Annotated in this window: 119 protein-coding genes, 6 tRNA genes and 3 pseudogenes (2 of these 128 cut by a window edge); 97 read left to right on the top strand and 31 right to left on the bottom strand. The window is 56.2% G+C overall.

From position 1 onward, the window contains the following. Both A7P99_RS10660 and A7P99_RS10655 read left to right on the top strand, forming a co-directional pair. Positions 1-566 (top strand): annotated as a pseudogene (locus A7P99_RS10660) (UvrD-helicase domain-containing protein) (its annotated part extends 178 nt beyond the left edge of the window); the annotation flags it as partial. Between the two features lie 24 nt (positions 567-590). Beyond that, positions 591-1,844 (top strand): 3'-5' exonuclease, encoded by a 1,254-nt coding sequence (locus A7P99_RS10655; RefSeq protein WP_369799380.1) that lies wholly within the window; start codon positions 591-593, stop codon positions 1,842-1,844. 56 nt (positions 1,845-1,900) lie between these two features. On the opposite strand, the pseudogene A7P99_RS09980 reads toward A7P99_RS10655, so the two are convergent. From A7P99_RS09980 to A7P99_RS04055, 9 genes and pseudogenes are all read right to left on the bottom strand, one after another. Beyond that, positions 1,901-2,037 (bottom strand): annotated as a pseudogene (locus tag A7P99_RS09980) (IS1595 family transposase); the annotation flags it as partial. 192 nt (positions 2,038-2,229) lie between these two features. Next, positions 2,230-3,312: an iron-sulfur cluster carrier protein ApbC gene (gene apbC / locus A7P99_RS04090; RefSeq protein ID WP_067448915.1), complete on the bottom strand. Its 1,083-nt coding sequence runs from the start codon at positions 3,310-3,312 to the stop codon at positions 2,230-2,232. A 100-nt stretch (positions 3,313-3,412) separates the two neighbouring features. After that, on the bottom strand, positions 3,413-4,663 hold the full coding sequence (locus A7P99_RS04085; RefSeq protein ID WP_067448917.1) for a cell division protein ZipA C-terminal FtsZ-binding domain-containing protein: 1,251 nt from the start codon (positions 4,661-4,663) through the stop codon (positions 3,413-3,415). A gap of 184 nt (positions 4,664-4,847) precedes the next feature. Then, entirely contained in the window at positions 4,848-6,287 is a 1,440-nt protein-coding gene (locus tag A7P99_RS04080; protein ID WP_067448969.1) for a cell wall metabolism sensor histidine kinase WalK, read from the bottom strand. 183 nt (positions 6,288-6,470) lie between these two features. After that, positions 6,471-7,148, bottom strand: coding sequence for a response regulator transcription factor (locus A7P99_RS04075; RefSeq protein ID WP_067439781.1), 678 nt, complete (start codon positions 7,146-7,148; stop codon positions 6,471-6,473). Between the two features lie 326 nt (positions 7,149-7,474). Continuing rightward, positions 7,475-8,170, bottom strand: a complete 696-nt coding sequence (gene tsaA / locus A7P99_RS04070; RefSeq protein ID WP_067686711.1) for a tRNA (N6-threonylcarbamoyladenosine(37)-N6)-methyltransferase TrmO — start codon at positions 8,168-8,170, stop codon at positions 7,475-7,477. Positions 8,171-8,417: 247 nt separating this feature from the next. Then, positions 8,418-8,858 carry an MliC family protein gene (locus A7P99_RS04065; protein ID WP_067686602.1) on the bottom strand — a complete coding sequence of 147 codons (441 nt, stop codon included), beginning with the start codon at positions 8,856-8,858 and terminating at the stop codon, positions 8,418-8,420. Between the two features lie 261 nt (positions 8,859-9,119). Further along, on the bottom strand, positions 9,120-9,758 hold the full coding sequence (locus tag A7P99_RS04060; protein ID WP_067528020.1) for an MBL fold metallo-hydrolase: 639 nt from the start codon (positions 9,756-9,758) through the stop codon (positions 9,120-9,122). Between the two features lie 223 nt (positions 9,759-9,981). Continuing rightward, on the bottom strand, positions 9,982-10,797 hold the full coding sequence (locus A7P99_RS04055; RefSeq protein WP_067527399.1) for a helix-turn-helix transcriptional regulator: 816 nt from the start codon (positions 10,795-10,797) through the stop codon (positions 9,982-9,984). A gap of 204 nt (positions 10,798-11,001) precedes the next feature. On the opposite strand from A7P99_RS04055, the gene A7P99_RS04050 reads away from it, so the two are divergent. The 26 genes from A7P99_RS04050 to A7P99_RS03930 all read left to right on the top strand — a co-directional run bounded on the left by A7P99_RS04050 (position 11,002) and on the right by A7P99_RS03930 (position 23,700). Further along, the gene (locus A7P99_RS04050) at positions 11,002-11,280 is read left to right on the top strand and encodes a helix-turn-helix domain-containing protein (RefSeq protein ID WP_067686595.1); all 279 of its coding nucleotides are present in this window, start codon (positions 11,002-11,004) and stop codon (positions 11,278-11,280) included. Positions 11,281-11,345: 65 nt separating this feature from the next. Further along, positions 11,346-11,825 carry a hypothetical protein gene (locus tag A7P99_RS04045; protein WP_067686593.1) on the top strand — a complete coding sequence of 160 codons (480 nt, stop codon included), beginning with the start codon at positions 11,346-11,348 and terminating at the stop codon, positions 11,823-11,825. After that, a complete protein-coding gene (locus tag A7P99_RS04040) occupies positions 11,818-13,836 on the top strand; it encodes a Mu transposase C-terminal domain-containing protein (RefSeq protein ID WP_067686708.1) in 2,019 nt (672 codons plus the stop codon). The genes A7P99_RS04045 and A7P99_RS04040 overlap by 8 nt, the downstream gene beginning before the upstream one ends. A 66-nt stretch (positions 13,837-13,902) precedes the next feature. Next, positions 13,903-14,793 carry an AAA family ATPase gene (locus tag A7P99_RS04035; protein ID WP_067686587.1) on the top strand — a complete coding sequence of 297 codons (891 nt, stop codon included), beginning with the start codon at positions 13,903-13,905 and terminating at the stop codon, positions 14,791-14,793. A gap of 170 nt (positions 14,794-14,963) precedes the next feature. Further along, on the top strand, positions 14,964-15,257 hold the full coding sequence (locus A7P99_RS04030; RefSeq protein ID WP_067686584.1) for a hypothetical protein: 294 nt from the start codon (positions 14,964-14,966) through the stop codon (positions 15,255-15,257). Positions 15,258-15,399: 142 nt separating this feature from the next. Further along, the gene (locus tag A7P99_RS04025; RefSeq protein WP_067686583.1) at positions 15,400-15,963 is read left to right on the top strand and encodes a hypothetical protein; all 564 of its coding nucleotides are present in this window, start codon (positions 15,400-15,402) and stop codon (positions 15,961-15,963) included. 2 nt (positions 15,964-15,965) lie between these two features. Further along, positions 15,966-16,193 carry a hypothetical protein gene (locus A7P99_RS04020; protein WP_067686582.1) on the top strand — a complete coding sequence of 76 codons (228 nt, stop codon included), beginning with the start codon at positions 15,966-15,968 and terminating at the stop codon, positions 16,191-16,193. Positions 16,194-16,195: 2 nt separating this feature from the next. Next, on the top strand, positions 16,196-16,507 hold the full coding sequence (locus tag A7P99_RS04015; protein WP_067686581.1) for a hypothetical protein: 312 nt from the start codon (positions 16,196-16,198) through the stop codon (positions 16,505-16,507). Then, complete coding sequence (locus A7P99_RS04010) at positions 16,504-17,007, top strand: hypothetical protein (RefSeq protein ID WP_067686579.1); 504 nt, start codon at positions 16,504-16,506, stop codon at positions 17,005-17,007. The genes A7P99_RS04015 and A7P99_RS04010 overlap by 4 nt, the downstream gene beginning before the upstream one ends. Then, positions 17,000-17,389 (top strand): hypothetical protein, encoded by a 390-nt coding sequence (locus A7P99_RS04005; RefSeq protein ID WP_067686578.1) that lies wholly within the window; start codon positions 17,000-17,002, stop codon positions 17,387-17,389. The genes A7P99_RS04010 and A7P99_RS04005 overlap by 8 nt, the downstream gene beginning before the upstream one ends. Continuing rightward, entirely contained in the window at positions 17,383-17,922 is a 540-nt protein-coding gene (locus tag A7P99_RS04000) for a host-nuclease inhibitor Gam family protein (protein ID WP_064105034.1), read from the top strand. Before A7P99_RS04005 ends, A7P99_RS04000 begins: the two co-directional genes overlap by 7 nt. Before the next feature lies 1 nt (position 17,923). Next, the gene (locus A7P99_RS03995; protein WP_067686577.1) at positions 17,924-18,157 is read left to right on the top strand and encodes a hypothetical protein; all 234 of its coding nucleotides are present in this window, start codon (positions 17,924-17,926) and stop codon (positions 18,155-18,157) included. Positions 18,158-18,169: 12 nt separating this feature from the next. Continuing rightward, positions 18,170-18,490 carry a hypothetical protein gene (locus A7P99_RS03990; RefSeq protein ID WP_067686576.1) on the top strand — a complete coding sequence of 107 codons (321 nt, stop codon included), beginning with the start codon at positions 18,170-18,172 and terminating at the stop codon, positions 18,488-18,490. Next, positions 18,480-19,379: a recombination-associated protein RdgC gene (locus A7P99_RS03985; RefSeq protein WP_067686574.1), complete on the top strand. Its 900-nt coding sequence runs from the start codon at positions 18,480-18,482 to the stop codon at positions 19,377-19,379. The genes A7P99_RS03990 and A7P99_RS03985 overlap by 11 nt, the downstream gene beginning before the upstream one ends. A 75-nt stretch (positions 19,380-19,454) precedes the next feature. After that, positions 19,455-19,730 (top strand): HU family DNA-binding protein, encoded by a 276-nt coding sequence (locus tag A7P99_RS03980; protein WP_067686573.1) that lies wholly within the window; start codon positions 19,455-19,457, stop codon positions 19,728-19,730. Positions 19,731-19,796: 66 nt separating this feature from the next. Then, positions 19,797-20,204: a gp16 family protein gene (locus tag A7P99_RS03975; RefSeq protein ID WP_067686572.1), complete on the top strand. Its 408-nt coding sequence runs from the start codon at positions 19,797-19,799 to the stop codon at positions 20,202-20,204. Next, positions 20,204-20,674, top strand: a complete 471-nt coding sequence (locus A7P99_RS03970; RefSeq protein ID WP_067686571.1) for a Mor transcription activator family protein — start codon at positions 20,204-20,206, stop codon at positions 20,672-20,674. The genes A7P99_RS03975 and A7P99_RS03970 overlap by 1 nt, the downstream gene beginning before the upstream one ends. A 78-nt stretch (positions 20,675-20,752) precedes the next feature. Continuing rightward, a complete protein-coding gene (locus A7P99_RS03965; RefSeq protein ID WP_067686568.1) occupies positions 20,753-21,283 on the top strand; it encodes an N-acetylmuramoyl-L-alanine amidase in 531 nt (176 codons plus the stop codon). Beyond that, a complete protein-coding gene (locus A7P99_RS03960) occupies positions 21,280-21,465 on the top strand; it encodes a hypothetical protein (protein ID WP_067686567.1) in 186 nt (61 codons plus the stop codon). Before A7P99_RS03965 ends, A7P99_RS03960 begins: the two co-directional genes overlap by 4 nt. After that, entirely contained in the window at positions 21,462-21,734 is a 273-nt protein-coding gene (locus tag A7P99_RS03955) for a hypothetical protein (protein ID WP_081258773.1), read from the top strand. The genes A7P99_RS03960 and A7P99_RS03955 overlap by 4 nt, the downstream gene beginning before the upstream one ends. After that, complete coding sequence (locus A7P99_RS03950; protein ID WP_156499681.1) at positions 21,709-22,143, top strand: hypothetical protein; 435 nt, start codon at positions 21,709-21,711, stop codon at positions 22,141-22,143. The genes A7P99_RS03955 and A7P99_RS03950 overlap by 26 nt, the downstream gene beginning before the upstream one ends. After that, positions 22,043-22,345: a hypothetical protein gene (locus A7P99_RS09620; protein ID WP_231866514.1), complete on the top strand. Its 303-nt coding sequence runs from the start codon at positions 22,043-22,045 to the stop codon at positions 22,343-22,345. Before A7P99_RS03950 ends, A7P99_RS09620 begins: the two co-directional genes overlap by 101 nt. After that, positions 22,314-22,709, top strand: a complete 396-nt coding sequence (locus tag A7P99_RS03945; protein ID WP_067686701.1) for a hypothetical protein — start codon at positions 22,314-22,316, stop codon at positions 22,707-22,709. Before A7P99_RS09620 ends, A7P99_RS03945 begins: the two co-directional genes overlap by 32 nt. Continuing rightward, positions 22,687-22,965: a hypothetical protein gene (locus tag A7P99_RS03940; RefSeq protein WP_067529784.1), complete on the top strand. Its 279-nt coding sequence runs from the start codon at positions 22,687-22,689 to the stop codon at positions 22,963-22,965. Before A7P99_RS03945 ends, A7P99_RS03940 begins: the two co-directional genes overlap by 23 nt. Next, positions 22,962-23,183: a hypothetical protein gene (locus A7P99_RS03935; RefSeq protein ID WP_067686565.1), complete on the top strand. Its 222-nt coding sequence runs from the start codon at positions 22,962-22,964 to the stop codon at positions 23,181-23,183. Before A7P99_RS03940 ends, A7P99_RS03935 begins: the two co-directional genes overlap by 4 nt. A gap of 16 nt (positions 23,184-23,199) precedes the next feature. Then, positions 23,200-23,700, top strand: a complete 501-nt coding sequence (locus tag A7P99_RS03930) for a DUF1804 family protein (protein ID WP_064105047.1) — start codon at positions 23,200-23,202, stop codon at positions 23,698-23,700. On the opposite strand, the gene A7P99_RS09975 is transcribed toward A7P99_RS03930, so the two are convergent. Next, positions 23,697-24,314 (bottom strand): hypothetical protein, encoded by a 618-nt coding sequence (locus A7P99_RS09975; RefSeq protein ID WP_156499679.1) that lies wholly within the window; start codon positions 24,312-24,314, stop codon positions 23,697-23,699. The two genes, A7P99_RS03930 and A7P99_RS09975, sit on opposite strands and share 4 nt — an antisense overlap. 16 nt (positions 24,315-24,330) lie before the next feature. On the opposite strand from A7P99_RS09975, the gene terL reads away from it, so the two are divergent. The 30 genes from terL (at position 24,331) to ampD (ending at position 51,104) form a co-directional block, all read left to right on the top strand. Then, positions 24,331-25,959 carry a phage terminase large subunit gene (terL, locus tag A7P99_RS03920; protein ID WP_067686560.1) on the top strand — a complete coding sequence of 543 codons (1,629 nt, stop codon included), beginning with the start codon at positions 24,331-24,333 and terminating at the stop codon, positions 25,957-25,959. A gap of 91 nt (positions 25,960-26,050) precedes the next feature. Next, positions 26,051-27,634, top strand: a complete 1,584-nt coding sequence (locus tag A7P99_RS03915; protein WP_369799379.1) for a DUF935 domain-containing protein — start codon at positions 26,051-26,053, stop codon at positions 27,632-27,634. Beyond that, a complete protein-coding gene (locus tag A7P99_RS03910; protein WP_067686558.1) occupies positions 27,624-28,961 on the top strand; it encodes a phage minor head protein in 1,338 nt (445 codons plus the stop codon). Before A7P99_RS03915 ends, A7P99_RS03910 begins: the two co-directional genes overlap by 11 nt. A gap of 102 nt (positions 28,962-29,063) precedes the next feature. Beyond that, on the top strand, positions 29,064-29,639 hold the full coding sequence (locus A7P99_RS03905; protein ID WP_067686557.1) for a phage virion morphogenesis protein: 576 nt from the start codon (positions 29,064-29,066) through the stop codon (positions 29,637-29,639). 212 nt (positions 29,640-29,851) lie between these two features. Next, positions 29,852-30,988, top strand: a complete 1,137-nt coding sequence (locus A7P99_RS03900) for a phage protease (RefSeq protein WP_067686555.1) — start codon at positions 29,852-29,854, stop codon at positions 30,986-30,988. Positions 30,989-30,994: 6 nt separating this feature from the next. After that, entirely contained in the window at positions 30,995-31,909 is a 915-nt protein-coding gene (locus A7P99_RS03895) for a Mu-like prophage major head subunit gpT family protein (RefSeq protein ID WP_067527348.1), read from the top strand. A 53-nt stretch (positions 31,910-31,962) separates the two neighbouring features. Continuing rightward, positions 31,963-32,373 carry a hypothetical protein gene (locus A7P99_RS03890; RefSeq protein ID WP_067686551.1) on the top strand — a complete coding sequence of 137 codons (411 nt, stop codon included), beginning with the start codon at positions 31,963-31,965 and terminating at the stop codon, positions 32,371-32,373. Continuing rightward, positions 32,370-32,792, top strand: coding sequence for a gp436 family protein (locus A7P99_RS03885; protein WP_231112895.1), 423 nt, complete (start codon positions 32,370-32,372; stop codon positions 32,790-32,792). The genes A7P99_RS03890 and A7P99_RS03885 overlap by 4 nt, the downstream gene beginning before the upstream one ends. After that, positions 32,776-33,456: a DUF1834 family protein gene (locus A7P99_RS03880; protein WP_067686548.1), complete on the top strand. Its 681-nt coding sequence runs from the start codon at positions 32,776-32,778 to the stop codon at positions 33,454-33,456. Before A7P99_RS03885 ends, A7P99_RS03880 begins: the two co-directional genes overlap by 17 nt. Further along, positions 33,453-33,650, top strand: a complete 198-nt coding sequence (locus A7P99_RS03875) for a hypothetical protein (protein WP_064089150.1) — start codon at positions 33,453-33,455, stop codon at positions 33,648-33,650. Before A7P99_RS03880 ends, A7P99_RS03875 begins: the two co-directional genes overlap by 4 nt. Next, positions 33,650-35,074, top strand: coding sequence for a phage tail sheath subtilisin-like domain-containing protein (locus tag A7P99_RS03870; RefSeq protein ID WP_067686543.1), 1,425 nt, complete (start codon positions 33,650-33,652; stop codon positions 35,072-35,074). The genes A7P99_RS03875 and A7P99_RS03870 overlap by 1 nt, the downstream gene beginning before the upstream one ends. Before the next feature lie 11 nt (positions 35,075-35,085). Next, positions 35,086-35,460: a phage tail protein gene (locus A7P99_RS03865; protein ID WP_049249282.1), complete on the top strand. Its 375-nt coding sequence runs from the start codon at positions 35,086-35,088 to the stop codon at positions 35,458-35,460. A 69-nt stretch (positions 35,461-35,529) separates the two neighbouring features. Continuing rightward, on the top strand, positions 35,530-36,111 hold the full coding sequence (locus tag A7P99_RS03860) for a hypothetical protein (protein ID WP_067686538.1): 582 nt from the start codon (positions 35,530-35,532) through the stop codon (positions 36,109-36,111). 100 nt (positions 36,112-36,211) lie between these two features. Continuing rightward, on the top strand, positions 36,212-36,604 hold the full coding sequence (locus A7P99_RS03855) for a hypothetical protein (RefSeq protein WP_067686537.1): 393 nt from the start codon (positions 36,212-36,214) through the stop codon (positions 36,602-36,604). A 5-nt stretch (positions 36,605-36,609) separates the two neighbouring features. Further along, positions 36,610-36,828 carry a hypothetical protein gene (locus tag A7P99_RS09970; protein ID WP_156499677.1) on the top strand — a complete coding sequence of 73 codons (219 nt, stop codon included), beginning with the start codon at positions 36,610-36,612 and terminating at the stop codon, positions 36,826-36,828. Then, positions 36,825-38,948 (top strand): phage tail tape measure protein, encoded by a 2,124-nt coding sequence (locus A7P99_RS03850; protein WP_067686536.1) that lies wholly within the window; start codon positions 36,825-36,827, stop codon positions 38,946-38,948. Before A7P99_RS09970 ends, A7P99_RS03850 begins: the two co-directional genes overlap by 4 nt. 3 nt (positions 38,949-38,951) lie before the next feature. After that, a complete protein-coding gene (locus tag A7P99_RS03845; protein WP_067686535.1) occupies positions 38,952-40,316 on the top strand; it encodes a DNA circularization protein in 1,365 nt (454 codons plus the stop codon). Next, entirely contained in the window at positions 40,300-41,424 is a 1,125-nt protein-coding gene (locus A7P99_RS03840; protein WP_067686534.1) for a phage baseplate assembly protein, read from the top strand. The genes A7P99_RS03845 and A7P99_RS03840 overlap by 17 nt, the downstream gene beginning before the upstream one ends. 9 nt (positions 41,425-41,433) lie before the next feature. Further along, complete coding sequence (locus tag A7P99_RS03835; protein WP_067686533.1) at positions 41,434-42,063, top strand: phage baseplate assembly protein V; 630 nt, start codon at positions 41,434-41,436, stop codon at positions 42,061-42,063. 46 nt (positions 42,064-42,109) lie between these two features. Further along, a complete protein-coding gene (locus A7P99_RS03830; RefSeq protein ID WP_067686532.1) occupies positions 42,110-42,463 on the top strand; it encodes a phage GP46 family protein in 354 nt (117 codons plus the stop codon). Continuing rightward, positions 42,460-43,515, top strand: coding sequence for a baseplate J/gp47 family protein (locus A7P99_RS03825; RefSeq protein ID WP_067686531.1), 1,056 nt, complete (start codon positions 42,460-42,462; stop codon positions 43,513-43,515). The genes A7P99_RS03830 and A7P99_RS03825 overlap by 4 nt, the downstream gene beginning before the upstream one ends. Next, the gene (locus tag A7P99_RS03820) at positions 43,512-44,075 is read left to right on the top strand and encodes a YmfQ family protein (RefSeq protein ID WP_067686529.1); all 564 of its coding nucleotides are present in this window, start codon (positions 43,512-43,514) and stop codon (positions 44,073-44,075) included. Before A7P99_RS03825 ends, A7P99_RS03820 begins: the two co-directional genes overlap by 4 nt. Before the next feature lie 10 nt (positions 44,076-44,085). Beyond that, positions 44,086-45,498, top strand: a complete 1,413-nt coding sequence (locus A7P99_RS03815) for a phage tail protein (RefSeq protein ID WP_067686527.1) — start codon at positions 44,086-44,088, stop codon at positions 45,496-45,498. Positions 45,499-45,511: 13 nt separating this feature from the next. After that, the gene (locus tag A7P99_RS03810; RefSeq protein ID WP_067686524.1) at positions 45,512-46,159 is read left to right on the top strand and encodes a DUF4376 domain-containing protein; all 648 of its coding nucleotides are present in this window, start codon (positions 45,512-45,514) and stop codon (positions 46,157-46,159) included. Beyond that, the gene (locus A7P99_RS03805) at positions 46,156-46,632 is read left to right on the top strand and encodes a cytoplasmic protein (RefSeq protein ID WP_067686520.1); all 477 of its coding nucleotides are present in this window, start codon (positions 46,156-46,158) and stop codon (positions 46,630-46,632) included. Before A7P99_RS03810 ends, A7P99_RS03805 begins: the two co-directional genes overlap by 4 nt. A gap of 157 nt (positions 46,633-46,789) precedes the next feature. Beyond that, positions 46,790-46,993, top strand: a complete 204-nt coding sequence (locus tag A7P99_RS09605; protein ID WP_082881522.1) for a Com family DNA-binding transcriptional regulator — start codon at positions 46,790-46,792, stop codon at positions 46,991-46,993. Beyond that, positions 46,950-47,777 (top strand): hypothetical protein, encoded by an 828-nt coding sequence (locus A7P99_RS03800; protein WP_067686517.1) that lies wholly within the window; start codon positions 46,950-46,952, stop codon positions 47,775-47,777. Before A7P99_RS09605 ends, A7P99_RS03800 begins: the two co-directional genes overlap by 44 nt. A 288-nt stretch (positions 47,778-48,065) precedes the next feature. After that, positions 48,066-48,728 (top strand): oligoribonuclease, encoded by a 663-nt coding sequence (orn, locus tag A7P99_RS03795; RefSeq protein WP_345840825.1) that lies wholly within the window; start codon positions 48,066-48,068, stop codon positions 48,726-48,728. A gap of 116 nt (positions 48,729-48,844) precedes the next feature. After that, the gene (gene pgi / locus A7P99_RS03790) at positions 48,845-50,488 is read left to right on the top strand and encodes a glucose-6-phosphate isomerase (protein ID WP_067528022.1); all 1,644 of its coding nucleotides are present in this window, start codon (positions 48,845-48,847) and stop codon (positions 50,486-50,488) included. Between the two features lie 52 nt (positions 50,489-50,540). Continuing rightward, the gene (gene ampD, locus A7P99_RS03785) at positions 50,541-51,104 is read left to right on the top strand and encodes a 1,6-anhydro-N-acetylmuramyl-L-alanine amidase AmpD (RefSeq protein ID WP_067448927.1); all 564 of its coding nucleotides are present in this window, start codon (positions 50,541-50,543) and stop codon (positions 51,102-51,104) included. A 55-nt stretch (positions 51,105-51,159) separates the two neighbouring features. Here the strand turns inward: ampD and A7P99_RS03780 are convergent, their stop codons facing one another. The 3 genes from A7P99_RS03780 to A7P99_RS09965 form a co-directional block, all read right to left on the bottom strand. After that, positions 51,160-51,654 (bottom strand): winged helix-turn-helix transcriptional regulator, encoded by a 495-nt coding sequence (locus A7P99_RS03780; RefSeq protein ID WP_067448929.1) that lies wholly within the window; start codon positions 51,652-51,654, stop codon positions 51,160-51,162. 195 nt (positions 51,655-51,849) lie between these two features. After that, a complete protein-coding gene (pnp, locus tag A7P99_RS03775) occupies positions 51,850-53,955 on the bottom strand; it encodes a polyribonucleotide nucleotidyltransferase (RefSeq protein ID WP_067448931.1) in 2,106 nt (701 codons plus the stop codon). A gap of 211 nt (positions 53,956-54,166) precedes the next feature. After that, entirely contained in the window at positions 54,167-54,337 is a 171-nt protein-coding gene (locus tag A7P99_RS09965; RefSeq protein ID WP_153705681.1) for a hypothetical protein, read from the bottom strand. 114 nt (positions 54,338-54,451) lie between these two features. Here A7P99_RS09965 and yccS point away from each other — a divergent pair, with 114 nt between their 5' ends. Then, positions 54,452-56,647, top strand: coding sequence for a YccS family putative transporter (gene yccS / locus A7P99_RS03770; protein ID WP_067686699.1), 2,196 nt, complete (start codon positions 54,452-54,454; stop codon positions 56,645-56,647). Positions 56,648-56,821: 174 nt separating this feature from the next. Here yccS and dusA read toward each other — a convergent pair whose 3' ends face one another. The 3 genes from dusA to A7P99_RS03755 all read right to left on the bottom strand — a co-directional run bounded on the left by dusA (position 56,822) and on the right by A7P99_RS03755 (position 58,032). Beyond that, on the bottom strand, positions 56,822-57,823 hold the full coding sequence (gene dusA / locus A7P99_RS03765; RefSeq protein WP_067686514.1) for a tRNA dihydrouridine(20/20a) synthase DusA: 1,002 nt from the start codon (positions 57,821-57,823) through the stop codon (positions 56,822-56,824). Positions 57,824-57,878: 55 nt separating this feature from the next. Then, positions 57,879-57,954 (bottom strand) — tRNA-Lys (locus tag A7P99_RS03760). A 2-nt stretch (positions 57,955-57,956) separates the two neighbouring features. Continuing rightward, positions 57,957-58,032: transfer RNA gene (locus A7P99_RS03755), tRNA-Asn, on the bottom strand. A gap of 231 nt (positions 58,033-58,263) precedes the next feature. On the opposite strand from A7P99_RS03755, the gene A7P99_RS03750 reads away from it, so the two are divergent. Next, positions 58,264-59,034 carry a YggS family pyridoxal phosphate-dependent enzyme gene (locus tag A7P99_RS03750; protein ID WP_067448285.1) on the top strand — a complete coding sequence of 257 codons (771 nt, stop codon included), beginning with the start codon at positions 58,264-58,266 and terminating at the stop codon, positions 59,032-59,034. A gap of 64 nt (positions 59,035-59,098) precedes the next feature. Here A7P99_RS03750 and recC read toward each other — a convergent pair whose 3' ends face one another. Together recC and A7P99_RS09960 are read right to left on the bottom strand one after the other, a co-directional pair. Beyond that, entirely contained in the window at positions 59,099-62,359 is a 3,261-nt protein-coding gene (gene recC, locus A7P99_RS03745; protein WP_067528104.1) for an exodeoxyribonuclease V subunit gamma, read from the bottom strand. Positions 62,360-62,514: 155 nt separating this feature from the next. Then, positions 62,515-62,862: a hypothetical protein gene (locus tag A7P99_RS09960; protein ID WP_153705682.1), complete on the bottom strand. Its 348-nt coding sequence runs from the start codon at positions 62,860-62,862 to the stop codon at positions 62,515-62,517. A gap of 24 nt (positions 62,863-62,886) precedes the next feature. Here A7P99_RS09960 and tatA point away from each other — a divergent pair, with 24 nt between their 5' ends. From tatA to A7P99_RS03720, 5 genes are all read left to right on the top strand, one after another. Then, positions 62,887-63,096, top strand: a complete 210-nt coding sequence (gene tatA / locus A7P99_RS03740; protein WP_067528026.1) for a Sec-independent protein translocase subunit TatA — start codon at positions 62,887-62,889, stop codon at positions 63,094-63,096. A 3-nt stretch (positions 63,097-63,099) separates the two neighbouring features. Further along, a complete protein-coding gene (tatB, locus tag A7P99_RS03735) occupies positions 63,100-63,576 on the top strand; it encodes a Sec-independent protein translocase protein TatB (protein ID WP_067528028.1) in 477 nt (158 codons plus the stop codon). Continuing rightward, positions 63,573-64,322 (top strand): twin-arginine translocase subunit TatC, encoded by a 750-nt coding sequence (gene tatC / locus A7P99_RS03730; protein WP_067528030.1) that lies wholly within the window; start codon positions 63,573-63,575, stop codon positions 64,320-64,322. Before tatB ends, tatC begins: the two co-directional genes overlap by 4 nt. A gap of 147 nt (positions 64,323-64,469) precedes the next feature. Continuing rightward, positions 64,470-64,652: a hypothetical protein gene (locus A7P99_RS03725; protein ID WP_067528032.1), complete on the top strand. Its 183-nt coding sequence runs from the start codon at positions 64,470-64,472 to the stop codon at positions 64,650-64,652. After that, positions 64,649-66,478, top strand: a complete 1,830-nt coding sequence (locus A7P99_RS03720; RefSeq protein ID WP_067686511.1) for a PglL family O-oligosaccharyltransferase — start codon at positions 64,649-64,651, stop codon at positions 66,476-66,478. The genes A7P99_RS03725 and A7P99_RS03720 overlap by 4 nt, the downstream gene beginning before the upstream one ends. 55 nt (positions 66,479-66,533) lie before the next feature. Here the strand turns inward: A7P99_RS03720 and A7P99_RS03715 are convergent, their stop codons facing one another. Next, positions 66,534-66,950 carry a hypothetical protein gene (locus A7P99_RS03715; RefSeq protein ID WP_153705683.1) on the bottom strand — a complete coding sequence of 139 codons (417 nt, stop codon included), beginning with the start codon at positions 66,948-66,950 and terminating at the stop codon, positions 66,534-66,536. 106 nt (positions 66,951-67,056) lie between these two features. On the opposite strand from A7P99_RS03715, the gene A7P99_RS03710 reads away from it, so the two are divergent. The 5 genes from A7P99_RS03710 to A7P99_RS03690 all read left to right on the top strand — a co-directional run bounded on the left by A7P99_RS03710 (position 67,057) and on the right by A7P99_RS03690 (position 72,340). Next, a complete protein-coding gene (locus A7P99_RS03710; protein ID WP_067444307.1) occupies positions 67,057-67,545 on the top strand; it encodes a pilin in 489 nt (162 codons plus the stop codon). A gap of 75 nt (positions 67,546-67,620) precedes the next feature. Further along, positions 67,621-68,427, top strand: coding sequence for a hypothetical protein (locus A7P99_RS03705; protein WP_067528037.1), 807 nt, complete (start codon positions 67,621-67,623; stop codon positions 68,425-68,427). Beyond that, complete coding sequence (locus tag A7P99_RS10405; RefSeq protein WP_067442291.1) at positions 68,420-68,899, top strand: pilin; 480 nt, start codon at positions 68,420-68,422, stop codon at positions 68,897-68,899. The genes A7P99_RS03705 and A7P99_RS10405 overlap by 8 nt, the downstream gene beginning before the upstream one ends. Positions 68,900-68,986: 87 nt before the next feature. Then, positions 68,987-69,853, top strand: coding sequence for a tellurite resistance methyltransferase TehB (tehB, locus tag A7P99_RS03695; RefSeq protein WP_067686506.1), 867 nt, complete (start codon positions 68,987-68,989; stop codon positions 69,851-69,853). 615 nt (positions 69,854-70,468) lie between these two features. Further along, positions 70,469-72,340, top strand: coding sequence for an ABC transporter ATP-binding protein (locus A7P99_RS03690; RefSeq protein WP_067686505.1), 1,872 nt, complete (start codon positions 70,469-70,471; stop codon positions 72,338-72,340). Between the two features lie 501 nt (positions 72,341-72,841). Here the strand turns inward: A7P99_RS03690 and yidC are convergent. The 4 genes from yidC to rpmH form a co-directional block, all read right to left on the bottom strand. Continuing rightward, a complete protein-coding gene (gene yidC / locus A7P99_RS03685) occupies positions 72,842-74,473 on the bottom strand; it encodes a membrane protein insertase YidC (RefSeq protein ID WP_067448311.1) in 1,632 nt (543 codons plus the stop codon). 101 nt (positions 74,474-74,574) lie between these two features. After that, a complete protein-coding gene (gene yidD, locus A7P99_RS03680; RefSeq protein WP_067448313.1) occupies positions 74,575-74,787 on the bottom strand; it encodes a membrane protein insertion efficiency factor YidD in 213 nt (70 codons plus the stop codon). After that, positions 74,781-75,122 (bottom strand): ribonuclease P protein component, encoded by a 342-nt coding sequence (gene rnpA, locus A7P99_RS03675; protein WP_067686503.1) that lies wholly within the window; start codon positions 75,120-75,122, stop codon positions 74,781-74,783. Before rnpA ends, yidD begins: the two co-directional genes overlap by 7 nt. 2 nt (positions 75,123-75,124) lie before the next feature. After that, positions 75,125-75,259 carry a 50S ribosomal protein L34 gene (gene rpmH / locus A7P99_RS03670; RefSeq protein WP_003824630.1) on the bottom strand — a complete coding sequence of 45 codons (135 nt, stop codon included), beginning with the start codon at positions 75,257-75,259 and terminating at the stop codon, positions 75,125-75,127. 217 nt (positions 75,260-75,476) lie between these two features. Here rpmH and dnaA point away from each other — a divergent pair, with 217 nt between their 5' ends. From dnaA to A7P99_RS03645, 4 genes are all read left to right on the top strand, one after another. Further along, complete coding sequence (dnaA, locus tag A7P99_RS03665; protein WP_067528043.1) at positions 75,477-77,009, top strand: chromosomal replication initiator protein DnaA; 1,533 nt, start codon at positions 75,477-75,479, stop codon at positions 77,007-77,009. A gap of 15 nt (positions 77,010-77,024) precedes the next feature. Beyond that, complete coding sequence (gene dnaN / locus A7P99_RS03660; RefSeq protein WP_023887570.1) at positions 77,025-78,128, top strand: DNA polymerase III subunit beta; 1,104 nt, start codon at positions 77,025-77,027, stop codon at positions 78,126-78,128. 110 nt (positions 78,129-78,238) lie between these two features. After that, positions 78,239-78,802: an isoprenylcysteine carboxylmethyltransferase family protein gene (locus A7P99_RS03655; RefSeq protein WP_067442306.1), complete on the top strand. Its 564-nt coding sequence runs from the start codon at positions 78,239-78,241 to the stop codon at positions 78,800-78,802. Positions 78,803-79,181: 379 nt separating this feature from the next. Beyond that, positions 79,182-80,999, top strand: a complete 1,818-nt coding sequence (locus A7P99_RS03645) for a tetratricopeptide repeat protein (protein ID WP_067686501.1) — start codon at positions 79,182-79,184, stop codon at positions 80,997-80,999. 33 nt (positions 81,000-81,032) lie between these two features. Here A7P99_RS03645 and A7P99_RS03640 read toward each other — a convergent pair whose 3' ends face one another. From A7P99_RS03640 to pyrB, 7 genes are all read right to left on the bottom strand, one after another. Then, a complete protein-coding gene (locus A7P99_RS03640; protein ID WP_067686500.1) occupies positions 81,033-81,518 on the bottom strand; it encodes an acetamidase/formamidase family protein in 486 nt (161 codons plus the stop codon). A 348-nt stretch (positions 81,519-81,866) separates the two neighbouring features. Beyond that, complete coding sequence (gene gltS, locus A7P99_RS03635; protein ID WP_067528047.1) at positions 81,867-83,102, bottom strand: sodium/glutamate symporter; 1,236 nt, start codon at positions 83,100-83,102, stop codon at positions 81,867-81,869. A 205-nt stretch (positions 83,103-83,307) separates the two neighbouring features. Then, positions 83,308-84,000 carry a 6-phosphogluconolactonase gene (gene pgl / locus A7P99_RS03630; RefSeq protein ID WP_067528048.1) on the bottom strand — a complete coding sequence of 231 codons (693 nt, stop codon included), beginning with the start codon at positions 83,998-84,000 and terminating at the stop codon, positions 83,308-83,310. A 122-nt stretch (positions 84,001-84,122) separates the two neighbouring features. Next, a complete protein-coding gene (locus A7P99_RS03625) occupies positions 84,123-84,599 on the bottom strand; it encodes a hypothetical protein (RefSeq protein WP_067448327.1) in 477 nt (158 codons plus the stop codon). Positions 84,600-84,718: 119 nt separating this feature from the next. After that, entirely contained in the window at positions 84,719-85,177 is a 459-nt protein-coding gene (gene pyrI, locus A7P99_RS03620; RefSeq protein WP_067448329.1) for an aspartate carbamoyltransferase regulatory subunit, read from the bottom strand. A gap of 69 nt (positions 85,178-85,246) precedes the next feature. Further along, positions 85,247-86,020, bottom strand: coding sequence for a family 16 glycosylhydrolase (locus A7P99_RS10215; protein ID WP_067528050.1), 774 nt, complete (start codon positions 86,018-86,020; stop codon positions 85,247-85,249). A 711-nt stretch (positions 86,021-86,731) separates the two neighbouring features. Further along, on the bottom strand, positions 86,732-87,652 hold the full coding sequence (gene pyrB, locus A7P99_RS03605; protein ID WP_067448335.1) for an aspartate carbamoyltransferase: 921 nt from the start codon (positions 87,650-87,652) through the stop codon (positions 86,732-86,734). Here pyrB and A7P99_RS03600 point away from each other — a divergent pair. From A7P99_RS03600 to rpoC, 22 genes are all read left to right on the top strand, one after another. Beyond that, complete coding sequence (locus A7P99_RS03600) at positions 87,651-87,848, top strand: hypothetical protein (RefSeq protein ID WP_067528052.1); 198 nt, start codon at positions 87,651-87,653, stop codon at positions 87,846-87,848. The two genes, pyrB and A7P99_RS03600, sit on opposite strands and share 2 nt — an antisense overlap. A 137-nt stretch (positions 87,849-87,985) precedes the next feature. Continuing rightward, positions 87,986-89,521, top strand: coding sequence for a helicase HerA-like domain-containing protein (locus A7P99_RS03595; protein ID WP_067528054.1), 1,536 nt, complete (start codon positions 87,986-87,988; stop codon positions 89,519-89,521). A 314-nt stretch (positions 89,522-89,835) separates the two neighbouring features. Continuing rightward, positions 89,836-90,207 carry a 30S ribosomal protein S12 gene (gene rpsL, locus A7P99_RS03590; protein WP_003824684.1) on the top strand — a complete coding sequence of 124 codons (372 nt, stop codon included), beginning with the start codon at positions 89,836-89,838 and terminating at the stop codon, positions 90,205-90,207. Between the two features lie 117 nt (positions 90,208-90,324). Next, on the top strand, positions 90,325-90,798 hold the full coding sequence (gene rpsG / locus A7P99_RS03585; protein WP_023887596.1) for a 30S ribosomal protein S7: 474 nt from the start codon (positions 90,325-90,327) through the stop codon (positions 90,796-90,798). A gap of 18 nt (positions 90,799-90,816) precedes the next feature. Next, a complete protein-coding gene (fusA, locus tag A7P99_RS03580) occupies positions 90,817-92,922 on the top strand; it encodes an elongation factor G (protein WP_067528056.1) in 2,106 nt (701 codons plus the stop codon). Between the two features lie 133 nt (positions 92,923-93,055). Beyond that, positions 93,056-94,240, top strand: coding sequence for an elongation factor Tu (gene tuf / locus A7P99_RS03575; RefSeq protein WP_067442335.1), 1,185 nt, complete (start codon positions 93,056-93,058; stop codon positions 94,238-94,240). A 17-nt stretch (positions 94,241-94,257) separates the two neighbouring features. Beyond that, positions 94,258-94,569: a 30S ribosomal protein S10 gene (gene rpsJ / locus A7P99_RS03570; RefSeq protein WP_002642322.1), complete on the top strand. Its 312-nt coding sequence runs from the start codon at positions 94,258-94,260 to the stop codon at positions 94,567-94,569. A 170-nt stretch (positions 94,570-94,739) separates the two neighbouring features. After that, on the top strand, positions 94,740-95,306 hold the full coding sequence (rsmD, locus tag A7P99_RS03565) for a 16S rRNA (guanine(966)-N(2))-methyltransferase RsmD (protein ID WP_067448445.1): 567 nt from the start codon (positions 94,740-94,742) through the stop codon (positions 95,304-95,306). Positions 95,307-95,449: 143 nt separating this feature from the next. Beyond that, a complete protein-coding gene (locus tag A7P99_RS03560; RefSeq protein WP_067448343.1) occupies positions 95,450-95,713 on the top strand; it encodes a YfhL family 4Fe-4S dicluster ferredoxin in 264 nt (87 codons plus the stop codon). A 100-nt stretch (positions 95,714-95,813) separates the two neighbouring features. Further along, a tRNA-Tyr gene (locus tag A7P99_RS03555) sits at positions 95,814-95,897 on the top strand. A gap of 36 nt (positions 95,898-95,933) precedes the next feature. Continuing rightward, positions 95,934-96,007 (top strand) — tRNA-Gly (locus A7P99_RS03550). 13 nt (positions 96,008-96,020) lie between these two features. Continuing rightward, positions 96,021-96,095, top strand: a tRNA-Thr gene (locus tag A7P99_RS03545). Positions 96,096-96,133: 38 nt separating this feature from the next. Continuing rightward, positions 96,134-97,318 carry an elongation factor Tu gene (tuf, locus tag A7P99_RS03540; RefSeq protein WP_067442335.1) on the top strand — a complete coding sequence of 395 codons (1,185 nt, stop codon included), beginning with the start codon at positions 96,134-96,136 and terminating at the stop codon, positions 97,316-97,318. A 7-nt stretch (positions 97,319-97,325) separates the two neighbouring features. Further along, a tRNA-Trp gene (locus tag A7P99_RS03535) sits at positions 97,326-97,401 on the top strand. A 79-nt stretch (positions 97,402-97,480) separates the two neighbouring features. Beyond that, positions 97,481-97,924 carry a preprotein translocase subunit SecE gene (gene secE, locus A7P99_RS03530; RefSeq protein WP_082880711.1) on the top strand — a complete coding sequence of 148 codons (444 nt, stop codon included), beginning with the start codon at positions 97,481-97,483 and terminating at the stop codon, positions 97,922-97,924. Positions 97,925-97,945: 21 nt separating this feature from the next. After that, the gene (gene nusG, locus A7P99_RS03525; RefSeq protein ID WP_067442424.1) at positions 97,946-98,488 is read left to right on the top strand and encodes a transcription termination/antitermination protein NusG; all 543 of its coding nucleotides are present in this window, start codon (positions 97,946-97,948) and stop codon (positions 98,486-98,488) included. A 97-nt stretch (positions 98,489-98,585) separates the two neighbouring features. Further along, complete coding sequence (gene rplK, locus A7P99_RS03520; RefSeq protein ID WP_067448345.1) at positions 98,586-99,017, top strand: 50S ribosomal protein L11; 432 nt, start codon at positions 98,586-98,588, stop codon at positions 99,015-99,017. Next, a complete protein-coding gene (rplA, locus tag A7P99_RS03515; protein ID WP_064106419.1) occupies positions 99,017-99,712 on the top strand; it encodes a 50S ribosomal protein L1 in 696 nt (231 codons plus the stop codon). Before rplK ends, rplA begins: the two co-directional genes overlap by 1 nt. 233 nt (positions 99,713-99,945) lie before the next feature. Further along, positions 99,946-100,449 (top strand): 50S ribosomal protein L10, encoded by a 504-nt coding sequence (gene rplJ, locus A7P99_RS03510; RefSeq protein ID WP_023887603.1) that lies wholly within the window; start codon positions 99,946-99,948, stop codon positions 100,447-100,449. A 47-nt stretch (positions 100,450-100,496) separates the two neighbouring features. Then, positions 100,497-100,868 carry a 50S ribosomal protein L7/L12 gene (gene rplL / locus A7P99_RS03505; RefSeq protein WP_067448349.1) on the top strand — a complete coding sequence of 124 codons (372 nt, stop codon included), beginning with the start codon at positions 100,497-100,499 and terminating at the stop codon, positions 100,866-100,868. A gap of 194 nt (positions 100,869-101,062) precedes the next feature. Next, positions 101,063-105,244 carry a DNA-directed RNA polymerase subunit beta gene (rpoB, locus tag A7P99_RS03500; protein ID WP_067528058.1) on the top strand — a complete coding sequence of 1,394 codons (4,182 nt, stop codon included), beginning with the start codon at positions 101,063-101,065 and terminating at the stop codon, positions 105,242-105,244. Positions 105,245-105,439: 195 nt separating this feature from the next. Next, positions 105,440-109,615 carry a DNA-directed RNA polymerase subunit beta' gene (rpoC, locus tag A7P99_RS03495; RefSeq protein WP_067448353.1) on the top strand — a complete coding sequence of 1,392 codons (4,176 nt, stop codon included), beginning with the start codon at positions 105,440-105,442 and terminating at the stop codon, positions 109,613-109,615. A gap of 279 nt (positions 109,616-109,894) precedes the next feature. Here the strand turns inward: rpoC and A7P99_RS03490 are convergent, their stop codons facing one another. Then, the gene (locus A7P99_RS03490; protein WP_067448355.1) at positions 109,895-110,689 is read right to left on the bottom strand and encodes a DUF5339 domain-containing protein; all 795 of its coding nucleotides are present in this window, start codon (positions 110,687-110,689) and stop codon (positions 109,895-109,897) included. A gap of 158 nt (positions 110,690-110,847) precedes the next feature. Here A7P99_RS03490 and A7P99_RS03485 point away from each other — a divergent pair. Then, a pseudogene (locus tag A7P99_RS03485) lies at positions 110,848-111,245 on the top strand (DUF4198 domain-containing protein) (it continues 352 nt past the right edge of the window).

Raw genomic sequence — 111,245 nt, 5'->3', positions numbered from 1 at the left:
TCACCAACAAAGCCGCCGCCGAAATGCAGGAGCGCACCGCCGCCATGCTCGGCAGCCGCCAAACCCGCGGGCTTACCGTCTGCACCTTCCACTCGCTGGGTATGCGCCTCTTGCGCGAAGAAGCCCAGCACATCGGCTACAAACAAAACTTCTCCGTGTTCGACGGCTCCGACAGCGGCAAAATCATCGCCGAGCTGCTCGGCAGCAGCGGCCGCGACGCCGTTTTCCGCGCCCAGCACAAAATCTCCCTGTGGAAAAATGACCTCCTCACCCCCGAGCAAGCCTTTCAGGTAGCCTCCAACGAATGGGAACGCCAAACCGCCCAACTCTACGCAGGCTATCAGGAAACCCTGCACAGCTACCAAGCCGTCGATTTCGACGACCTCATCCTCCTACCCACCCGCCTGCTGCAAAACGAAGCCGGCATCCGAATCAAATGGCAGATGCGCTTGCTGCACCTTTTGGTGGACGAATGCCAGGACACCAACACCTGCCAATACACCCTCATGAAGCTGCTCACCGGCGCCGAAGGCCGCTTCACCACCGTGGGCGACGACGACCAAAGCATCTACGCCTGGCGCGGCGCCAACATGGAAAACCTCCGCCTGCTCCAGCAAGACTACCCTGCCCTCAAAATCATCAAGCTCGAGCAAAACTACCGCTCCTCCGCCCGCATCCTGCGCGTGGCCAACCAAGTTATCGCCAACAACCCCAAGCTCTTCCCCAAAACCCTCTGGAGCCAATACGGCGAAGGCGAGCCCGTGCGCATCATTGCCTGCCAAAACGAACAACACGAAGCCGAATACGCCGCCGGCAGCATCATCCGCCGGCGCAATCAAAGCGGCGACAGTCTCAACTACGCCGACTTTGCCATCCTCTACCGCAGCAACCACCAAGCCCGCCTGTTTGAAGAAGCCCTGCGCAGCGCCCACATTCCCTACCGCGTTTCCGGTGGCCAAAGCTTCTTTGAAAAAGCCGAAATCAAAGACATCCTCGCCTACCTGCGCCTGCTCGCCAACCCCGACGACGACCCCGCCTTCCTACGCGCCGCCACCACCCCCAAACGTGGCATCGGCGACGCCACCCTCAGCAGCCTCAACCGCTACGCAGCCGCCGCCTCCTGCAGCCTCTACGCCGCCGCCAACACCGCCGAAGCCCTAGCCCAGCTCCCCGCCGCCGGCCGCGAAGCCCTGCGCCAGTTCACTGCCCTCATGCAAAGCTACCAAAGCCGTGCCCAAAGCGAGCCCGCCGGCAGCCTCATCCAAGAGCTCCTGGCCGACATCCGCTACGAAACCTACCTGCTCGAACACGAAGAAGGCAAAAGTGGCGAAATCAAATGGCGCAATGTGCAAGATTTATGCGACTGGCTGGCCAGAAAAGGCGAACAAGACGGCAAAACCCTGATCGAACTTTCCCAAACCATCGCCCTGATGAACCTGCTCGACAGCCGCAGCAAAGAAGAAACCGACACCGTAACCCTCTCCACCCTGCACGCCTCCAAAGGCCTCGAATACCCCCACGTTATCCTCGCCGGCTGCGAAGAAGGCCTCTTCCCCCATGCCGACAGCGTAGAAGAAGGTAACCTCGACGAAGAACGCCGCCTCATGTATGTCGGCATCACCCGCGCCAAACACAGCCTCACCCTCACCCACTGTGTCAAACGCCGCCGCCAAGGCGGCTGGCAATTCCCCGAGCCCAGCCGCTTTATCGACGAAATGCCCCAAGCCGACCTCAAAATCCTCGGCCGCAAAGGCGGCGAACCCATCGTGAGCCACGAAGAAGGTAAAGCCAACCTGCGCAGCATGCTCGATATGCTCAACGCCAAAATGGGGCAGAAAAAATAAGGGACTGACGTAGATTAGCCTTAAATTCCACACTATCCCCGCAGGATTTTAAGCTACCGGGATGGTGTATTGAAGTTAAATCGAAATTCGCACCTTTTCAAGAATAGTGGGAAATATTGCAGTCGATTCCGTTGTATTTATGTAAGACGTGCTTTGCCTGATTACAAAAATTTTCGATGCCGTTGATGCAGTTCCCGTAGTCTGTAAACCGGCTCGTACGGTCAGCCCGGCATGTTGCCAACGGCCTCCGCCTAGTAAGGCTACCTGAAAGCATCAGCTTCAGTGACGTGAAAACCAAGCTGCGGTTTGCCCCCCGTTCCCCTGTTAGCCCACATCGGACGGGGAATGGTTTTCAGGTAGCCTTTTCGTATTTCAGCTGCGAAGTTTATTCCACCACAATCTGCGGGAAACGGTTGCTGAAGTCTTTGCCTTTGGCGGCCACGGCCAGGGCGGTTTGCCAGGCAGCTTCGGTGTAGATTTGGGCGATGGCGGGGTGGGCAGCCTGCATTTGGGCGGCGCTGCCGCTATCCATGGCTTCGCGCACGGGCAGGCTCAGGGGCAGCTGGCCCAGCAGCGGCACGCCGAGGCGTTCGGCCAGCGCTTTGCCGCCGTCTTGGCCGAAAATGGGCTCGTGGTAGCCGCAATGGCTGCAAATGTGCACCGACATGTTTTCCAGCACGCCGAAAATGGGGATGTTGACTTTGCCGAACATGTCCACGGCTTTGCGCGCGTCGATCAGGGCGATGTCTTGCGGGGTGGTGACCACGATAGAGCCAGTAACGGGGATTTTCTGTGACAAGGTGAGCTGGATGTCGCCGGTGCCAGGCGGCAGATCGACAAACAGGTAGTCTACGTTGTCCCATTCGCTTTGAAACAGCAGCTGCTGCAGGGCTCGGCTCACCATGGGGCCGCGCCACACCACGGCTTGGTCGGTGTCCACCAGAAAGCCGATAGACATCACTTGGATGCCTTCGGCCGAGCGCACGGGGATGAAGTGCTTGTTTTCCTGCTGCGGTTTGCCGGCAGGCACGCCGAGCATGGTGGGCTGGCTGGGGCCGTAGAGGTCGGCATCAAGAATGCCCACGCGCGCGCCCATGTTGTGCAGCGCTACGGCGAGGTTGGCGGCGGTGGTGGATTTGCCCACGCCGCCTTTGCCGGAGGCGACGGCGATGATGTTTTTCACGCCGCTGATGGTGCGCACGCCGGGCTGGACTTTGCGGGCGGTGATTTCGCTGCGGATATTGGTTTGCACGTTTTGGGTGTAACCGGCTTGGGCCAGCGCAGCGGCGATGTTTTGCTTGAGCCGGTCGGCAATGTGGCCGACGGGAAAGCCGAAGCAGAGTTCGATTTGCAGGCCGTCGGCGGTTGGTTCGATGGCTTGCAGGGCATGGCTGCTGCCGACGGTGAGGCTGCTGTTGGGGATGGCGACGGCCTCGACGGCGGCGCGCAGGGCGTTATCGTTATGCATGATGTTTTTCCTTGAGGTGTGTGGATTGGGGAAACAGGCTACCTGAAAACGGGAAATGCCGTTTCAGGTAGCCTGTTTGGCTGGCGTTCTAGCGGGTTGGCTACGAGAACAGCCGTTTGGCCAGCTCGCTGCCGGGCTCGATGCCCACCCGTTTCATCTCGTCTTGCCGCGCCACCACATAGCTGCGGATTTCTTTCAGCCATTGGGTGGAAAGCTCTTCGAGTTTGTCGTTTACCAAATCCAGGCCGAGCATGCTGGAAAGCTTAACCGCGATATCCATGAAGCGGTTGAAGTTTTTCTCGCCGTCGGGGATGTGCGGGGCATCAAACAGCATGCTGATGCCGCGGTAGTTTTGGGTGGAGAGCAGGGTGGCGGTGAAGGCGCTGTTGTCGAGGGTGGAGATGGCAAACAGCGGCTCGCCTTTGGCGTCGTTCAGGTAGAACATGCCGTCGTGGGAAAGCTCGAAGCCTTGGCGCTCTATGGCGTTGCGCAATTCCACGCCGCTCACGTTGTTGCGGGACACCAAATGAATGGCGATGGTTTGATCCACGCGGGCGCACAGATCGTCCAGCGGGCGGGCGATGGAGAGGAAGGTGTCGATGTCGGTGAGCAGCAGGCCGCCGTCCATTTTCTCGGCAAAGGCGTTGGCCTGTTCGCCGAATTGTTCCAAATCGGCAATGCTGGCCAAGCCGTTGCGGCTGATGGCTTGCAGACCGATCACGAAGCCTTGGTAGTACACGCTGGGAATCGGCTCAGCAATTTGGAAACGGTCGTCCATGGTGCAGCCGGCGATACGGAAGCGGTGGCGGCTGGAAAGGCGCGGCATGGCGTGCAATTCCTGCGGCTCTTTCAGGGAGATGTAGCAGAGGTAGTCGAAGCGGCTGTCGAACCAGGGCAGTTGCTGTTTGGCCAAATCCTGCAAATCGAGCAGCAGCTTGCGTTTGGCGGGCTCTTGGGTTTGCGAGGGCGCGGCGGCTGGTATGGGTTGGAAGTTGAAAGCAGGGGCTTTAACGGCGGGCTCGGCCTGCAATATGGGCTCGGCCGGGGTGTTGTCGGGTTCGGCAGGCGTTTCGGCAACGGGGATTTCGTCGGCCTGTTTGCCCGAGCGGCTGAATTTGATGAAGGCTGGCTGCAGGCGCGGGGCAGCCTCTGTTTCGGCGGCGAGGGCTTGCTGCTGGCCGTCGCGCACGGAATGGGTGTAGCTTTCCATCAGCGCGTCTTTATCGGCATGGCCGAACTGGGCGCGGATGGAATCGCGGTATTTCTTTTCCTGATAGGTGTTGTACAGCAATACGCCGAACACGGGGGCGAAAATGAGGATGGCGATAATTAGAATGGTGTTGGTGCTCATTGATACTTCCGAATGGGGTGCTGTCGAAACAGCGGAATTATATAGCGAAAAGACTTTCTTTCCCATAGATGGCCATTTCAAATAAAGCCATATTGTGTTGGTTTGGTTTGAAACGATTATTGGAGCGCGGGAGGAGTAAGGCTACCTGAAAGATACGTGCTATACAACGGCAACGGCTTCCTGTTTATTTGTCCTCATCCTGCCCGTGCTCTTTTCCTTCGCGTTCTTTTTTTTCCTGCTTCTGCTGCTTGGCGGTGAGCTCGGGCAGCTCAAAGTGGATGTTCAGGCCGTTGGGCTGCACGTTGGCGGCACTGATGCGGCCGTGGTGTTTGCCGATAACGTGGCGGGCAATGGCCAAACCGAGGCCAGTGCCGGGTTTGTGCGCGCCGCTGTCGGCGCGGTAGAAGGCGGTGAAGATGTGCGGCAGCTGGCGTTCGTCCACACCGGGGCCGTTGTCGGCAATGTCGATGTGCCAATGGTGTTTGTGGCCGGAGAGGCAGATGTGGATTTTGCTGCCTTCGGGGCCGTAGGCCATAGCATTGCGCAAGACGTTGTCGAAAGCGCGGTAGAGGTAGCCCTCATTGGCGGAAACAGTGGCGTCGGCATCGGCGGGGTCGTAGTGGAAATCGATTTGCTGATTGTTTTGGCAGGCGATGGCGCGACAGTCTTCTACCAGGTTTTCCAAAAAGGGCACGAGCTTGAGCGGGTCTTTTTCCATTTCCACGTTGGCAGTTTCCAAACGGGAGAGGGTGAGCAACTCGCCCACGAGTTTGTCCATGCGGGTGAGCTCAGATTCGAGGCGCTTGATGTTTTGCTCCTGTTTGTGCGGCTGCACTTGCAGCAGGGCAAGCAGCGCCTGCATACGCGCCAGCGGGGAGCGCATTTCGTGTGAAACGTGGTGCAGCAGATGGCGTTCGCGTTCCACCAGTTTTTGCAGGCGGCTGGCCATGTGGTCGAATTGGACGGCGAGTTTGGCCAGCTCATCGCGCCGACCGAGCAGCTGGTGGGAAATGCGGGTTTCAAGGTCGCCTTCGGCCAGACGGCTCATGCCGCGTTCCAGCGTGCGGATGGGTTGAGAGATATTGCGGGCGAGGATGTAGGCTAAGAGCAGGCCGACGATGATGATGAAGCTGAGGATGATGAGCTCGTGCCACACGGGCGCCATTTCCATGCCGGGAATCATCAGCGGGGAAGGCGGGCGGGTAGGCTGCTGTTTGTCCCAGTCGGCCAACATGAAGATATATTCTTCGCCCAAGGGGTCGTAGGCCACACGCACTGCGCGGGAGTTGGGATATTCAGAGGCGAATTTGCGTGCGGCGAGGATGCGCGAGGGCTCAATCTGACGCTGAAAAATATCGGTTTTGCTGTCGCCGGAAATTACTAGGATATTGTCGAAGGTGGGGGTATTGTTCCAGTCTTGCAGGGTTTCGCGTACACCGGAGAGGCCGCGGGTTTGGAACACGGTTACAGTGCTGTTGAGCAGGCCAGTTTCAAAGGCGCGCTGCTGTTTGAAACGGCTTTCGGCCATTTTGTCTTGCACCAGCCAGAAGGAGAAGCTGGCCACGAAAATGGCGGCGATGATGACGAAAAAAAAGGTGAGGAAAATCCGCTGGAACAGTTTCATGAATATGCTTTGGCGGGAAGGTTTGGCAGGCCACAAAACAATGCCGCCATCAGTCGGTTTGGGCTTGGCGGCGGCCGTTGGGTGAATGGCGCAAATGAAGAAGCGGTATTTCAAGTAGCCTTTATCTCGTTCGATGGAGGCTACTTGAAAGCGTAAGCTTCAACACAAGTTAAAATCAAAACATCAGTTTTTCACAAACAAATAACCTAGGCCGCGCACGGTTTGGATGAGTGAGGCATCGCCCAGTTTATGGCGGATGCTGGAAATATGCACGTCGATGCTGCGGTCGAACTTGGCTAGCTTGCGGTCGAGTGCTTCGAGAGAGAGGGTTTCTTTGTTTACCACCTGGCCGGCGTGACGCATCAGCACTTCCAGCAGGTTGAACTCGGTGCTGGTAAGTTCCAGCGGGGCTTCGTTGATGGTGGCTTGGCGTTTGGCTGGGTAGAGGGTTACACCGCTCACGGAAATCACATTGGGCGTGCTGTTGTCCGGCTCGGCCAGGCGGGTGCGGCGCAGAATAGCATTGATGCGCGCCAAGAGTTCGCGCGGCTGGCAGGGTTTGGGCACATAGTCGTCTGCGCCCATTTCCAGGCCGATGATGCGATCGATGTCATCACCTTTGGCAGTGAGCATGATGATGGGGATTTTGCTCTGCTGGCGCACGGTTTTGAGCACATCCAGCCCGCTGAGCTTGGGCATCATGGAATCCAGCACCACCACGTTGTAGTTGCCGGTGAGGATTTCGGTTACGCCGGCTTCGCCGTCCGGCACGCTGCTAACTTCCAGCCCTTCGGCGCTCAGGTATTCGGTTAAGAGCTCGGTGAGCAGGGCGTCATCGTCTACCAATAAAACACGGTTCATACTTACTCCTTAGTATTTTATGTGCCGTTGCAGCACGGAATTTTGCCACCGGGGCAAACCCGGCAATATGACCAACTAACGTGATTTTTCAATCTCAGCAGCCGGAATTAGGCTGGTTGACTGTTGAATTTCAAGCGTCTTAACACTTTGCCTGATACAGGCGAACAAGCCAAATTCTTTTGCGAATCTTTGCGTAAGCCGGGCGGGATATCACGGATGTTATGCTTATTTAAGCCCGGCAGGGGATTGAGCTTTATTTTAGCTTCACAGAAACTCAGCCTTGGCTGTGCCAAGACATCGTTTGAACTACGTTGAAGCTGGCACTTTCAGGTAGCCTTGCCTTCTGCCTCCATCACTGCTTCAATTAAAGCTGTTCCGTTTTCAATTCGAAACGCCACTTCCCAATCTTCCACTGCCATCTTATATACACGCTGCGGCGTATCCTGATAAGCCGGGCGCGGGTCTTGAGCGATGCTTTGTTCAAGCAACAGGCGGATAGTTGATGGCAAGGTGGTAGTTGTTTCCTCATTTAGCCAAGCTACTTCGAGCGGCACGGGTGGAATGGTGGCGAAGCCTGAAGCAGCATCGGGCTGAGCCTCCACAAAGGGCAGATAGGGCTTGATGTCTAACACCGGCGTGCCATCGAGCAAATCCGCTCCGCCACACCATAGCCGTACTCCACCATCGGTTTCAATGCGCTCCAGCTTGAGTAGGGAAAGCCCCAACGGGTTGGGCCGGAACGGGCTGCGCGTGGCAAATACGCCCATTTTCCGGTTACCGCCCAAACGCGGCGGCCGCACCAAAGGCTGCCAGCCTGCCCCGGCCACGCCGTGAAACACGAACTGCACCCAAATATGGCTGAAGCTTCCCAACCCGCGCACGCAATCGGCAGGAAACTCGGGCAGCAGCTCGATATACACCTGGGCGGAAGGCACCAAGCCGGGCTGGCGCGGCACACCGAATTTCTGTTTATAAGGAGAGCGAACGTAGGCGATGGCTTGCAGGATATGGGTGGCTGGCATGGCTTGGAGCAATCAATATGAGCATAGAGTGAGATAAAAGGCTACCTGAAAACGCCAACTTCAGCAAAGCTGGAGCTGAGTTTCTGCGAAGCTGAAATTAAGTTTTGGCAAAGCAGCAAGGTGATGGCATCACAACGCCGCCTTACTGCGTCCTCCATGTTCTGCCCCCCCCAATGAAAACCGGCAACCTCGGAATTCTCGGGCTGCCGGCCTGATTTCACTAATGCGGCGTTGAATTTAAATCAGCTTACTGCTGGCGTTGGCAAGCGGTTTCTACGCTGTTGCCATAGGGGTCTTTGAAGCTGAACGCGGCTTCATTGCCCTTACGGTGCCACTCGGCGCCGCTGCCGAACAGGCCGCGGTTAGAGGTGTAGCGCTCGCCGGAGCCAGAAGTAGCGCGGTTGAGCACAGCGCTCTTGTCGTCAAGCTGCAGGCTCACGCGGTCGGTACCTTGCTGGCGCACAGTTACAGACAGGCCATTTTCACAGCTGAAACGCTCGGCACCGTGTGCGCGGCGCTCGCCACGACGCTCGTGGCGCGGAGCCGGCTCGTTGCCCGGGTCTTGCATGCTGTTTTCATGGCGTTGGTGATGGTGATGACGATGGCCGTCGTCTTGCGGGGCAGGCGCCACGCAGGCAGTCAGCAACAAAGCCAAAGAGGCCGGTACAGCCCAAGTACGTACTTTCATTGTGTATTTCCTATAAAATGAGAAAATACCGCCATAGCCGGCGGCGAGAACATCTTAGCCCAAAGTGTGCGGCATAAAAAGGGGGGTTAACCAAGATTTACGGCAATATCCCCTTATTCTGGCGAAAAGGCTACCTGAAAGCGTTTGGCCGCTTTCAGGTAGCCTTTGTTTTGGCAAGCCTAAGCTTTGGTTTTCGTGTTTTTCAGGTAGCCTCTTTATAAGACAGGCTGTATGTATCGATTACCCTGCCGCCTGTGGGTTTTAATCCCGCAAAAACGGATTGTGTTGTTTTTCGTGGCCGATGGTGGTGCTGCGGCCGTGGCCGGGCAGCACTATGGTGTTTTCGGGTAACACCAGCAGTTTCCCGCGGATATTGTGTAGCAAGTCGGCGTGGCTGCTGCGTTCGAAGTCAGTGCGGCCGATGGATTCGTAAAACAGCACGTCGCCGGCAATCAGGAGATTTTGTTCGACGCAGTAAAACACCACATGTCCGGGAGTGTGGCCGGGGATGTGCAGCACTTGGAAGCGGTATGCGCCCACGCTTAACTCGTCGCCCTCTTCCAGCCAGCGGCTCGGGCTCACCGGCGGAGACACGGGAAAACCGAAGCCGGTGGTGATTTCGGGCAAGTTGTCAAGCAGCCATTGGTCGTCGCGGTGTGGGCCGATAACGGGCAGTGGGGTGTGCGCAATCATCTCGGCCACGCCGCCGGCATGGTCGAGGTGGCCGTGGGTGAGCCAGATTGCCCTAGGCTGCACGCCGAGCTTGGCAGCTTCTTTCAACAGCCACGGCACATCGCCGCCCACGTCTATCCACGCGGCTTCTTTGCTTTCTTCATCCCACAAAAGTGAGCAATTTTGGCGGAAGGGGGTAACGGCGAACACGGTAAGGTTGAGCGGCATGTGTGGGGAGGTGGTTATTTTTGCACTGGGATGACCGGGGGCAAAAAACGGCGGAAAACTTTATCAGGTGCGGATTTGAGCGAAGCTGGTGCGAGAAAAAACTTGCGCCAGCTTTTGCTTTAGTTTGATAAAAAATGCATTATCTTTTGCACCGGAATGAATGGGGATTAAACGCTTTTAAAGCAGAATTTAAGCAATTATGGTTTTATCAGGAGGCGGGCATTTAAAGAGCACGGCCAAGCCAAACCACTTTACCAATAATAGATACATTACTGCTGGCGGCATCCCCATTTTCCAGTGGTACCGTGAACGGCTGATATTCCTGATTGGCACTGGTGATCAGCAAAGAATCAGGCAGGCGTTGAACGCGTTTGACAAAAGTCTCGTTGCCGATACGCAAGGCATACAGACCATCAGAAGCCTCGGTTTGGCTGTGATCTACCAAGATGGCATCTTTATCATTTAGCACGCCGACCATGCTGTCGCCTTTAACCATGACCACCGTCAGCGTGGAAAAATCAGATGTAATGTAGCTCTCTAGCCAATCGCGGCGGAAGGCGAGGCAGGATTTTGGCCGGTCGTTATCCACCCAAGCGCCTTGCCCAGCAGATACAGATACATCATAGAACGGGATAAAGACAAATTCATCAATATCTACAGCATTCCCATTTACATCTAATGGCTGAGTGCTGCCTATCCGGCTTATGCGCCTAGCTTCTTGCAGGCTTTTTACTATCTGATCAGTCTTCTCCAACTGTTCTTGCAGTATTCGCTGCCCTTCCTGCTCTAATTCGTCAGAAATACTTTGCTCTCCTTCTAAATAGGGAGCACCTTGCCCTGTGGCCAGCCATAACAAGTTCACTTGAGAGGCGTCAGCGATTTTGATCAGGTTGGTGGTGCTGGGCTCTGCACCCTCTTTAACCCATTTTGTGGCCGTTGGGTAGGCTACATCCACTCTTCTTGCTAGTTCGGAGACGCTACCAAGCCTCTTCACAACTATCTCCATGCGCTTCGCGAACTCAACGTTAAAGTTTTCCATACGAAGACTAACCTCAACCTATAAACAACTATAACGTTAATCTTAGAATATTTTATTCTTTAAATCATAAATTTATAACCAAACCTAAGAAAATCTCATAAATTTTAAGTTTAACGCTATAAATTCTACTTGCTAATTTTAAGTTTAACGCTATAATACCTACATCTAGTCAATTCCCCAACTGACAAAAAATAGGTAATTAAGATGAAAAAAAATACAGCTCAAAAAGTAACACCGGAGCTTTTGGATTGGCACCGTGCAGACATCATCGCTGCGTTGAAAAAACGGGGTTGGTCGATTCGCGCACTGGCAGCACAAGCCAACGTGCATCCAACCACCCTTTATGGCGCCTTAGTCAAACCTTATCCCAAAAGCGAACAGGTCATTGCTGATGCGCTGGGCATGAAGCCAGAACAAATTTGGCCACAACGGTATGCGGCACGAAATTTCCAGCCTGTATTGCGCCGTGCGTGTAATGCATAAATGTATTGTACGGATAACAGGCTAAAAAATCACGAATTTAAATTCTCGATTGATAAATTTTTACCATGAGAACCATCAGACGACAGGCGAAAGCCACCTCTCTAGACCATGCGATTGAGCTGGCCAAACGGCATGCTAAGGAACAGCACCGTCCATCTAAAGTGATGGCCGACCTGATGGGGGTGGAGCTTAAAACCTATTACCGCTGGCTGTTGGATAATACTTTGCCACTCAATCGGATAGCCCAGTTTGAGGCACTGACCGGCAGCCGCTTTATCAGCGAGTATTTGAGTGTGCTGCATGGCGACCGGGTGGTGATTGAAATCCCGCGTGGCCGCAAGGGCAAGGTGGCGGATATGGCACAAGTACAGAGCCAAACAGCCGAGGCTTTGGCGCTGTTGGCTAAATGGCACGAAGACGGCAGCGGTGTAGACGAGACCATTGCAGCTTTAACCAATGTGTTGGCTTTACTGGCCTATCAGCGCGAGAACGTGAAAAAGGCCGGCAATCCGGAATTGGATTTGGGGGATGAAAGCCATGAGTGAATATTTAAGTGCGGCTGAATTAGCGCAGCTCAGCATCCCCTCTCTGCCTAAAACCCCTAAAGGTATCTCCGATAAAGCTAAGCGCGAATATTGGCCGAGCCGCAGACGTGCACAACGCGGTGGCGGCGTGGAATACCAAGTGGCCGGACTACCTGAAACCATCCAAGCCGCGGTACGGGAGCGGCAGGCGGCGCAGTTACTGGCTCAATCACAGCCGGCGATGCTGCCGAGCGTGGCCAAGGCCAAACGGCCTGCGGCGGTGCGGCGGATGGAGCAGCTGGGGCTGCCGATTGACGACTATGCGATGGGCTTGAACGACAAGCAGCGCGACTGCGCCCATGCGCGGATGGCTCTGGCGGCGGAGGTATTGCGGCTGCATGAGGTAACCGGCTTTGGGATTACGGATGCGGTGCAGTTTGTGGTGCGGCAGGTGGAAAGTGGGCAGCTATCGGAATCGCTGGCTTATTTGGTGCCGGTGGCCAATGCCCGCGCCAACAACCAACGTGGCATCAGTGTGCGCACCCTGAAAGGCTGGGTAGCGGCCTACCGTGCCGCCACTTCGCCCAACGAGCGGCTGGCTGCCTTGGCACCGCGCCCAACCAAAAAAGAGACGCCGGTGGTGCAGATTGCCTGGCTGGCCGACTTTATGGCACACCACTGCCGCCCGAGCGCTCCGAAGTTGGCGCACAGCTATCAGGAATTTGCCAAAGGCTGGCTGGCTACCCAACCGGCCTACGAACTGCCGAGCTTGGATACGGTGCGGCGGGTGTGGAAAAGGCTGCCGCAGATTATGCAGCAGCGCGGGCGGATGACGGGTGCGGCCTACAAATCGCTGCTGCCCTATATCCGGCGCGACTGGCAGGCATTGCGCCCGAATGACGTGTGGATCGGCGACGGCCACAGCTTTAAAGCCAAGGTGCAGCACCCCATCCACGGGCAACCGTTTAAGCCCGAGGTGACTGTGATTATCGACGGCTGCACGCGCATGGTGGTGGGGTTTAGCTTTTCCCTCGCCGAGAGCTGTGTGGCGGTGGCGGATGCGCTGCGTATTGGCATCAAGCACAACGGCGTGCCGCTGATGTACTACTCCGACAACGGCGGCGGTCAAACCGGCAAAACCATCGACCATGAAATCACCGGCCTGACCGCACGGCTGGGTATCCACCATGAAACCGGCCTGCCTGGCAACCCGCAGGGGCGCGGCATCATCGAGAGATGGTGGCAGGACAACCTGATCCGGCTGGCGGCGCAATACGAAACCTTTACCGGCAGCAGTATGGACAGAAGCACGCAAAACCTGCTCTACCGCAAGATGGACAGCGCGTTTAACGCATGGCGGCAGGGCAAGGAATTGACACCCGAACAGCAGCGCTACAAGGCCAAGCTGCCGAGCTGGCAGCAGTTTATGGCGGATGTGATGCAGTGTATTGCCGATTACAACAACCGGCCGCACAGCGAACTGCCGAAAAACGCCGACGGCGTGCACTACACCCCGCTGGAATACCGCGACCTGCGGATGCAGCAGGAAAACCTCGCCCCCGACCTGCTGGCCGAAGCGGAACTGGACGTGCTGTTTAGGCCGCAAGAAGTGCGCAAGGCAGCACGCGGGCAGATTGAGCTGTTCGGCAATGTGTATTTTTCGACCGAATTGGCCGAGCTGCACGGCGAAGACGTGCGGGTGGCCTACGACTACGACGATGCCGAGTGGGTGTATGTGTACAAGATGGACGGCAGCTTTGTGTGCAAAGCCAAGGTGGACGGCAACAAACGCGCAGCTATGCCGATTACGGTGCGCGACCAGCTGGCGGAAAAACGTGCCAAAGGCCGCATCAAACGCGCCGAAAACACTATCCGGCTGGCGAAAGAAGAAACCCGCCCGGCCATCGAGCACCAGCCCGATTTTGGCCTGCTGGTTGGCAATGGGAACTACGAACCCGTGCCGGCGAAAAAACCTCAGATATTTATGTTTGAAAGCGACCGCGACGAATGGGAGCGGCAGCAAGCGAAGTAAAACAGGCAGCCTGCGGCAACAGGCTACCTGAAAACCCTGAAACCCCTTTTTAAAAGGATTTTAAAGATGAGCATCAGACAGGATTTACAAGACTATATCAGCGATAACGGCCTCTCGCAATCGGCGGTGGCGCGTGCCGTGGGCGTAACCTCGCCCGTGGTGAACCAATACCTGCACGGCAAATACCCGGGCAATGTGCAGGAAATCGAACGCAAGATTGCCGCCTATCTGCAAAAGCAGCGCGAGCGCGAAGCCGAGAGAAAGCTGGAGGTGGACTATGTGCTGACGACTACGGCCAAGCGGGTGCGCGACGTGCTGCGGTTGGCACACGTGGAAGGCGAAGCAGTGGTGCTATTTGGACAGGCCGGCTTGGGCAAAACCAGCTCACTGCGCGAATACTGCAAACAGGCACCCGATGCGCTGATGATTGAGACCGATCCGACCTATACCGCCAAAGTGCTGCTGCAAAAGCTGGCCGCCATGCTGGGCGCAGAGGGTAAAGGCAGCCTGAACGAGCTGATGGATGCGGTGGTGGGCCGATTGCGCGACAGCGGCCGCATCATCTTGGTGGATGAAGCGGAAAACCTGCCGCTGCGGGCACTGGAATGCCTGCGCCGCGTGCACGACAAAACCGGCTGCGGCTTGGTGTTGGCCGGGATGCCGAGGCTGCTAGTCAACCTGCGCGGCAAAAATGGCGAATTAAAACAGCTCTACAGCCGCATGGCCTTTAAGCTGGATTTAGGCGAGAGCGTGCCGGATGAAGACTTGGCACAGATTGTGGCCCAAGCGATGCCGGATATGGATGAGGAGGCCGCCGCCGAGCTGGTGCGCACCGCCGCAGGCAACGCACGCCGGCTGGACAAGATGCTGCGCGGCGTGGTGCGGCTTGCCCGGATTAACCGGCAGGATCCCTCCGTGGAAATGGTACGGCAGTTTGCCGAGATGTTGATTCACTAAGCAAAGAGGAGATGAAAAATGTGTGAATTTTGGACATGGTTTAACCAAGCTAATTTCGGCAGCGTGATAGGCGCGGCACTTACTTTGGCCTTTGCCATTGCGATTGTGGGTTTCGGGGTGGGCTGGGCTATTGAGCTTGTACTCCGCGGTATCCAAGACGGGAGGAAATAATGTGGCAAGACAGCTTGAAACCGGCGCTGCGGCGCTGGATGGTGGGCACGCTGATTGCGCTGGCTTATGCCGCCATGACCGGCAGCTGCACCCCGCAGCCGGCAGCAAACAGGGTGCTGGTACAGGCCGAGCCAGCAAGCGACCGCATGGCTACCCTGCAACAGCAGGCCGACCGTGAAGCAACGCAATGGGAAGCGACCTACAGCCGCATGAGTGACCAAGAGCGGATGCGCGGCATTGTGTATGAGCCCATCGCCGACAGGCTACCTGAAACCGAAAGGATAAAACCATGATGAGGCGACCGATTAGACGAGGCTACAACTTGAGCGATGAGGAGTTTAAGTTGCAATTGATGGGGCAGCGGTATTTGCAGCGCAAGACTAGGCAGGCACAAGACAAGCGGCCGAGTTATCGGAAGAAACAGAGGGGTTAGTGATGAAAGAACGTCCGATTTTATTCAGCGGTCCGATGGTGCGGGCGATTTTAGAAGGTCGTAAAACACAGACTCGGCGGGCATTACAACTGGATTCGAGCTGGAGAAAATTAATTGTGCTGGGGCACCACAAAAACCGCTTTGGCGCACTGTTTGGCAAACAGGAACCGCATGTACGTTTAGATCAGTTTGTCCCCTGTCCCTATGGACAACCCGGCGACCGCTTGTGGGTACGCGAGGCTTGGGCAGTGCACCCGGAAACAGGCAGCCTGCTCTACAGGGCTGATGACATCGCCCCTACCCCCATCGACATCCACTGGAAACCATCCATCCATATGCCGCGCAAACACAGCCGCATCATGTTGGAAATAACCGGCATCAAGGTGGAGCGAGTTCAGGCCATCAGCTGGGAGGATGCTCTGGCAGAAGGTACGGATAGCGATCCAGCAACAACCGATGCGGTCGGCAGCTTCGCCAAGTATTGGAACTACATCAACGGTGCCGAAGCATGGGGCATCAATCCGTGGGTGTGGGTAGTGGGATTCAAAAGGATAAAGGCTACCTGAAAATGACCGAGCAAACCTGTTACCGCTGCCGATATTGGCAAACCAGCGAGCCGGGAAAAGACAAAAAGCCTAGGCCGACGCCGATGTTGAGGTTTGGCTTTGCGCCCTGCGCCAAAGGAGAAATCGGCCGCTATTGGTCACGCAAGGCCGTGGCTTGCAAACACTATCAAGCCATCGGTGCAGCGGCGCAAAAAAGGCGTGATGAGATGATGAAGAAGTTAGGAGCTTAGAAATGACACAGCGAATCAAATTTGGCGACATGGTGCGCTTCCATGATGGGGTTGAAGCGGTGGTGTTGGACTGCGACGGCACTACCATAAAAGTCGGCTATCACGGTGATGGATATGACTATTTCAAGGTGGCTGATATTGGTAAGGGCATTGAGCTGATTCCGAATTTGGAAACGCAAAGGCTCGATTGGATGATCCTGCGCGATTACCCGGGCGACATGAGCGCCGAAGACAAGGCGTTTGCCCTGCAAGCCGAGCGCGAAAACATCGACACCTTTATCCGGCTGGCTGCCGAACAGGGAGCGGCAGCATGAAAACCCGTTGCCCGTGCTGCGGTGCCGAAAACTCCCTCGATGCGCTGATTGCCCACGAGCAGGCGCGGCAGAGCTTGTGGACGCTGGCCAATATCGGCGGGCCGATGACGCTGGGGCTAGTGAAATATCTTGGCCTGTTTCGCCCGAACAAGTCTGCGCTCTCTCAAGCTCGCATGGCTTCGTTGATGGCTGAACTGCTGCCGGACATCCAAGCCGGGCAGATTTACCGCAACGGCCAATCCTACCCCGCCCCAGTGGCCGCCTGGGCTTATGCGTTTAACGAGGTGCTGGCCGCCCGCGACAGCGGCCGCCTGAAAACCCCGCTCAAATCCCACGGCTACCTATACGAGATTATTGCCGGTTGGGCGGGCAATGCGGCACCAATGTCAGTATCTATTGGCGATGGCGCAGCGACCCCGGCTATTAGTGGCGGCAGTCTGAAGCAAACCAGCAAGACTTTGGACGCAGTAGCCCAACTGGAGGAAATGAAGCATGGATAAGCCCCTGCCGAAATTTGCCCGCGACGAAATCCTAACCGGGTTGCAAAAACTGATGATGCTGCGCCCGGACGGCGCACCGCCCAATAGCGGCATCAAGCTGACGGCCAGTGTATGGATGGAGGCGATTGCCTCACTGCCCATCCAATGGGACGAGCAGCAGGATGCGGGACGCATTACCCGGGCATTTGCCTGCTTATTGGCCGAAATCGAACGCTGGCCGACACCCAAGATGCTGATTAGGTGTCTGCCGCCGAGGCCGGAGCCGCCGAAGTTGGAACACAAACGGCAACTCACGCCGGAAGAAGAAGCCCGGGGACGGGAAAACCTGAAAAAACTGTATCAAAAAATCGCTGAAATCTTTGAAAGGAAAAAGCAATGGTAGCGAAAAAGAAAACCCGCATTAAACAGGCCGCGCTGACGGCCGCCGTGCAGAGCCGCGTGGAAGCCTCGGCGCAAATCCGCCGCATCGGCGACTTGGCACGCGAAGTAAAACGCTTGGAAGCCGAGATGGGCGACAAGCAGGCGGCCATCGAGCAGGAGTACAACGAGCTGGCCGACCCGCTGCGCGCCGAACTGGCCGAGCTCACCGGCGGCGTGCAGGCCTACTGCGAAGCCAACCGCGAAGAGCTGACCGAAGGCTACAAAACCAAGACCGTGGATTTTGTAACCGGCATCGTGAAATGGCGTGCCGACCCGCCCAGCGTGCGTGTAACCGGTGTAGCGGCGGTGTTGGCCTACCTGAAGGAAAAAACCGCGCTGGCTCGCTTTGTGCGGCTGAAAGAAGAAATCAACAAGGAGGCCATCCTCAACGAGGCCGAGCTGTTTGCCGACGGGCAGGTGCCGGGTATCAAGATTATGAGCGGGGTGGAGAAAATCGTGATCGAACCCAGCGACCCGGAATTAGCGGGGGTGTGAGATGGCTGTAATGCTGAATGAAGGCAAGTCCTGCGCCGATAAAGCAGGCAGAGAAATCAACTGCACCCTGAAAATTGATGTGTCCGACACCATCAATACTTGCGGCTACCGCGCTCTGGAGTTGGCACAGCACTACTGTGCCACGGCTGAAGCCTACCGCCGAGAAGGCCGCTGGTGGTTTGCCTGGGCGGCTATATGGTTTGCCATCAGTGCCGCAATTTGGTTTGCTATGTAGGAGTTTGAAAAAATGAAAAAATATTTATTGGTAGAAATGCCCGATTTTTCGGTTTGGCGCGTGCCAGTACAGGTTATTGCCGACAACCGAACTGCTTACTATGTTGAAAAGTATGGAAGAGACCGTGAGCAGGTTAAAGCTGAAACCGAGCAGCAATTTACTGATTACGAAAACGAAGGGGCTATTTCAGATTGGGCAGAAAGTAATATGGATTGGAGTGATGTCAAAGCCCATGCAGTGCAGGTCAAAGCCGGAGAGGTGAATTACCAAGAAGGCTGGGTAAACGGTATCAAATGTGTAACCGATGATGAGGAGCAAAAAGATGTGGTTTAAACAATGCCAAGCCTACAGGCTACCTGAAACCCCGGATGCGGCCGTTTTAGCCGCTGCTTTGGACGAACACCGCTTTGCGCCGCCTTGCGGGCTGGATTGGTTTGCCGACGGTTTTGCTGTGCCGCAGCCGTTTGGTGACGAGCTGGTATTTGCCGCAGACAAAACGCTCGGCATCTCCCTGAAGCGCGAAGAACGGGTGCTGCCGGGTGCGGTCATCAAAACTGTCTTGGACGGAAAAATTGCCAAAATCGAAGCGGAGGAAGCCCGCCAAGTTGGTCGCAAAGAAAGACAGGAGCTGAAAGAGCAGATTGTTGACGAGCTACTGCCGCGAGCCTTTACCCGCGCCAGCCGCACTGATGCAGTCTTGGTTGGCGGTTATCTGCTGGTTAACCAGACTGGCAACAAAGCGGAAACTCTGCTCAGCCGACTGCGCGAAGCACTGGGCGGGTTGCATGCCTGGACGACGACAGCCCACCGTTCGCCTTCCGAGCTGATGACCGAATGGCTGCACAACGGCGAGGCGGACGGGCTGTTTGAACTGGATGACTACGTGGCCTTGGTCGGTGCCGGAGATATGGCTCCCGAGGTGCGCATCAAGCGCGAAGACGTAACCGCCGAAGAGGTGGTGCAGCATGTGAAATGCGGCAAGCGCGTGGCCGAGCTGGGTTTGGTATGGCGCGAAAGCATCGCCTTTGTGCTGACCGACAAACTGACCATGAAAAACATCCGTTATTTGGACGTACTGACCGAGGAGGCTCAAGGTGGCGACACAGCCGCCGAACAGGCTTATGCCTCGCAAGTTATCATGGCCAACACGCTGACCACCATGCTGGACGAGCTGGCCGGACTGCTGGGCGGCTGGCAGGATTATGAGTGGATAACAAAATAAAAGGCTACCTGAAAAATCGAAACCCGCGCGGCACGGTTTGCCGCAGTTTAAAACAGTTAAATAGGAGTTTAAATCATGAATAAACCGGATTTAATTAAGGCTATCGCCGAACACGGCAAGATGAGCCGCGCCGAAGCCGAAATTGCGCTGCTGGCGGTGCAGCATACCATCCGCGAGGCTTTAGCCAACGGCCGACGGGTGCCGCTAAACGGCTTCGGCGTATTTGAGGTAACCGAGACGGCGGCGCGCACCGGCCGCAATCCGAAAACCGGCGAGCCGGTGCAGGTGGCGGCCAAACGCAAGGTACGGTTTAAGCCGAGCGCGCAGCTCAAAGAGCTAGTGAATCAGTGATGCTCAATCCATGCCGCTGCCGGATGCGGCGGCATGAGTGGATCATTACAAGAGGCTACCTGAAAAATGCAGGCCAATCTGAACAAACTGAAAGCCAAAATCCACATTGGCAAAGCGCAACTGGGTTTGGACGACGACACCTACCGCGCCCTGCTGCGCCGCGAAACGGGCAAAAGCTCCTGCGCCAAGATGACCCTGCGCGAGCTGGAAGCGGTGCTGGCGGCCATGCAGCGACAGGGTTTTGCCGCCAGCCGCCCGATGGGGCGCCGCCCCAGCCCGCGCCGCTCGGCCTCCAAGATGATTGGCAAGGCGGAAGCGCTGCTGCTGGATAACGGCCTGACTTGGGCTTATGCGCACGGGATGGCCAAACGGATGTTTGGCGTGGACCAAGTGCATTGGCTGCCGGATGACAAACTGCACAAACTGGTGGCGGCCTTGCAGATTTATGCCAACCGCCGGAAAGGGGAAAAATAATGTCGTTTGAACTCTATGACGAAACGGATTTTGATGCGGTGCGCCACCTGCTGCCGGACAGCGTGATGGAAATGGTGGGGCTGATTGGCGCCGAGCCGACGCTCGCTCTGCTGCGCGCCTACGGCGGCACTACCTTCCCGGTATCCTGTAATGTGAAGCGTGCCGGGCAGGCTACCCACGCCGCTTTGGCGGAAGTGGTGGGCGAGCAGGCGGCAGACAAGTTGTGCCGCGCCTTCGGTCAACGCCAGCGGCTGTGGCTGCCGAAATGCGAACGGGCGGTGCGCGAGCTGTTGCACCGCAAAATCCGCCGCCAGTTTGACGAGCTGGTGAGCCGCGACCATATGACCGCGTTTTGGGCGGTGCAGAATTTAGCACAATGCCACCACCTCACCGACCGCACGGTGTGGGACATCCTCAAAAAGACCGATAACGCCCCGCCGCCGGAGAGCCGGCAAATCTCGCTGCTTTAACCGTGTGAGCCGCCTCAAGCATTTTCAAACAGCCTGCCGATAGACAATAACCCCAGTGTAACCACTGGGGTTTTTATCATGTTTATTACCATTACAGCCGGACATTCCAACACCGACCCGGGTGCCGTGAACGGCAGTGACCGCGAGGCGGATATCGCGCAGGACATGCGCAATATCGTGGCCTCTATCCTGCGCACCGATTACGGCTTGGAGGTTAAAACCGACGGCGAGGGCAAGGGCAATATGCCGTTGCGCGAAGCTGTGAAACTGATTAAGGGCAGCCGCTTGGCGGTGGAATTTCACACCAATGCCGCCGCAAAGAAAGAGGCGACGGGCATTGAGGCGCTCTCCATTCTGAAAAACAAGGCAGCCTGCCAGCGTATATGCGCAGCGGTGGCCGCTGCCAGTGGCTGGAAACTGCGCGGCGAGGGCGGCTACAAGCCCGACAACGCCGGGCAGCACAGCCGTTTGGCCTATGCGCAGGCGGGCGGCATTATCTTAGAGCCGTTTTTTATCAGTAATGATGCCGACCTTGCGCAGTGGAAGCAGACCAAATGGCACATCTGCCGTGCGGTGGCCGAAGCGATTGCGGCGGAGGTGGCGGCATGAGCTGGCGTAAAAAACTGATGGCGCTGGCCATGTTTGCCCTGCCGGGTGGACACCCGACACAAGAAAGGGAATGGCCGCAACGGCGTGATGTGGAAATCATGCTGCCGCTGCCGAACTGGAAGCGCAGCGGCGTGGCCGCGGCCAGACGGGCGGCCAAGCGGCGCAGAAAGGCGAAACGATGAATAAGTTTGGCACTTGGCTGGCCGGTAACTTTACCAACCCGGCCACGGGGCAGGCCAGCCACACCAAAATCTGGACCAATATCGCCTACGCGGTCATGACCTATAAGTTCGTGATGGCTCCTGAGCCCGTGGAGTGGATGTGGTGGGCTTACGGCGGCATTGTGGGCGGTTTTGCCTTGGTGCGGCGCGGCTTATCGGTTATCCCGCAGCTGGCGGCCATCAAACAGGAAACGGAGCGTGAAAATGATGTGGATGCCCCTACTGAGTAAGCTGCTGCCCGTAGGCAGCCTGTGGAAAAAGCTGCTGCCGCTGCTGCTGGCTCTGGCTGTGGCGGCCACCTGCTACCGCGCAGGCTACCTGAACCGCGACGGCAAGGCCAAAACCGAGATGGCCGCAGTGGCCGCCGCACACCAACACGCACAGTTGGAGGCGGAACGCGCCTACAACGCCAAACTGGCCGAAGTGGCGGCGGAACGGCAGAAATGGGTTGATTTTGCCCAGAGCCAATCCGTGAAACTGGCCGAAGCCAACCGCCGCTTAGACAGGCAAACCACCCATATCAAACAGGAGATACCCCATGCGATTGCACGCGACAACGGTGCTGGCGGCTGCCATAGCGGCCTTGGCGCTGACAGCTTGCGGCTCTACCGCCAAGCCTTCGGTTACAGCACCGATTAAAGTGGTGGAGCGGCCGACCTTGCCGCCCGCTCCGGCGGAACTGCTGGTGGATTACGAACGCCCAGCGCCGCCTGCTTCAGGCAGCCCGGAAGCCCTGCTTAACCACGCCGCCGAGTACGGCGCATGGTGCGGCAAGCGCGATGCACAGACGCGTGGCTGGCAGGTTTGGTATGGCAACGGCCGAGGGGCTAATCGTGAGTAGATACCGCGAATTAGTACAACAGCAGCTGGCGGTGGATCATGCCGGCATCGAGCTTAAGCTGGCGCGGGCGCGCGAGCAGGAAGGGTTTGTGCTCTCGGTGGAGCGCAAGCTGTCGGCTGGCAGCTGGAGCTACCAAATGGGCATGACCGCCAACCTGCGTGTGGTGTTTTATTTAGTACGCTCCCACCTACCGCTGAATCAACAGTATCAGACGGTGAAAGAAGCCTTATTAACCTGCGGGGAGGTGGAGTTTGATGTGGATAACCGCCGCCCATGCCTGCATGTAGGCAGCCGGCAGCAACCCGGTATCGATTGCCAAGTGATATTTTGGGAGGATGCGGATGAGCACGCCTTTAACTATTGAGTATGTGTTCGGCGGCGGGGTGAGCTTTTTGGTGGCCGCGCTGTGGTATTACATCAAGAGTTTGGCCGACCGTTTTAAAGAGGCCGAACACGACCGGCAGGAGCTGCGCGAGCGGTTGCATACGGTGGAGATGGGCTATCAAACCAAAACCGAGGCGCGGGAGGCGCGCAGCGAGATTTTGGATCTATTAAACGACATTAAAAATCAAATAGAAAAAGTCAGCGACAAACTGGATAGGAAGGCGGACAAAACATGAACGACCCCGTTGTAGCAATGTTGCGCGAAATCAGCGCAAAGCAGGATGTAACCATTGCCAAACAGGAAGCGATGGATAAACGGCTGGCCGAAATACAGGCCGATTGTCAGCGCATCGCCCGTACCAACGGCGGTTTGGCTGGTGCGGTATCCGGCGCGGTGAGCGGCGGCGTGGTGGCCACCGGCATTGCTTTTATCCGCGCTAAATTCGGCTTTTAATTTGGATTAATTGACTATGGCTCACCCGAAAGAAACCCGTGACCGCCTGCGCCAACTCTACGTTTCCGGCAATCAAACGCTGGAAACGGCGGCGATGATGTGCGGTACTACGCAGGCCACCGCGCGGCGCTGGCGCGAACAGGCGCGCGAGCGCGGCGACGATTGGGACAAAATGCGCGCCGCCTACACGCTGGCCGGCGGCAGCATCGAAGAGCTGGGGCGGGCAACAATGGCCGGCTTCTTGCAGCAATACAGCTCGACCATGGAGCTGCTGCAACAGGACGGCGACCTAGGCCCGGCGGAAAAGGTCAAGCTGCTGGCCAGTTTGGCCGATGCCTATAACAAGACCGTGGCGGCCAACGCCAGAATCCTGCCGGAAACCAGCAAGCTGGCCACCGCATTGGAGGTGGTGGAGCTGCTGGTGCAGTTTGTATCGGAAAAACACCCCAAACAACTGGGCGCACTGGCAGAGGTGCTGGAGCCGTTTGGGGCGGAGGTGGAGAAGAGGTTTGGTTAGTTGAATAGGCCGGGAATACCGAGGGTAGAGATAAGTTTCGGTAGGTTTTGCACACCCACATCCAGTAACTTGGTGATGAAGTGTTTGATGCCGACATCACCGTATTCGGCCAATTTTTCCTGTAATTTGGCTTTTTCGGCTTCGGGTAAGTCGGATTGATTCAGTTTATCGGCTAGTATGGTTTTTAATTCGTTTAGTGTGTCAGCATGGATTTTGACAATTTGCACACCAAGAATGGCAGATAATCCGCTATCTTGCTGAATAAAATCAATTCCTTTTGAAGTTATTCTAAGTCTTAAAGTGGTTCGATCAAATACAACTAAATCATGTCCAGCTAAATAACATATATTACGAATAACTATTTGTTTCCAATGTTCATAAAAGGGATTAGGTTCAAGATGTCTATATCTGGCGTGAGTGACAGGAATTGGTGTTTCAATGGGGAACTTTTCTTCTAGGTAGGTAAATTCAAGGTTCACTATTCTACTACCCTGTGCACATATTAATTCATAAGTAATATCCCCCGCGGAGCAATGAGTTTCTGGTTTTTCTGCGCAAAAAACAAGAATTGCATTTTGTAATTTGCGATCTAACCATCCTAAATTATTGTCCATTTTATTCATAATCTATATGAAAAATAAAGAGTTTCTAAAATCCCTCTCCGCCATTGCCGACCAGCTGCGGCGCACCATCGAGGCGGAAGTGGTAGGCTTTGAATCGACCCCGGCAGCCATTGCGGAACGCCGGGCCAAGGTGTTCGACCCGATAAGCGGCTTTGAATACTTTGTTTATACCTACTTCCCGCATTATGTGCACACGGCGGAAAAGTCGCAACTGCACGAGTTTTTGTTTACGAGGCTACCTGAAATCCTGCGCGAGCCGAAGGGTGTGCCGGAAGCGACAGGCGCGCCGCGCGGCGAGGGTAAATCCACGCTGGTGACCCAGCTGTTTACCCTGTATTGCATCGTAACCGCGCAGAAGCATTACTGCGTAATCGTGATGGACAGTATCGACCAAGCCTACCCGATGCTGGAGGCGATTAAGGCCGAGCTGGCCTATAACCCGCGCCTGCTGACCGACTTTCCCGAGGCGGCGGGCGCAGGGCGGGTGTGGCAGGCGGGCACGATTGTGACCGCCAACGACATCAAGGTGCAGGTGGCGGGCTCGGGCAAAAAACTGCGCGGCCTGCGCCACGGCCCCTACCGCCCGGATTTAACCATCTTGGACGATATCGAGAACGACGAGCAGGTACGCAGCCCGGAGCAGCGCAAAAAACTCAACGACTGGCTGGATAAAACCATTCTGCCTTTGGGCGGCGTGGGCATGAAATACGATGTGATTTACATCGGTACCATCCTGCACTATGACAGCGTGCTGGCGCGCACCTTAAATAACCCGTTTTGGCACCGCAAAAAATTTCAGGCCATGATCCGCTGGCCGGACAATATGGCGCTGTGGGAGCAGTGGGAAGAGCTGTACCGCAATGAGGGCGAAGCAATGGCGTTGGCGTTTTACCGCGCCCACCGCGCGGAAATGGAAGCCGGCGCGGTTACCAGTTGGGCGGCGCGCGGGGTGCTGGAGCTGATGACCATCCGCGCCCGCGTGGGGCATGCGGCGTTTGACAGTGAGTACCAAAACGACCCGGTATCCGGCGATGCCGCGCCGTTTGCCAACAGCCTGCATTTTTGGGTACAGCGCGATAACGAGTGGCTGTTTTTCGGCGCCTGCGACCCGAGTTTGGGCAAGGCTGGTGCGAGCCGCGACCCGTCGGCGTTGCTGGTGGGCGGTTTTAACAAGCGCACCGGCGTGCTGGATGTGGTGGAGGCGCAGATTAAAAAACGTCTGCCAGACCGCATCATTGAGGACATTATCGCGCTGCAACGGCAATACCATTGCCTGCTGTGGGGTATCGAGACGGTGCAGTTTCAGGAGTTTTTAAAAATAGAGCTGGTGAAACGCGGCGCGGCGGCGGGCGTGCCGATTCCGGCGCGCGGCATCAAGCCAGTGGCGGATAAGCTGTTGAGGATTGAGAGCCTGCAACCGCATATGGCCAACGGCCTCATCCGCCTGCATGCTAGCCAAAGCACGCTGATCCAGCAGCTGCGGCATTTTCCGATGGCCGACCATGACGACGGCCCGGATGCGCTGCATATGCTGTGGATGCTGGCGCAAAGCGGCTTCGGTGCGATTGACTACACCGCCGTACCGCGCCATAGCGGCAGCGACGGGGTACTGACTTTCGGCAGCGGCGCTTGGTAACAACCCGCTGAGGCGGCTCAAACGGTTTCAGACGGCCTTACATCTGACAATAGCGGCAAGATTAACTGCATCTTGCCGCTTAATTATGTCTATCAAATCCCGTTTTACCGCCGTTTTATCCGCTATTACAGGCAGCACTGAGCCTGCGCCGAAAGCGCCGCGCAAGGGCGAGCAGACCGCGCAGCTGGCCAAAGCCCGCGGCACCATCGGCGAGCATCCGAGCAAGGGGCTGACGCCGCAGAAACTGCACCAGATTTTAGAAGGGGCGGAAGATGGCGACATCACGGCGCAGTCGGAATTGTTTGCCGATATGGAGGAAAAAGACGGCCACATCTTTGCCGAGATGAGCAAGCGCAAACGCGCTTTAACCGGCTTGGATTGGCGGGTATCCGCTCCAAAAAATGCCGATGAGGCCGGCCGGCAGCTGGCGGAAGAGGTGGCGGGCTGGCTCTACGGCCTGCCGGACTTTGAGGCGCTGCTGTTTGACCTGCTGGACGCGCTCGGCCACGGCTTCGCCGCGGTGGAAATCAGCTGGCAGCAGGTGGACGGCTTATGGCTGCCGGCCAAGTTTACCCACCGCCCGCAGGGTTGGTTTTCCCTGAAACACAACCGGCTCAAGCTGCTGGGCGTGAACGGGCAGGAGCCGCAGGACTTGTGGCCGCTGGGCTGGATTGTGCACCGCCATCAGGCGCGCAGCGGCTTCTTGGCGCGCGGCGGGCTGATGCGCTCGCTGGCGTGGCCGTATCTATTTAAAAACTACTCGGTGCGCGACTTGGCCGAGTTTTTGGAAATTTACGGCCTGCCGGTGCGGCTGGGCAAATACCCGGCTGGCGCATCGGATAAGGAAAAAACCACCCTGCTTAACGCGCTGGTGGGCATCGGCCACAATGCGGCCGGCATCATCCCGGAAACCATGATGCTGGAGTTGTTGGACGCGGCCAGCGGCAGCGGCGACACCTTTATGAGCATGGTGGACTGGTGCGAGCGCACCCAATCCAAAATCATCTTGGGCGGCACGCTGACCACGCAGGCAGACGGCAAAACCAGCACCAACGCGCTGGGGCAAATCCACAATGAAGTGCGGCACGACTTGCTGGCGTCTGACGCCAAGCAGCTGGCAGCCACGCTGACCCGGCAGCTGATTGCGCCGCTGCTGTATCTCAACAAGGGCATCACCGACCCCAATAACATCCCCTATTTTGAGTTTGACACCCGCCAGCCGGAAGACATGAAGCTGTATGCCGAGGCGCTGCCCGAATTGGTGCAGCTCGGCATGAAAATCCCGCTGGAATGGGCGCACGAAAAGCTGGCCATCCCGCAGGCGGCCGACGACCAAGACATGCTGGCCATGCTTGGCACCCAGCCGGAACTGCGGCAGGCGCAGGCCAGCCGCTACCGGCAGGTAGCCTTGTCGCGGCAGGGTGAAATCATCTATCCCGACCAACTGGCGTTGGACGACGGTATTGCAGGCTACCTGAAAAATACTGATCTGCCCGCACTGCTTGAACCGCTGATTAAGCAACTCGGCCAAGCCATCGCCGAAGGCGGCAGCTACGAGGATGCGGCGGCACGCCTGCTGGCGGCCTACCCGCAATTGGACACCGCACAGCTGCAAGAGGCGCTGGGGCGCGTGCTGTTTGTGGCGGACTTGTGGGGGCAGATCGGTGGGCGCTAATCAAGTGGATTTGGCCTATGCCTTCGGCCTGCCGCCGGGGCGTGCCATCCGTTATTTTGAGACTTTGGGCTACACGGTGCCGACCGATTGGCCGCAGCGGATGCAACAAGCAGCGGCCAAGGCGCAGACCATCGCCGGCATCTACCGGCAGGATGTGGTGGCCGACATCCATCGCGCGCTGGGCGAATCGGCGGCCAAGGGCACGCCGTTTGCTAAATTTAGGGATGCGGTGGAGCGGCAGCTGACGGCTAAGGGGCTGCATCTGGATCAGGCAGGCGATATGGTGGATGCCGCCACCGGCGAGCTGCTGGGCAAAGGCATCACGCCGCAGCGCTTGGAGGTGATTTACCGCACTAATATGCAAAATGCGTATATGGCCGGGCGTTGGCAGGAGCTGCAAGACAACCGTGCCGCCATGCCTTATCTGCAATACACCGCCGTTATGGACAACCGCACCCGCCCGCTGCACCGCGAGCTGCACGGGCAGGTGTACCACATCGACGACCCGTTTTGGGATACCTTTTACCCGCCCAACGGCTTTAACTGCCGCTGCACGGTAACCGCCTACAGCGCGGCCGATTTGACCCGGCGCGGGCTGGAAGTGGCCGACAGCGAGGGGCGGCTGGAAGAGGTGTACCGCGTGGTGAACAAAGCGGGCGACACTGAGCCGACCCGCGCCATCCGTTTGGCCGACGGCCGCTCCTTTATGGCCGACCGCGGCTTTGACGGCAACGTGGGCAAGCGGCACTTGGCGCAGCTGGGGCAGTTGCAGATGCAACGGGCGGTGGATTTGCCGCCGCGGTTGGCGAGTATGGCGGTGGGCGAGGCGCTGAAACAGCCGGCCTTTTTTAAGACGCTGTCGGATGAGTTTATCCGGCGCTTTGATTTTTTGGCCGCCGGCGGCCACGGCAGCAACCGCATAATGCACGTGGGCGTATTGCACACCGAGCTGCTGGATGCGCTGGCCGCCCACAACATCATGCCTCAGTCGGCCGTTATCAGTATGGGGGATGCGGACATTACCCATGCCTTGCGCGACAGCAAGGCGGCAAGCGGTCGGGCTTTGGATGCAGCCATTATCCGGCGTGTGCCGGAGCTGCTGCTGAAGCCGGACTCGGTGTATGTACAAACCAATGCCAAAAATCCGACATTATGGTTTATTTATGAGACCGAGCAGGGCAAATTGGTATTGTTGGTGGATAAGCCGGAGAAGAAGAGCAAAGAGATGATGAATATTGTGCGAACCGGCGGCAGAATCACGAATTGGAAAGAAGCATTGAACCAGCATACACTGGTTTGGGGGAAAGCCCCGGCAGGAATGAATTAAAATAGGCAGGGGCGTCGGGATTCGAACCCGCATAATATGGGGAAACCATAACCTTTACCAGTTGGAAACTACCCCTGCCTATTTGTGAATTACAGTATAGCTATGATCGAAATCGAAATCAAGACGTTAGAGTTGCAGCAAAACATCAGCCGCGCAGCGCAGGGCTTGGAGCAGCGCGGCAGCCTGATGCGCCTGATTGCCGGCAGGCTGCATCAGGCGGTGGATGAAAACTTTAACAGCCAAGGCCGCCCGGCTTGGGCGGGGCTGAAGCTGGGCAGCCAGCTCTCCCGTGCCGGGGCGCTGACGAAACGCGGGCAGGTATCGCAGGTGCGGTTTGACAAGCATGTGCGCAACCACAAAATCCTGCAAAACACCGGCCGCCTGCGCAACAGCATCACCGAGGCCAGCGACAATGATAGCGCGCGGGTAGGCACCAATGTGGCCTATGCCGCCATCCACAACTTCGGCGGGCAAACCGCCGCGCACATGATTTACCCGCGCCACAAAAAGGCGCTGGCATGGGCAACGGGGGCGTATCCGGTAAAAAGCGTGAAGCACCCCGGCAGCCGCATTCCGGCACGCCCGTTTATGCAGCTCACCCCGCAAGACGAGCACGAGCTGGTGGAGACGGTGAGCGACTATTTGGCCTCTGTCTGCGGCCTACCGAAAGGCAGTTAAACGACACCCCGCCCAAAATCGCGCTAAACGGCGTTTAAACGGCTTGGGTATAGTTTGGTATATCCCCGCGCCCGACCCCCGCTAAAAAACGCGCTTTATAGCCTCTTTATAGCCATCACACCGCAGCCGCCCCGTCGGCTGTTTCATCCGCGCCAAAACCAAGTGAGGCGCTTCAAAGATTTTTTCCCCAATTCCGGCTGCACAATGCGGCCATGAACAAACATACCCCTCCCCCGTTTTTACTGGCTGCCTGTTCCGTCCCGGTGGACGGCACGGTGCAGCGCATCCAGCTTATTCCTGCCGGCGAGTTCCGCGCCAACGACGGCCGCCCGGTTGATGCGCCGTTTTGGCGTTTGAGCCCGCAGCGTGCCGCCGCCTTGGTGGCCGAGCTCAATGCGCGGCCGGTGCGGCTGATGGTGGACTACGAGCACCAAACCCTGTTTACCGCGCAAAACGGACAGCCCAACCCGGCATCGGGCTGGCTCTCCGGCTTTGAATGGGTCGACGGCAAGGGGCTGTATGCCGAGGTGCAGTGGACGGCCGCGGCCAAGCAGCGAATTGCCGGCGGCGAATACCGCTATATCTCGCCGGTGTTTCAATACACGGCCGCAGGCGACATTCTGAATTTACTGCCGCCCGCGCTCACCAACACCCCGGCGCTTGACCAACTCGACCCGGTGGCCTTGGCTGCCGCCTCCCGATTACTTAACCCCCTCCAACCCTCTCAAAAGGACGAAGCAATGAACGAAGCACAAAAGCTGATGCTGTCGCTGCTCGGGCTGCCTGAAACCGCCAGCGAGGCGGAGCAGCTGGCCGCGATGCAGCAAATCCAAAGCAGCACCGACGGCAAAAAGCTGGCCGAAGCCTTGGCCGCCGCCAAAGAGGCAGCCAAGCCGGAAAACAAACCAGCCGAGCCGAACCCGCCCGCCGCCCCTGCCGCACCGGCAGGCCAGCCGGCCAATGACGAGACCGGCGCACCCAATACCGCTGCCGCCTCGCAACAGGTGCCGCTGTCGGCACTGCAAGGCTTGCAACGACAAGTGGCCGCCCTGAGCCAGCAGCTGGCTGCGCACGAGGCGGAAAAAACCGCACAACTGATTACCGCCGCCCTCTCCGACGGCCGACTGCTGCCGGCGCAAAAAGCATGGGCGGAAGGCTTGGGCAAATCCAACCCGCAGGCACTGGCCGAATTTTTGGCCACGGCGCAGCCTTTGGCCGCCCTAAGCGCCACGCAGACCGGCGGCATCCCGCCTGCTGCCGCGGAAAAAGGCCTGACTGCCGACGAGGCAAAGGTGGCGGAGATGCTGGGCATCAGCGCCGAAGATTACGCAAAACAAAAACAGGAGTAAGCAGCCATGATTATTACCCCGGACGCCCTTAAAGCCCTGATGACCGGCTTTAAGAAAAACTACCAAGACGGCTTGCAGATTGCCAAAAGCCAATACAAGGACATCGCCACCGTGGTGCCATCCAGCACCAAATCCAACACCTACGGCTGGCTCGGCCAATGGCCGGGCTTTAGGGAGTGGGTGGGCGACCGTGCCTTTAATGATATGGCAGCGCATAGCTACGCCATTGCCAACAAACACTTTGAGAGCTCTGTCAAAGTAAACCGCGACGACATCGAAGACGACAACATCGGCATTTACGCGCCGCTGTTTACCGAGATGGGCCGCGCCGCTGCCGCCTTCCCGGATCAGCAGGTGTTCGAGCTGCTGAAAAAAGGCAACGCCACCCTGTGCTACGACGGCCAAAACTTTTTTGACACCGACCACCCGGTATTTGAAAAAGTGGACGGCACCGGCAACAAAACCTTGGTTAAAAACCTGTTTACCGCCACCGGCGGCACGCAGGGCGCGCCGTGGTATCTGCTGGATACCAGCCGCGCACTGAAACCGCTGATTTACCAAGAGCGCAAGGCCATGCAGTTTACCGCCATGACCAAAGGCGATGACGAGGGCGTGTTTATGCGCAACGAGTACCGCTACGGTGCTGATTGCCGCTCCAACGTGGGCTTTGGTTTTTGGCAGATGGCCGCGATGTCTACCGAGGCATTGACTCCGGAAAACTTTGCCAAGGTGTACGACGCCATGATCAGCCAAAAAGGCGATGGCGGCCGCCCGCTCGACATCAAGCCGACCCTGTTGTTGGTACCGACCACGATGGGCGATTTAGCCAACAGCATCATCAAACCCGACAAATACGAGAACGGCAAATACAACCCGCACCACAACAAAGTGCAGGTTATCGCTACCCCGTGGTTGTTGTAACCCCTTTTGCGGCGGCTTTAACCGGTTTAAAGCCGCCGTTTTGGAGCAGATAAATGGCAAAAAACAAAACCCAAGACGATGCAGTGCAAAAGCCGCTGCAAGGCACCCCGAACAATCCGCCCGAGCAGCAAGAAGCGCAAGGCGGACAAACCGAGCAGCAGCCGGAGTCGCAGGGCAACCTGCCCGAAAACCAGCCGGAACAGGATGCCGTTGTGCAGCCCACCGCCGATGCAGACAGGCTACCTGAAAAACCAACCGAACCGCCTGCCGCCGACGATGCCGTGGCCGTGCGCTCACGCACCGAGCGCTTTTTCCGCTGCGGCTTGGAATTTGTGCGCCATGAATGGCGTACGGTACAGCGCAGCGAATTGAGCGATGAAGATTGGCAGCGCCTGCTGGCTGAGCCGCATCTTGAAATCCGCCCGGCCGATACGCCGGACGATAACGAGGACGTGCCGCAATGATTAGCTATGCCACGCTCGACGAGCTGTGCCTGCGCTACGGCGACAACACCGTGCTGCAGCTCACCGACCTAGAGCGCCGCGGCCAAATCAATGCCGACATCGCACAGCAGGCGCTGCTGGACGCTACTGCCGAAATCGACGGCTACCTGAACCGCTACACGCGGCCGTTTCCACAAATCCCGCGCCTCTTGACGGTGTACTGCTGCGACATCGCCATCTACCGCTTGGCCACCGGTATGCGCCAAGGCAACGATGACATGGACACCCGCTACAAAAACGCCATCGACTACCTCAAGCAGGTGGCGCGCGGCACGGCCACCATCAGCGGGCTGCCTGAAAACGGCCAGCTCGGCACCGGCGACACCGTGATGTTTAACAAGCCGCAGCAAAAGGTATTCGGACGTGATCGCCCTTATTGAGGCTGCCATCGTGCAGCGCCTGCGCCAAGGCTTGGGCAAGCTGGTTACCGGCGTGCACAGCTACGGCGGCGAGCTGGACGACGAGGGGTTGTATCAGGTGGTGCAGCAGTTGCCCGCTGCTTGGGTAACTTTTGCCGGCATCGACAAAACCGAAGCCGTGAAAACCAGCCGCACCAAGCACAAGGCCGAAGCCAAGTTTGTGGTGATGGTGGCTGCCCGCTCCCTACGGAGCGAGGAAACCAGCCGCACCGGCGGTATCGGCCACTGGGAAATCGGCAGCTACCAGTTGATTTACGCGGTGCGCCGCCTGCTGGCCAATCAGGATTTGGGTTTGGCCATCGACAAGCTGCAACCGCGCGCGGTACGCACCCTGTTTAACGGCAGGATGGAGCGGCAGGAAGCGATGAGCGTGTATGCCTGCGAATTTGCTACCCATTGGATCGAGGAGGCGTTGGACAACGGCCGCTGGCCACAAGTGCCGCCGCCCCCGCCGCCGGGCAGTCCGCCCGCCCCGCCGCACCCCGACCAAATCTTTGTGACCTATCAGGCGGCCACCAGCCCGCCATACCCCGAGTTGAAAGGCGCCAACCTGCATGTGCACGCGCCGCCCGACAACCCCACCCCCGCCATCGAGGCGGAAGTTAAAACAGGAGAGACACCATGAGTATCTTGGTAAGAGCCGCCGCCGGCCTGAAAGTGCCGAAGGAAGGCGAGCCGCACCGCTATATCGACGAGCATCAGGCCGTCGCCGTGGAGGAGAGCGCCTACTATCTGCGCTGCCTTGAGTGCGGCGACTTGGTGCGCGAATCCGAGGCCGAATCCGAGCCTGATCCCAAACCCGCCAAAGGAGGCAAATAATGGCCAGCGCCAACATCAGTTTTGACAAAATCCCGGCATCTACGCGCAAACCCGGCGTGTACGCCGAATGGAACCTCAAACGCGCCATGCGCAACCTGCCTACCAATCGGCAGCGCGTGCTGTTGATTGCCCAGCACACCACCGACTTGGGCGCAGTATCCGCCCTGACGGATGTGTATTCCGCCGCCGAAGTGGCCGAGCGCTACGGTGCGGGCAGTCAGGCACATTTAATGGCCGATGCCGCCATTAAAGCCTACGCTAATGCCGCCCTGAGCATCATCACGCTGGCCGACAACAGCGCCGGCGTGGCCGCCGCAGGCAAAATCACCATTACCGGCAATGCCACCACACAAGGTGTGCTGCGCGTGGGCATCGGCAACGCCGATGTGCTGATGGTGCCTGTGGCCGCCGGCGACAGCGCCGATACCGTCGGCAAAGCCGTCAAGGCTGCGATTGCCGCCCAGCCCGACCTGCCGGTGTCTGCCGCCGAAGCCGCCGGTGTGGTGACCATCACCGCCAAAAATAAAGGCACCGAGGGCAATGCCATCCGCCTGTTGGCGGCCTGCACCGCCGCCGGCATCAGCACCACGGTAACCGCGATGGCGGGCGGCGACGCCAACCCCGACATCCAGCCCGCGCTCACCGCAGTGATTGCCGACGGTCACGACATCATCGCCTGCGGTATCAGCGACGAGGCCAACCTGCTCAAACTGCGCGCCCACCTCGAAAAAGTCGGCGCGCCCACCGAAAAACGCTGGGCCATTGGTGTGTACGGCCACAGCGGCACCTTGGCCACCGCCACCACCTTGGCGGGCAAACTCAACAACGGCTTTATGCTCTGCGCTTGGTATCGCGGCACGCCCAGCCTGCCGTGCGAACTGGCGGCAGCTTTTGCATCCGTGATGGCGAGCGAAGAAGACCCCGCCCGCCCGTTGAACACGCTGGCTTTGGAAGGCATCGGCCTGTGCGACAGCAAAGACAAAACCATGCGTACCGAGCAGGAAAATGCGCTCTACAACGGCGTGGCGCCGGTGGAAACCAGCCCGGACGGCAGCCGGGCTCAGATTGTGCGGGCGATTACCACCTACACCAAAACCGCCAACGGCACCGCCGACGAGAGCCTGCTGGACGTGACCACCGTGCGCACCCTGATTTACGTGAGCAAAGCCTGCATCCAGCGCGTGGCTCTGCGCTTCCCGCGCGAGAAACTCTCCGACAAAACCCCGGCGCGGGTGCGCAGCGAACTCATCGATGTGCTGATGCGCTGCGAAGAGCTCGAGATTTTGGAGCAGGTGGAAGCCAACCTGCCCAACCTCATCGTGGAGAGGGACAAGCAAAACGTGAACATGCTGGACGTGCGCATCCCATCCGACGTAGTGAACGGCCTGCATGTGGTCGGCATGGTGGTAGACCTCTATTTATAGGAGCATAAAACATGAGTACCGAATACATCGGCAGCGTAACCCTCTATCTCGACGCCGCGGAGGTGGAAATCACCAAAATCGACGTTAAAGACAGCACCGGCCGCAAGCCCGTGAAAACCATGAACCGCAGCCGCCGCACCAAAGGCTTCACCCGCGGCGTGGGCCAATACGACATCACCGCCACCGCTGTGATGCCTACCGACGGCACCGCCATCAACTGGGGCAGCATTGAGGACGCCAAAATCTCACTGGTGCCCGACGTGCCCGGCGCCAAACCCACCAGCTACCTCGGGTTTTGTGTGACCGAGGTTGGCGAGAGCTACACGGTGGACAACGAGATGGTGATTGATATTACCGGCTTTGCCATCCGCAAGGTGTTGGAGTAAAGGCTACCTGAAAATGGTAGAATCAAGCCCTGTCCTGAATCGGCAGGGCTTTTTTATGGAGAAGGGAAAATGAGAAAACTATTGTACGGCGTGTTTATCGCCCTCGGGCTGGCCGCCTGCGGCGGGCAGGAGCAACAGGCACCGGCTGTGTCTGAGCCAGCTTCGGACGCACAGGTGCAAAGCAGCTATTGCCCGCCGCCGTTGGGTATGATGGCTGAAACTTTATTGGAAAACATAGATGCCGGGCTGAAAAGTACAGGCGCATCTGCACGGGTAATCAACAAAGAGATTGTCCCTAACGAATGCGGCCATGATGTAATGATGGTAACCGATTTTGGTGGAGTTATTATTAAGATTGACGATAACCAAAATGTCTTGTCTTTAGCTGCCGGGTATGAAATGACCGGCAATACTGTGAAAGATGTTGCTCACGCTTTGCCGGCAATACAAGTGATGACCTCGCCGTATGGCCGTGCTAAATTAGGTGAGCTGGCCATTGGGCAAGATTTGCTGAAAGCACTGCCTGAAGTTTTGAACGCCGCCGCCAGACAACAAGGCGAAGCCACTCAAGATATTATCCGTGATGGCTACAAATACAGCATCACGGTAGAAAACCGGAATGTGGCTTTTGTAGTGAGGAAAGCAGAATAGCGACCCCTCTGAAACGTCTCAACTACTTCCCCTTAAGCCTTTAAACGACAATTAAACCTACTCTTTATCTTGGTTTAATCAACGTTTAAAGGCTTTTCTTATGTCTGATAAAAAACCCTCTAATTCCATTGGTGCCGACCTGCTCCCCGCTGCCGTTACCGATTACAACCTTGTGGTGGCCGATGACCGCAAAACAGTTTCAGGTAGCCTGAAATACGGCATCGAATATGCAGGCAGCCTGCATTATGACTTTGTGATGCACCTGCCTACGGTGCGTGAAGATATGGAGATAGACCCACTGTTGGACGGACAGGCACGGATGCTGGAGAGCTACGCCCTAGCCATCGACCGCTTGGGCGACATTCCCGCAGAACAGATTGATACCGACCTGTTGGCCGATGGTTTGGCCGCTGGCGATTTCGATGCGCTGTATTTCGCGCAGGAATTGCTGGCAAAAAAGCGGCTGCGCCCGAACTCGACCGCTACCGATTAGCGGTATTGCTGCTCGGCCGCTTCGGGCTGTCGGAAGAGCGGGTGGGTGAGATGACACTGCCCGAACTCAACAGTTTTGTGCGGCAGGCGCGCCAGCTTTTATCCACCTATCAATCCGTGCCGGTGCCCATCCCCGTTCCGTCTGCACCGCCTCCATCCCCCTCTAAGCCCAAACCGTCCGGTAAGGGTACCACCACCTACATCAGCAAAAGGCAGAAAAAATGAGCAGTAACACCTTAGAACTGGTTGCCAAGTTTAAGGACAATGCCAGCCAAGGCCTGCGCCGGCTGCTGACTGAAAGCCAGCGCGCAGCCACCGGACAGGCACGTGCTTGGGCACAAGCCGGGAGGCAGCGGCAGCAGGCCATCAGTGCCTACCAGCGGCTCGGCATCCGCTCCGAGCAGCAAATCCGCCGCGAAATGCAGCTCACGCAGGCGGCCTATAACCGTTTGGCACGCTCCGGCACGCTGTCGCAGCGCGAGCTGGCGCGGGCGGCGGAAGCCAACCGCCGCAACCTGCAACGGTTGAACAACGAACTGCGCAGCGGCGCCGGTGCCGCCGGCAGCTGGCGGCAACGCTTGGGCGGTGCCATGACTACAGTAGCTGCTGCCGGTGTGGGTGCTTATACCGTGCTCAAACCGAGTATGGACAACCAAAAACAGCTTGAAGCCAATATCAGCCAAGTAGCGTGGCAGGCTTTTGGCGAAGACAACAGCAAAACGTCCGATTGGATTGCTACCACGGGCAAGCAGCAAATCCGCGACTTGGTAACCGAGCTTGTAGCCAAAAACGGTGGCAATGCCGATGCCGCGCTCAACCTGATCAACAGCCAAATGGCCAACGGTATGAGCTTCGAGCAGGTGCAGAAAGGGGCAACCGCCACCTATCGTGCCATGATTGCCTCCGCCGAAGGCGCCGGGCAATACGACCCGGAGAGTGTGGCCAAACTGATGAAAGTGCTGCACGACTTCGGATTTCAGGGCGAAGAGCTGGCTACCGCGTTTGAACACGCCATGAAATCGGGGATGCAGGGCAACTTTGAAATTGCCGACATGGTAACCGAATTGCCCGCCTTACTACCTGCCGCCAAAAACTCCGGCTTAAACGGCATCCAAGGCTTCGATTACCTGCTGTCCATCCTGCAATCTGCCTCTAATAAATCCGGCTCCAACAGCGAAGCCGCCAACAACGTGCGCAACCTGTTGGAAAAAACCTTATCGGCCGACACGGTAAGACGCTTGTCGCGTATAGATAACCCAAATGACCCGAGTAAGGGTATTGATTGGGCTAATTCGGTTTTACAAGGCAAGGCCAACGGCGAAAACGCGGTACAGGTGTTATCGCGTTTGGCTAACGCTATGCTGGAGCGCGACCAGCAATACCAACAACTTAAAGCCAAGGCCGATGCCGGCGACCAAACCGCCGCCGAACAGATGAATATCATGCGCGGTTTCGTGCTGTCGCGGATTTTGCCGGATATTCAAGCCAAAGCCGGTTTGTTGGCCGCCTCTGATGTACAACAGGTGCAGGAATATATCCAAGGGTTGGCCGGGATTGACCCGAAAACCAACAGCCTAGTGGACAGGAAAATCGGTGTAATGAGCCGAGATGACATGTTTCGGCAAGAGCAAAACCGTTCACTGGCGCTGCTTGGGCGCAAAGATGCACTCGATACCCTAAACTCTGCTGAAACTAAATGGACGGAAGCCACTACCCGCTACCCCAAAGCCACTTTGGCTGCACAAGCCGCCGGCGGTGCAGGGTTAGGCGCCGGCATTTTGTCGTTGTTTCGCAGTGGCGGCTCAGGCTGGGCAGGCAACCTGCTGTCTAAAGCGGGGGGTGGTGCACTTGGTTTCGGGCGCGGGGCGTTAAGCTGGGGTACCGGCGTGCTGACTGCTGCACCGCGTTTCAATTTTGCCACCGGCCTGCTGCTGCATTCGCCGGAGCTGAATGCAGGCGAAGGATCTGCACTGGGAAGGATGCGGCAATTAAATCAGCAATATCATGGGCAGGCGTTGCCACGTTCGGCGCTGATTAACTATAGCGATGCATCCCGTTCTACCAACCAATCCCCACTCAACAGCCCAGAGTTACAAAAAAGCGCGGAGCAAATCCAGCAGTCATCGCAAACCTATCAGCAATCCAGCGAACAATATGCGCAAGCGGTCAATCACAACCAGCAGGCTGCCGCCCAGTTTTTGGAGGCTTCGCGCCTGATGGGCACGGCAGCGGGGCAGTTGGCGGCAGCGGCGCGGCAGCCGGTGCCAGTAACCGTATCGGTGTCGGGCGGCAACATCACCGCCGCCGTATCGCAAGCCGCCGAGCGCGATAACAGAAGGAATTAACAGATGAGTTGGCAAGATACCCTGCTTGATGCCAGTTACAAGGGCGTGGCCTTCGAGGCTACTGCCGACACCCTGCGCGGCGTACACGCGCTGGCCGAACACAGCTACCCTTTTGTGGACGGCTCGGATATTGAGGACACGGGCTGCGAGGCGCTGGAGTTTAACCTCACCGCCGTTTTGTATGGCGACGACTACGAGGCGCGGCTGCAACGCCTGCTCAAGGTACTGCGCGAACACGGCAGCGGCGAGCTGGTGCACCCGATTTACGGCAGCGTGCCGGACACGGTGGTGGCCGATTTCGAGGTGCGGCACAGCGAAGACAGCCCGGACTATGCCGAAATCAACATAAGCTTCAAGCAGAGCGTGGCCGCCGCGCCGTTTTTCGGGCGCGAGCTGGCACTGGCTTTGGCCGACGAGGCGGATTGGGTGGCCGACTTGGCCGCCTTCCAAGGTTTTGGCGTGCTGGAAAAGGCCTTGGGCAAAATCCGCACCCAACAGCACCGCTGGAACAATTTTCACGCCGCTGTGCTCAATGTAGTGGGGCGGCTATACGGCCAAGTGAACGGGGTATTTTCAGGTAGCCTGAACCTACTCAACAGCCCGCGCGTGCTGCTCACCGAACTCAAAGGCGTGTTTGGCGCGCTGGCCGGGATGCACCGCACGGCGGAAAGCAGCCTGTCGGGCTGGCGCGATTTGGCCGGCGGTACCAAAACAGCCGCCGCCGTGCCGTGGCAATACCGGCAGGGCTTGGATAACGGCGCCACACCCGCCCGCTCGCAGGCCGCTTTGCCGGATGTGGCCGCGCTCACGGCAGCGATTGCCATTGTGGGCAGCACCGCGCTGGCCAAAGAGCTGGCGGATATTTTTGCCGCCGAGCAGGACGAGCCCGAACTTACGCCGACGGAAATCAGCCGCCTGCTGGCCGATGTGCGCGCCCAGCTCAACAGCGCTTTGGCCGCCAACCGCTTGGCGGTGATGATGCTCTCCGCCAGCGCCGAGCAGGCCGAACAGTTGGCCGCCTTGCTGCTCTCGCTGTATCAGGACAACCCGCCAGACCCTGAGCAGCTCTACCGCCAACTGGAACAGCGCCGCCTGTTGCCGCAGCAGCCCTATTTGGAGGGCAGCGCCGAATTGGCCGACAGCGTGCGCACGTTGGCGCATACCCTGCAAAAACAGGCACAAGCCTTGATTAACCTGCACCCGCCCTTGGTGCAAAAGGTGGTGCCGACTGACAGCAGCCTGCACCTGCTGGCTTTCCGCTGGTATGGCGACCACAGCCGCCAAGCCGAGCTGCTGCGCCTCAATCCCGGCATTGTGCATCCCAACTTTATCGCCCGCGGAACCGTATTAAATGCCTACGCCCAATAACACCATAAGCCTCTTAATTGCAGGCAAAACCCACAGCCAGTGGACAGACTACGACATCGACAGCGACCTCCTCACCCCGGCCGATGATTTTCAGGTCACGCTCGGGCGGCCGGTAGACGCCAAACCGGATGCGGTGCAGCCGGGTGATACGGTGGAGGTGCGGGTGGGCGAGGATACCGTATTGAGCGGGCGCATCGACCGCGTGAGCACCACCACCGCCAAAGGGCAAAAAACGCTCACCATTTCCGGCCGCGATGATGCCGGCATCCTGTTGGATTGCTCCTGCCCGATTTTTAACGCGCAGGATATGGATTTAAAGCAGATTATCGACACCATCGTCAAACCCTTGGGCATCAGTAAAATCCGCATCGATGCGGCGCAAACCGCGCGCACCAACAAAGTGCAAATCGAGCCGGGCAGCCGCGCTTGGGATGCCTTGGCGCAGTATGCCGAGGCCAACGGGCTGTGGCCGTGGCTGGAGCCGGACGGCACACTGGTGATCGGCGGGCCCGACTACACCACCAAGCCGGTGGCCGATTTGATTGTGCGCGTATCCGGGCAGGGCAACAACGTAGAGCAGTTGCAGGTGGAGCGCGATTTTTCGCAGCGCTTCAGCGAGATTACCGTGCTGGGGCAGAGCCACAGCGGCAAGCACAACCTGCGCGCCACGGTAAAAGACGACACGGTCAAGGTGCACCGCCCGCTGATTATCGTGGAGGCGGATGTGGACAACCAAGCGGCCGCCGAGCGTAAGGCGAAAAAGCGGCTGGGCGACAGCAAATTGGACGGCCTCACCATCACCGCCACCGTGCAAGGGCACCGCAACGACGACGGCGTGCTGTGGCAGCCCGGCCAGCGCCTGCAACTGTTGAGCGAGCCGGACGGGCTGGACGGCATCTATTTTTTGATGGCGCGCAAGTTCATCGGCGGGCGCGGCAAGCCCACGCAAACCATCCTCACCCTCAAAGAGGACAAGGCATGGATACCCGAGGCCAAACCGCCGAAAAACAACAAAGGCCAAGGCGGCAAAGGCCGCCGCAGGGGCAGCCGCAAACGCCGCGGCGGCGGGCGGAAAGGCCGTCAGGCACGGGAATTACAGGTTATTTAAGGACGATAAATGGACGCTAAACAAGTGGACGGCCGCATCAAGCGGATGCTGGGCGGCATCCGGCAGGCATTCCGCGGCAAAATCGCCCGCACCGATGCCGCCGCCGGCGTGCAACGCGCGCAGATTGAGGGGCTGGACGGCGAGACGGTGCAGGCCTTGGAGCATGCCGAGCAGTTTGGTTTCACCGGCCACCCGCCTGCCGGCAGCGACTGCATTGTATTGCCCTTGGGTGGCCAGACCAGCCACGGCATCGTCGTCAATACCTGCAACGGCGCCTACCGCATCACCAACCTGCAAGAGGGCGAGACTGCGGTGTACAACGCCGACGGCGCCAAAATCGTGCTGAAAAAAGGCCGCATCATCGATATCGACTGCCAAGTGCTCAATATCAAAGCGCCGGGCGGGGTCAATATCGACGCACCCAATGTGGATTGCACCGCCGAAGTGACCGCCGCCGGGCAAATCAACGGCAACGGCGGCATGGCGATTCAAGGCGGCAGCGGCGCCAGCTTCGAGGGCGATGTGCGCCAAATCGGCGGCAGCTACACCACCGACGGCGACGTGGTGGCCTCCGGCAAATCCCTCACCGGCCACCGGCACCCCGGCGACAGCGGCGGCACCACCGGCGCACCCCTCTGAAGCCACTCAAGCAGTTCCCCCAGCGTCCATAACCCATAATGCGGTTATGGACGCTTTACTTAACCCCGCCACCGGCGACTACCTGCCCAACCAATCCGCGCAAGGCATCGAAAACGAAGTCTATGTAAGGCTGGTTACCCCGCTTGGCAGCTACTGGGCCGAACCTGCACTGGGCAGCCGCCTGCACGAATTGCGCCGCATGAAAGACCTGCCGCGCATCGCCGTGCTGGCCAAGCAGTATGCCGAGCAGGCTTTGCAGCCGATTTTAGATGCACACCGCGCCCGCCGCATCAATGTGGCCGCCTCTTTGGCACGGCGCGGCTGGCTGCGGCTGGATATTGACGGGGAAGACATGAGCGGTCGGAATCTATCCTTAATCCATGAGGTGCGGCTGGCATGAAAACCAAAAACTTTGAGCAACTGCGCAGCGACTACCTGCGCGATTTGAGCAACCAGCAGCCTGCCGCCCACACCCATCCCGGCAGCGACAATTACGCCCGCGCCACCGCTTTGGCCGCACTGGCCGAGGGGCAATACCAGCATCAAGAGTGGATTTTGCGGCAGGTGTTTGCCGATACGGCGGACACCGCCTATTTGGAGCGCCATTGCGCCATGTACCGCATTTGGCGCAAAGCGGCTGCCGCAGCGGCGGGCAGCGTCCGCATCAGCGGCGCGCCCAATACCGTGCTGCCTGCCGGGCTGGTAGCCCAAGTAGGCGACATCGCCTACCAAACCACTGCTGCCGGCCAAACCGACGGCAGCGGGCAGGCGGTGTTGGCCTGCCACTGCCTGAGCACCGGCGCCGCCGGCAATCAGCCGGACAACACCCCAGCCAAACTGCAAAGCCCGCCTGCCGGCATTGAGGCAGATGCCGTGCTCACCAGCATGGTGGGCGGCACCGATATCGAGAGCGATGCTGCGTTGTTAGACAGGCTGCTGTCGCGTTTGCGCCAGCCGCCCGCCGGCGGCAATGCCTACGACTATTACCGCTGGGCAATGGCCGTGCCGGGGGTGGAGGCAGCATTTGTGTATCCGTTGCGGCGCGGCTTGGGCACGGTGGACGTGGCCATCCTCACTGCGTCCGGCCTGCCCTCGCCCGATGTGGTGCGTGCCGTGCAGCAGTATATCGACGAGCGCCGCCCGGTTACCGCCAAAAACGTGCAGGTGATGGCGCCGCAGCGCGTGCCGCTCAATGTATCGGTGCGCGTATCGCTGGCCGACGGCTACACCCTGCCTGCGGTTAAGGATGCCGCCGCCCGTGCTTTGTCGGCTTATTTTGCAACCATCAAGCCGGGCGACACCGTATATAAAAGCCATATCGAGGCGCTGATTAGCGATACCCCGGGCGTGCGCGACCGCGTGCTCGACAGCCCGGCCACCAACCAAAACGCCACCATCACCCCGCACATCCAATGGCTCGCCTTGGGCACGTTTGAGATGACCCTGTTATGACCTACGCCGACCTGCTCCCCCTCTACTATCCGCCCGTCAGCTACGACGTGTGCGCCACCGGGCAGGCCGCCGAGCGGCAGGCGGAAGCCGCCATATTCGACGGCGTGCAGGCACAGTCGGCACAGGTGCTGGCTGCCGCCTACGCCCCCACTGCCGGCGGCGACATCACACGCTGGGAGCGCCTGCTCGGCATCAACCCGCCGCAGCCCGACAACTACGCCCGCCGCGTGGCCGACGTGCTGGCCAAACTCAATGAGACCGGCGGCCTGAGCATCCCGTATTTCATCCGGCTGGCTGCTGCAGCCGGCTACACCATCACCATTAGCGAGCCGCAGCCCTTCCGCGCCGGTGTAAACCGCGCCGGCGACCGCCTCGCCCGCGAAGACATCATGTGGGTGTGGTGGGTGGACGTGGCCGCCCAATCGCAAACCGTGTGGCGCTTCCGCGCCGGCTCCGGCACTGCCGGCAGCCGCTTGAGCCAATACAGCGATGCCGTGATTGAGAGCCTGTTCAACCGCCTCAAGCCCGCCCACACCGCCATCCGATTTACCTACCGATAAGGACTAAACCATGCACCCCATCGAAACCCCCGATAAGACCTTCCACGACGGCGACGGCGTGAGCGAACTCGGCACGATTCTGCCCGCGTGGTGGCTCAACCAAGTGCAATCCGAGCTGCTGGCCGTGCTGACTGCGGCCAGTATCCAGCCGGATAAAGCCAAGCCAAACCAAGTGGTCGAGGCTTTGCGCAAAATCATCGACGAGCAGGCCGGCGGCAAAGGATTGCCTGTTGGCGCGGTAATGGGTTTCCCCCGTGCCGTTACCAGCCAAGAAGGGTTTTTAAAGGCCGACGGCAGCACCTTTGCCCAGGCTACCTATCCAGACCTGTATCGCGTATTGGGTGGCAACAAGCTGCCCAACCTTACGCGCTCCGACATCGGCATGACCGCCTATTTTCCGTTTGGCGACATCCCGGATGGCTGGATTAAGTATGACGAGATTGCAGCAAAAGTAACGCAGTCCTCCTATCCCGAGCTGTACCGCAAGCTGGTGGCACAGTACGGCAGCATTGCCAACGTCAAGCCGGTAGATGATTACTTTGTGCGCAACGTGGGCAGCAGTGGACAAATCGGCCAGCAATACCCGTGGATGGTAGGCGACCACCATCACATGATTGCCTTCGCCGCCTACGGTAACGACGACCTCAATTTGCACCCGCTGCCCTATGAAAATTACTACCCCGGGCAGGTCAAAGTCGGTGACCAGAAATTTATCAGTTTGGGGCAGCTTTCCGGCACCGAGGGTAGCAACCAATCAAGCGACAAATACGGGCAGGACCACGTTAATGCTTTGAATGGTAGCTACTCGCAAAAACACGCTACTTTGCTGACATGGGATAGGGCATACACCGACAAATTCACGCCGCAGCCCTATTATCAGGACAACACCCCGAAATACATCGGCATGGTGCTGTGCATCAAAGCCAAAGATAGCTTGGATGACATCGTGTTTTGGATTAAGGCTTACGGCAAAGTAACCAATGCCGGAGCACTGGATGCCTCCACGCTGGCCGCACAGTTGCAAGATAAGGCCGACAAAAACCATACCCACCGCGCTGCCGACATCAGCGACTTGGGCGATACGGTTAGGCAGCAGATGGCCGACGCCATGCAGCACCAGGCCGGCGCCAACGGCTACACCAAACTGCCCAACGGCCTCATCGACCAATGGGGCTTCGTGCCGATGGGCTGGCAGGGGGAAGGTCCGGTTAAGGTAACGTTCCCAATCGCCTTCCCGAATGAGTGCTACAACGTGCAAATCACCGTCAAAAGCGGCGGCCGGTCGGGCTCAGTGGGCACGGACTTAACCATCGGCGCGGGAGAGATAACGTCCACCGGCTTTAGCGCCATGCTTAACACATGGGCTCAAGGTGCGGCGGCCAATGATTTCCAGGGCTTCGCTTGGCGCGCCATCGGCAAATAACGGGAGATAACTCATGACACTGTATTACTCACAATCCAACGGCGGTTTTTACGACGACCAAATCCACAGTAGGCTACCTGAAGATGCGGTAGCCATCAGCCCCGAGCAGCACGCTGCCTTGCTGGCCGGGCAATCAAACGGCCAAGTCATCATGCCGGGCAAAGACGGCAAACCCGTGCTGGCCGAGCAGCCGCCCTGCCCATCCAGCACTTGGGACGGCGAGCAGTGGCACATCGACCCAGAGTGTGCCGCCCGGCTTAAGGCCGATCAGCAAGAGGAAGTTTGGGAGCGCATCAAAGCCAAGCGATACGACAACCTGCGGCACGGGGTATTTGTCAAAAGCGTGGGCAAGTGGTTTCAGACGGACGATGCCACCCGCCTGCAATATCTGGCGCTGGCGCTGGAAAGCGTAACGGGCGGCTTTAAAAAACCCATCAACTGGAAAACGATGGATAACAGCTTTTTGATGCTCACCCCAGAGCTGCTGCGCGAAATCATGCAGACCATGCACGATGATGAGGAGGTGGATTTTATCAATGCCGAGAAGCATAAAGCCGCTATGTTAAAGGCCGAAAATCCGCTGGAATACGACTACAGCGACGGCTGGACGGCAAACTTTGATGAGCAACCCGCCACCGAGCTTGAGGAGGCGCAAGCATGAAACCACGATACTACCTAGCCCTCTATAAAGGCCATCGGGATGGCACCGGCTGGCGCGTATGGTGTGCCCGAGCCACCGACTGGCTCACCCGCATTCTCACACGAGGACAATACAGCCACGCCGAGATTGCCTACGGCCCGGCTGAAGGCGGCGAGTACGACTGCATTTCCTCTTCCGTGCGCGATGGTGGCGTGCGCGCCAAAACCATGCCGCTGCCCGCCGATAAGTGGGATCTAATCCCATTGCCCGACAGCATCAATGAGCACGGCCAGCTCGACCGCCTATACCGCAATACCGTCAGCCAACCCTACGACTGGTTCGGTGCCGTCGGTGTGGTATTCAAAACCCGCCAACGCGGCGATAAGTGGTTTTGCTCCGAGTGGTGTGCCGCCGCATTGGGGCTGCCTGACGGCTGGCGTTGGTCGCCAAACGACCTCGCCGCCATTGTGCCCGCTCTAAAAAGGCAGGCATGAAAAACCCCGCCACACGGGCGGGGAGGAAAGAACCAAGACGGCGACACGGCGGGTGCGGGAACACCCGCCGCGACAGCCAAGCAGAACCAGCCTGCATTGACCCAAGGCCGCCACCCTCGAGGGCGCGCGGATTGTATCACGCAATGTAGGAAAAATAATGCAATACCGATGCAAAAGCTGCGGCAAATTACTGGCTGTTGGCAGCGGCACCGTGCAAATCAAGTGCCAACGCTGCAAAACAGTAAACCAATTCAGTTCTTTAACAACCCAGAGCGCCCAGAGTGCCGAAACTGCGAACCCCACGCAGAAAGGCACTTATGTACCGCAAAGCCCCGCTACCGTTCACCGGCCAAAAACGTAACTTTTTAAAGCTGTTTAAACAGGTATTAAATGAGCACATCCCCGGCGATGGGGAGGATTGGACAATCTTAGACGCCTTCGGCGGCTCCGGCCTCTTATCGCATGCCGCCAAACAATGCAAACCGGCCGCCCGCGCTATTTATAACGACTACGACGGCTACAGCGAGCGCCTGCAACACATCCCCGACATCAACCGTTTGCGCCGCCTGCTTGCCGGGCTGCTGGCACCTGTTCCGCGTAGCAAACTGGTGCCGCCAGCAATTAAGGCTGCCATCGTGGCCGCCATCCGCAGCTTCGGCGGCTATATCGACCTTGACTGTCTGGTGTCGTGGCTGTTATTCAGCGGCAACACCGCCGCCGATTTGGACGAGCTATGCCGCAAAACCATGTACAATTGCATCAGCCTCAGCGACTACCCTGAGGCACAAGACTACCTGCAAGGCGTGGAGATAGTCAGCCAATCCTACCGCGAGCTGCTACCGCAGCATATTAGCAACCCGTGCACGTTATTGGTACTCGACCCACCCTACGTATGTACCCAGCAGGGCAACTACCGTAAGGCAGCCTACTTCGGCATGGTCGAGTTCCTGCGCCTGATGGCAATGGTAAGGCCGCCCTTCATACTCTTTTCGAGCACGCGTAGCGAGCTGCCCGCCTATCTCGACCTTGTAGCCGAGCTGCGCCTGCCCGGTTGGGAGCGTTTTGCAGGTAGCCAAACCCTGACAGTAAGCAGCACCATCAACCGCAATTCGAGCTACGATGACCACCTGATTTATAAGTTCTGACGACAAGCGGCATACTACTTATTAAAGGCATAAGACAATCCCCGTTTAACAGACCATTAAACGGGGATAAATTTGTGCAAAAGCTGATACAATTTCCTACGCCGCGGCGGTGCAAAAGCTAATGCCAATTCAGGCAAAAGCTGCCGCCGCCTTACACATGAGCAGGCTTTCTATAGATAAAGTTTTCAGGTAGCCAGCATTGTGCCGCCGTATCTGCTCGCGGTAAACCTTTTTAAGGTTTGGCGTATCCGCTACAATGCACCATTTATCCTCTTTGCGAGCAAGTTCATGCACACTCCGCCCAATCCCAATCCCCTCAACCTCTGCTGGCTCGATATGGAAATGACCGGTCTCAACCCCGAGCACGACCGCATTATCGAAGCCGCCGTGGTGGTTACTGATGCCGATTTAAACATCCTCGCCCAATCCGAATCCTACGCCATCCACCAAAGCGACGAACTGCTCAAAGGCATGGATGCCTGGAACACCAGCACCCACGAGCGCACCGGCCTCACCCAGCGCGTGAAAGATTCCTCGCTATCCGAAGCCGAAGTGGAGCAACGCCTGCTCGATTTCGTGGCGCAATGGATTCCGCCAGGTACCAGCCCCTTGTGCGGCAACACCGTGCACCAAGACCGCCGCTTCATGCAGCGCTACATGCCCAAGCTGGAAGCCTGGTTTCACTACCGCAACCTCGACGTATCCACCCTCAAAGAGCTCGCCCGCCGCTGGCATCCTGCTGCTTACAAAAGCTTCAGCAAAAAAGGCTCGCACCGCGCGCTGGACGACATCTTGGAGAGCATCGAAGAGTTGCGCCACTACCGCCAAACCTTCCTGCGCCTGCCCGAAGCAAACGGAACAAACCAAGAGGTTACCTGGAACGGACGCGGCGAAGCAGCTGCGAAGCCCAACAGCCCGCCCGTTTGGATTCCGTTGAAGCCTGCGCTTTAGCTTCGCAGAAACTCAGCCTTGGCTACGCCAAGACATCGTTTTCAGGTAGCCCCTCCACCCATCCCCATTTAAGAAAACCATGCCCCGCCCACCCCTTCCCACACGCTAAACCCACCATGCTCCCTACCTCCCTTCCCGCCTGGCAAGCCCTGGCCGAACACCGCTGCGCCACCGCGCACCTCCACCTGCGCGAGCGCTTCGCCGCCGAGCCGGACCGTTTCAAGCGCATGCACGCCGAACTCAACGGCCTCCTGCTCGACTACAGCAAAAACCTCATCGGCGAAGACACCCTCGATTTGCTCTGCCGCCTGGCCGACGAATCCGGCGCGGCCGAACTGCGCCGCCAAATGTATGCCGGTGGAAAAATCAATCTGAGCGAACACCGTGCCGTGCTGCACACTGCCCTGAGGCTACCTGAAAACGCCGCGCCCGTGTATGTGGACGACATCAATATCGTGCCGCAGGTACACGCCGAATTAAACCGCGCCCTCGATTTTGCCGAACGCCTGCAAAACGGCACGCACACGGGCTGCACCGGATTGCCCATCCGTGATGTGGTGAACATCGGCATCGGCGGCTCGGATTTGGGCCCGCGCATGGTGGTGCAAGCCCTCGCCCCCTATCGGCAAAACCTGAACGTACACTTCGCCGCCAATCTCGACAGCGCCGATTTAGACGGCATCCTGCGCCGCGTAGAACCCGAAACCACGCTGTTTATCGTGGCCAGCAAATCCTTCCGCACCCCCGAAACCCTGCTCAACGCCCAAGCCGCGCGCCGCTGGTTTCTGCAATCCGGCCGCAGCGAAGCCGACATCGCCCGGCACTTCGCCGCCGTATCGGCCAATGTGGCCGCCGCCGCCGCCGAATTCGGCATCGCCCCGCAAAACGTGTTCGGCATGTTCGGCTGGGTGGGCGGGCGCTATTCCGTGTGGTCGGCCATCGGCCTGCCCGTGATGTGCGCCATTGGCCGCGAACATTTCCGCGAATTCCTGCGCGGCGGGCACGATATGGACGAGCACTTCCTGCACGCCCCGTGGCGGCACAACATCCCAGCCCTGCTCGCCCTCATCGGCATCTGGCAGCAAAACTTCTGCGGCAGCACCAGCCACATCGTCATCCCCTACAGCCACGGCCTGCGCCGCCTGAGTGCCCACCTCCAGCAGCTCGATATGGAAAGCAACGGCAAAAGCCGCAACCGCCACGGCAACCCCGTGGATTTCGCCACCGGCGCCGCCATTTGGGGCGAAGCCGGCGTCAACTGCCAGCACGCCTTCTTCCAGCTCATCCACCAAGGCACGCAGGTGATTCCCGTCGATTTCATCGTCCCCCTCAGCGGCGAAGGGGCAGACGACGGCCGCCACCTCCGGCTCGTGGCCAACGCCTTCGCCCAAGCCGAAGCCCTTATGCGCGGCAAAAGCGAAGCCGAAGCCCGCGCCGAAACGGCCGGCAAAGGGCTGCCTGAAAGCGAACAAGCCGCCCTCGCCCGCCAGCGCAGCTTCCCCGGCAACCGCCCCAGCAACACCATCCTCGTCGAACGCATCACGCCCTACACCCTCGGCCTGATTCTCGCCATGTACGAACACAAAGTCTTCATGCAAGGCGCCGTGTGGGGCATCAACTCCTTCGACCAATGGGGCGTGGAATACGGCAAAGAACTCGTCCAAACCATCCTGCCTGAACTGCAAGGCGCATCCCCCGCCGGGCACGACCCCTCCACCGCCGCCCTGATCCAACGCTACCGGCAGCAGATAGCCAAATAGCCTTCCCTGTCAACCCGCTATAATCCCCATCCCATCTCTTCGGAATCCCATCATGACCACAACTTGGCACAATGGCTGGTGGCAGGGCGCAGTGCATTGCCCTTCACCCAACTTCTCGTCCCGCCCCGCCGGCGAAACCGTTTCTCTGGTGGTGCTGCACAACATCTCCCTGCCGCCCTTCGAATACGGCGGCAGCGCCATCCGCGATTTGTTCACCAACCGCATCAACCCGCAGGCGCACCCCTTCTTCCCGCAGCTGGTGGATTTGCGCGTGTCCAGCCATTTTCTGATTGAACGCAGCGGGCAGGTGGTGCAGTTTGTGTCGGGCAACGACGCGGCACACCACGCCGGCGTGTCGCAATATCGCGGCCGCAGCGGCTGCAACGCTTTTTCGCTCGGCATCGAGCTGGAAGGCTGCGATTTCGAACCTTTCACCGAGGCACAATACCAAGCCCTGATTCCGCTGCTGCACAGCATGGCGGCGCACTACCCCATCGAAGCCGTAACCGGCCACCAACACATTGCCCCCGGCCGCAAAAGCGACCCCGGCCACTTTTTCGACTGGCCTCGACTGGCCGCTGCGGGCGTGGTGCTGGCAAAGGGGGTTATGGATTAACCGTTGCTGCAACAATTTAAGAAAGGCTACCTGAAATTTTCAGGTAGCCTTTGGTTTACCCTTCCCAATCTTCCAAGGCCAGCGGCCCGTTTTCCTTTACTTCCTCCATCACCACATAGCTGCGGCTTTCCACGGCGGAAGGCAGTTGCAGCAGGATTTTGCCGAGCATATCGCGGTAGGCGGACATATTTTGCAGTCGCACTTTAATGAGGTAGTCGTATTCGCCGGACACGAGGTGGCATTCGAGGATTTGCGGGATTTTCAGCACTTCGCGGCGGAATTCTTCAAAAATATCGCCGGATTTGGAATGCAGTTTGATTTCCACAAATACCAGCAAGCCGTAGCCCAAGCGGGCGGGGTTGAGGCGGGCGTGGTAGCCGCTGATGTAGCCGTCGCGCTCCAAGCGGCGCACGCGTTCGGTTACGGGGGTGGCAGATAGGCCGACGCGTTCGGCCAGCTCGGTCATGCTCAGGCGGGCATTTTCCTGCAAGAGCTTGAGGATGTGGTGGTCGATGCTGTCGGCTTCTTTGAAGGTGGGGCGGTTGGGCATGGGCTTCTCCTATCATTATCGTGATTGAAATAAGAATGCTGCTGCGTTGCCTGGCCGTACGTGGGAGCCGTCTGCGACCAGTCGCCTCGTCCCATTCTTATTTTAATCCGCTATGAAAGCACTTCTCTGTAGTTTCAAATAAAGGCTACCTGAAAAGGTTTCAGGTAGCCTTTGCTTTATCTAATCATCCTGCGCTTATTGTTCGCGGGTTTGATCCAGCAGGGCTTTCATGGAAAGGCGAACGCGGCCGCGGTCGTCCACTTCCAGCGCTTTCACGCGCACGTTTTGGCCGACTCTGAGGTAGTCGTTCACGTCTTTCACGCGCTCGTGGGCGATTTGGCTGATGTGCACCAGGCCGTCTTTTCCGGGCATCACGGATACGATGGCGCCAACGTTGTTGTCCAAAATCTTAATCACCACGCCGTTGTACACCTGGCCCACTTCCACTTCGGCCGTGATTTCTTCGATGCGTTTGCGGGCGGCTTCCACGGCTTCCACATTTACGGCGGCGATGGTGATGGTGCCGTCGTCTTCAATGTTGATTTCGGTGCCGGTTTCGGCGGTGAGGGCGCGGATGGTTTCGCCGCCCTTGCCGATAACGTCGCGGATTTTGTCTTGGTTAATCTTCATGGTGAAGAGGCGCGGGGCGTGCTGCGAGAGCTCCTGCGGGCCGGCCACGGCGGCTTTCATCTGCTCAAGGATGTGCAGGCGGGCTTCTTTGGCCTGTGCCAGGGCAATTTGCATGATTTCTTTGGTGATGCCTTGGATTTTGATGTCCATCTGCAGGGCGGTAACGCCTTCGGTGGTACCAGCTACTTTGAAGTCCATGTCGCCGAGGTGGTCTTCGTCGCCCAAGATGTCGGTGAGCACGGCGAATTTGTTGCCTTCCAGAATCAAGCCCATGGCAATACCGGCCACGTGGGCTTTGAGCGGCACGCCGGCGGAGAGCAGACTCAAGCAGCCGCCGCACACGGAGGCCATGGAAGAGGAACCGTTGGATTCGGTGATTTCAGACACCACGCGCATGGTGTAGCTGAATTCTTCGGGCGAGGGCAGCACGCCGAGCAGGGCGCGTTTGGCCAGGCGGCCGTGGCCGATTTCGCGGCGTTTGGGCGCGCCCATGCGGCCGCATTCGCCGGTGGAATAGGGCGGGAAGTTGTAGTGCAACATGAAGCGGTCGGTGTATTCGCCGCTCAAGGCATCAATGATTTGCTCGTCGCGCTGGGTGCCGAGGGTGGCCACGGCCAGGGCTTGGGTTTCGCCGCGTGTGAAGAGGGCGGAACCGTGGGTGCGCGGCAGCACGCCGGTTTGGATGTTGATGGGGCGCACGGTGCGGGTGTCGCGGCCGTCGATACGCGGCTGGCCGGCCAGAATCTGGCTGCGCACCACATTGGCTTCCAATTGTTTGAAAATGCCTTTGATTTGATTGGCGGCCAGGGTGTCGGTGTCTTCCGTAATCAGCGCGGCTTCCACGGCGGCCCAGGCTTCGTCCAGCTTGGCGGTACGTGCCTGTTTTTGGCGGATTTTGAAGGCTTCGGACACGGTTTGTCCGGCAATTTCCTGCACTTTGGCTACCAGGGCGGCATCGGTTTCGGGCGCTTTCCAGTCCCACACTTCGGGGTTGACCGCGTCGGCCAGCTCGTTGATGGCGCGGATAACGGCCTGCATTTCATTGTGGCCGTATACCACGGCGCCGAGCATCACGTCTTCGGGCAGGATTTGGGCTTCGGATTCCACCATCAGCACGGCTTGCGCGGTGCCGGCCACTACCAAATCCAGCTGCGATTTGGCCAGCTGGGTTTTGGTCGGGTTCAGCACGTATTCGCCGTTCAGGTAGCCCACGCGGGCGGCGCCGATGGGGCCGGCGAAAGGCACGCCGCTCAACACCAGCGCAGCGGAAGCGCCGATCATGGCGGGGATGTCGGAATCGATTTCCGGATCAACCGATACCACCGTGGCCACGATTTGGATGTCGTGGAAGAAGCCTTCGGGGAACAGCGGGCGGATGGGGCGGTCGATCAGGCGGCTGGTGAGGATTTCTTTTTCGCTCTGTTTGCCTTCGCGCTTGAAGAAGCCGCCGGGGATTTTGCCTGCGGCATAGGTGCGCTCCAGATAATCCACGGTGAGCGGGAAGAAATCCTGCCCGGCTTTCACTTCTTTATTGGCAGTAACGGCTACCAGCACCACGGTTTCGCCCATGGATACTTTTACCGCACCCGCAGCCTGACGGGCGATTTCGCCGGTTTCGATGGTTACGGTGTGCTGGCCGTATTGGAAGGATTTGACGTGTTTGTTAAACATTAAGATTCCTTTAGAAGAAGGCCGCTGCCGCTAAAACACTAAACATAAGCCCGCACAGACGCAGGCGCATGGTTAGGGTTTCAGACAGGCAGGGCAGGTTGGAAATAAAACAAAGGCTTGAGGCTACCTGAAAGTGCAGCCCGAAACCGGCGCGCATTCTAACACGCTGCCGGGCAGATTGCACTGTATCAACAAGATAATCTTTCGTTTTTCAGGTATCCCCTTCGTGCATACCCAAGGCTACCTGAAACTGCCTGCACGGTTGGAGCTTTATTGAAACTTTGCTTTCAGGTAGCCTGCCGTTCGCCTTCTCTGCCACAAAAGAAAGCGGGCATACTTGCTGCGGCACGAACAAAATACAATAGGGGTGCTCGTGTTCCATATTTCAAGGCTACCTGAAAACCCTGCCCCGCTGCCGAAGGTGCAGCCCGTATCATGCCGCGCCCGCCTGCGCTAAAATAGCACCCTTTCCCACTCATCCTTGATTTATTCCATCATGCCCCTTATCCCATCCCGGCTCAAATGGCTTTCCGCGCGCGTGCTGGCCGCGCTGCCGATGCTGGTTAGCGTATGCATGGCCGTGCTGGCCGTGTGGTATTGGCAGAAGCCGCTGATGTGTATGCCGTTGGTGCTCGGTGTGATTGCCGGTGGCCTGGTGGATTTAGACAACCGCCTCACCGGCCGCATCCAAAACCTGCTCTCCACCATTGCCGCCTTCAGCGTTTCCTCGCTCACCGTGCAATTTACGTTCGGCCAGCCGCTGCTGTTTCTGCCCGCGATGACGCTGCTCACCTTCGTGTTTACCCTGTCCGGCGCCATCAGCCTGCGCTACCGCACCGTCTCCTTCGGCACGCTGGTGGTGGCGCTCTACACCATCCTCACCATCAACCACAGCATGGTTTGGTATGCCAACACCCTGCTTATTTTGTGCGGCACGCTGCTCTACAGCGGCAACACCCTGCTGCTGCATCTTATTTTGCCGCACCGCCCCGTGCAAGACAGCATGGCCGCCGCCTATACTGAGCTGGCGGGCTATCTCGACATCAAAGCCCAATTTTTCGACCCCGACGACACCGACCAGCTCGAACAGCGGCAAATCGCGCTGGCCATGCAAAACGGCAAAGTAATCGCCGCCTTCAACCAAGTGCGCAGCGCCTTGTTTTACCGCATGCGCGGCCAGCACCGCCACCCGCGCACCGCCCGCATGCTGCACTACTACTTTGCCGCGCAAGACATCCACGAGCGCGCCAGCTCCAGCTACATCGGCGAATACCGCCGTTTTGTGGCCGAGCTCAGCCACAGCGACCTCATCTTCCGCATCCAGCGGCTGATCGAATGGCAGGCGCAGGCCTGCCGCGATGTGGCGCACAGCCTGCAACGCGGCAGCACGGTGCCGGACAATGCCAAGCTGGACAAACTGGCCGCAGGCATCCGCCGCTCGCTCCAGCACCACCAAGCTGCCCAAGCCGACAAAAGCCCGCGCAGCCTGCGCCGCCTTATCGACAACCTCTACGGCATCAACTACCAACTCACCCACCTGGCCGGCGAGCAAGCGGGCTATACCGAAGCCAGCGAGCAAACCCGCATCGTGCGCGAAGATGCCGGCAGCTGGCGCAGCCATCTCAAGATCCTGCGCCATCATCTCAGCTTTGAATCCGGCGTATTCCGTCACTCCGTGCGGCTCTCCATTGTGGTGTTTCTCTGCATCGCCCTGGTGGAAAGCCTCAAGCTACCCATGGGCTATTGGGTATTGCTTACCGCCGTATTCGTGTGCCAGCCCAACTATTCCGCCACCAAAAGCCGCCTTATCCAGCGCGTGGTCGGCACGATGGCCGGCGTGGCAGTCGGCTCGCTGCTGCCCTATTTCACCCCCTCGCTCGCCACCCAATTGGCCGTGGTGGCCGCTTCCAGCACCCTGTTTTTTTTCTTCCGCACCAACAAATACAGCTACTCCACCTTCTTTATTACCATCCAAGCCATCACCAACCTCTACATCGCCGGCCTGCACGGCATCGACGCTCTGCCTTGGCGGCTGCTCGATACCATTGTCGGCTGCGCGCTGGCCTGGTGGGCCGTATCCATGCTCTGGCCGGATTGGCGTTACCTTTCCCTCGCCCGCACCGCCCAACGCGCCTTGGCCGGCAACGCAGGCTACCTGAAAAGCATCACCGACCAGCTCCAACACGGCGGCCATTGCGACGATGCCGCCTACCGCATCGAACGCCGCCGCGCCCACGAACGCGCCGCCCAGCTGAGCAGCACCCTGTCCGACATGTCCGGCGAGCCAAAAAAATACGCCGCGCACCTGCCCGGCGGCTTCACCCTGCTCAAAACCGTTTACGCCATCAACGGCTATATCTCCGCCCTCGGTGCCTACCGCAGCCGCCTCAGCTCCGGCCAAATCGAGCCCGATTTCAACGCCGCTTTTGCCCGGGCTGCTAACGAAACCGCCCGCCTGCTCGAACAGCTGCCCGGCCTGACCGAAGCCGAATTTCAGGTAGCCTACAGCGCCCTACGCCAACAACTCACCGCCCTGCGTCCCGATAGCAGCGCCAGCCTCCACGCCCACACCCTCTGGCAGCAGCTCTCCCTGATCGCTAAACTCCTGCTCCCCGCCTACCAAGCCTTGCAAGACGCGGATGACACCCAAACCGAAACGCAGCAGGCAGCCGCAGCGGGCACCAGCGGTTAGGCAATGCTTCGCGCCGCAAAAGGCTACCTGAAAGCGTAAGCTTCAACGGAGTTTCTGCGAAGCCAGAACACAGCAGATTTTTGTGCAATGAAGTGCCACTGCAACGCAGTTAAAACGCGGCTTCCATCGGAAGCCGCGTTGCTATATAGGGTTTTCAGGTAGCCTTTTATGCAGTTAAACCCCGGCGGAAACTTTCTCCCACGCTTCCAAAATCAATTCGGGGCGGTTGCTTTGCAGCAGGCTGGCATCGGAGAGCATCTGCCGCCACACCCGGGCATGGTTGCGGCCGTGCAGCAGGCCGAGGTAGTGGCGCAGCATGTGGCGGATGGTGAGGCCCGGGTCGGCAGCGCGCGAGCGCTGCATATAGAGGTAGAGTGCGTGAATCAGGGTGTCGAAATCGGCTTCAGGTAGCCCTTCGCCGTAAAACAGCCTGTCCCACGATTGCATCAACATGGGGTTGTGGTAGGCCTCGCGACCAATCATCACACCATCGACGTGTTGCAGGTGTTCGGCGATTTCGTCATTGGTTTTGATGCCGCCGTTGATGATGATTTCCAACTGGGGAAAATCCTGCTTGAGGCGGTAAACATAGTCGTATTTCAAGGGCGGCACGTCGCGGTTTTCTTTGGGCGAAAGGCCTTCCAACCAGGCATTGCGGGCGTGGACGATATAGGTGCGGCAGGCGGTTTTGTCGGCGAGCGTGCCCACGAAGTCGCATACGGTTTGGTATTCGGTTTGGCGGTCGATGCCGATACGGTGTTTCACGGTTACGGCGCAATCGGGCGTAGCTTCCTGCATGGCGTTGAGGCAATCGGCCACCAAATCCACCTCGTTCATCAAGCAGGCGCCGAACGCGCCTTTTTGTACGCGCGGGCTGGGGCAGCCGCAGTTGAGGTTGATTTCGTCATAGCCCCAGCCTGCTGCGATGGCGGCGGCCTTGGCCAAATCGGCCGGGTTGCTGCCGCCCAGCTGCAGGGCAACCGGGTTTTCGCTTTCGTCTTTGCCTAAAAAGCGCTCGGCCTGGCCATGGATGATGGCGCCGGCATGAATCATTTCGGTGTAGAGCCAGGCATGGCGGCTGATTTGGCGTGCCATGTAGCGATAATGCCGGTCTGTCCAGTCCAGCATCGGAGCAACAGATAAACGGCGGGCGGGGAGGGTTTGGCGAACGGGCATGATGGGCAGAGGATAAAGAAAAAGCCTAAACGGGATGTTTAGGCTTTTTAAAATTTGGTGGGTCGTGAGCGATTCGAACGCTCGACCAACGGATTAAAAGTCCGCTGCTCTACCGACTGAGCTAACGACCCTTTGGCTCCCCGAGCTGGGCTCGAACCAGCGACCTGCGGATTAACAGTCCGTCGCTCTACCGACTGAGCTATCGGGGAAAGGAAGCGCGCATTGTAGAGATGAAGCGGGAAATTGTCAATAAAAATTTTGCAGTAGGCGGTAAAAAAGCAAGGAAAATCTAATTGATTGAAATCAAAGAGGGATTCTTGGAGGAAAGTGGTTGACTTTAGGCTTATAATTTATTCTGCAACAATTTTAGACTGTTTCATCCGGATGGTCGGCAGATGATGCCGACTGCACGCTAACTTTATAATTTGGAGAAAAAAGAGATGCTTACCGAACCCCACTATGCCAAGGCCGAAACCATTGAAGAATTGGCCGCCAATTTTGCCGAGATTGAAAACAGAATCCGTGCCGCCTGCTGCCGTGCGGGCAGACCGGAGGAATCGGTGCGGCTGTTGCCGGTAACCAAAACGGTGGACGAGCGGCGGCTGCGCATGGCCTACGGGCTGGGCTATCGCCATTTCGGCGAAAACAAGGTGCAGGAGGCGTGGGGCAAGGCTGAGATGATGGCAGATTTGCCGATAGAATGGTCGGTTATCGGCCATTTACAGACCAACAAAATCAAATATGTTGCCCGCTTTGCCACTGAGTTTCAGGCTTTGGACAGCCTGCGGGTGGCCGAACAGCTCAACAACCGCCTGATGCAGGAGGGGCGGGAGCTGGATGTGCTGGTACAGGTGAATACGTCAGGCGAGGAAAGCAAATATGGTTTGGCACCGCAGGAAGTGGTGCCGTTTGTGCGGCAGCTAGTGCCGTTCAATCAACTGAAAATCAAGGGGTTGATGACTTTGGCGCTGCTTTCCAGCGAACGCAGCAAAGTACGCGACTGTTTCGTGTTGCTGCGCACACTGCGTGACAAATTGCGCCGCAACCTGCCGGCAGGAATGAGCATGGACGAATTGTCGATGGGCATGTCGGGCGATTTTGAAATTGCGATTGAGGAGGGGGCAACTATTGTGCGGGTGGGGCAGGCGATTTTCGGCGCACGGGCTTTGCCGGACAGCCATTATTGGCCGGAAGGGGAAAGGCCGGACTAACCCCGGGGGACTTGGTATCGAGGGTGGATTTATCTGCCAAAACAGGCTACCTGAAAACTTCCGGTTACACGGAAAGGTTTTCAGCCAGCTTTTTGCCTTTGCCTTCTTTTGTGCCAAACCACAAATGCAGCGGGGCGAGCAGCTCTAAAACGAGGCGGGCGAATAGGGGGCTGTTAATCGGCTCGTCTTCATCGCGGCCGTATACTTGGGCGACTTCTGGGTCTTGGTTTTGGCCGGGGTAGTCGCGGCTGTCGCGGTATTTGCCGCGGGCGGCGGTAAGGGCTTTTTCAGGTAGCCCTTGAGCAGAGAGGTCTTCGGCGGTGCAGGCTTTGGCAGCGGCAAGGCTGGTGCGGGGGAAGAAGGGCAGCGGCTGTTGTTGGCCGAGCAGGTAGTAGTCGAACCAGCGGGCAAGTTGCTCGGCGGCTTCCGCTTGCGGCAGCGGAGGCAGGGTTTGCGGGCTGTCGAGGGAGACGAGGTGGGTGGCTTGTGCTTGCGGGCAGACGGCGCAATACACAAGGTGTTGCAGCCACAGCCTAATTTCGGCGGGGGCTTTGAGTTCGGCGGCGTGGTAGAAGATTTGGCCGTGCTGGTGCAGGTGGGTGAGGCTGCCGACGAGGGTGTGGCCGCCGTGCTCGAAACGGAAGGGGAAGTCGGGCTCGCGCGGGCTGGCGAGCAGTTCGGAATCGAGCTGTTTGGCGGCGGTGCGCTCAGGCTCTTGCAGGATTTCGCCGAGCAGGCCGGCGGGCAGGAGGCTGTCGGCCTGCAGCTTGGCTTCGGTTTGGGCGAAATCTTCGCAGTGGCGGCGGGCATCGAGGTAGCGCTGTTTCACTTCGTCGGAGCGCTCGATGGCGTAGGGCTCGGCGGAATCGGCGGGGCGGTCGGCATAGGGGCCTTTCCATTGCAGGGTGTGGCGCAACCAATAGCGCACGGGGTTGCTCCAGAAGTTTAGGAAACTGTCGAGCGATACGGCGGGCTCGGCTGCGGCTTCGGGCAGGGTATCGCTGATAAAGGGTACAGCTTCGGCGGCGGGCTGGTTGAGGGCTTGGGCGTAGTCTTGGCGGAGGCCGGCTAGGCTACCTGAAAGCCCGTTTTCGCTGAGGCCGACTGAATTTTCCCCATCTACTTGCGGGGCAAAGTAGCGGGTGGAAAAGGCTTGCAGGGGATGTTGGCGCACATGGGCGGCGGCGAAATCGGCGCTGCTCTGGCCGGCCATTTGTGCCAGCGTGTCGATGAGTTCGCTCAGTAGCGGCGAGGGGGCTTGGGCTTCGTCTTTGAGGTGGTCGCGGCCGATGTAGGACAGATAGAGGTGGCTGCGCGCGCTGAGCAGGGATTCGAGGAACAGGTAGCGGTCGTCGTCGCGGCGGGAACGGTCGCCGGATTGGGGGTGGCGGGCGATGAGGTCGAAGGCAGGGGCGGGGGTTTGGCGCGGGTATTTGCCGTCGTTCAGGCCGAGCAGGCACACAGTGTCGAACGGCAGGCTGCGCATGGGCACCATGCTGCAGAAGGTGATGCCGCCGCGCAAAAAGGCGGCTTCGCTGCTTTGGCCGAAGAAGCGGCACAGGTGCTGGCAGGCGGTGTCGGGCGGCAGGGCCGCGGCATAACCTGCCAGCGCGGCTTCTTCCTGCCATGCGGCCAAGGCCTGGCTGATTTGCTGCCAGGCGGCTTGGTCGGCTTCGGCGGGGGTATCGCCCGCGGCATCGGTCAAGAGGGCGCGGAAACGTTCGATCCAGCCTTCGATGGATGTGGGGCTTTGCCAGCGGCGGTGGTGCTCGCGCAGTTTGCCCAGCAATACGAACCAAGCGGCTTGAGCAGGCTGGCGGGCAAAATCGGCCGGCCAGGGGTGTACGCCCTGCCACAGCGTATCTTCGCCTTCAGGTAGCAGCCAGCCCAGCACGCTGCGTTCGGCGGCCTGCTGCCAAGTGAAGGCTTTGCCGCTGCCGCCGTGCTCAGCGCGCATTTCGGCATCCGCGCCCCAATGTACGTTGAGTTCGGCCACGCTGCGGCGCAGGAATTCGGCATCGGTTTCATCAATCTGCCAATGGCGGCGCACCGCTTGGGCATCGAGTAGGGGCAGCAGGCGTTCGGTTTCAAAGCGGCTTTGCATCAGGGCGATGAGCTGCTCGGCCAGCAGCATCAAGGGCTGGCTGCGGCTGAGGCGCACGTCGGCCACGGAATACGGTAGGGCGCGGCTGCCGGGCGCGGCTTCACCGAATACGGCGCGGATGAAGGGCAGGTAGTCTTCCACGGCGGGGGTGAGTACAGCGATGTGGTGCGGCTGCAGCTCGGGCTTGTCCGCCAAACGGCGCAACAGGTGTTCTTTAAGGATTTGCAGCTCGCGCAGGGGGCTGTGGGCGGCTTGGATCACGATGCTGCCGTCCATCTGCGCGCTGCCTTTTTCAGGTAGCCTCAACAGCTGGATATCGGCCTGCAAGCGTTGCAGCAGGCTGGGCGATTCGGGCGGCGCGGGGAAGAGTTCCACCTGCTCCATGGCGCGGGTGCTCACGGCTAGGCGGTCGAAAAAGTCGCGCCCCTGTTTGCCCAGCGAGGAGAGCAGCGGGTGGCCGGCTTCTTCGGCTGCGGGTTCGGCCTGTACGGCCAGCCGTTTCGGGCTTTGGATGTCGCCCCAGTATTGCTGGCTGGGATTAACCGCGAACAGGTGCACATCGGTGTGCTCGGCCAGGGCCTGTAACAAATCCAGATACACCGGCGCCAGCGTGGAAATGCCGAACGCCAAATAACGCTGCGGCAGGCGCGCCGGATTCAGCGCGGCCAGCAGCCGTTCGTGCTGCGCGGCGCGGTGGGCGGCGGGGGTGTCGGCGGCGAGCGTGCGCCACAACGCGGCCTGCCAGGCTTCGTCTGCGCCCAAACCGTTGAGCTTGCCCTGCTCCCATTGTGCGAGCCAATGCGGGCGGTACACCAAATATTGGTCGAACACGTCCGCCAGCCGCCCCGCCAAATGATAAGCCGCCGCCGTACTGCTTTTCAGGTAGCCCTGCAACACTGCGGGCAAGGCCGAGTCGGCACTTTCCAGCAGCGGCAGCAGCCGCCAGCGCAACACTTCCGGCGCAAACGGGTTCAGGCGCGGCGCATCCGGCAGGAAGCGGCACGTGAGCTGCCAGCTCAGTGCCGCCGGCAGGCTGAAATTCAAATTGGCCGCAATGCCGCTGCGCTCGGCCAAATAGTGGTTGAGATAACGGCGCATCCCCTGGCTCTGCACCACGATTTCCTCCGGCGCAAACACCGCTTCCGGCGGCGCAGTCTGCATCAGTGCAACGGCGGTTTCGGCAAGGAATTCTAGGCGGTTGGAAGAATAAAGGTGGAGCATGGCGCGGGCGGGAGTAAACAATTAAGAAGGAATCGACATTATATAGCGAACAGCCGGGTTTGGCGGCGCGGTGGAAGGCTACCTGAAATGGCGATGGCGGGATTGACGGAATACATGGTGGCAGGCAAAGTCAGCTTTTGGGTTACCACCCGTTTTCAGGTAGCCTCATTCAGGTTGGCAGGATAAAACCGTTCCGACGGGATGACTTGCAGCCCGCCATCTTGCAGGCTACCTGAAACCCCGTAGGAATGTGCTTGATACCTGCCCGCAGCCCTAACAAGGGCTACCTGAAATTGGCACGGCATGACTTGCCCGACACTTGCAGCTTGCTTACTGCTACGCTGCAATACCATCCGCCCGCCGCGCCGTTCTTTCGGTTTGCCGCGCCCGCTGTTACAATCGCGGCTGCCCTTCGGGCTGGCGGCGGTGCTGTTTAATTCAGCCGGAACGGGTGTTTTAGCAAAACCTGTTGTACTTATTTCAGGTAGCCCAGGGTCTGCCATTGAACAGATTGAAAGGAAAGAATGATGGGTATTTCAAGCGGCTGGCATTGGCTGGTGATTTTGATTGTGGTGGTGCTGATTTTCGGCACGAAGAAGCTGCGCAATGTGGGCAAAGACCTCGGCGGGGCAATTCACGATTTTAAAAAGGGCTTAAATGAAGGCAGCGGGGGCGAGAGCGAAACGGCTGCGCCCAAGCAGGTTATTGAGCATAAAGAAGAGAAGCCGGGCGAATAGGCGATGTTTGATTTCGCGTTCAGCGAGATGCTGCTGGCAGCGCTGGCGGCGCTGGTGGTGCTGGGGCCGGAACGGCTGCCGCAGGCGGCGCGGGCTGCCGGGCGGATGGCGGGCAAACTCCAACATTTGGCCGGCAGCCTGAAGGCGGAGCTGGCACAGCACGCGGATATGGCGGATTTGCGCCGGATGCAGGAAACGCTGGCGGATACGGCCAACGAGTTGCGCCAGGAAATGCAGCATTTGCGTTCGTCGGCCGCGCCGGATGTGCCGGCCTGGGAGCGTTTGCCGCCGCAGCGCACGCCGGCGGATTTCGGCTTGGATGAAGACGGCCTGCCCACCCTGCGGGATACGCCCCATGCCCCGGGCTTTCACACGCCTTCGCTGGGGCAGCGCTCGCGCGCGCGCCGGCGCAAGCTGCAGTCGCGCGTGCGAGTGCGGCCGCGTTTGCGGGTGCGCAAACAGGCGGGGAGGGGCAGATGAACGCGCAGCCTTTGGTGGAGCATTTGAAGGAATTGCGCCGCCGCCTGATTTGGGTGGCGGCGGTGTTGCTGCTATGCTTATTTGCGGCGGTGCCGTTTGCCAACCGGCTGTATGCGCTGGTGGCCAAACCTTTAATGGCGAGCCTGCCGCCGGGGGCGCATATGCAGGCGATTGATGTGGTTGCGCCGGTGTTTGTGCCGCTGAAGGTGGCGCTGATGGCAGCGTTTTTGGTGTCGCTGCCGCATACGCTCTACCAGCTGTGGGCGTTTGTGGCGCCGGCGCTCTACCGGCACGAGAAACGGTTGGTGCTGCCGCTGTTGCTTTCGAGCGTGGGGCTGTTTTTTGCGGGGATGGCGTTTTGCTATTTTTTGGTGTTCCCGCTAGTGTTTAAAGTGTTTGCCTCGGCCACGCCGGAAGGGGTGAGCATGATGACGGACATCGACCGCTACCTTTCCTTCGTGTTGGGGATGTTTGTGGCTTTCGGTATGGCGTTTGAGCTGCCGGTGTTGGTGGTGCTGCTGTATCGGATGGGGGCGGTATCGCTCGCGGCGCTGAAAACGGCGCGGCCTTATGTGGTGGTGGTGGCGTTTGTGGTGGCGGGGATTGTGACGCCGCCGGATGTGATTTCGCAGTTTCTGCTGGCGGTGCCGCTGATTGCGCTGTATGAGGCTAGCTTGCTGATGTGCCGGCTGTTTAAGCCGAATGCAGAGGCGGCGGAAACTGTGGAAGCAGATGAGACTACCTGAAAACGTCGGTTTTAGCGAGGCTAAACTCTTCATTTGCATTTTTAGGTAGCCTTTCCATTGCAGCAGGCGGGTGTAAAACCTGCCTTTACTGGTTTCAGGTAGCCTCTTTATTGATTCAATCCAATTCTTTTTTAATTTGAACAAGCAATGCCGATTTCGCAATCTTTTGCCTACCGCGCGGCTGTGTGCAGCCTGTTTGCGCTGATTTTCTTTTCCCTGGCTTGGGAGTTGTGGCTGGCGCCGCTGCGTTTGTGCGGCGGTGGCTTTGGCCTCGGGTTTTTTGTGTTGTGCCCGGTGTTTATGCGTGCGGGCAAGAAGGAGCGGGCATGATGTGGGAACGGTTGAAAGAAAGTTGGGTGGTGTGGCTGGGCATGGCGCTGATGGCGGTGGTGCCGTTTTTGTCGTCTTGGCGCACGGGGCCGCAGGGCGGCTGGTTTATTGAGAGCGGCTCGCTGCTGTTTGCCGCTTTATTTGCGCTGCTCACGCTGTGGCGCAATCCGGCGCGCGCGCGGCTGCCGGGGGCGATGGTGTTTTTTGTGCTGCTGGCGGGATTTTGGCTGGTGCAGGCGCGGATTTTGCGGTTGCCGTATCCGGAAATGTCGGATTTGACGGCGGCGGTGTTTTGCGTGATGGCGCTGCTGGCGTGGGCCTGCCGGCTTCAGGTAGCCCGGCTGGGGCAGGACAGGGTGGTGGAAATTTTTGCCTGGGCGCTGCTTTGCGGGGCGGTGTTGCAGGGCTTGGTGTGCGTGTTTCAGTTTATCGGCCACACTGCCTGGCTGCCGGGGATGATGCGCGCGCCGCAGAAGTATTTTGTGTTTGGCCAGGTGGGGCAGCGCAATCATTTGGGGCACTACATGATGTGGGGCGTGCTCGCGCTGGGCTACCTGTGGAGTAGACGGCGGCTGCCGGGGCTGATTGCGTTGGCGCTGGTGGTGTTTTTGCTGCAGGTGATCGGAGTGATTACGTCGCGCACGATTATGGTGTATGTGGGCGCCTTGCTGCTGCTGTTGCCGCTATTGTATGTGCTGGGCGGCCGCCCACTGCGCCGTTGGTGTGCGCTGACGGGGCTGTTGGTGCTGGGCGTGCTGGCGGCGCAGTTGATTATGCCTTGGCTGGTGGATACGTGGCTGGCTCCTGATGTGCAGTCTTCGGGCGTGGGGCGTTTGGTGTCGGGCGATGCGGCCAGCCCGGGGCGTGCTTCGGAATGGGCGAAGGCGTGGACGGTGTTTACCGAGCATCCGTGGCTGGGCGTGGGCTGGCAGGGCTATGCGCACGAGAGTTTCGCGCTGGCCATGCGCGGCTCGGAGTTTCGCAATTATGACGTGGGCGTGTTGTTTACCCACAGCCACAACAGCATGCTGGAAATCTTGGCCGAGATGGGCGTGGTGGGTGCCATCTTGGTGTTCGGCGGCTGGCTGGCGGTGGCCAAGGGCTACCTGAAAAAGGGATTGGGCGCGTCTTCGGCGTTGATGCTGGCTTTGATGGCCGTGTCGCTATGCCACAGCCTGTTGGAATATCCGCTGTGGTATGTGTATTTCCTCACGCCGTTTGCCGTGATGATGAGCCTCACGCCGGCCAAAGCGCCCGGCTGGTATATCGTGCAGGCCGGCAAGTGGCCGCAACGTTTCGGCATGGCCTTTGCCACGCTGGCGGCCGCCATCATTGTGCAATACGGCTTTGCCTACCACCGCTTGGTGTTCGCCTACGCCAATCCCACCGAAAACTATCCGCAATACAAGCAAGTGGACACTCTGCGCGAGCTGGAAAGCAAACACTATTTCCTCAAGTATTACGCGCAGATGGGCTTAATCCGCAAAGTGGATTGGCTGCGCCCGCTGCCCGAGTGGGGTCGTGATGCCGCCCTGCGTGCCAGCCTGTTCCGCCCCTATGCCAACACCGCTGTGCGTGCCTTCTATTTGGAGCAAGACGGCCACCCGAGCGAAGCTGCCGATTGGCTGGTGAACATGGGTCGCTACTACCCCAAACAAATGCCCGGCCTGCTCGGCATCACCGCCGCTTTCCGTGCCGCGCCCGAAGTGGTGCAGCCCCTGCGTGAGCAGTGCCAACGCTATGTGCAAACCATGCCCCAGGTCGCCGGCAACCTCACCTGCGGCAACGCTCCCGCCCCTGCTGGCAACAGCGGCAGTGGGGTGTGATGCGGGGGGGATGCTACCTGAAAATGAGCGAGGCGGATTGCGCCAGAACGATGTTTCAGCAAGGCCGAAGCTGAGTTTCTGTGAAGCTAATCCTCCTTCTGCCAAACGGCGGGCGGCATAACAATGCCGCCTTACCTTCATCTATACCGTAGGGCGGTGTGGTCACGCCGTCGAATACGGATGAATATAGTAAAAATGCCAAAAACCGCTGCTCAACATAGCAGCCAACATAAATTGGCAGGCCATGAAACCCATAAAACGGCAATCTGTGCGAAATAGCGGGCCAAAAACTGACGATAAATGTCAGTTTTGCAGATTCGCCAGTTGCGCAGAACAACCGCATAGGCTGGTTTCTTAAATTAAAATAAAACAAAAAATAATTTAAAAACATATATTTATAAAATAAATAAAACGGTTTTTTTGTTTTTTGGCACAGCCGTTGCTTTATGTTTCTCGTGGTGACGGCAAACAAGCCTAGCCGAAAACGAAGTTTTTTAGTTGTCTCCTTCTTTTGGTTGAAGTTCCCGGATCGAAAGATTCGGTTTATTTTAAGTTCCATTTTATTAAAGGAAAATGTCATGTTGAAACAAGTACAAAAAGGTTTTACCCTGATCGAGTTGATGATCGTTATCGCCATTATCGGTATCTTGGCTGCTCTGGCTCTGCCGGCTTACCAAGACTACACCATTCGCGCCAAAATGGGCGAAGTAGTATTGGCCGGTTCTACCTGCCGCACCACTATCCAAGAAGCTGCTGACTCTGGTCTGCGCGCCGCTCCTGCTGCTAACGGCTGGGGCTGTGGTGAAGCTGGTTCTACTACTACTGCCAGCAGCCAGTATGTGAAAGAAATCACCACTGATGCTAATGGTGCCATCACTGTAGAAGCTCAAAACATCAATGCTAAAGTTGACGGTAAGAAAATTACTCTGACTCCGTATTCTGACGATGCTAAGACTACTGCTATGCAATCAGGTGACTTTGTTGCACCCGCTAACAAACCGGTTAAAGGCTGGGTATGCAACTTCGACGGTGAGAAAAAATACACTCCTTCTTCTTGCCGCGGCTAATTGATGCGTAGCAAAAAAGAGCAGCCTAGGCTGCTCTTTTTCTAGTTTGTATGAGTATTGCAGCGGAGCGTATCTATGAGTGAATCCATAATCCCTGTGCCGCGCTGGCGTTTTGCCCTGCGCCTGGCTTCTTTCCATTTGCTCGGTAGCGCGGCATTGGCCGGTTTGGCTGCCTGGCTGGTGGTAAAGTTTTTATATCCGTATCCTTATTCGGAAATGCTTGGCGGCCTGCACTTGCTGCTGATGATGGTGGGGATTGATGTGGTGTGCGGCCCGCTGCTCACTTTGATTTTAGCCAATCCGAAAAAATCCAAAAGGGAAACCTGCGTGGATTTTGCCTTGGTGATTGCCATCCAGCTTGGAGCCTTGTCTTACGGCATTCATACCGTGCATTTGGCTCGGCCGGTGCATTATGCGTTCGACCACGACCGCTTCACTGTGGTTACCGCCGCCCAGCTCAGCGATGAAGATTTGGCCAAAGCGCCGGAAAATATGCGTTCTCTGCCTTTATATGGTGTAGAGCAAATCAGCTTGGCTGCCATTCCGCCGGAAGAAATGCAGGATAGCGTGTTATTGTCTTTAGGCGGTATCGAGCCGGTGGCGCGGCCTAATTTGTGGCTGCCGCTGGATGCGGCTAAAGAAACTGCCGATGTGAGTGCGGCCATGAAACCGGTGAGGCACTTAATTCAGCATAGGGCGGCACAACAGGCTGCTATCAAGCAAAAATTGGCAGAGATTAATCTGCCTGAGGCAGAAGCCTATTATCTGCCATTTACCAGCGATAAAAATAAAGAATGGATCGCCCTCTTGAATAAACAGGGGGAAATTGTGGGTTACTTGCCGATAGATGGCTTTATTGATTCAGGAAAAAATAATGCATAATACAAAAATAAACGGTTTCACTTTGATTGAGCTGATGATTGTGATTGCAATCATCGGTATCCTCACGGCGTTGGCCATCCCTTTTTATAATAACTACACAGGCCGGGCGAAAGTTTCCGAAGCCATCCAAGCTTCGTCGCGTTGCAAAAATACCATTTCTGAAGTGGCGAACACAGGTGTAACAGCAGACGTGTTAAACCAAGGGTTTGGTTGCGAAGGAAGCGGTGGGGTAAGCCAGTATGTGGCTGCCATTGAAACGGATGATAAAGGGGTAATCACCGTTACTTTGCAGAATATCCACGAACTCACCGGCGGTAAAATTTTGCTTACTCCGCTCAGGCCGGACGGCACTGCTATGCAGACGGCGGATTTCTTGGTGGGAACGCATCAGCCGGTGCATGGCTGGAAATGCTCACCCGGAGCATCATTAAGCGGCAAGCTAAATTTCTTGCCGGCTTCGTGCAGGGGATAGTGGTTTCTATAGCTGAATTTGAAGAGATACTTTGGAACGGATATATTGTGTGTCCGTTCCAATTTTTTACTTTTGAGAAGGAGTATTATGATGAACGAACTCATCTGCTATAAAACCATGCCGATATGGGATAAAACCACTATTCCGGAGGCAGTTTTGTCGCAGCACAACACACAGGTTGGTACGTATGGCAAGCTGCGCGTATTGCGCGGGTGGCTGAAGTTTTATGAATTGAAGGAAAACGGTGCGGTGATCGCAGAACATGTGTTGCAGCCGGAAAACGGGGTGTGGACGATTTACCCGCAAGCTTGGCACAAAGTGGAGCCTTTGGATGATGATTTTGCCATGCAGCTGGAATTTCATTGTGAAAAAGCTGATTATTTCCACAAAAAATATGGCATGACCGCCACACATTCCGCTATCCGCGAAGCGGTGCAATCCGTGCCGCCGTGCAAGACGCTGGATTTAGGCTGCGGGCAGGGGCGTAATGCGTTGTTTTTAAGCTTGGCCGGATATGATGTGCACGCTGTAGACCATAGCCCGGCAGCAGTGGACTCGGTGTTGGATATGGCTGCACGCGAACAGCTGCCGCTGCGGGCGGATGCTTACGATATTAACGTTGCTGCCTTGGGCGAAGATTATGATTTTATCTTCTCCACCGTGGTGTTTATGTTCCTCCAGGCCGGCCGTGTATCGGATATTATTGCCGATATGCAGGCGCACACTCGTGCCAGTGGCTATAACTTGATTGTGTCGGCGATGGATACGGCAGACCATCCCTGCCATATGCCGTTCTCGTTCACATTTAAAGAGGACGAATTGCGGCAGTATTACGCCGGCTGGGAATTGCTGAAGTACGAAGAAGCTGTGGGCTCGCTGCACGCCACCGATGCACAAGGGCGGCCGATTCAGTTGAAGTTCGTTACGATGTTGGCGAAGAAGCCCGGTAAATAATTTTGTATTCTGCATTAAGAGGAAGGCTACCTGAAAGTTTCAGGTAGCCTTTTGTGTTCATATGGCCAAGGCAATTATTTCATGCAAGACATATGGCAAGACGATCTAATGCAACAGGAGGTGAAGAGCTTTGGCAGCCGGTGAAGGCTACCTGAAATTTTATAGTGAATTAAAATTAAGAATGCTACAGCGTTGGCTCGCCTAACCATACTACCTGCACTATCTGCGGCTCGCCGCCTTGCCTCATTCTCATTTTAATCCACTATAGTTTCACTGGAACTTACGAAGCTCGTTTTAACTTTGATGAAACCTCGCTTTCAGGTAGCCTGAATGGTTTGTTATTGCAGGCATCCCTTATCTGGAATGCTGCATATTATATTGCTGATCCGCCGCTCCACATCTATCGGCTTCCTAACTCCGTTCTGTGCCCAGCCTTCTGTTTCTGCTATGATAACCGTCTTTGGGGCCATACTTGCGTACCAAGCGGGCGGCCATATTTTTCAGGTAGCCGCAACCATACAGGCTACTTGAAAGCGTGAGCTTCAACGAAGCTCAAACATCAGCCCCGGCTAAAGCTAAAACCTAAATTTCTATTTAAATATAAAGTACCACACCATGTTCAACCGTTTATTCTCCTGGTTTGAAAACCGCATTGATCCCTATCCAGCCAGCGAGCCGAAAACCCCGCGCAACGGGCTGTTTGGCTTTATTTGGAGCAATCTCGAAGGTGTGCGCGGCTGGCTCGTGCTGCTGGCGCTGCTCTCCGGCGGTATCGGCATTGGCGAAGCCTTGCTGTTTCAATTTATCGGTAAAATCGTCGACTGGCTCGGCCGCTATACGCCTGAGACGCTGTTTGCCGAAAAAGGCTTGGCACTCGTTGGCATGGGCGTGCTGATGGTGGTGCTGGTGATTTGGACGTTTTTCACTTCCTCCATCCGCCTGCAGGTATTGCAGGGCGTATTCCCCATGCGCCTGCGTTGGAATTTCCACCGCCTGATGCTCGGCCAATCACTCAGCTTTTATCAAGACGAGTTTGCCGGCCGCGTGTCGGCCAAAGTGATGCAGACCGCGCTGGCCGTGCGCGATACGGTAATGACCATCGCCGATATGGTGATGTATGTGCTGGTGTATTTCATCACTTCCGGCGTGATTTTGGTGGCGCTGGATAGCTGGCTGCTGCTGCCTTTTGTGGGCTGGCTCATCGGCTTCAGCCTGGTAATGCGCTTTCTGATTCCCCGGCTTGGCCAAACCGCCGCCCGCCAGGCCGATGCCCGCTCACTGATGACCGGCCGCGTTACTGATGCCTACGCCAACATCGCCACCGTGAAACTCTTCTCCCACGGCGCACGCGAAGCCGATTATGCCCGCCGTTCGATGGAAGAGTTTATGGTAACCGTGCACGCTCAAATGCGGCTGGCCACCCTGCTCTACAGTGCCAGTGCCGCAGTAAACACCACGCTCACCCTTTCCACTGCCGTGCTCGGCATTTGGCTGTGGCACAATGGCCAGGTGGGCGTGGGCGCCGTGGCCACCGCCACTGCCATGGCGCTGCGCGTGAACGGGCTCTCGCAATACATCATGTGGGAATCCGCCCGACTATTTGAGAATATCGGCACTGTGGCCGACGGCATGGGCACGCTTTCCAAGCCGCAAACCATCCTCGACAAGCCCGATGCCAAGCCCCTGTTGGTGAACAAAGGCGAAATCTGCTTCAACCACATTGATTTCTCCTACGAGCCCGGCAAGCCCCTGCTTAACGGCTTCAACCTACACATCAGCCCCGGCAAAAAAGTCGGCCTTATCGGCCGCAGCGGTGCCGGCAAATCCACCATTGTGAATCTGCTATTGCGTTTCTATGAGCCGCAGAGCGGTCAAATCTGCATCGACGGGCAAAATATCGATAGCGTTACCCAAGAAAGCCTGCGCGCCCAAATCGGTCTGGTCACACAAGACACCAGCCTGCTGCACCGCTCGGTGCGCGACAATATCGTCTACGGCCGCCCCGACGCTACCGAAGAAGACATGTTGCAAGCCGCCCGGCGTGCCGAAGCTGCCGAATTCATCCCCCAGCTTTCCGATGCCAAAGGCCGCAAAGGCTACGATGCCCATGTGGGCGAGCGCGGCGTGAAGCTTTCCGGCGGCCAGCGCCAACGCATCGCCATCGCGCGCGTGATGCTCAAAGACGCACCGATTCTGCTTTTGGACGAAGCCACCAGCGCGCTCGATTCTGAAGTGGAAGCCGCTATCCAAGAAAGCCTCGGCACCATGATGGAAGGCAAAACCGTTATCGCCATTGCTCACCGCCTCTCCACCATCGCCGCCATGGACCGCCTCATCGTGCTCGACAAAGGCCGTATCGTGGAAGAAGGCAACCACGCTGAACTCTTGGCTAAAGGTGGCCTCTATGCCAGCCTGTGGGCACATCAAAGCGGCGGCTTTCTCAACGTAAAAGAGCTGGAGGCAGGGCAGACGCTTGAGAAGGAGTAAAGCCTGCTGGCTGTCGAACAAACATGAAGGAAGGCTACCTGAAAATTTTCAGGTAGCCTTTTGCCGTATTTTGCTTTAATTCGCGTTCATATTGATGTTGTCTTTAAATTGTGCGTTTGATACTTGCACCATCAGTGGATCGGCTGAGCCGATGGCTTTGAGATCGTGATGTGCTCCTTACGCCGTGTTGAAAATGAAATTTATCCTTTTAATTATTAAGGACAATTTACATTATGGCGGGCTGCCTGAAAAGTGAATTCGCCCTTTATCATTCACGCTAATCTAATTGTTTCAAACATGCATGAGGGTAAGGCGGCAATCTATGCTGCCAGGAGAGCCGACGCGCATCCTATTTGGAACGACTATATAGCTGAAGCACTTATTTTCATACAAGGCAAACTAACACTGTATGAGGAGATAAGTGTTTTATCTATCACAACGCCAATAACAAAACAAGCCCGAACCTTGTGGATTCGGGCTGTTGCTATTTTCTGCTACACTTTAAAGCTTGGCGGTACCATTGATTTTCCGATTAATCAGCCACTGTTGCGCCATACTCAAGAGGTTGTTCACCACATAGTAGAGCACCAGGCCGGCGGGGAAGAAGAAGAACATCACGGAAAAAGCCAGCGGCATGATTTTCATCATTTTGGCCTGCATCGGGTCGCTCGGTGGTGGGCTGAGTTTGGTTTGGATATACATGGTCAGCGCCATCAGAATTGGCAGGATGTAGAGTGGGTCGGGGCGAGCCAGGTCAGCCACCCAGCCCCACGGGGCCTGGCGCAGCTCAACAGAGGCGAGCAGCACCCAATACAGACCGATAAACACGGGGAACTGCAACAGCATGGGTAGGCAGCCGCCCAGAGGGTTGATTTTCTCGTCTTTATACATCTTCATCATGGCCTGTTGCAGCGCTGCACGGTCGTCACCGTGCTGTTTTTTCAGCATTTCCAGCTTAGGTGCAACGGCACGCATTTTGGCCATGGAGCGGTAAGAAGCGTTGGTGAGCGGCAGCAGCAGGGTTTTGACGATGATGGTCAGCAAAACGATGGACCAGCCCCAGTTGCCGATGAGACTGTGCAGCCAGTTGAGCAAGCCGAACAGCGGCGCGGCCACCACATGGGTACGGCCATAGTCTTTCACCAGCTCCAAGCGGTCAGCCACTTTGCTGATCACGGCGTATTCCTGCGGGCCGGCATACAATTCGGCAGGCACGCTCAGTTTCTGGCCAGCAGCAATCGCGGGCAGCGGCATACGCACGCCAGCGGAGTAAAGGTTGTCGCTGCGGCGTTTGATATCGAGCAAGCAGTTGCCGTTTTGGCAGATGCTGTTGCCATCTTTGGGCTGTAACACCCATACGGTGGTGAAGTAGTGCTGAGTGAAGCCAACCCAGCCGCTGGTAGCGGTGCGCTGGTAATCGGCGCGATCACGTTTGCTCTCGAAGTCGTCGTCCAAATCTTTAAACGGCACTTTTTGGAAGTTACCATCGGGCGTGTAGGCTACTGGGCCGACATAGGTTTGGTTGAAATAACCGCTGCCCTCGGGCGTGCTGTTGTCGCGCAGCACACGATACACGCCGTCCAGCTTCAGCGGGGTATCAGTGTGGTTGGTAATATCGAACCGTACATCAATAAGGTAGCTGCCTTTACGGAAGGTGTACACTTTGTCTACCTGAACGCCGTTGGTTTCTGGTGCGCTCAAGCGCACTTCCAGCGTATCTCCATTGAGGGTGTAGCTGTTTTGCGGGGCTTTGAAGCTGCTGTCTTGTAGCAGGTAGTTGCCTTTTTGGTCGATCAACAGCGATTGCACCAAGTATTTGTGCTCGTTGTTGTCGGAGAGCAGGGTGAAGGTTTTGCTGGCATCGCCGGCGGAGTTGTGTTTGAGTAAATCCAGCCCGCGCAAATCGCCGCTGTTTTCATCGATTACGGCTTTAAGCGTGTCGGTGCTTACGGTAATCGGCTTGGTGGGCGGCAAATCGTTCCCGGCCACGGGGGCGGCGGCTTGCTGTTCCGTCTGCGCGGCTGCCTGTTCGGGCTGTTGCGGCTGGGGATTGAAATAATTCCAAACCATCAAGGTCAGGATAGCGATAATGGCAAAAACCACCGTCCGCTTCAATTCGTTGTTGGATTCCATAATCAGGTTCCGTTTGAAAACAGGAGAAAACGGCAGTCTGCATTCCAATGCAGGCTACCTGAGAATTCTGCCGCCATGCGGTACGAATACCGTAGGCAGGCTTAAGGCACAGGGTCGTAACCGCTGCCTCCCCACGGATGGCAACGGCCGATGCGCTTGGCTGCCAGCCAGCCGCCTTTGAGTGCACCGTATTTGCTCACCGCCTCAATGGCGTATTGCGAACAAGTGGGCTGATAACGGCAGCGCGGCGGCAGCAGCGGGCTGATTGCGTATTGGTAAAACCGGATCAGCCCCAGCAGGATTTTGGCTAGCATGGTTTTTTCGGTACAATCTGTTCCAACTGTGCCAACACCTGCTGCCGCTCTGCCTTGTCGAAGGGACGGCGCACACGAATCACCAAATCGCTGCTGTCTAAATGGTGCCGATTGAGACGGAACCATTCGCGCAGCGTGCGTTTCATATAATTGCGGCGGTTGGCACGTAGGGCAGTTTTCTTGGCCACCACCAAACCCAGCCGCGGATGTCCCAGCCCGTTGGGCTTGTGCCACAGTTGGATATCCGGCCGCGATTTCAGCCGGCGTAAAGCAAAAACGGATGAGAAATCATCCGTTTTCAGTAAGCGGTATGGTTTGCCGAAACAGTAATCCACTGTTACACGGCCAAACGTTTACGGCCTTTGGCGCGACGAGCAGCCAACACGGCACGGCCGCCGCGTGTTTTGGAGCGGACCAAGAAACCATGGGTACGTTTGCGGCGGATAACGGAGGGTTGATAAGTGCGTTTCATGATGTTTCCCGTAGAATAATCTCAAATCAGAAAGCAATGTATTACACCTGATTTTGCTGAAATTGTCAAACTGTTCGTGCTGTGGGCCGCTTTTCCTCCTGTCTTGGTTTGCCTCCTGAGTTTTAGGTATAATCTACCGGTACGTACCGTACCCAGATACGGTGGTGCCCCGCACACCTTTTGCCGCTTCCCTTGTATTCTTTTCAGAATAGCCACCATGACGCTCGACCAATTCTGGCCACACTGTCTGCATCATTTGCGCCACACTCTGCCCGCCAAACAGTATCAAAGCTGGATTGCGCCCTTGGGCGTGGGCGAAGGGGCGGGTGGCGAATGGGTGGTGTACGCCCCCAGCCGCTTTGTATTGAATATGTTGCGCTCTCGCTATGCTGCCAAAATCGGCAAGCTGCTGGCGGAAAGGCTACCTGAAAACACACCCACACTGCTGTTCGAGCAAGGGGAAGGCAAACACTATGCTCCGGCAGGCAATCCACCGCCGGCGTATGCTGCCAAAGCTGTTGCGCCAACCGAGCAAGTTAGTAAATCAGCCGCCTCGCAACATGCCGATAAACGTAGCGCCCTAGAAATCGTGCAATTCCGCTTAGAGAGTTTGGGCATCAACCCGCAGGTCGAGCCGGCTGAGCAATCCGTACCGACCAAACTAGAAGCCAAGTCCGCCCGAGCCAAACCCATTGCCAAACGCGAAGAGCGGCAGAAGCAACACTATGCGCAAACCAATTTGTCGCCAGAATACACTTTCGACACTTTGGTGGAAGGCAAAGGCAACCGCTTGGCTGTGGCCGCTGCCCGTTCTATTGCCGAAAACCCAGGCAAAAACTACAACCCCTTCTTTTTATACGGCAGCACCGGCCTGGGCAAAACCCATCTGGCGCAGGCCGTGGGCAATGAACTGCTGCGCCTTAAGCCCGAAGCCAAGGTTTACTATATGCATGCTGAAGATTTCGTGCGCGGTATGATTCAGGCCTTCCGCAACCACGCCCATGATGCCTTCCGCCAGCAATACAAGCCCTACGATTTCCTCATTATCGACGACATCCAGTTCATCAAAGGCAAAGACCGCAGCATGGAAGAGTTTTTCCACCTGTATAACCATTGCCACCACCACAAAAAACAGATTATCCTTACCTGCGATGTGTTGCCCACCAAAATCGACGACATGGACGACCGCCTGAAATCCCGTTTTTCATGGGGTTTGACGCTGGAGTTGGAGCCGCCGGAATTGGAAATGCGGGTGGAGATTTTGCAGAAAAAAGCCGATTCTGTGGGCGTGGAGTTAAAAGAGGAAGCCGCCTTTTTCATCGCCACACATATCCGTTCCAACGTGCGCGAGCTGGAAGGCGCGTTTAAACGGGTGGAAGCGCGCAGCCGCTTCGAACATAAGCCGATTGATGTGGAGCTGGCCACCGAAGCCCTGCAAGATATTGTGGCCGGCAACTTCAAGCCGATTAACCTGCCGTTGATTATGGATGCGGTGGCAAAATATTACGGTATCCGCACCGCCGACCTTATCGGCAAAAAGCGCGCGCAAAGCATCGTCCGTCCGCGCCATCTGGCCATCAAACTTGCCCGCGAGCTGACCACCCACAGCTACGAAGACATCGGCAAAGCCTTCGGCGGCCGCGACCACAGCACGGTGCTCAACTCCGTGAAAAAGGCCGACGAATTGCGGCAGGAAGATGCCGAAATTGCCCAAGATTACGAAAAACTATTGATTATAATCAAAAATTAAACCTAAGGAATCTGTATGTTGATTTTAGAAGCCGAGCGCGACACTCTGCTCAAACCGCTGCAAGCCGTTACCGGCATTGTGGAGCGCAAGCACACCTTGCCGATTCTCTCCAACGTGCTGATTGAGCGCACCGGCGGGCAAACCAATATTTTGGCCACCGATTTGGAAATCCAAATCCACACCCATGGCCCGCACACCGATGCCGAAGACTTCCGCATCACCACCAATGCCAAAAAACTGCAAGACATCCTGCGCGCCCTGCCCGAAGGCGCGATTGTGGCGCTGGATTGGGCGCAAAACCGCCTTACCCTTAAGGCCGGCAAATCCCGCTTCGCTCTGCAAACCTTGCCGGCCGAAGATTTCCCGTTGATGAGCATCGGCGAAGAAGTGGTTTCCGCCTTTACCCTGCCGCAGGAAACCTTCCGCAATATGCTCTCGCAAGTGCAATACGCCATGGCCGTGCAAGACATTCGCTATTATCTCAACGGATTGTTGATGCAGGTGGAAGGCAGCAATCTGCGCTTGGTAGCCACCGACGGGCACCGTTTGGCCTACTCCGCCGCCGTGATTGATGCCGACTTGCCCAAAGCCGAAGTGATCCTGCCGCGCAAAACCGTGCTCGAACTGTTCAAGCTGCTCAACCGCCCCGAAGAGCCCGTTACCGTGGAACTCTTGAATAACCAAGTGCGCTTCCGCTGCAACGACACCGTGGTGGTGAGCAAAGTGGTGGACGGCAAGTTCCCTGATTTCAACCGCGTGATTCCGCAAGATAACGACAAAATCTTCCTACTCGGCCGCCAACCGTTCTTGGGTGCACTGGAACGCGCCGCCATTTTGGCCAACGAAAAATTCCGCGGCGTGCGCCTGCAGCTGCGTCCTGGTCTGCTGAGCGTGTTGTGCAGCAACAGCGAGCAGGAAGAAGCGCGTGAAGAGCTGGAAATCGCTTATCAGGGTGCCGAGCTGGAAGTGGGCTTCAACATCAATTATCTGATGGACGTGTTACGCAACGTGCATGCCGAAGACATCCAACTGGCCTTCGGCGATGCCAACCGCTCCACCCTGTTTACCATCCCCGACAACGCTGATTTCAAATACATCGTGATGCCGATGCGCATTTAAGCTGTGTCGCTTGATACCGGCAGAGGCTACCTGAAAGCGAAACTTCAACGAAGTTCAAACCGCAAGATGGTGGTAAAAATTTTATTTAAATAAATGTGAAAAGAGCGCCCATGGGAATTTCATTTTTTACGACGCTTGAGCCTAGCTTAGTGGGCGCTTGGATACCCTCATTTGCGATGGTGCTGATACAATTCGTGTATATGTTTATCTATAAAGAGGTCGGCAGGCGTGCCACAGATACCTCGTGGTACGGCGCCGAAGATAGACGAAATGCGATCATAAGCACGCTACTACAAGTGGTGTTGCTTATTTTGTCGGTGTTCGTGCCGCTTAAAGCAGGCACCGTGTGGTTTTGGATCGGATCGGTGATCTATGTAGCGGCTTTTGCGGGCTTCATCAAGGCATTTTACGATTATGCGGCGGCATCTGTGGACAAAGCCGCACAAGGCGGCATCTACCGCCTGTCGCGCAATCCGATGTATCTCTTTTTCTTCCTCGGTATGGCGGGCGTTTGCATCGCTTCGGTATCGCTGTGGTTATTGATAGTGCTAGTGCCGTTTGTTTTGTATAACCACCTCTTAGTCCTAAGCGAGGAGCGCTACTGCGAGCAAATTTATGGGCAGGAGTATTTGGAGTATAAGCACAAGACGCCGAGATATTTTTTATTTAAATAAGGGGTGAATAAACCCCTAGGGTACACCGCAGTGCCACAACCCTAAATGTTTTATAAGATTTCAATACTAAAGAAAGAGTATCTTCGTAAAGAAAATTTGGCACTCGACGGCACTTTGTTTCTAACGCTTTGTCTAAAAGCCACCGCAAATGAACCGAAGACGATTAAAGATATGCGCAGAAACATTATCGAGCTGCCGGAGCAAGTAAGTAAAGTAGCCCCGCTTTGAACACAAACAATCAAACCATCCTCGCTAAAAGCTTGATTTTTGGTAAGCAGTCCGTGATTGCGTTATAAACTCCGCCCGTCGCGGTTTAGCTTTCATTGAAGTCCTGCTTTCAGGTGGCCTCGCCACCGCACACCCATTCTAAGGAACCACCATGTCTTCACGGCATTCCCGTATCCGCGCCCTCGCTCTCGCCACCCTCCTGCTGCCATTAGCTGCCCAAGCCGCGCCCGCACCGCGCAAACCCGGTTCGCAAACCCCGCTTACCCACCGCCAAATCATCGACCACGCCAACAATCTGATGATGGCCTTCTCCTCCGAGATTGCCCTCCAGCAAGGCAAAGGCAGCGAAGCCCTCGCTGCCTATATGCGCCTGTTCCGTCGCACCAACGACCCCGCCGTGGCCGAACGCGCCGTAGAAATCGCCCTCTCCGCCGATGTCCGCTTGGCCGAGCAAGTGCTTGAGCGCTGGCAGGAGGCTGAGCCCAACCCCTCTACCGAGCAAAAACGTATGCACTGGATTGTAGCCGCTGCCAAAGGTGATATCGCTACTGTGCGCGCCGGCCTGCCCGAAATCCTCACCCAAACCGCCCGCCACCGCATGCGCAACATCTTTCTGCGCATGTCCCAGCTTGCCCTCTATCATCCTGAAGCCGCTGATGCGCAAACCGCCCGCCGCGTGCACCAAGCCGCTACCCGCTTCCCCGGGTTGGCTGAAGCTGCCATCACCGATGTCATTTACTCTGCCCATACCCGCCGCACTACCGATGCCAACGCTGCCCTGCGCCGACTCTCCCGCCTCGACAGCGACATCCGCCCCATTACTGGCATCACCCTGCGCCTGATTGCCCAGCGCCAGCCTGAAGTGCTCGAATACTTCTTCCGCCATGCCGATAGCCGCCACCTTTCCCCCATGTGGCAAAACCTGCAAGTAGAAACCCTCATCGCCGCCAAACGCGAAGAAGAAGCCTACCGCCTGCTGCAAAATATGCTGGCCAAAACCCCAGATGCCGACCTCTACATCCAAGCCGGCATCCTCTCCGTGCGCCGCAAAGAGCCCGTGGCTACCACCGTAAACTACTTCGATAAAGCCTACCTGCACGGCACTCAGCAGCAGAAAAGCCGCGCCGTCCTGCTCGCCGCCATGCGCCTGATTGAAGACAACAACATAGCCGAAAGCCGCAACTGGCTCAATCGCGCCAGCGCCCCCGAAGCCCAGTTCGACAAACACATCCTAGAAGCGCGCATTGCCGAGGCCGAGAAAAACTGGCCGGTAGCCGAAGATGCCCTGCTGCGTGCCGAATCCATCGTATCGGCCGGCCGCAGCAATGCCATCTTCAATGCCGACGACCTCCTCGTTGCCCACCTGCGCATCGCCCGCGAGCAGCCGCCTGCCGAAGCCCTCAACAGCATCCGTAGCCTCTATCGCCGCTACAGCGACAACTCCGCCCCGCCCGCCATGATCGCCATCATCCTCGAGCAGCGCGCCATCCTGTATGCCGACCGCCTACAACAGCCCGAGAAAGCCGTAGCCGACCTCAAACAGGCGCAAGAACTCGTGCCCAAAAACCCCGACATCCTCAATTCCCTCGGCTACACCATGCTCTCCCTGCCCAACCCCGACCTGGCCCAGGCACGCCGCTACATCGAACAAGCCTTGCAGCGTCGCCCCAATTCGCCCGAAATCCAAGACAGCATGGGCTGGGTGCTGTTCAAGCAAGGCCAACCTCAAGCCGCCCTGCCATATTTGCAGCGCGCCCACGCCAAACTGCCCGAAGCCGAAGTGGCAGCCCATCTTGGCGAAGTGCTGTGGACACTCGGCCGCAAAAACGAAGCCATCGTTATCTGGCAGGCCGCCCAGCGCAAAGGTGGTGATAAACCCGTATTGCAGGAAACCCTGCAACGCCTCAATGTAATCCTCCCGTCTTCAAGCGGGAAAACCAGCAGCGAAGGCAACAACAGCAGCCAATAAACCAAAGGCTACCTGAAAACAGTTTTCCCGTTTTCAGGTAGCCTTTTGCCGTTTTAGCCCTAGGCCAAATGTGTTACGGCAAAACTCCATCCTCTCCATCCTTAATTGTTCCGTTACCGTGCGCGGTATGGCGAAGCAGCAGGTTTTGTTGGGATCGACTACTTGGCAAATCTGCAAATCGCCGGCGATGCCTTGCAGGGCGATGGCTTGGTTGGTGTCGAGCCCGCCGTGGGCGGTGAGTAGGCCGGTGGCCATTAGGGTGGCGGTTTCGGTGGTCTGGCCCAAATCGGGGCTGGAGGCGATGGTGTACAGCAGTCGGTGAACCGCTAGTGGCAGGGGATAGAGGTGGCTTTTGATGACGCTCACTTCCACTTCCATCACACCTTTGATTTCCAAGCCAGAGATGCCCACCTCGCCGCCGCTCATGCCAGCATGTAAATAGCCCATGGCCAGCAGTGCGCCGGGCACATTTATCGGCAAGAGGAATATGGTGCCTTTGGTGATGGTTTCGATCCCCATATTGCCGCCGTGTGCATCGGGCGTGCCACAGTTGATTGTGCGGTACCGATAACGCCGATCATCGGGTTGGGCGGCAGGCGCACTTTAGCCAAACAAGACAATGTGGCCGTCCTCCACCGGCACGATGTTGATGCGTCCGCGTTCCAGCCGATTGCCGGCCATGCCTGTGCCGGTAGGGTGCCTCTTGGCTCGGCGCCTTCCACAAACAGGAGTCTGGTGGCGGGATTGACGCGGTTCCAGTTGAGATGGTCGAAGGTGTCGGCGGGGGGTTGGATTTGGTCGGTGAAGTAGTCGCAGGTTTCGAAACGCACTCGGCTGCTGGATGCCGTTTGCTCACATCGGGGCGGCTTATTTCAGGAAGTTCACGAAGCCCGATAAAATCAGCGCGTTGATGATGTCCACGAAGAACGCACCCACCAGCGGCACAATCAGGAAGGCCTTGTGCGAAGGGCCGAAGTGTTCGGTGATGGACTGCATATTGGCCACGGCCGTGGGGGTGGCACCGAGGCCAAAGCCACAGTGGCCACCAGCCAGTACGGCGGCATCGTAGTCGCGGTTCATAAATACATAAGTAACAAAGGTGGCATACAGAATCATCACTATGGTTTGAATCAGTAGGATTATGGTAACTTTCCCTGCTAAACCAGTGAGTTGCCATAGTTGCAAGTTCAGCAGCGCCATGCCCAGAAAGAGTGAGAGTGAGGCGTTGCCGAACACATCGATGGCGCGGTCGAACATATTGAATTTAAATGCACTCACCAATACGTTGCGCAATACCACGCCGCCAAACAGTGCCCACACGAATTTAGGCAGATCAAATAGATATTGTTTGTCGATACCGTCCAGGATTTCGGCAAACGAGAGGCAGGCGGCAAACATGGCCAGGGTTTCGATAGCCGAGGTGGCGGTAATCAGGCGGGTTTGCTCGGCGCGTTCAAACATATTGTCGGTGTTGTTGTCCGGATCGTCGTCGGCACAGCGCAGGTGTTCAGCCTGTATGGTTTCGGAATCCAAGGGTTTATGCCCCATTTTGTTGATGAGGCGGCGGGCAACTGGGCCGCCGATTAAGCCGCCGGCTACTAGGCCGAAGGTGGCCGAAGCCAAGCCCAGCTCGGCTGCGGCAGGTACGCCGTATTTGACTAAATCGGGCGCCCAGCCAGCTGCCGTGCCGTGGCCGCCAGTGAGGGTGATGGAGCCGGTAATCAGGCCGGTCATCGGGTGTAGGCCGAAGGCACTGGCCAAGCCCACGCCGATAGCGTTTTGAATAAAGATAAATGCGCCCACGATGGCGGTAAACACCACCAATGGAATGCCGCCGGCTTTCAGACGGGAGAAGTCCGCGCTCAGGCCGATGGAGGTGAAGAAAATCAGCATAAACGCATCTTGCAGTGGTTTTTGGAACTGGAAACCGATGCCTGTAAATTTATGCAGACTAAACAGGCAGATGGCTGCCACCAAGCCGCCCGCCACCGGTTCGGGAATGTTAAAATCCCGCAGAAATTTGATTTTGCTAACCATCAGTTTGCCTAATAGCAGCACCAAAGTGGCCGCAATCAGGGTGTAGTAGCTGTTCACTTCTATCATGGCTTATCCCCATTGAAAATAAAGAAACAATTAAATACAGGCCTGTTGTTCGCCAGCAGGCCTCGGACAAATATTAGGATAGCGGTTAAAAATTGTCAAAGACTATGGATTGTTTTTTGCAATAGAAGAAGGCTACCTGAAAAGTTTAGGTAGCCTTTCAGCATGGCATAGCCGGGCATGAAAGCTTGTTACCGATCCCGCCGTTTCAATCGATGTAATACACTTCGCAGCGTACGTTTGTTTGGTGCAGCAGCAGGCTAATGGGATATTCGCTCGTGGCCGTGGCGGCAGCCTGTTCCAGTACGGCACGTTTGTCTGCGCCCTGAATCGACAAAAACAGCTGCGGTACGGCGGCGAGCGTGTTTAGGCTCATGCCGATACGTTCGTGTGCAGCGGTAACCGGGCTGGTGTGCACCAGTTTGGTGCGGCAGTCGGGCGACACGGCTGCGGCCAGCTGCGGGGCTTGCGGAAACAGCGAGGCGGTGTGGCCGTCCGTGCCCATACCGAGCACGGCGATGTCGGGCATGGGAAAGCCGGCCTCGGTTTCGGCCAGGGCGGCGGCGGGGTCGGACACATCGGTTTGTTCATTCACCAGCGGTAGGAAGTGGGCGGCTGCGGCAGCGTGTTGCAGCAGGTGGCGGCGCACCAGTGCGGCATTGCTGTCGGGGTGCTGTGGCGGCACGAGCCGTTCGTCCACCAGAGTGACGGTAACGTTTGGCCAATCCAGTTTTACCTGTGCCAGGGCTTCAAAAAATGCTACGGGCGAGCGGCCGCCAGATACGGCCAGCACAGCACGGCTTTGCACCTGCAGGTATCGACACAGTCTGCCGGCCACGGCTTCGGCTAGTGCAGCAGCTTGGGCGGCGGGAGTGGGAAAGGTGTGCCAGGTGAGGGTCATAGTAGTCTTTCGGGTAGTCTATAGGGAAAAGGAAAACCAGGCGGAACAAATTTTCAGGTGGCCTTTTTCAAGAAGCTACCTGAAAGACTAAAATAAAATGTTAGGGAACACAGCCGTCTTCGTTATGAAGAGGGCGCACCCATCAGTATAAGTATAAAGACAACAACGCTGGCATATAAGAACAACCCTCCCACGCCGAGAATGCCGAACAATATCGGCTTGCCCCACGAGCGACGCGGGTAATTCGTGTCGAATTTATCTTTGACCAGCGTCACTTGCTTGCGCCCCACTGCACTATACCAAGCACCCAACAGCGCAATGCTGAGAACATTGTTGGCAATATCGAAAATGAGGATGACTGGAATGGCTGCTAGGATAACGACCACCATGCCCCACAAGAAACCTTTATTCAGTTTTTCCAATTCTTTGTCGCCCATGGCGCGGGCATTGAGCATATGCAGTGCTGCACCGAATACGGGCGAAAATAGCAGCGACCAGCAGGCAGCGGCGTTTGGGTTCCACAGCTCAGGGGCTTCTTGGCCGGTGCCCGAGCCGAGGCCTTCACTTTGCGGGGCGTGGTAGCGTTCGTCAGAACTCATGGTGGTTCTCCTTTTTAGTTAAGTATGTAGATTGATCAAATTATATTTTGGGATGAGGGTGTTTGCCTAATATAGAGGCTACCTGAAAAATTCAGATAGCTTTTGCTATGCCTGCTGTTTCAAGCTTCGGCCACGAGGCTGCGGTCGTAGGTTTTTTCGCAGTAGTGGCATTTGAGGCGGGTTTGGTCGCCCGGGCGGCGCACGTAGAAGCGGCTGGAAACAGGTTCGTTGTGGCTGGCACAGTTGGGGTTGGGGCAGCGGAAGACTTCGCTGATGGTTTCGGGCAGTCTGAGCGGCATTTTTTGTTCGACTTTGAAGTTAGCGATGAGGTTCACCGTGGCTTCGGGGGCGAACAGGGCGAGGCGGTTGGCGGCGGCTTCGTTGAGCCTGATACCGTTGATTTTGATGATGTCTTTGCGGCCATGCCGTTTGCTGGGCAGGTTGAAGCCAACAGTTACGGCGCAGCCTTCGCGCAACAGTTTGAATTGGCGTAGGATGGTGAGGGCGAGGCCGGCGGGGATGTGGTCGATAACGGTGCCGTTTTCGATGGCTTCGACGCTGAGTCTTTTCTTGTCCATTTGGATTTCCGATGGGGATTGGATGGAATACAGGCTACCTGAACTTTCAGGTAGCCTGCAAGAGCTGGGTTAGGTTTTCTGATACAGCCGCACGTAGTCGATCAAGGTGGTTTGGATGCGGAAGTTATCGGTGGGGCGTGGTGGCTTGAGCTTGTCTTCCCATTCCGCGTAGTCATTCAGAATGAAATACCAAGGGCCTTTGGTTCTGAATATCTGATCCAGCATTTGGCGGTTGACGTTGAGTTTTGCAAAGTCTTCATCAGGCATGGTGGAAGGGTAGCCGCCTGATTCGTCGGTGCGGCTGCGGTCGATAACGTCCACTGTGGTATTGTCGTCCACCGTGTAGTGGGACACGGGGATGAGCTTGCCGTCTAGATAGTAGCGTACTTTCTGGCCGTCAAACTCTATTGCCCATATATGCCACTCGCCATCTAACGGTGTGGCTTGCCGGTTGATGTGCTGTTCCAAACGGTGTGCGAAAACGCGCGTACGCCAAGAGCTCCTTTTGTGGCTATAGAAACAGCTGGCATGTGTTGAGGACCAAGCATATGCTCGTGCAGAGGAATACCACTCGAGAATATCGAGCTCACCATAGGGGTCGTTGGCAGCAGGGTTGCTGCCGCAATTTTGCAAAGTTTCGCTATTACGCATCCATAGCGCCGTGCGCATGCCTCTTGAGCCGTTCCAGTTGATTAGGGCGCGGATTTCGGCGCGGAAGGGTTTGCTGGCATCAACTATGGGTTTGGATTCCAATCTGCCGCTTGAGTATTTGGTTTTCTCACCGGCCTGGCAGGGTGTTTCCCTGGTGTTGCTGTCGGTTAGGGCTTCGCTGTCGTTCCGCACGCAATGGCGGCGTGTGGTAATTCTGGCGAAATCATTATTTACGAATCCAATATTTCCGGGAAGATAAGAGAGGTGGCTGCCTAAATGGTTGAGTATGGTTTTTGCCTGCCAATCATTTGGCACATTATTATCTTTAAACTCATAACACTTGAGGCTGCGCCATTGTCCTGACGCATCAGTCGCACTTTCGCAACCGTTGGAAGGGGGCTGTGGTTGGGGTTGCGGTGGCTCCGGTTGAGGCTGCGGTTGCGGTGGCTCCGGTTGAGGCTGCGGTTGCGGAGGCTGCGGTTGCGGAGGCTGCGGTTGCGGAGGCTGCGGTTGCGGAGGCTGCGGTTGCGGAGGCTGCGGTTGCGGAGGCTGCGGTTGCGGATGTGGCTGATTTTGAGGTTGCTCTTGATTCTGTCTCTGTTGCTTCATAGGGACGGACATTGTCAATGATTGCCCTGAACTGCCACTGCCGTTGGCAAATCGTATCGACTGTACTGATTGTCCATCTCTGCTTTTGCCGTCACCGCAGCCGGCCAGTACGCCCAGGCACATAACGGCTAACATGTTTTTTACGTGCATTATTCAATTTCCTTTGCTAGACAGAATTTAGTCATTCAAGCAAGTCGATGATGTTCGCCAGCACCGCAAATCAGGCCGGTTTGCAGCCTTTATATTGCTTTTGTTAGGGGATCGGCTTTTAGGCAGTCTGCCTAGATGCCGGGGTTAGATTATTTCGTTTAACACTAATGACAGCATGGCCATGCGTGCGAATACACCGTTTTTTGCTTGTTCAAAATAGTAAGCATAAACCGTGCCATCCACGTTGGGATGGATTTCGTCGACGCGGGGGAGGGGGTGCAGTACGCGCAGGTTGGGTTTGGCCTGGGCGAGGGTGGCGGCTTCGAGGTTGAATTTGCCTTGGATTTTGGCGAATTCTTGTTCGTCAAAGCGTTCGCGCTGCACGCGGGTCATGTAGAGGATGTCGGCGTGGCGGGCGGCTTCTTCGAGGCTGGGCAGGATTTGGTAGCGGCAGCCGGCTTCGTCGAGCTCTTCGGTGATGTAGTCGGGCATGGCGAGGCTGGGCGGGGAGACGAAGATGAATTCGGCTTGGTGCCGTTTCATGGCTTGGGCGAGGGAGTGGACGGTGCGGCCGTATTTGAGGTCGCCGGCCATGGCGATAACAAGCTTATCCAGCCGACCTTGGGTTTCTTGGATGGTAACGAGGTCGAGTAGGGTTTGGCTGGGATGCTGGTTGGTGCCGTCGCCGGCATTGATGACGGGCACGGCGGAGAATTCGGAAAGCACGCGGGCGGCGCCGTCTTTGGGGTGGCGGATGATGATGGCGTCGGTGTAGCTGGAGATGATGCGGGCGGTATCAGCCAGAGTTTCGCCTTTTTTGGCGCTGGTGTTGGCGCCGTCGGAAAAGCCGATAACTTTACCGCCGAGCCGCTGTACGGCTGTTTCGAAGGAGAGACGGGTGCGGGTGGAGGGCTCGAAGAAGCAGGAGCCGATGAGCCGGCCTTCAAGTAAGTTGCGGCGTGGTTCCCGTTTTAGGCGCAGGGCGGTATCCAGCAGGCATTCGAGCTGTTCGTTGCTCAGGTCGGGGATGGAGATGAGGTGCTGGCCGTAGAGTGGGTTGGGCATGGGAGGCTCCGGGCGGGTTGGCAAACGGGCGTATTATGCGCTGTTTGCGGGGAACAGGCTACCTGAAAACGGTGTTGATGGCGGCGGCTGTATGGGAGATGGCTTATATTTTCAGGTAGCCTCTTTCAAATCGGCAATTAGGCTACCTGAAAATCTGGAGGAGCTGTTTTCACTTCTTTATACTTCGTGGCAGTGAGTGCTTTCAGGTAGCCTTATGTTGGCGCAACAGGCTACTTGAAAACATGCTCTCTCCGCGGCCAAACAAATTTGCCGTCAAACGCCGCAATTCCGTTACAATATCGCCCGTTATCAATTTTCAGTTGGAGAGGCGCAATGGCTGAATTCCACATTGCCAAAACCGTGGCCGAAGGCCGCGATTTATTCTTGCTCGGCCAGATGGCCAACCGCCACGGCCTGATTGCCGGTGCTACCGGCACGGGCAAAACCGTTACTCTGCGCAAAATGGCCGAAGGCTTTAGCGCGCAAGGCATTCCCGTATTTATGAGCGACGTGAAGGGCGACCTCTCCGGCATCGCCAACCCGGGCGACGGGCAGGGCAAGGTGGGCGAGCGCATGGCTCAATTCGGGCTGGATGCGGAAGGCTACCTGAAAGGCTGTCCGGTGCGCTTTTGGGATGTATACGGCGAAACCGGCATTCCCGTGCGCGTAACCATTTCCGAAATGGGCCCCCTGCTGCTCTCCCGCCTGATGGGGTTGAACGACACGCAGGAAGGCCTGCTTAACCTGGTATTCAAAGCCGCCGACGATAAAGGCTGGCATCTGATTGATTTAAAAGACTTGCGCGGCATGCTGCAATATGTGGCTGAGCATGCCAAAGAATATCGCACCCAATACGGCAACGTTTCCGCCGCCAGCGTCGGCGCTATTCAGCGCCAGCTGTTGCAGCTGGAAAGCGAGGGCGGCGATGTGTTTTTTGGTGAGCCGGAGCTTAATCTGCAAGACTGGCTGCAAACCGAAGGAGGGCAAGGCGTCATCAATATCCTGAATGCCGAAAAACTGATGCGCTCGCCGCGCCTCTATAGCGCGTTCTTACTGTGGTTTTTGGCCGAACTGTTTGAAACCCTGCCCGAAGCTGGCGATTTGGACAAACCCAAATTCGTCATGTTCTTCGATGAGGCTCATTTGCTGTTCGACAATGCCGCTGACACCCTGCTCAAGCAAGTTGAGCAAGTGGTGCGCCTGATCCGTTCCAAAGGCGTGGGTGTATATTTTGTTACCCAAAACCCACTCGATTTGCCCGACACCGTGCTCGGCCAGCTCGGTAACCGCGTGCAGCACGCTCTGCGTGCCTTTACCCCGCGCGATCAAAAAGCCGTGCGCGCTGCCGCCGAAACCTTCCGCAGTAATCCTAATCTCGATGTGGCGCAAGCGATTACCGAATTGGGCGTGGGCGAGGCGCTGGTGTCTTTCCTTGATGAAAAAGGCATGCCCGGCATCGTGGAGCGCGCCTTCATCTTGCCGCCGCAATCCCAGCTTGCCCCGCTTTCCGCCGCTGAACGCGACAGCCGTTTCCAAAACGACATCCTTTACCGCCACTACAAAGACGCGGTGGACAACTTCTCCGCCTACGAAGCCTTGCAGCAGCTGGAACAGGAGCAGGCCGCTGCCGCTCAGGCAGAAGCCGAAGCCAAAGTGCAAAATGCTGCAGCTGCGTCTGCCCAAAAAGCTGAAAGCAACAAAGGTGGTGTGCTGGACGGTTTCCTCGGCGGCCTATTCGGCAGCCGCAAACGCGCCAACCAAGGCTTGGGCTACGATTTGGCCGATTCGCTCGGCAGTCAGGTGAACAAGCAGATCACCCGCAGCATTACCCGCAGCATTATGGGTGTGATCCGCAGCGCGATAAAGTAAAGGCTACCTGAAGGTTGTAGCCGGGCCTGGCTGCTAGAAGTAGAGGCTCGGCAAAGCCAAAAGCGGATGCTTATATAGCCATTAAGAGGCTACCTGAAAACAGGCTAGGACAGTTTCAGGTAGCCTCGTTGTTTGGCTGGCCGATGGGAGGGGCCTCTTTTCTTCTGTGCAGAAAACAACAGACCCGCCCGTAAACCACGAGAAGCTAAGGTATATTCCGCTGCTGCCATTGACCTGCTGCTTGCAAAAGAACTATAATTCCGCTCTTGCCGGCATGGTGTCGGCAAATATTTAACTCAACAGGACGAGAAAATATGCCAACTATTAACCAGTTAGTACGCAAGGGCCGTAAAAAGCCCGAGTACGTAAACAAGGTGCCCGCACTGGAAGCCTGCCCGCAAAAACGCGGTGTATGCACCCGTGTGTACACCACTACTCCGAAAAAACCGAACTCCGCTTTGCGTAAAGTGTGCAAAGTGCGCCTAACCAACGGATTTGAAGTGATTTCATATATCGGCGGTGAAGGCCACAACTTGCAAGAGCACAGCGTGGTGCTGATCCGCGGCGGTCGTGTGAAAGACTTGCCGGGTGTGCGCTACCACACTGTTCGTGGTTCTTTGGATACTGCCGGCGTGAAAGATCGCAAACAGGCACGCTCCAAATACGGTGCTAAACGCCCGAAATAATTTTTTAATACAGGCACGTCGGCCGTTATTGCTGATATAAGCCGGCCGAGTAAGTGAATGCTCCCCAATGGGCATTCGCGGGAATCATCCCAGCTGAATAGATTAAAGGAAATTGAAATGCCAAGACGTAGAGAAGTCCCCAAGCGCGACGTATTGCCGGATCCGAAGTTCGGCAGCGTTGAACTGACCAAGTTTATGAATGTCTTGATGGTTGACGGTAAAAAATCGGTTGCTGAGCGCATTGTGTATGGTGCTCTGGAGCAAATTGCCAAGAAAGTACAGGGCAAAGAAGCAATCGAAGTGTTTAACGAAGCCATCGACAATGCCAAACCCATCGTGGAAGTGAAAAGCCGCCGTGTTGGTGGTGCTAACTACCAGGTTCCTGTTGAGGTTCGTCCTTCCCGCCGTTTGGCCTTGGCAATGCGCTGGGTGCGCGATGCAGCCCGCAAACGTGGCGAAAAATCCATGGATTTGCGCCTGGCCGGCGAGCTGATTGATGCCGCAGAAGGCCGTGGTGGTGCCATGAAAAAACGTGAAGAAGTACACCGCATGGCTGAAGCCAACAAAGCCTTCTCTCACTTCCGCTTCTAATTTTGAAAGGCGATTGAAATGGCTCGTAAAACCCCGATTAATTTGTACCGTAATATCGGTATTTCTGCCCACATCGATGCGGGTAAAACCACCACTACCGAACGTATCCTGTTCTACACCGGCTTGACCCATAAATTGGGCGAAGTGCATGACGGTGCGGCTACTACCGACTACATGGAACAAGAGCAAGAGCGTGGTATTACCATTACCTCTGCTGCCGTAACTTCCTATTGGTCTGGTATGGCGAAGCAGTTCCCCGAGCATCGCTTCAACATCATTGATACCCCCGGACACGTTGACTTCACCGTAGAGGTGGAGCGTTCTATGCGTGTATTGGATGGCGCAGTAATGGTTTACTGTGCGGTAGGTGGTGTTCAGCCTCAGTCTGAAACTGTGTGGCGCCAAGCCAACAAATACCAAGTTCCGCGCTTGGCATTTGTAAACAAAATGGACCGTCAAGGTGCCAACTTCTTCCGCGTAGTTGAGCAGATGAAAACCCGTCTGCGCGCCAATCCTGTGCCGATCGTGATTCCGGTTGGTACCGAGGATAAATTCGAAGGCGTGGTGGACTTGCTGAAGATGAAAGCTATTATTTGGAATGAAGCCGACAAAGGCGTAACTTTCGAATATGGCGATATCCCGGCTGATTTGGTTCCGACTGCCGAAGAGTGGCGTCAGAATATGATCGAAGCCGCTGCCGAAGCCAGCGAAGAGCTGATGGACAAATACTTGGGCGGTGAAGAGCTGTCTGAAGAAGAAATCGTTGGCGCGCTGCGTCAGCGTACGTTGGCCGGTGAAATCCAGCCGATGTTGTGCGGTTCTGCATTTAAAAATAAAGGTGTTCAGCGTATGCTGGATGCTGTGGTTGAACTGTTGCCTGCTCCGACCGATATTCCTCCGGTTCAAGGTGTTAACCCTGATACCGAAGAAGCCGACAGCCGCCAAGCCAGCGATGACGAGAAATTCTCCGCTTTGGCTTTCAAGATGCTGAATGATAAATACGTTGGTCAGCTGACCTTTATCCGTGTTTACTCTGGTGTGGTGAAATCTGGTGACACTGTACTGAACTCTGTTAAAGGCACTCGTGAGCGTATCGGCCGTTTGGTGCAGATGACTGCCGCTGATCGTACTGAGATTGAAGAAGTACGTGCTGGCGACATCGCTGCTGCTATTGGTTTGAAAGACGTAACCACTGGTGAAACTCTGTGTGCAGAAAATGCTCCGATTATCTTGGAACGCATGGAATTCCCCGAGCCGGTAATCCACATTGCCGTTGAGCCGAAAACTAAGGCCGACCAAGAGAAAATGGGAATCGCTCTGAACCGTTTGGCCAAAGAAGACCCGTCTTTCCGTGTGCGCACTGATGAAGAGTCTGGCCAAACCATTATTTCTGGTATGGGCGAGCTGCACTTGGAAATTATCGTGGACCGCATGAAGCGTGAGTTTGGTGTGGAGGCTAATGTGGGTGCACCCCAGGTAGCCTACCGCGAAACCATCCGTAAAGAAGTGGAATCCGAAGCTAAACACGTTAAACAGTCTGGCGGTAAAGGTCAGTATGGTCACGTTGTGATCAAAATGGAACCGATGGAGCCGGGCGGCGCAGGCTACGAATTTGTCGATGAAATCAAAGGTGGTGTGATTCCTCGCGAATTCATTCCGTCTGTCGATAAAGGTATCCGTGATACGCTGCAAAACGGTATCGTGGCCGGTTATCCGGTGGTAGATGTCCGCGTTCGTCTGACTTTTGGTTCTTACCACGATGTGGACTCTTCGCAAATCGCGTTTGAATTGGCCGCTTCTATGGCATTCAAAGACGGTATGCGTAAGGCCGCTCCGGTTCTGCTGGAGCCGATTATGGCTGTAGAAGTGGAAACCCCGGAAGAATACATGGGTGATGTGATGGGCGACTTGAACCGTCGCCGTGGCATCGTACTGGGTATGGACGACGATGGTATTGGCGGTAAGAAAGTTCGTGCCGAAGTACCGTTGGCTGAAATGTTCGGTTACTCAACCGATCTGCGTTCAGCTACCCAGGGTCGTGCCACCTACACCATGGAGTTCAAGAAATATGCAGAAGCTCCGGCTCATGTAGCAGAGAAAGTTGTAGCAGACCGCAAAGGTTAACTTTGCAATCTAGGCTGTCCGTTGAGATGGGCAGCCATTTCAGGCTACCTGAAAACCATTTCAGGTGATGAAGCCGATTTTCAGGTAGCTTTTGTTCTTTATAATCGATCTTTATATGAAAAGGAATTAGCTCATGGCTAAGGAAAAATTCGAACGTAGCAAACCGCACGTAAACGTTGGTACCATTGGTCACGTTGACCATGGTAAGACCACACTGACAGCAGCATTGACCACCATTTTGGCCGAAAAATTCGGTGGTCAGGCCAAGGCTTATGACCAGATTGACAACGCCCCGGAAGAAAAAGCTCGCGGTATTACCATTAACACTGCTCACGTAGAATATGAAACCGAGACCCGTCACTATGCTCACGTAGATTGTCCTGGTCACGCCGACTATGTAAAAAACATGATTACCGGTGCTGCCCAGATGGACGGCGCTATCCTGGTGGTATCCGCTGCCGATGGTCCCATGCCGCAGACCCGCGAACACATCTTGCTTGCCCGTCAGGTAGGCGTACCCTACATTCTCGTATTTATGAACAAATGCGATATGGTAGATGATGCCGAACTGCTCGAACTGGTTGAGATGGAAGTCCGCGATCTGCTCTCCAGCTATGATTTCCCTGGCGACGACTGCCCGATCGTACAAGGTTCCGCCCTCAAAGCCCTCGAGGGCGATGTTGGCTATAAAGAAAAAATCTTCGAACTGGCCGCCGCTCTGGATAGTTACATCCCCACTCCCCAGCGCGCCGTAGACAAACCTTTTCTGTTGCCGATTGAAGACGTATTCTCTATCTCTGGTCGCGGTACCGTGGTAACCGGTCGTGTAGAGCGCGGTATTATCAAGGTGGGCGAAGAGATCGAAATCGTTGGTCTGAAACCCACCCAGCAAACTACCTGTACCGGTGTGGAAATGTTCCGCAAGTTGTTGGACGAAGGCCGGGCAGGCGATAACGTAGGAGTACTGCTGCGTGGTACCAAACGCGAAGAAGTGGAGCGCGGGCAAGTGTTGGCCAAACCCGGCACTATTACCCCGCATACCAAATTCAAAGCCGAAGTATATGTGCTGAGCAAAGAAGAAGGAGGTCGTCACACCCCGTTCTTTGCCAACTACCGCCCCCAATTCTACTTCCGTACCACTGACGTAACTGGTGCCGTAGAGCTGGAGCCTGGTGTGGAAATGGTCATGCCCGGTGAGAACGTAACAATCATCGTAGAGTTGATTGCTCCGATTGCTATGGAAGAAGGCCTGCGCTTTGCAATTCGCGAAGGTGGTCGTACGGTAGGTGCCGGTGTGGTGGCTTCCGTGATTGCTTAAAGAAGGATATCGAGTAAATGGCAAATCAAAAAATCCGTATCCGTCTGAAAGCTTATGATTACAGCCTGATTGACCGTTCTGCTCAGGAAATCGTTGAAACCGCCAAGCGCACTGGTGCTGTAGTAAAAGGTCCGATTCCACTACCGACCAAAATCGAGCGTTTCAATATCCTACGTTCTCCGCACGTGAACAAAACCTCACGTGAGCAGTTGGAGATCCGTACTCATCTGCGTTTGATGGATATTGTAGATTGGACTGATAAAACTACCGATGCATTGATGAAGCTGGATTTGCCGGCCGGGGTGGATGTGGAAATCAAGGTTCAGTAATCTACTTGCAGATAATATCGAAGCCGAACGGAGTCTCTGTTCGGCTTTTTGTGGTTAAGAGTTTTACTTGACAAGGTAAAGTAAATTGACACTATATGAAAAAGTGAATGTTTAGCTGTATTATTAAAAATAACCAGCTATGGATTCTACGTATTCTTTGTGGAATAGATATGCAAAAACACAACATGCACAACAAACACAAAAATCAAATCCGCATCATTGGCGGTGAGCAGCGTGGGCGGAAAATCCGATTTGCAGATACAGAAGGTCTACGTCCAACCGCCGATAGCGTGCGTGAGCGTTTATTCAACTGGTTGAGACACGAGTTAACAGGCCGAACGGTGCTGGACTTGTTTGCTGGTAGCGGGGCGCTGGGCTTTGAGGCTATTTCGAGAGGGGTGAAACGGGTTGTGCTGGTAGAAAATAATCGGCGGACTGCAGCAAGTTTACAACAGCAAATACAAGAATTGAGACTATCCGAAAAGATGGAAGTTCGAGCACTTGATGCTTTTGAATATTTGTCAAAAACACATGAGCAGTTTGATGTGGTGTTTTTAGATCCGCCATTTACTTGGCGAGAATGGGCTAAACTGTTTATGCGCTTGCAGCGGCATTTGCATAGTGGTGCATATATATATGTTGAAGCAGGAGATTTGCCTGTTTGGCCTGATTATTTGTTGGAATTGAACGTAGGACGATCGGGTTTGAGTAAGTATGCACTGCTCAAGAAGGAGTGAGAATAAGTGGCTTTAATAATTGTTATCAAAGAAGAAAACTTTATGTCTTGCTAAGGGTGTAGGCTGCCTGAAGGAGGGCTTATGCTATAATTTCACTCTTTAATTTTGGATAATTTTAGAAGAATAAATATTAAGAGGAAAGCATGTCTCTTGTTATTACCGATGAGTGTATCAATTGTGATGTGTGTGAACCGGAGTGCCCGAATGATGCCATTTCACAGGGTGAGGAAATTTACGAGATTGATTCGAATCTGTGCACACAGTGTATTGGACATTACGATGAGCCACAATGCCAGCAGGTGTGTCCGGTGGACTGTATTTTGATTGATGAAGAGCATCCAGAAACTGAAGAACAGCTGCGTGCTAAGTATGAAAAGATTATTTTGTTGAAAGGGGGGATAAGCTAGAATTCCAATTAAAAATACTGATTTGCAGTTAATTTTAGAAAGACGGGCAAATTTTGCTTGACGAGCGGTTGGGAAAACCGCTATATTTATTTTCTCTTTTGGTGGGATTCCCGAGCGGTCAAAGGGGGCAGACTGTAAATCTGTTGCGAGAGCTTCGAAGGTTCGAATCCTTCTCCCACCACCAATACTATTGCTATTGCTATTGCTTGGGGCATTAAGGGCGGGTGTAGCTCAATGGTAGAGCAGAAGCCTTCCAAGCTTACAGTGAGGGTTCGATTCCCTTCGCCCGCTCCAATAAATTTTTAAAGCCCATGTAGCTCAGGGGTAGAGCACTCCCTTGGTAAGGGAGAGGTCGGCAGTTCAAATCTGCCCATGGGCACCACCTCATTTTTTACTTGTTTAACTACATAGGAAATTGCCATGGCTAAGGAAAAATTCGAACGTAGCAAACCGCACGTAAACGTTGGTACCATTGGTCACGTTGACCATGGTAAGACCACACTGACAGCAGCATTGACCACCATTTTGGCCGAAAAATTCGGTGGTCAGGCCAAGGCTTATGACCAGATTGACAACGCCCCGGAAGAAAAAGCTCGCGGTATTACCATTAACACTGCTCACGTAGAATATGAAACCGAGACCCGTCACTATGCTCACGTAGATTGTCCTGGTCACGCCGACTATGTAAAAAACATGATTACCGGTGCTGCCCAGATGGACGGCGCTATCCTGGTGGTATCCGCTGCCGATGGTCCCATGCCGCAGACCCGCGAACACATCTTGCTTGCCCGTCAGGTAGGCGTACCCTACATTCTCGTATTTATGAACAAATGCGATATGGTAGATGATGCCGAACTGCTCGAACTGGTTGAGATGGAAGTCCGCGATCTGCTCTCCAGCTATGATTTCCCTGGCGACGACTGCCCGATCGTACAAGGTTCCGCCCTCAAAGCCCTCGAGGGCGATGTTGGCTATAAAGAAAAAATCTTCGAACTGGCCGCCGCTCTGGATAGTTACATCCCCACTCCCCAGCGCGCCGTAGACAAACCTTTTCTGTTGCCGATTGAAGACGTATTCTCTATCTCTGGTCGCGGTACCGTGGTAACCGGTCGTGTAGAGCGCGGTATTATCAAGGTGGGCGAAGAGATCGAAATCGTTGGTCTGAAACCCACCCAGCAAACTACCTGTACCGGTGTGGAAATGTTCCGCAAGTTGTTGGACGAAGGCCGGGCAGGCGATAACGTAGGAGTACTGCTGCGTGGTACCAAACGCGAAGAAGTGGAGCGCGGGCAAGTGTTGGCCAAACCCGGCACTATTACCCCGCATACCAAATTCAAAGCCGAAGTATATGTGCTGAGCAAAGAAGAAGGAGGTCGTCACACCCCGTTCTTTGCCAACTACCGCCCCCAATTCTACTTCCGTACCACTGACGTAACTGGTGCCGTAGAGCTGGAGCCTGGTGTGGAAATGGTCATGCCCGGTGAGAACGTAACAATCATCGTAGAGTTGATTGCTCCGATTGCTATGGAAGAAGGCCTGCGCTTTGCAATTCGCGAAGGTGGTCGTACGGTAGGTGCCGGTGTGGTGGCTTCCGTGATTGCTTAAAGGGTAGAGGCCAGTAGCTCAATTGGTAGAGTATCGGTCTCCAAAACCGAGGGTTGGGGGTTCGAGACCCTCCTGGCCTGCCAAAAGAAAGACTAACCGGCCAACCGGTTAGTCTTTTGTTTTATATTAAATAGAAAAATATGAAATTTAGGGTGGTTGCAAATGAGTGATCGTAAGCAGAAGGTAAAAGAGATGGCGGTAGCCTCGCTGAAACAGTCTCGCCAGGAGTTGCGTGATCGAAGGCGGGGTGTTCAGCGAAAGACTGGAAGAGAAAATGTCGCTAAATTATGTTTGGCAGCTGCCTTAGTTGCCGGGGGGGTGATTGGCTTTTCATTTTTGTCCCAACAGCCGCTGTATGTGCGAGGCATTATTTTAGGAGTTCCGTTGTTGCTGTCTGGATTAATTGTTCTCTTTTGGTGTGATGCCAGTCCTAGTTTAATTCGATATATCAAAGATTCTGTTGTAGAAATTAAGAAAGTTGTTTGGCCGCCTAAAAATGAGGCTTGGCGGAATACATTTTTTGTTTTAGTGTTCACGGCTGTGCTGACTTTATTCTTGTGGCTGGTAGATTCTTTTTTAGTGTGGTTATTTATGCAAAGTACGTAATTTGCAGGGGGTGTCGAGAGAATGGCTAAAGATTGGTATGTTATCCAAGCATATTCTGGATTTGAAAAGAATGTTCAGAAAACTTTAAAGGAGCGGATTGCGAGAGAGGGGATGGAGGGGCTTTTTGGTCAGATTCTGGTGCCAGTTGAGGAAGTTGTTGGTATTAAGAATGGCCGGAAGACGGTTAGTGAGCGTAAATTTTTTCCAGGTTATGTGTTAATAGAGATGGAAATGACGGATGAGTCATGGCACTTGGTTAAGAGTACGCCCAGGGTTAATGGGTTTATTGGAGGTATGGCTAATAGGCCCTTGCCAATTTCTCAGCGAGAAGTTGATGCGATCATGTCCCAAGTGTCGGATGTTGCTGGTTCTGAGAAAAAGCCTAGGCCGCGAGTTGAGTTTGTGGTGGGGCAGCAGATTAGGGTAAGTGAAGGCCCATTTTCTGATTTTAACGGGTTGGTTGATGTTGTGGATTATGAACGTAATAAGTTGCGAGTTCTGGTTCAAATTTTTGGTCGAGAAACACCCGTTGAGTTGGATTTTAGTCAGGTGGAGAAAATTTAGTCTGATTGCTTGGCAATAAGCAAGATTTTATTTATAATATGCGGCTTATCTTGGGGAGCAGAATTTCTGCGTATTACCCGTTATTTAGGAGCTAAGTGTGGCAAAGAAAATTGTAGGTTATATCAAGTTGCAGATTCCTGCAGGGAAGGCTAATCCTTCTCCTCCAGTTGGTCCGGCACTGGGCCAGCGTGGTTTAAATATCATGGAATTTTGTAAGGCATTTAATGCGGCTACACAAAATGTGGAGCCTGGTTTGCCTATTCCTGTAGTAATTACTGCGTTTGCGGATAAGTCTTTTACGTTTGTAATGAAAACTCCTCCGGCCAGTATTTTGCTGAAGAAGGCTGCTGGTTTGCAGAAAGGTAGTTCAAATCCGCTGACCAGTAAGGTGGGTAAAGTTACCCGTGCTCAGTTGGAAGAAATTGCCAAGATTAAAGAGCCTGATTTGACTGCAGCTGATTTGGATGCAGCAGTTCGTACTATCGCTGGTTCTGCCCGTTCCATGGGCTTGGATGTGGAGGGTGTGTAATGGCTAAGTTGTCTAAACGTTTCCAGGGTCTGCGCTCTTCTATTGACTCAAATGTACATTACTCAATTGATGAAGCAATTGAGTTGGTAAAGAAGACTGCTACAGCCAAATTTGATGAGTCTGTTGATGTTGCTATCAATTTGGGCGTGGATTCGCGTAAATCTGATCAAGTAATCCGTGGGTCTGTTGTGTTGCCCAAAGGTACTGGTAAGACTGTTCGTGTGGCAGTATTTACTCAAGGTGCCAATGTTGAAGCAGCAAAAGAAGCAGGGGCTGATGTGGTTGGGTTTGAGGATCTGGCCGCAGAAGTAAAAGCAGGAAATTTAGATTTTGATGTTGTTATTGCCTCTCCTGATGCGATGCGTATCGTTGGTCAGTTAGGTACTATCTTGGGGCCGCGCGGTTTAATGCCAAATCCGAAGGTGGGCACGGTTACGCCAAATGTGGCAGAAGCTGTGCGTAATGCCAAAGCTGGTCAGGTTCAGTATCGCACTGATAAGGCTGGTGTGGTGCATGCCACAATTGGTCGTGCTTCTTTTGCGGCGGCTGATTTGCGCGAAAACTTTAATACTTTGTTGGATGCGGTAGTAAAGGCGAAACCCGCTGCTACCAAAGGCCAATATCTGAAGAAAATCGCATTATCTAGCACTATGGGACCTGGTGTCCGTGTAGATGTTGGTAGCGTGTCTAGTTAAAAGAAATTTTCAGGTAGCCTTTGCGGGTTGCTGAGGCTACCTGAAATATGGACTGCTTATACTTGATTGTAAGTAGAGTCCAAGACCGTAGGGATCGTAAGATTTAATATTTTACCCTACGTAGACGGTGGTCCTGAGATTATGAGCAAGCAATTGCTTGCAAAATGTCTTTTCAGGTTGCCGAACTGGTGGATGTCATTAGACATTCTTTGATAAACAGTAGGAGGTAGACCTTGAGTCTTAGTATTGAAACTAAAAAAGCAGTTGTGGAAGAGATTGTTGCCGGTATCGGCAATGCTCAGACTATGGTGCTTGCCGAATACCGCGGTATCAGCGTTGCTAGCATGACCGAATTGCGTGCCAATGCACGTAAGGAAGGTGTGTATTTGCGTGTTTTGAAAAACACGTTGGCTCGTCGTGCGGTAGAAGGCACCCCTTTTGCAGGGTTAGCCGAACATATGGTTGGCCCGTTGGTATATGCAGCATCTGAAGATGCTGTAGCTGCTGCAAAAGTGTTGCACCAATTCTCTAAAAAAGATGAGAAGCTGATCATTAAAGCAGGCTCTTATGACGGTGCGGTGATGGATGCCGCTCAGGTGGGTCAGCTGGCTGCAATTCCGAGTCGTGAAGAATTGCTGTCCAAATTGCTGTTCCTCATGCAGGCTCCATTGTCTGGCATGGCTCGCGGCTTGGCTGCTCTGGCTGAGAAAAAAGCTGCTGAAGAAGCATCTGCTTAACCATTATTTATATTTTACTTATTCATTGAATTTAGGAGTTTGATAGCATGGCTATTACTAAAGAAGACATTTTAGAAGCAATTGGCAGTTTGACTGTAATGGAGTTGAACGACTTGGTAAAAGAATTTGAAACCAAGTTTGGCGTTTCTGCCGCTGCCGTTGCTATTGCTGCTGGCTCTGGTGCTGCTGGTGGTGAAGCTGAAGCTAAGTCTGAGGTAGACGTAATTTTGGCTGCTGCTGGTGATCAGAAAGTAGGCGTGATTAAAGTGGTTCGTGCCATTACTGGCTTGGGCTTGAAAGAAGCCAAAGATATGGTTGACGGCGCTCCGAAAACCATCAAAGAAGGCGTTACTCCTGCTGAAGCTGAAGAAATCAAGAAACAGCTGGAAGAAGCTGGTGCCAAAGTGGAAATCAAATAAGTATTTTCTTGCTAACAGGCTGGCAGGTTTCTGCCAGCCTTGTTTTGCTTGGAGATTGGTAATAAATAATAATTTGCATATATTTACCATATGCCGCCACTCAAATGGCAAATATATGCAAATTTCAGGTGGCGGCGGATATTGCTGCTGTTCAAGTTGGAGTCAACCTTTCTCATTATCTGGAGTGTTCAACAATGAGTTATTCAGTTACCGAAAAAAAGCGTATCCGAAAGAGTTTTGCCAAACGCGATAGTGTGTTGGAAGTGCCGTATTTGTTGGCTACCCAGCTGGAGTCTTACCACAAATTTCTCCAGCAGGAAACTGCTTTCGATAAGCGCTTGGATGAAGGCTTGCAGGCCGCATTTAATTCTATTTTCCCGATTGTGAGCCACAATGGATATTCTCGGTTGGAATTTACTCATTACATCTTAGGTGAACCTTTATTTGATATTGCTGAATGCCAACTGCGTGGCATTACTTATGCCGCCCCTTTACGAGCCCGAATTCGCTTGGTGATTCTAGATAAAGAATCTTCCAAGCCTAATGTGGTGAAAGAAGTGCGCGAGAATGAAGTTTATATGGGCGAAATCCCGCTGATGACTCCTTATGGTTCATTCATCATTAACGGCACTGAGCGTGTCATTGTGTCTCAGCTGCACCGCTCTCCGGGCGTGTTTTTCGAGCATGACCGGGGTAAAACCCATTCTTCAGGCAAGCTGCTGTTTTCTGCCCGCATCATCCCCTATCGCGGCTCATGGCTAGATTTGGAGTTTGACCCGAAAGACTTGCTCTATTTCCGTATCGACCGCCGTCGCAAAATGCCAGTAACCATTTTGCTGAAAGCATTGGGATACAGCGCTGAGCAGATCTTAGATACCTTCTATGACAAAGAAACATTTTACCTAAGCAAAGATGGTGTGGAGACCGAGCTGGTTTTGTCGCGTTTAAAGGGTGAAACCGTGAAAACCGATATTTACGATGCGGACGGCAAGGTGCTGGTTGCCGCGGGCAAGCGGGTTACCGCCAAAGGGTTGCGTGATATTGAGAAAGCTGGCTTGAAGCGCTTACGGGTGGATGCCGAGGCTTTGATCGGCAAAATGCTGGCTAAAGATGTTATCGTACCCGATACCGGTGAAATTCTGGCACCAGCCAATAGCGAAATTACCGAAGAATTGCTGGCACAGTTGGAAATTCAGGGTGTGAGTGAAGTCCAAACCTTATATATCAGCGAGTTGGGGTATGGCGGCTATATTTCCTCTACGTTGCAAGTAGATGAAACTACTGACCAAATGGCCGCACGTATTGCCATTTACCGCATGATGCGCCCTGGCGAACCGCCCACCGAAGAAGCAGTAGAAATGCTGTTTGATCGCCTGTTCTTTAATGAGGCCAGCTATGACCTATCGCGCGTTGGCCGCATGAAATTCAATACCCGCACCTATGAGCAAAAACTGTCTGAAGACCAGCAGCGGTCTTGGTATGGCCGTCTGTTAAACGAAATCCTGGCCGGTGCAGCTGAAAAAGGCGGGTTTATTCTTAGCACGGAAGACATTGTTGCCTCTATCGCTACGCTGGTTGAGTTGCGCAACGGCCATGGTGAAGTGGATGATATTGACCACCTGGGTAACCGCCGCGTGCGTTCCGTGGGCGAATTGACTGAAAACCAGTTCCGCTCTGGCTTGGCCCGTGTGGAGCGCGCAGTAAAAGAGCGCCTGAATCAGGCGGAAGCTGACAACCTAATGCCGACCGATTTGATCAACGCCAAACCGGTATCGGCTGCCATCAAAGAATTTTTTGGCTCCAGCCAACTATCACAGTTTATGGATCAGACCAATCCGCTGTCGGAAGTAACCCATAAACGCCGTGTATCCGCACTCGGTCCGGGTGGCCTGACCCGTGAACGTGCTGGGTTCGAAGTGCGAGATGTACACCCGACTCATTATGGCCGTGTGTGCCCGATTGAAACGCCTGAAGGCCCGAACATCGGCCTAATTAACTCATTATCTGTTTATGCTCGCACCAACGATTACGGCTTCTTGGAAACTCCGTACCGCCGCGTGGTGGATGGCAAAGTTACTGATAAAATCGACTATTTGTCTGCCATTGAAGAAGGCCGTTATGTAATTGCGCAGGCCAACGCCGAAGTGGATAAGAAAGGCTACCTGAAAGGTGATTTGATTACCTGCCGCGAAAAAGGCGAAACCATCATGGCCAGCGCCGACCGCGTGCAGTATATGGATGTGGCTACCGGCCAAGTGGTGTCTGTGGCTGCCTCTCTGATTCCTTTCTTGGAGCATGATGACGCCAACCGTGCCTTGATGGGTGCCAACATGCAACGTCAGGCTGTACCCTGCCTGCGTGCCGAAAAACCGCTGGTTGGCACCGGCATCGAACGCTCCGTGGCCGTGGATTCTGCCACTGCTATCGTGGCCCGTCGTGGTGGGGTGGTGGAATATGTGGACGCCAACCGTATCGTGGTGCGCGTACACGACGAAGAAACCGCTGCCGGAGAAGTGGGTGTGGACATCTACAATTTGGTGAAATTCACCCGCTCCAACCAATCTACCAACATCAACCAACGCCCGGCGGTGAAAGCCGGCGATGTGTTGCAGCGCGGTGATTTGATTGCCGACGGCGCTTCTACTGACTTGGGCGAACTCGCGCTTGGCCAGAACATGACCATCGCCTTCATGCCTTGGAACGGCTACAACTACGAAGACTCGATTCTGATTTCCGAGAAAGTAGCTGCCGCCGACCGCTACACCTCCATCCACATCGAAGAGCTCAATGTGGTGGCGCGTGACACCAAGCTGGGTGCGGAAGAAATCACCCGCGATATTCCCAACCTGTCCGAACGCATGCAAAACCGTTTGGACGAAAGCGGCATCGTATATATCGGCGCCGAGGTGGAAGCCGGCGACGTATTGGTGGGCAAAGTAACGCCCAAAGGCGAAACCCAGCTCACGCCGGAAGAAAAACTGTTGCGTGCCATCTTCGGCGAAAAAGCCTCCGACGTGAAAGATACCTCGCTGCGTATGCCCACTGGTATGAGCGGTACGGTAATCGACGTACAGGTATTTACCCGCGAAGGCATCCAGCGCGACAAACGTGCCCAATCCATTATTGACGCCGAGCTGAAACGCTACCGCTTGGATTTGAACGACCAACTGCGTATTTTTGACAACGATGCCTTCGACCGTATCGAGCGCATGATTGTTGGTCAAAAAGCCAATGGTGGCCCGATGAAGCTGGGCAAAGGCAAAGAAATTACTGCCGAATACCTGGCTTCCCTGCCGACCAAGCACGATTGGTTCGACATCCGCTTGTCAGATGAAGAACTGGCCAAACAGCTTGAGCTGATTAAGCTCAGCTTGCAGCAGAAACGCGAAGAGGCCGACGAGCAATACGAAATCAAGAAGAAAAAAATGACCCAGGGCGATGAGCTGCCGCCCGGTGTGCAGAAAATGGTCAAAGTGTTCATCGCTATCAAACGCCGCCTGCAGGCTGGCGACAAAATGGCTGGCCGCCACGGTAACAAAGGCGTGGTATCGCGCATTCTGCCGGTGGAAGACATGCCCTACATGGCCGACGGTCGCACCGTAGACATCGTGCTCAATCCGCTGGGCGTACCTTCGCGTATGAACATTGGCCAGATTCTGGAAGTGCATTTGGGCTGGGCCGCCAAGGGTATCGGCCAACGTATTGAGAAAATGCTGGCTGAGCAGCGCAAAATGAAAGAAATCCGCTCCTTCCTGGAAAAACTCTATAATGGCAGCGGCAAAAAAGAAGACCTGAAATCACTCAGCGACGAAGAAATCCTAACTTTGGCCGAAAACCTCAAGGGCGGTGCCACGTTTGCCTCGCCGGTGTTCGACGGTGCCAAAGAGCAGGAAATCTACGACATGCTCGAATTGGCCTACCCAAGCGACGACCCAGAAGTGCAGAAACTGGGCTTCAACGACACCAAAACCCAAATCACCCTGTACGACGGCCGCTCCGGCGAACCGTTCGACCGTAAGGTAACCGTGGGCGTGATGCACTATCTGAAGCTGCACCACTTGGTGGACGAAAAAATGCACGCTCGTTCTACTGGCCCGTACTCGCTCGTTACCCAGCAGCCGCTCGGCGGTAAAGCCCAGTTCGGTGGCCAGCGTTTCGGTGAGATGGAGGTGTGGGCGTTGGAAGCCTATGGCGCCGCCTACACGCTGCAGGAAATGCTGACCGTGAAATCGGACGACGTAACCGGCCGCACGAAGATGTATGAAAACATCGTTAAAGGTGAACACAAAATCGAAGCCGGCATGCCCGAATCGTTTAACGTGTTGGTAAAAGAAATCCGTTCGCTGGGCTTGGATATCGATATGGAGCGGTATTAAACGGGGCTTTTCAGGTAGCCTTAAAGGCTACCTGAAAATAGAAACGGCCATTGTGCCGGCGTGATATATCCCGCCGAGCCGCTGTTTGCTGCCGGACAAAAATCCGGCCAAGCTGCCCGCCCATATTTTTCAGGTAGCCTCAAAGGCTGTCTGAAGTAGAGTGAGCAAAATACAAAATCCTGATTGGGAGCAAAAATGAATCTGTCGAACCTGTTTAACCCCCTGCAAGCTGCCGGCATGGAAGAAGAATTCGATGCTATCAAAATCGGCATTGCCTCGCCCGAAACCATCCGCTCTTGGTCTTACGGTGAAGTGAAGAAGCCGGAAACCATCAACTACCGTACCTTCAAACCCGAGCGCGACGGCCTATTCTGCGCCAAAATCTTCGGCCCGGTAAAAGACTACGAATGCTTGTGCGGAAAATATAAGCGATTGAAGTTCAAAGGTGTAACTTGCGAAAAATGCGGTGTGGAAGTTACCCTTTCTAAAGTGCGCCGTGAGCGCATGGGGCATATTGAGCTGGCCGCGCCTGTTGCCCATATTTGGTTCTTGAAATCACTGCCTTCCCGCCTCGGCATGGTGTTGGATATGACCTTGCGCGATATTGAGCGCGTGCTGTATTTCGAAGCTTTTGTGGTAACCGACCCTGGCATGACCTCGCTGCAACGCCGCCAGCTGCTGACCGAGGAAGACTACTACGCCAAGCTGGATGAATACGGCGAAGACTTCGATGCCAAAATGGGCGCCGAAGGCATCCGCGAACTGTTGCGCTCATTGGATGTGCCGGCCGAAATCGAAATCCTGCGGCAGGAATTGGAAAGCACCGGCTCCGAAACCAAAATCAAGAAGCTGGCTAAACGACTGAAAGTGCTGGAAGTCTTTCAGCGCAATGGCATGAAGCTGGAGTGGATGATTATGGACGTGTTGCCCGTGCTGCCGCCTGATTTGCGTCCGTTGGTGCCGTTGGATGGCGGGCGTTTCGCCACTTCCGATTTGAATGACCTCTATCGCCGCGTCATCAACCGCAACAACCGCCTCAAACGCCTGCTGGAGCTGCATGCGCCCGACATCATCGTGCGCAACGAAAAACGCATGCTGCAGGAAGCGGTGGACAGCCTGTTGGATAATGGCCGCCGCGGCAAGGCTATGACCGGCGCCAACAAACGCCCGCTCAAATCGCTGGCTGACATGATTAAAGGCAAAGGCGGCCGCTTCCGCCAAAACCTGTTGGGCAAACGCGTAGACTACTCCGGCCGTTCTGTGATTACCGTCGGCCCCTATCTGCGCCTGCACCAGTGTGGCCTGCCCAAACGCATGGCCTTGGAGCTATTCAAACCGTTCATCTTCCACAAACTGGAAGTGCGCGGCGAGGCGGCTACCGTGAAAGCTGCCAAAAAACTGGTGGAGCAGGAAGTGCCAGTGGTGTGGGATATTTTGGACGAAGTCATCCGTGAGCACCCGATTATGCTCAACCGTGCCCCGACTCTGCACCGCTTGGGAATTCAGGCTTTTGAGCCAATTTTGATTGAAGGCAAGGCTATCCAGCTGCATCCCTTGGTGTGCGCCGCGTTCAACGCTGACTTCGATGGCGACCAAATGGCCGTACACGTTCCCTTGAGCCTGGAAGCACAAATGGAAGCCCGCACTCTGATGCTGGCCTCCAACAACGTGCTCTCTCCCGCTAATGGCGAGCCGATTATCGTGCCGTCTCAAGATATTGTGTTGGGTCTATACTACATGACTCGCGACAAAATCAATGGTAAAGGCGAAGGTAGTCTGTTTTCCGACGTGAAAGAAGTGCACCGCGCTTACTACACCAAGCAGGTGGAATTGGGCACCAAAATCACCGTGCGCCTGCAGGAATGGGTGAAAGACGACCAAGACGAGTTCGAGCCGATTACCAAGCGCTATGAAACCACAGTCGGCCGTGCCCTGCTTTCCGAAATTCTGCCCAAAGGCCTGCCGTTTGAATACATCAACAAAGCGTTGAAGAAAAAAGAAATCTCGCGACTGATTAATGCCTCGTTCCGCCTGTGTGGCTTACGCGATACAGTGATTTTTGCCGACCACCTGATGTATACCGGCTTCAGCTTTGCAGCCAAAGGTGGCATCTCCATCTGCGTGGATGATATGGAGGTACCGAAAGAGAAAGTCAAACTCTTGGCCGAAGCCAACGCCGAAGTGAAGGAAATCGAAGATCAATACCGCCAAGGTTTGGTTACCAATGGCGAGCGCTACAACAAAGTGGTAGATATTTGGGGCCGTGCCGGCGATAAAATTGCCAAGGCGATGATGGATAATCTTTCTAAACAGAAAGTGATCGACCGCAAAGGCAAAGAAGTGGACCAGGAGTCGTTCAACTCCATCTACATGATGGCCGACTCTGGTGCACGTGGTTCTGCCGCCCAGATTAAACAGCTTTCCGGTATGCGTGGTCTGATGGCCAAGCCTGACGGTTCGATTATCGAAACCCCGATTACCTCAAACTTCCGCGAAGGCCTCACCGTATTGCAATACTTTATTGCTACTCACGGTGCACGCAAAGGTTTGGCCGATACTGCGCTGAAAACCGCCAACTCAGGTTACCTAACCCGCCGCTTGGTGGACGTGACCCAAGACTTGGTGGTAGTGGAAGACGATTGTGGTACCAACGACGGCTTCGTGATGAAAGCTGTGGTACAGGGCGGCGATGTGATTGAAGCCCTGCGCGACCGCATTTTGGGCCGCGTAACTGCACAAGACGTGGTGGATCCCTCCAGTAGCGCCACCTTGGTGGAGGCCGGAACCCTACTCAACGAGCAGCTGGTAGATTTAATCGACCGTTCCGGCGTGGACGAAGTGAAAGTCCGCACCCCGATTACTTGTAAGACCCGCTATGGTTTGTGTGCCAAGTGCTACGGCCGAGACTTGGCGCGCGGCAAGCTGGTGAACACCGGCGAAGCCGTGGGCGTGATTGCCGCCCAATCCATCGGTGAGCCCGGTACACAGTTGACTATGCGTACCTTCCACATTGGTGGTGCCGCCTCCCGTGCTGCCGCCGCCAGCCAGGTGGAAGCTAAATCCAACGGCACTGCCCGCTTCAGCAGCCAGATGCGCTATGTAGCCAACAACAAAGGCGAGTTGGTGGTCATCGGCCGCTCGTGTGAGTTAGTGATTCACGACGAAGTAGGTCGCGAGCGCGAACGCCACAAAGTGCCCTACGGCGCCACTTTGCTGGTGCAGGACGGCTCTGCGGTTAAAGCCGGCCAAACCCTAGCCACTTGGGATCCGCACACTCGCCCGATGATTACCGAATACGCCGGCCGTGTACGCTTTGAAAACGTGGAAGAAGGCGTAACCGTTACCCGTCAAACTGACGAAATCACCGGCCTCTCCACTTTGGTGGTGATCGATGGTAAACGCCGCACCAGCACCAGCAAGCTGCTGCGCCCCACCGTGAAACTGTTGGATGGGAACGGCGAAGAGGTAACTATGCCCGGCACTGAAACTCCTGTTTCCATGGCCTTTCCCGTGGGTGCGGTGATTACCGTGCGCGAAGATCAGGAAGTGGGCAAGGGCGACGTACTGGCGCGTATCCCGCAGGCCTCTTCCAAAACCCGCGACATTACTGGTGGCTTGCCACGTGTGGCCGAGCTGTTTGAAGCCCGCGTGCCCAAAGATGCCGGCATGCTGGCCGAAGTAACCGGCACGGTGTCTTTCGGTAAAGAAACCAAAGGCAAACAGCGCCTGGTGATTACTGATTTGGAGGGTGCGGCACACGAAACTCTGATTTCCAAAGAGAAACAGATTCTGGTGCACGACGGCCAAGTGGTGAATCGCGGCGAGATTATCGTGGACGGCTCGGTTGACCCGCACGACATTCTGCGCCTGCAAGGCATCGAAGCGCTGGCACGCTACATCGTGCAGGAAGTGCAAGAAGTATACCGCCTGCAAGGTGTGCGCATTTCCGATAAGCACATCGAAGTGATCATCCGCCAGATGCTGCGCCGCGTGAACATTGCCGACGCCGGCGAAACCGGTTTCATCACCGGCGAGCAGGTGGAGCGTGGCGACGTAATGCAGGCCAACGAACGCGCCGTTGCCGAAGGCAAAGAACCGGCACGCTTCGACAATATCCTGCTGGGTATCACCAAGGCTTCGCTCTCTACCGACAGCTTCATTTCCGCGGCCTCCTTCCAGGAAACTACCCGCGTGCTTACCGAAGCCGCCATCATGGGCAAGAAAGACGACCTGCGCGGTCTGAAGGAAAACGTTATTGTCGGCCGCCTGATTCCGGCCGGTACCGGCCTCACTTACCACCGCAGCCGCCGTGCGCAGTGGCAGGCGCATCACGAGGCGCAAGTGAACGAGCAGGTGGATGAAGCCGAATAAGGCTACCTGAAAAGCAAAAGGCTGAAACCGTAATAAGCGGTTTCAGCCTTTTTCGTGGTCGGGTGGCTTGGCTGGCTGATGGGGGTTAGGTTTTCAGGTAGCCTGCTATAGCTGGGGCAATTATTGATTCATACCAGGCAGCAAGCCGCAGACAGCACAGCTAGTACGGCAAAGTGAGCCAGCGCAGTATGCAGTGAAGTACCTTAGCTATACGAACTGTGTAAAAGGCTACCTGAAAAGCCAATCAAGTATTTCAGGTAGCCTTTTGATCATTTTGCTTCAGCGCTTATGCACTGCCGAAGCAGCTTGCGGTTTGGCTTCGGCGGGCTTGGCTGGCGGCGGGTTGGTATTAGCCGGCTTGCTGTCTGCGGCTTTTTGTTCGCAATCCATCTGCTGCACCATTTCTTCAAACTGCCGGCTCACCACTTCACAGCCTTCGGCATCTAATTGCGAGAGGTCGCCGCGTGTGGCTTCTAGCGATTGCAACAGTGCATCGGCCTGGCCGTCGGGGGCTTGGCGGAAGCAGGCGCGGGCGCGTTGGAAATAGGTTTCGCACACGGGGTTCATGTAGTCGGCAGTGGTGGGCGGCAGGGCGTGCTCCGGTTCGGGGTTGGCTTCAGCAGCAGTGAGCGGGTCGTCTTCGGTATTGCCGTCCGACACTTCGGGAGTAACCAGCTCAACCGACACAGTAGCTGTTTCGATGCCGGATGCGCTGCCTGCGGCCGATGCCGAGGCCTGTGAAGCCGCAGTCTCAGCGGCGGGGGCAGGATGTTTGCGGCTGCCGCCTGCCAAGAGCCCGAAGGCGAGCAGCAGGCAGCCGGCCACTACGGCGGCTACGGCCAACAGCTGCGGTTTTTCACGCACTTGCTGTGGCAGGGTACGCAGTTTTCCCCGCAGTTTCTGCCACTGAGCGCGCAAGTTTCCCCGCCATTTGGATGGCCGGGCGTTCGGCTTAGCTTGCTGTTTTTGCCGCAGGGCTTGCAGTTTTGCCTGCAGCTGCTGCCGGTATCGTTTCCAGTCTGGTTTGCCTTGCATGGTAATGAATGTCGATATGGTAAGGAGGCTGTTGCGCATCTTACACGTAAGCTGTGCTGCTCGGGAAGGGCGGCGACAGGGCTGGGCGATTTTTCCCGAATAGGCGAGCTAATGCCATAAGAAGAAATAAGTGCTTTTGTTATATATGGTTTTTGGATGAAATGGTTATGGTATAACATCCAATTTGTGCAAACAATCTGCAAAGGAGTTTTTATTTTCGCCGTTCATTGTCTACCGTGCTGTTGGCCGGCTTATCAGTGGCCGCGCACGGTCATGAGGTGTGGATGAATGCTGCGCACACGCATGGCGGCGGGGTGTTGAAGGCCGAACTGAGCTATGGGCACTATCCCGAGTTGGGGCCGATTACTGCCGACCGTTTGTTGCTGTTTCCCAAGCCACTGCAATTGCTCACGCCACAGGGCAAAATCGATTTGATGCGGCGCGGGCAGCATAATTATCAGTTTGAAATGCCGCGTGCGGTGGCAGAACCTGACGCAGATGAAAGATGCCACTTATTGCGAGCAAACCAGTATGTTTGGCAAAGCGGTGGTGAACATAGGGCACGAGAGCGCGAGTAAGGAGCTGATCAGCCGGC

The sequence above is a fragment of the Eikenella sp. NML120348 genome (genome assembly GCF_001648435.1).
Taxonomy (GTDB): domain Bacteria; phylum Pseudomonadota; class Gammaproteobacteria; order Burkholderiales; family Neisseriaceae; genus Eikenella; species Eikenella exigua.
The sequence above is the reverse complement of the archived record's forward strand: the minus strand, read 5'-3'. Positions and strand labels throughout refer to the sequence as shown.

Excerpts from the sequence above, each read along its gene's own strand:
- A7P99_RS10655 (WP_369799380.1), top strand. The coding sequence starts at position 591 with ATGGAAAACCTCCGCCTGCTCCAGCAAGACTACCCTGCCCTCAAAATC.
- apbC (WP_067448915.1), bottom strand. The coding sequence starts at position 3,312 with ATGCATAACGATAACGCCCTGCGCGCCGCCGTCGAGGCCGTCGCCATC.
- A7P99_RS04085 (WP_067448917.1), bottom strand. The coding sequence starts at position 4,663 with ATGAGCACCAACACCATTCTAATTATCGCCATCCTCATTTTCGCCCCC.
- A7P99_RS04080 (WP_067448969.1), bottom strand. The coding sequence starts at position 6,287 with ATGAAACTGTTCCAGCGGATTTTCCTCACCTTTTTTTTCGTCATCATC.
- A7P99_RS04075 (WP_067439781.1), bottom strand. The coding sequence starts at position 7,148 with ATGAACCGTGTTTTATTGGTAGACGATGACGCCCTGCTCACCGAGCTC.
- tsaA (WP_067686711.1), bottom strand. The coding sequence starts at position 8,170 with ATGCCAGCCACCCATATCCTGCAAGCCATCGCCTACGTTCGCTCTCCT.
- A7P99_RS04065 (WP_067686602.1), bottom strand. The coding sequence starts at position 8,858 with ATGAAAGTACGTACTTGGGCTGTACCGGCCTCTTTGGCTTTGTTGCTG.
- A7P99_RS04060 (WP_067528020.1), bottom strand. The coding sequence starts at position 9,758 with ATGCCGCTCAACCTTACCGTGTTCGCCGTTACCCCCTTCCGCCAAAAT.
- A7P99_RS04055 (WP_067527399.1), bottom strand. The coding sequence starts at position 10,797 with ATGGAAAACTTTAACGTTGAGTTCGCGAAGCGCATGGAGATAGTTGTG.
- A7P99_RS04050 (WP_067686595.1), top strand. The coding sequence starts at position 11,002 with ATGAAAAAAAATACAGCTCAAAAAGTAACACCGGAGCTTTTGGATTGG.
- A7P99_RS04045 (WP_067686593.1), top strand. The coding sequence starts at position 11,346 with ATGAGAACCATCAGACGACAGGCGAAAGCCACCTCTCTAGACCATGCG.
- A7P99_RS04040 (WP_067686708.1), top strand. The coding sequence starts at position 11,818 with ATGAGTGAATATTTAAGTGCGGCTGAATTAGCGCAGCTCAGCATCCCC.
- A7P99_RS04035 (WP_067686587.1), top strand. The coding sequence starts at position 13,903 with ATGAGCATCAGACAGGATTTACAAGACTATATCAGCGATAACGGCCTC.
- A7P99_RS04030 (WP_067686584.1), top strand. The coding sequence starts at position 14,964 with ATGTGGCAAGACAGCTTGAAACCGGCGCTGCGGCGCTGGATGGTGGGC.
- A7P99_RS04025 (WP_067686583.1), top strand. The coding sequence starts at position 15,400 with ATGAAAGAACGTCCGATTTTATTCAGCGGTCCGATGGTGCGGGCGATT.
- A7P99_RS04020 (WP_067686582.1), top strand. The coding sequence starts at position 15,966 with ATGACCGAGCAAACCTGTTACCGCTGCCGATATTGGCAAACCAGCGAG.
- A7P99_RS04015 (WP_067686581.1), top strand. The coding sequence starts at position 16,196 with ATGACACAGCGAATCAAATTTGGCGACATGGTGCGCTTCCATGATGGG.
- A7P99_RS04010 (WP_067686579.1), top strand. The coding sequence starts at position 16,504 with ATGAAAACCCGTTGCCCGTGCTGCGGTGCCGAAAACTCCCTCGATGCG.
- A7P99_RS04005 (WP_067686578.1), top strand. The coding sequence starts at position 17,000 with ATGGATAAGCCCCTGCCGAAATTTGCCCGCGACGAAATCCTAACCGGG.
- A7P99_RS04000 (WP_064105034.1), top strand. The coding sequence starts at position 17,383 with ATGGTAGCGAAAAAGAAAACCCGCATTAAACAGGCCGCGCTGACGGCC.
- A7P99_RS03995 (WP_067686577.1), top strand. The coding sequence starts at position 17,924 with ATGGCTGTAATGCTGAATGAAGGCAAGTCCTGCGCCGATAAAGCAGGC.
- A7P99_RS03990 (WP_067686576.1), top strand. The coding sequence starts at position 18,170 with ATGAAAAAATATTTATTGGTAGAAATGCCCGATTTTTCGGTTTGGCGC.
- A7P99_RS03985 (WP_067686574.1), top strand. The coding sequence starts at position 18,480 with ATGTGGTTTAAACAATGCCAAGCCTACAGGCTACCTGAAACCCCGGAT.
- A7P99_RS03980 (WP_067686573.1), top strand. The coding sequence starts at position 19,455 with ATGAATAAACCGGATTTAATTAAGGCTATCGCCGAACACGGCAAGATG.
- A7P99_RS03975 (WP_067686572.1), top strand. The coding sequence starts at position 19,797 with ATGCAGGCCAATCTGAACAAACTGAAAGCCAAAATCCACATTGGCAAA.
- A7P99_RS03970 (WP_067686571.1), top strand. The coding sequence starts at position 20,204 with ATGTCGTTTGAACTCTATGACGAAACGGATTTTGATGCGGTGCGCCAC.
- A7P99_RS03965 (WP_067686568.1), top strand. The coding sequence starts at position 20,753 with ATGTTTATTACCATTACAGCCGGACATTCCAACACCGACCCGGGTGCC.
- A7P99_RS03960 (WP_067686567.1), top strand. The coding sequence starts at position 21,280 with ATGAGCTGGCGTAAAAAACTGATGGCGCTGGCCATGTTTGCCCTGCCG.
- A7P99_RS03955 (WP_081258773.1), top strand. The coding sequence starts at position 21,462 with ATGAATAAGTTTGGCACTTGGCTGGCCGGTAACTTTACCAACCCGGCC.
- A7P99_RS03950 (WP_156499681.1), top strand. The coding sequence starts at position 21,709 with ATGATGTGGATGCCCCTACTGAGTAAGCTGCTGCCCGTAGGCAGCCTG.
- A7P99_RS09620 (WP_231866514.1), top strand. The coding sequence starts at position 22,043 with ATGCGATTGCACGCGACAACGGTGCTGGCGGCTGCCATAGCGGCCTTG.
- A7P99_RS03945 (WP_067686701.1), top strand. The coding sequence starts at position 22,314 with ATGGCAACGGCCGAGGGGCTAATCGTGAGTAGATACCGCGAATTAGTA.
- A7P99_RS03940 (WP_067529784.1), top strand. The coding sequence starts at position 22,687 with ATGAGCACGCCTTTAACTATTGAGTATGTGTTCGGCGGCGGGGTGAGC.
- A7P99_RS03935 (WP_067686565.1), top strand. The coding sequence starts at position 22,962 with ATGAACGACCCCGTTGTAGCAATGTTGCGCGAAATCAGCGCAAAGCAG.
- A7P99_RS03930 (WP_064105047.1), top strand. The coding sequence starts at position 23,200 with ATGGCTCACCCGAAAGAAACCCGTGACCGCCTGCGCCAACTCTACGTT.
- A7P99_RS09975 (WP_156499679.1), bottom strand. The coding sequence starts at position 24,314 with ATGGACAATAATTTAGGATGGTTAGATCGCAAATTACAAAATGCAATT.
- terL (WP_067686560.1), top strand. The coding sequence starts at position 24,331 with ATGAAAAATAAAGAGTTTCTAAAATCCCTCTCCGCCATTGCCGACCAG.
- A7P99_RS03905 (WP_067686557.1), top strand. The coding sequence starts at position 29,064 with ATGATCGAAATCGAAATCAAGACGTTAGAGTTGCAGCAAAACATCAGC.
- A7P99_RS03900 (WP_067686555.1), top strand. The coding sequence starts at position 29,852 with ATGAACAAACATACCCCTCCCCCGTTTTTACTGGCTGCCTGTTCCGTC.
- A7P99_RS03895 (WP_067527348.1), top strand. The coding sequence starts at position 30,995 with ATGATTATTACCCCGGACGCCCTTAAAGCCCTGATGACCGGCTTTAAG.
- A7P99_RS03890 (WP_067686551.1), top strand. The coding sequence starts at position 31,963 with ATGGCAAAAAACAAAACCCAAGACGATGCAGTGCAAAAGCCGCTGCAA.
- A7P99_RS03885 (WP_231112895.1), top strand. The coding sequence starts at position 32,370 with ATGATTAGCTATGCCACGCTCGACGAGCTGTGCCTGCGCTACGGCGAC.
- A7P99_RS03875 (WP_064089150.1), top strand. The coding sequence starts at position 33,453 with ATGAGTATCTTGGTAAGAGCCGCCGCCGGCCTGAAAGTGCCGAAGGAA.
- A7P99_RS03870 (WP_067686543.1), top strand. The coding sequence starts at position 33,650 with ATGGCCAGCGCCAACATCAGTTTTGACAAAATCCCGGCATCTACGCGC.
- A7P99_RS03865 (WP_049249282.1), top strand. The coding sequence starts at position 35,086 with ATGAGTACCGAATACATCGGCAGCGTAACCCTCTATCTCGACGCCGCG.
- A7P99_RS03860 (WP_067686538.1), top strand. The coding sequence starts at position 35,530 with ATGAGAAAACTATTGTACGGCGTGTTTATCGCCCTCGGGCTGGCCGCC.
- A7P99_RS03855 (WP_067686537.1), top strand. The coding sequence starts at position 36,212 with ATGTCTGATAAAAAACCCTCTAATTCCATTGGTGCCGACCTGCTCCCC.
- A7P99_RS03850 (WP_067686536.1), top strand. The coding sequence starts at position 36,825 with ATGAGCAGTAACACCTTAGAACTGGTTGCCAAGTTTAAGGACAATGCC.
- A7P99_RS03845 (WP_067686535.1), top strand. The coding sequence starts at position 38,952 with ATGAGTTGGCAAGATACCCTGCTTGATGCCAGTTACAAGGGCGTGGCC.
- A7P99_RS03840 (WP_067686534.1), top strand. The coding sequence starts at position 40,300 with ATGCCTACGCCCAATAACACCATAAGCCTCTTAATTGCAGGCAAAACC.
- A7P99_RS03835 (WP_067686533.1), top strand. The coding sequence starts at position 41,434 with ATGGACGCTAAACAAGTGGACGGCCGCATCAAGCGGATGCTGGGCGGC.
- A7P99_RS03830 (WP_067686532.1), top strand. The coding sequence starts at position 42,110 with ATGGACGCTTTACTTAACCCCGCCACCGGCGACTACCTGCCCAACCAA.
- A7P99_RS03825 (WP_067686531.1), top strand. The coding sequence starts at position 42,460 with ATGAAAACCAAAAACTTTGAGCAACTGCGCAGCGACTACCTGCGCGAT.
- A7P99_RS03820 (WP_067686529.1), top strand. The coding sequence starts at position 43,512 with ATGACCTACGCCGACCTGCTCCCCCTCTACTATCCGCCCGTCAGCTAC.
- A7P99_RS03815 (WP_067686527.1), top strand. The coding sequence starts at position 44,086 with ATGCACCCCATCGAAACCCCCGATAAGACCTTCCACGACGGCGACGGC.
- A7P99_RS03810 (WP_067686524.1), top strand. The coding sequence starts at position 45,512 with ATGACACTGTATTACTCACAATCCAACGGCGGTTTTTACGACGACCAA.
- A7P99_RS03805 (WP_067686520.1), top strand. The coding sequence starts at position 46,156 with ATGAAACCACGATACTACCTAGCCCTCTATAAAGGCCATCGGGATGGC.
- A7P99_RS09605 (WP_082881522.1), top strand. The coding sequence starts at position 46,790 with ATGCAATACCGATGCAAAAGCTGCGGCAAATTACTGGCTGTTGGCAGC.
- A7P99_RS03800 (WP_067686517.1), top strand. The coding sequence starts at position 46,950 with ATGTACCGCAAAGCCCCGCTACCGTTCACCGGCCAAAAACGTAACTTT.
- orn (WP_345840825.1), top strand. The coding sequence starts at position 48,066 with ATGCACACTCCGCCCAATCCCAATCCCCTCAACCTCTGCTGGCTCGAT.
- pgi (WP_067528022.1), top strand. The coding sequence starts at position 48,845 with ATGCTCCCTACCTCCCTTCCCGCCTGGCAAGCCCTGGCCGAACACCGC.
- ampD (WP_067448927.1), top strand. The coding sequence starts at position 50,541 with ATGACCACAACTTGGCACAATGGCTGGTGGCAGGGCGCAGTGCATTGC.
- A7P99_RS03780 (WP_067448929.1), bottom strand. The coding sequence starts at position 51,654 with ATGCCCAACCGCCCCACCTTCAAAGAAGCCGACAGCATCGACCACCAC.
- pnp (WP_067448931.1), bottom strand. The coding sequence starts at position 53,955 with ATGTTTAACAAACACGTCAAATCCTTCCAATACGGCCAGCACACCGTA.
- A7P99_RS09965 (WP_153705681.1), bottom strand. The coding sequence starts at position 54,337 with ATGGAACACGAGCACCCCTATTGTATTTTGTTCGTGCCGCAGCAAGTA.
- yccS (WP_067686699.1), top strand. The coding sequence starts at position 54,452 with ATGCCCCTTATCCCATCCCGGCTCAAATGGCTTTCCGCGCGCGTGCTG.
- dusA (WP_067686514.1), bottom strand. The coding sequence starts at position 57,823 with ATGCCCGTTCGCCAAACCCTCCCCGCCCGCCGTTTATCTGTTGCTCCG.
- A7P99_RS03750 (WP_067448285.1), top strand. The coding sequence starts at position 58,264 with ATGCTTACCGAACCCCACTATGCCAAGGCCGAAACCATTGAAGAATTG.
- recC (WP_067528104.1), bottom strand. The coding sequence starts at position 62,359 with ATGCTCCACCTTTATTCTTCCAACCGCCTAGAATTCCTTGCCGAAACC.
- A7P99_RS09960 (WP_153705682.1), bottom strand. The coding sequence starts at position 62,862 with ATGGCAGACCCTGGGCTACCTGAAATAAGTACAACAGGTTTTGCTAAA.
- tatA (WP_067528026.1), top strand. The coding sequence starts at position 62,887 with ATGGGTATTTCAAGCGGCTGGCATTGGCTGGTGATTTTGATTGTGGTG.
- tatB (WP_067528028.1), top strand. The coding sequence starts at position 63,100 with ATGTTTGATTTCGCGTTCAGCGAGATGCTGCTGGCAGCGCTGGCGGCG.
- tatC (WP_067528030.1), top strand. The coding sequence starts at position 63,573 with ATGAACGCGCAGCCTTTGGTGGAGCATTTGAAGGAATTGCGCCGCCGC.
- A7P99_RS03725 (WP_067528032.1), top strand. The coding sequence starts at position 64,470 with ATGCCGATTTCGCAATCTTTTGCCTACCGCGCGGCTGTGTGCAGCCTG.
- A7P99_RS03720 (WP_067686511.1), top strand. The coding sequence starts at position 64,649 with ATGATGTGGGAACGGTTGAAAGAAAGTTGGGTGGTGTGGCTGGGCATG.
- A7P99_RS03710 (WP_067444307.1), top strand. The coding sequence starts at position 67,057 with ATGTTGAAACAAGTACAAAAAGGTTTTACCCTGATCGAGTTGATGATC.
- A7P99_RS03705 (WP_067528037.1), top strand. The coding sequence starts at position 67,621 with ATGAGTGAATCCATAATCCCTGTGCCGCGCTGGCGTTTTGCCCTGCGC.
- A7P99_RS10405 (WP_067442291.1), top strand. The coding sequence starts at position 68,420 with ATGCATAATACAAAAATAAACGGTTTCACTTTGATTGAGCTGATGATT.
- tehB (WP_067686506.1), top strand. The coding sequence starts at position 68,987 with ATGATGAACGAACTCATCTGCTATAAAACCATGCCGATATGGGATAAA.
- A7P99_RS03690 (WP_067686505.1), top strand. The coding sequence starts at position 70,469 with ATGTTCAACCGTTTATTCTCCTGGTTTGAAAACCGCATTGATCCCTAT.
- yidC (WP_067448311.1), bottom strand. The coding sequence starts at position 74,473 with ATGGAATCCAACAACGAATTGAAGCGGACGGTGGTTTTTGCCATTATC.
- yidD (WP_067448313.1), bottom strand. The coding sequence starts at position 74,787 with ATGCTAGCCAAAATCCTGCTGGGGCTGATCCGGTTTTACCAATACGCA.
- rpmH (WP_003824630.1), bottom strand. The coding sequence starts at position 75,259 with ATGAAACGCACTTATCAACCCTCCGTTATCCGCCGCAAACGTACCCAT.
- dnaA (WP_067528043.1), top strand. The coding sequence starts at position 75,477 with ATGACGCTCGACCAATTCTGGCCACACTGTCTGCATCATTTGCGCCAC.
- dnaN (WP_023887570.1), top strand. The coding sequence starts at position 77,025 with ATGTTGATTTTAGAAGCCGAGCGCGACACTCTGCTCAAACCGCTGCAA.
- A7P99_RS03655 (WP_067442306.1), top strand. The coding sequence starts at position 78,239 with ATGGGAATTTCATTTTTTACGACGCTTGAGCCTAGCTTAGTGGGCGCT.
- A7P99_RS03645 (WP_067686501.1), top strand. The coding sequence starts at position 79,182 with ATGTCTTCACGGCATTCCCGTATCCGCGCCCTCGCTCTCGCCACCCTC.
- A7P99_RS03640 (WP_067686500.1), bottom strand. The coding sequence starts at position 81,518 with ATGGGGATCGAAACCATCACCAAAGGCACCATATTCCTCTTGCCGATA.
- gltS (WP_067528047.1), bottom strand. The coding sequence starts at position 83,102 with ATGATAGAAGTGAACAGCTACTACACCCTGATTGCGGCCACTTTGGTG.
- pgl (WP_067528048.1), bottom strand. The coding sequence starts at position 84,000 with ATGACCCTCACCTGGCACACCTTTCCCACTCCCGCCGCCCAAGCTGCT.
- A7P99_RS03625 (WP_067448327.1), bottom strand. The coding sequence starts at position 84,599 with ATGAGTTCTGACGAACGCTACCACGCCCCGCAAAGTGAAGGCCTCGGC.
- pyrI (WP_067448329.1), bottom strand. The coding sequence starts at position 85,177 with ATGGACAAGAAAAGACTCAGCGTCGAAGCCATCGAAAACGGCACCGTT.
- A7P99_RS03600 (WP_067528052.1), top strand. The coding sequence starts at position 87,651 with ATGGGAGGCTCCGGGCGGGTTGGCAAACGGGCGTATTATGCGCTGTTT.
- pyrB (WP_067448335.1), bottom strand. The coding sequence starts at position 87,652 with ATGCCCAACCCACTCTACGGCCAGCACCTCATCTCCATCCCCGACCTG.
- A7P99_RS03595 (WP_067528054.1), top strand. The coding sequence starts at position 87,986 with ATGGCTGAATTCCACATTGCCAAAACCGTGGCCGAAGGCCGCGATTTA.
- rpsL (WP_003824684.1), top strand. The coding sequence starts at position 89,836 with ATGCCAACTATTAACCAGTTAGTACGCAAGGGCCGTAAAAAGCCCGAG.
- rpsG (WP_023887596.1), top strand. The coding sequence starts at position 90,325 with ATGCCAAGACGTAGAGAAGTCCCCAAGCGCGACGTATTGCCGGATCCG.
- fusA (WP_067528056.1), top strand. The coding sequence starts at position 90,817 with ATGGCTCGTAAAACCCCGATTAATTTGTACCGTAATATCGGTATTTCT.
- tuf (WP_067442335.1), top strand. The coding sequence starts at position 93,056 with ATGGCTAAGGAAAAATTCGAACGTAGCAAACCGCACGTAAACGTTGGT.
- rpsJ (WP_002642322.1), top strand. The coding sequence starts at position 94,258 with ATGGCAAATCAAAAAATCCGTATCCGTCTGAAAGCTTATGATTACAGC.
- rsmD (WP_067448445.1), top strand. The coding sequence starts at position 94,740 with ATGCAAAAACACAACATGCACAACAAACACAAAAATCAAATCCGCATC.
- A7P99_RS03560 (WP_067448343.1), top strand. The coding sequence starts at position 95,450 with ATGTCTCTTGTTATTACCGATGAGTGTATCAATTGTGATGTGTGTGAA.
- tuf (WP_067442335.1), top strand. The coding sequence starts at position 96,134 with ATGGCTAAGGAAAAATTCGAACGTAGCAAACCGCACGTAAACGTTGGT.
- secE (WP_082880711.1), top strand. The coding sequence starts at position 97,481 with ATGAGTGATCGTAAGCAGAAGGTAAAAGAGATGGCGGTAGCCTCGCTG.
- nusG (WP_067442424.1), top strand. The coding sequence starts at position 97,946 with ATGGCTAAAGATTGGTATGTTATCCAAGCATATTCTGGATTTGAAAAG.
- rplA (WP_064106419.1), top strand. The coding sequence starts at position 99,017 with ATGGCTAAGTTGTCTAAACGTTTCCAGGGTCTGCGCTCTTCTATTGAC.
- rplL (WP_067448349.1), top strand. The coding sequence starts at position 100,497 with ATGGCTATTACTAAAGAAGACATTTTAGAAGCAATTGGCAGTTTGACT.
- rpoB (WP_067528058.1), top strand. The coding sequence starts at position 101,063 with ATGAGTTATTCAGTTACCGAAAAAAAGCGTATCCGAAAGAGTTTTGCC.
- rpoC (WP_067448353.1), top strand. The coding sequence starts at position 105,440 with ATGAATCTGTCGAACCTGTTTAACCCCCTGCAAGCTGCCGGCATGGAA.
- A7P99_RS03490 (WP_067448355.1), bottom strand. The coding sequence starts at position 110,689 with ATGCGCAACAGCCTCCTTACCATATCGACATTCATTACCATGCAAGGC.